The organism is Sorangium sp. So ce128 (assembly GCF_051525245.1).
Classification (GTDB): Bacteria; Myxococcota_A; Polyangia; order Polyangiales; family Polyangiaceae; genus Sorangium; species Sorangium cellulosum_B.
The window spans coordinates 11,192,059-11,305,534 of the sequence record NZ_CP150313.1; the positions used below are offsets into that span (position 1 = coordinate 11,192,059).

The following is a 113,476-nucleotide window of genomic DNA, read 5'->3' on the forward strand; positions in this document are numbered from 1 at the left end:
GATCGCGTGCCCTCGTTCGCCGCGGTCTCGGAGGCGGTGGATGGCGCCCAGGCGGCCGGCGGGCCGCGGGTCGGCGCGTTCGCGAACGCCGTGCTGCGCCGGCTCGCGGCGGCCGTGGAGTCCGGCGGTCGCCCGCCGCTCGCGAGCGCGGTGGTCGCCTCCGCGCCGGGGTGGCTGCGGGGCGCCCTGCGCCGCTCGCTCGGCCGGGCCGCGGCCGAGGCGTTCCTGTCGGCCGGCCCGGTGCCGCCGCCGACCGGCCTCTGCCTCGCCCCTGGCGAGGACCGCGGCGCGTGGATCGAGGCGCTGCGGGCCGCCGCGCCCACCGGGTCCTTCGAGGCGGGGCGCGTCTCACCGACCGCGATCGTCGCGCGGGGGGCGGGCGATCTCCGGCGGCTCCCAGGCTTCGGCGCCGCGTGGATCGGCCAGGAAGAGGGGGCGCAGGCGCTCGCCTTCGCGCTCGGCGCGCGGCCCGGCGAGGCCGTGCTCGACGCCTGCTCCGGCCGGGGCAACAAGTCGTGGCTCCTGTCGCGCGCGGTGCTGCCTTTCGGCGCGGTGGACGCGGCGGACCTGTACCCTGCGAAGCTCTCGCAGCTCCGCGCGGCGCTGGGCGCGCCTCCCGTGAGCGCGGAGGGCGCAGGCGCGGAGGCCGGCGATGCGCAGGCCGGCGCGCGCGACGGGCTCGGGCGGGCTGCGGCCTCCGTGCGCGAGACCTACGCCGTCGACTGGACGGTGGGCGCGGGCGACGTCCCCGAGGGCTACGACCGGGTGCTCGTCGACGCCCCTTGCTCCGGGGTGGGCACGCTGCGGCGGCGCCCGGAGATCGCGCTCCGGCGCGAGGCGGACGATCTCCCTCGCCTGGCCGACCTCCAGGTCGCGATCGCGCGCCGCGCCGCGACCCGCGCCCGGGACGGCGGCCGGCTCGTGTTCGCGGTGTGCAGCGTGCTGCGCGAGGAGTGCGAGGCCGTGGCGGAGCGGCTCGCGGCCCCGGCGGACGACGGCCTCGGCGTCCGGCTGGAGCCGGCGCCGTTCGACGCGGAGCTCGCGCGCGAGCTCGCGGGCGGCGGCGACGCGTTCCGGCTGCTGCCGCACGTGCACGGCACGGACGGGTATTTCGCCGCGATGTTCGTCGTGCGGCGGTGACGACGCGTAGCGACGCGTGACGGCGCGCCCGTCCGCCGTCCTTGTACGATGGTAGGCGGATAAGAGCAGCTTGACTTCCGGACAGCGTTTGGACTTCCTAACGACGTTTTGGCGGCAGCTGCCCAGCCACGAAGCGCCGTCGCAGCTGTCGGCAAATGTAAGGAGGTGGGGTTATTGGTGCGATAGCCGCAATTTGTCTCCGCGGTGTTTCTTATCGCTGGGCACTCGCTTCGTGACGCCGCACACTCGTACGGTCAGGGCACTTAACAAACCTTCCGAGTAGCGTGAATCCTGCGCCGAACCTCCTGCCCAACACCCCGGCCGAGCTCGGGCCCGGGACCGTGTTGGGTCGTTACGAGCTGCTGCTGCCGATCGCGGCAGGCGGCATGGCCATGGTGTGGGCGGCGCGGCTGAAGGGGACGCGCGGCTTCCAGAAGATCGTCGCAGTGAAGACGATGCTGCCGACGCTGTCGGAGGACGACCAGTTCGAGCGCATGTTCCTCTCGGAGGCGTCGCTCGCGTCCCAGATCCGGCACCCGAACGCCGTCGAGATCCTCGACCTCGGCGAGCAGGACGGCGTGCTGTTCCTGGCGATGGAGTGGATCGACGGCATTCCGCTCAACCAGGTGATGAAGGTCGCGAAGCGGCAGAACGGCATGCCGATCCCGATCGCGGTGCGCATCGTGGCGCAGGCCTGCGCCGGCCTGCACGCCGCGCACGAGCTCAAGGACAAGAGCGGCAAGCTCGTCGGCCTGGTGCACCGCGACATCTCCCCGCAGAACATCCTGGTCACGTACAACGGCCTGGCCAAGGTGGTGGACTTCGGCGTGGCCAAGGCCACCGCGCTCAACGACAGCACGACGCAGGCCGGCCAGCTCAAGGGCAAGGTGAGCTACATGGCGCCGGAGCAGGTGCGCGGCGACGCGATCGACCGGCGCGTCGACGTGTTCGCGATGGGCATCGTGCTCTACACGCTGACCACCGGCAAACACCCGTTCCGCAGGGAATCCGAGGGCGCGACGCTGTTCGCCATCTCGTCCACGGACCCGGTGGAGGCGCCGCACGAGTTCCAGGCCGACTACCCGGCGTCGCTCGAGGCCGTGCTGATGCGCGCGCTCGAAAAGGAGCGCGACCAGCGCTACGCCACGGCCAACGAGCTGATGCGAGCGCTCGACAAGGCGCTTCCGCCAGGCCAGCGAGCCACTGACGAGGACGTCGCCAATTTCGTCCGCGAGCTGTTCGAGGACCAGCAGGAGCAAACGCGCGCGGCCCTCACCGAAGCGCTGGAGCGCGCTGACCGCAATCAGCTGAGCAACAACCTGGGCCGCTCCGACGTGACCGGCGCGAGCCCCTCGTCGGTGAGCGCCTTCAGGACCGTCAACCTCCGCGGCGCGGCCCGGGGCGTGGCCGGACAGAGCACGCTCGACGACGAGATCCCGCCGTTCGCGCGCTCCAGGAGCCGCGCGCTGCCCGCCGTCGTGATCCTCGGTCTCCTCGCCGCCGGCGTGCTCGCCGTACTGCTCCGAAGCGCCGACGCGCCCGCCCCTCTTCCTTCCGTCGCCGCGCCCGCCGCCCCGGCGTCCGCCGCCCCGGCGCCCGCGCCTCCCAGGGCGGAGGCGCCCCCTGCGACCGAGCCCGGCGCGCCCCCGGGCGAGCCCTCTGCCTCCGTCTCGGCCAGCGCAGCGCCGGCCCCGGCGCCGACGACGCCGGCTCCGCTCCCGGTGTCACCCGCGCGCGCGACGCCCCGCCGTCCGACCAAGCCCGCCGAGCAGAGCAGCTCGCCGAGCCCGACGCCAACCCCCACGCCGCCCAAGTCGTGGAAGCATGATCCGGGGTTCTAGCACCCCGCTCTCGGCGAACTCGACTCCCTCAGAATGTTCCTGAGAGACTCGCGCCGATCTCGGATCCGCCCGCGACGGGCACGAGCTCGAGCGAGGTTTTCTCGGGCTGCTTTGGCTTCCTGTTCTGAAGAAGCAAGATCGCGGTCGCCGTGCCGACCGCGGCGACGCCGACGCCGAGCGCCACCTGCGCGCCATAGTGATAGAATTTGAGGTCGTCGTAGCGCGATTGCATGGAGGGCGGGCACGACTTGCCGTCCGGGCCGCAGGCGTCTTCCAGATCCTTGAGCGCTCCCTGGCGGAGCCCGAACAACACCCCGGAGCCGATCAGGCTCGCGGCGCCGACGCCCCCGATGACGTACGGCACCACCTTGGACGGCGGCCTCTCCCGCAAGGCGCCCGCCTGGATCAGCAGCTCTTGCGGCAATGCTTCGAGCGTCACCTCGACGCGCGTCACCCCCTCCTCCTTCAGCTCCACCGTCTGTTGGAACGGCCTGTAATTGGGGGCCTTGGCGGTGAGCGCGTGAGGCCCGGGATCGAGCGGCACCTCGACGCCGATGGACGTACCGCCGAGGGCGACGCCGTCGAGCGCAATGGCCGCGGAGGCCGCCCCTTTGCCGCGCACGATGACGAGCTTCGGGATCCGGGCGCGCAGCCGGCCGATCGACTGCTCGACCTCGGCCCGAAAATCGGGCCCCACGGTGTCGGCCTCCGCGAGCGCCAGCTCGTAGCCACCGAGCGCGGTCACGAGCCGCCCCAGATTCTCCTCGCACACGGCGATGTGGAAGCGCACCTGAGGCGTCATCCGCACCTGGCCGACCTCGCGGAACCGCTGCAGGGCCGCAGCCCAGTTGCCCGCTTGCTCGAGCTCGGTCGCCTGCTGAAACTGCGCGCGGGCTTCCTTGAGCGCGTCGGAGTCCTGGGCGAGCGCGGGCGCCTCGAGCAGCAGCAGCAGCACCGCTGCGACGCGGAAAATTCGCGGGAAATTCCTCATGCGGCGCCTGCCATGGTGACTTGACGCCTCCTCTCCTGTCAACGTGACGGCGCGCCTTCGCCGCGCGCGTCAACGTGGCGGCGCGGCCTTCGCCGCGCGACGCCGCACCGCGTCGTGGTCGGAGGTGCGCGCGCGCCGGCGGAGCTTTCGCGCGCGGATCCTGACGCCGCCTTCTCGATTTATGGCCGCGAAATCCGCCAGCGAATGATACTTTTGTCGTTCGATGTCGACCCCTAGCTTTCTGCGTCGCTTCGCGCTGCTCCGCGCGTTCTCGGCCGCCGCGCTGACGGCGGGGATCTTCGCCGCCGCCGCTTCGTGCAGCGTGCCGGACTTCGAGTTCGCGTCGGTATCCGGCCCGCCGGCGCACTGTACGGACGACGCGCAGTCCGACGGCGAGACGGGCCTGAACTGCGGCGGCGAGTGCGATCCATGCCCGCTCGGCTCCGGCTGCGCCGCGAGCCGCGACTGCGCCGAGGGCGAGTGCATCGACGGCGTCTGCCAGGAAGCGGGTTGCATGAACGGCGCCCGCGACGGCTCGGAGTCGGACATCGATTGCGGCGGCAGCTGCGACAAGAAGTGCGCGACCGACCAGACGTGCAACCGGGCCAGCGACTGCGAGAGCGGCGTGTGCCAGGACGGCCAATGCGTCGCGCCGACCTGCACCGACGGGGTGCCCAACGGCACCGAGAGCGACGTGGACTGCGGCGCCGACTGTGGGGGCTGCCAGGACGGCAAGATCTGCCGCTCGAGCGGGGACTGCCTCAGCGACGATTGCATCGACGGGGTGTGCGGCCCCACCTGCTCGGACGGCTACGCCAACTGCGATCGCCAGGCCGAGGGCGAATGCGAGGTGAACGTCCGCACCGACACGGACAACTGCGGCAGCTGCGGCCTGAAGTGCGCGCTGCCGAACGCGACCGCCGAGTGCCAGGGCGGCGCCTGCAAGGTCAAGGCGTGCGAAGCACCCTACGCCGACTGCGACGGCGATCCCGAGAACGGCTGTGAGGTGAACACTGCGACGGACTCGAGCCACTGCGGCGGGTGCGACGAGCTGTGCCCGGCCGCGAACGGCGACGCGTATTGCGAGGCGTCGGAGTGCAAGGTCGAGTGCGACGCGGGCTTCACCGACTGCAACGGCCAGGTCGTCGACGGTTGTGAGAGGGCGACTACCCGTGACGTGTTGCACTGCGGCGGGTGCGGCATCGAGTGCGTGCCCGAGGCGGGCGGCAGGCCCTGGTGCCGCAACGGCGTTTGCGGCGAGACGATTTGCCCGGCCGGCAGGGGCGACTGCAACGGCGACCCCGAGGACAGCTGCGAGGTGAATCTGGCCGCCGATCCGGAGAACTGCGGCACGTGCGGCGGCCTGTGCACGGTCGCCAACGGCACCGGCAAGTGCACGGCCACCGGCTGCGCCATCGGCAGCTGCGAGCCGGGCTTCGCCGACTGCGACGGCAGCTACGACAACGGCTGCGAGACGAGCACGGACACGAGCCTCAGCCACTGCGGCGCCTGCGGCGAGACCTGCACCATCGCCGGCGGCACCCCCAAGTGCGAGGGCGGCGAATGCAAGGTGCGGACGTGCAACAGCGGGATGGGCGACTGCGACGGCAATCCGGACAACGGCTGCGAGACGAACGTCAACTCGAACCAGACCCACTGCGGCGCCTGCGCGGCCACCGGCGGCGTCAACTGCAACACGATCTACGCGAACGCCACCGCGACCTGCCAGGGCGGCGCGTGCTCCTTCGCCGGCTGCAAGGCGGACTACGGCAACTGCAACAGCTCGCTGACCGACGGCTGCGAGGCCAACGTCAGGACCGACGAGGGGAACTGCGGCGCCTGCGGCACCCAGTGCAACATAATCCACACCACCAGCAACCTGTGCCTCGACGGCACCTGCAACCCGGTGTGCACGAGCGCGCAGTACGACGCTTGCGGGGTACCGAGGAACGGCTGCAACATCGACCTGTGGGACGACGAGAGCAACTGCCTCGGCTGCAACCTCGTGTGCCAGAGCGGGGCCAGCGCCCACGTCACCAGCAATCAATGCAGCTCGTCGGGCTGCACCCCGGTGTGCAGCGGCCTGTGGCGCAGCTGCGACGGCAACGGAATGAACGGCTGCGAGAAGGACGTCTCCAGCGACGTCAACGCCTGCGGCGCCTGCAACACCCAGTGCCTCCAGGCGCACGCGAGCGCCACCGCCTGCACGGCCGGCACCTGCGTGCCCACCTGCGACCCGGGCTGGAAGGCTTGCGGCGACCCCAGCGGCGGCTGCACGACCCAGCTCGGCACCGCCAGCAACTGCGGCGACTGCGGCCACGTGTGCTCGGGGACGAGGTCCATCTGCTCGAACGGCAACTGCGTCGTCTCGCCGGACATCGTCGTCGTCAACTCGGGCACGACCGGCACCTTGAGCACCATCGGGAATTCGGCGCCCACCATCAACGTGAGCCACGCCCTGCAGACACCGCGGGACAACGATCGCATGGTCCTTGTCGGGATCGTCGCCTCCGAGAACTCGCTCGTGCCGGTGAGCGTCACCTACGACGGCACGCCGATGACGCTCTTCAACACGCGGCAGGCCGACAACAACTCCGCCGCGCACATCTACTACCTCCTGGACAGCCAGCTTCCGGCCGCCACCGGCAACAAGCCCGTGGTGGTGCAGATGGCGAGCTCGAACACCTGGGGCGTGTACTTCGCCAACGTGGTGGAGCTGAAGGCCGTGCACCAGTCGAACCCGTTCGCGAGCGCCACCACGACCGGCATCCACACCAACACGACGGACTGCGGCCCCAGCGCCGTGCCCCGAGGGGTGACCACCAACTTCAGCGCGAGCGGCTCGTTCGTGTACACGGTGATGGCGGCGCGCAACGGCAACACCGGCGCCACCATCAGCCCCACCGCGGCGACCTCCACCATGAACAGGCGCCTGACCGATCCGACGACCATGGTCGCGCTGGCCGGCTATCTCGTGGCCAACTCCAACACCACCATCTCCTGGACGGTGAGCGGCTGCTACAGCACCGCCGGCGTCGGCGTCGCCGTGCGGCGCGCCAGCGGCGGCTGAGCGCCTCGAGGCGCCACGCTCCTCTATCACGGATACCCGAGCGCCCCCGACGCTCGACCATGCATATGCCCAGTTGAGAACATTACCGCTCCGCTCCGACATCCCTTCGGCGCTCACGAGAAACGACCCACCTGCGCTCGTCAGAAATGGTCCGGACGGGCGGGCGGGCCCGATCGCGCCATGTCGCGCGCCCTCCAGCCGCTGTACCGTGCCGCGCGCGTGTGAGAGGATCGCTCTCCACCATGAAGAGGATCAAGCTCAAGCTCCACAGCGACGAGTACCACCTCAGCGCCGTCGGCTTTCTGTTCGAGGACCCGGCGCCCACCGCGGATCCGGCGGGGGTGAGGCCGTTCTCGATCCGCAACACGGTCTTCCCCGAGTTCGATCTGGATCCAGGCAATTACGTGTTCCGCTTCAGGGTCCGGAACGGAAGCGGCAAGTTCCAGATCTTCGCCTTCGATCCCAAGACGAACCAGAGCACCCGTGCCGAATACGACACGTCGAGCGGCGCCGACTGCCTCACGTTCCGTTTCACGGTGGCGCCGTGAGGGGCGCCCTGCTGCTCCAGCGCGCCGCGGCGCTGCTCTCGCTCACGCTGGCCGCGCCCGCGCTCGCCCAGGGCGCGGGGCAGCCGTCGGCTCCCGTGCCGCCGGGCGCAGCGCCCCCGGCGCCCGTCCGTCCCGCCGCCAGCGCGCCCGGCGCGCCCACGGCGGCCAGCGCCCCCACGGCGCCGGTCTCGTCTGCCGCGCCGAGCACACCTGTCGCGCCGACGCCAATGACGCCGACGCCGACGCCGATGCCGGGCGCTGGCGCGGCCGTGGCGCCCGCGCAGCGGGGCCGCGCGATTGCGCCAGTCGCCCCGGCCGCGTCGGGCGCTCCCATCGCCCCCATTGCGCCGCTCGCGCCTGCGGGGGGCGCGGCCATCTCGCCGGCCGCCACGGGCCGCGAGCTCGTCTACCTCGTTCCGGCCCAGGTCACGGGCAGCTCCGGGGGCGCGGCGCTCGCGCGGGTCGGCTTCGGCGTGCTGGCCGGGTTCGGCGAGGTGACGGATCCGACGGCATGGGATGTGAGCGCCGTGATCGAGGCCGAGGTGGCGGCCGAAGACGGGCTGGCCACGCTGATCGGGTTCTCCGGCAACGACGATGCGGCCCAGACGCCCACCGGCACCCTGCGCCTGTCCGCCTCGTTCGCGCGGCTCGACTTCGAGGGAGAGGGCAGCTCGGCCTATCCCCCGCTGATCCTTTACGTCGGCGGCGCGGTCGGCCGCACCCGGTTCAGCTACCTGGGTCCGGGCCCCGAGCGGCGCGACCAGAGCCTGCCGCCGACCTACGCGCCGCGCGAGCTCACCGCCGTCCCGTGGAGCGTCGGCGCGGCGGCCGTCTACGTCGGCGAGGGCGGGAAGAAGCTCGCGCCCACGCTCGAAGGGCAGATCAAGTTCGACTCGCGCTGGACCGCGTCGACGGACACGCTCGAGTGGTGCGAGCCCGCGGGCGACGTCGCCCACGGCGTGGATCCGGTCACCCAGTCCGCCACCTTCGTCCCTGCCACGCGCTGCAGGCGGGAGGTGCTCGGCGCGCCGGTGCAGAGCCAGGAGCTCACGATCGGGGCGCACGCCGGGCTCGTCGACAAGGTGGCGAACGCGACGTTCCGCGCGGCGCTCGGCGCGAAGGTGGCGGTCGCGCTCAACGACGAGGCGCCGGCCGATGTCCGCCTCAGCCTGCGCGCCCCGGTCCACGTGACGCTGGCGCGCGCGCCGGCGGGGACGGAGTACCGCGGGCTCATCCGGCTGATGCCAGCGCTCAATGTGATCCGTAGCTCGACCGGGGGGATGGACATCAGCGGCGTGCTCGAGATCGCCTTCCTCGGCCAGCGCGCAATGTTCGCCGACAACTACACCGATCTCTGACGTCGGGCGGCGACGCGCCCCCCACGCCGCCGCGCCCTCTCCCGCGCAGCGTTGCGGCGCCCTCTCCCGCGCAGCGTTGCGGCGCCCTCTCCCGCGCAGCGTTGCGGCGCCCTCTCCCGCGCAGCGTTTGCCTCGCCCGCGCACGGCCGCCGCGCCTCCGCTCCCGCGAACCCTCGCCGCCAGACGCAGCGCCCCGGGCCTGGGCGCCTGCCCCGCCCGGCACCTTTCTTGGCCCACCGCGCCAGCATCCGCTACCGACGCACGAGAGCAGCGGAGGTGCACCCGGAAGCAGCATCGGGTGGGCCGTCGCGGCTCGCTAGGGAGACAGCGATGGGCCCGAGCGCAGCGTACAAGGTGGAGGGGCTTGGCGACGGCGTGCCGGCGTCGGGCGGCGCGGAGGGGTGCGGGCAGGGGCAGCTGAGCAGCCTCTGCAGCGCCCCCACGATGCCGTTCACGTCGCACGCCGGCGGCGCGGAGGAGGCACCGGCGGAGTCGAAGCCCTGGTGCATCGACCGCGGCGACTTTCTCGAGGCGATGAGCACGGTCACGCTCTGGCGCGCGCTCGAGCTGGGGGAGCTCCCCCACAGCACGCGCGTCTGGCGCGAAGGCCTCGAGTGCTGGACGCCTGCCGGCGAGGTGAAGGCGCTCGGGTGGACCATTTCCCAGCCGCCCCCGCGCGACGAGGCGCCCGCGGTCTCCGCCGCGAGCGAGGCGCCCGAGTCCACCGGGCCGCTCAGCTTCGCGCTGACGCCGGACGACCTCAGCTCGGTCGCGCCCCGCTTCCACCAGGGCGCCCCCGCGAACACGCGCGGCGAGCGCGCCGAGGCGTTCACCCTCGGCCGGTTCCCGCTGGCCGAGGCCGTGCTGCGGCGGGACAGCCCCTCGCAGCCGATTTCTCTTGATATTCCGTCCTGTTTCCCCGCGGCCCCCTCGTCCCCGCCCGACACGCTCCCGAGCGCCGGGGCGGCGAGGCCCGGCGCCGCGAAGCCCGGGCTCGGCCCGGCGCGTGGCGCGCGCGACGCGGATCAGACGCCGCGCGGGCGGGTGTCGGGCGCCTGGTCGCGGCTCGCGCGGCGCGCCCGCGTCTCTCGCGGCGCCGCCGGAGCGGCCGCGGGCAGCGCGGCGCTCGTGCTCGTGCTGGGCCTCTCGGCGCTGAGCGTGGTCGCCCCTGCGGCCTCGCCTGCGAGGCCTGCGGCAGCGCAGGCTGCGCACCTCGGCGTGGCCCAGGGCGTCGCGGCCGCCGCCGCGCAGGTCGCCCCGCCGGCCCCGGAGCTCGCCGCGAGCGCCGGCGCTGCGGCGCTTGCCGTGGCGGCCCCGGCGCGCGACGGCGCGGCGGCGGCCGACGCGACGTCGGCGCGCGAGGAAGCGGCCGCGACCCCGGGCGAGGACACCGGCGCGCCCGCGCTGCCGCTCCACCGGGCGGAGAACGCCTCGGCGTCCAGCGCGAAGCCGGCGCCGTCGGGTCGCCGCGAGCGCGGGCAGTTCCGCCTGAGGCGAGGCCGATCCGAGGCGGACGCCACGCGCGGCATCAGTTATCCGTCCCGCAGAGCCGACTCATGGATCGGGACGGGTGCCATCCTGCGCGACTCGCGCTAAGGTGCGCGCCGCGCGGCGGTCGGCTCCGTCCCGCAGCACTCCGGCGTCGTTCAAGGGCAGGACGGGGGACTTTGAATCCCCTAATCGTGGTTCGAATCCACGCGCCGGAACCATCGAGCCCCCGCGCCCTCTGAGGGGGGTCATGGCGGTCGATGTCCATCGCGTCGGCGGGGGCGCCTCGGGTGAGGTCGCACCGCCTCGCGGGTGCGTCCTGCGCCGTCACCTGCTCGCTATTGTCTGGCGCGGTCGAGCCGGGGTTGTTTACCGTGGTCTCACCGAGGGCTCTGCGCCTGCCGTGCGGCGTGCGCGAGCCCCTGGCTCCTGGAGGACCGGACGGCGTGGCGAGCGATGAAGGGGCCCGCGGACGCGGAGCCCCTACCCATGTAGATGCGAACCGCGGAGGCGGCTCTCCGCCCCCTGCGGGCGCGGAGCTCGGACGCGCGTCGGCGGCGCCGCTCGAGGCGGGCGAGGCGCAGTTCATCGCGCGGCTCGTCGCGCGTGACGAGAGCGCGTTCAACGAGCTCGTGATCATGTACGAGCGCCGCGTGTTCGCGCTCGTCTACCGCATGCTCGGCCGGCGTGACGAGGCCGAGGACGTGTCCCAGGAAGTCTTCGTGCAGGTCTTCAAGGCGATCGATCAGTTCCGCGGCGAATCGAAGCTCTCGACGTGGATTTATCGGATCGCCGTGAATCTCTGCAAGAACCGGACGAAGTACCTCTCGCGGCGGCACGCAGGCGCCCAGGACGACGTCGACGCCATGGCCGAGCGGGTGCCGCTGTCCGCGGCCAAGGGCGTGAGCGTCGGCGACGTGAGCCGCCCTGACGAGCTGGTGGAGGGGATGCAGCTCGAGGCGGTCGTGAAGCGCGCCATCGGGCAGCTCGATCCCGAGTTCCGGGAGGCGCTCATCCTTCGCGACGTGGAGGACATGTCGTACGAAGAGATCGCCTCGGTCACGGGTTTGCCGGACGGGACGGTGAAGAGCCGGATTCATCGCGCGCGCGGCCAGCTCCGCGCGCTTGTCGAGAAGATGATGGGCGAGAAGGTGAGAGGCGGGAAATGAGCGGAGCGGACGACCCGAAGCGCACGGGGCGAGCCGATGAGCCGGCCGCTTCGGGCGCGGAGAGCGGCAGCCGTCCCTCGGCTCCCCCCGTGGAGCGCCCGCCCGCCGCCGCCGCGCCCCTGCGCGACCTTCCCGAGGACGGCGACCTGCCCGAGGACGGCGACCTGCCCGAGGACGGCGATCTCCCCGAGGACGGCGACTTGCCGCTCGTCGACGAGCTGGATCTGCGCGAGCTGGTCCGAGGGGCGATGCGTCCGCCGCCCGCGGCGCCGCCGAGCCTTCTCCGCGGCGTGCAGCGCCGGATCCGGGTGCGCTCGCGGGGGAAGTTCTACGGCGACGGCTGGAGCACCGCGCGTTCGCCGCGCTCGACCTACCTGATGACGAGCCTCTTCATGCTCGCCCTCATCGCCTTCGTCTTCCTGGTCCTGATCCCCTGGAGCGGCGGCGCCCTGCCCTGATCACCGCCGCCGAGCGGCGGTCACTGAGTCCAACGAACGAGGACGCAGGTCACGTTGTCGGGCCCGCCGTTCTCGTTGGCGCGCTCGATCATCTTGGCGGTCGCGACCTGGATGTCCTGATGCTCCGTCAGGATCTGCGTCATCTCCAGGTCGCTCACCGGGCCGGAGAGCCCGTCCGAGCAGAGGACGTACGTGTCGTTCAGCTGCGGCACCTCGAAGCGGGTGTCGACCTTGACCGTGTCCTTCATCCCGAGCGCGCGCACGATCACGTTCTTGTGCGGGAAGTTCGCGATCTCCTCGGGCGTGAGCCGCTTCATCTTGATGTAGTCGTTGAGGAGCGAGTGGTCCTCGGTGAGCATCTCGAGCCGGCCCTCGCGGAAGCGGTAGACCCGGCTGTCGCCGACGTGGGCGACGTAGACGCCGTCGTTCGCCGTGAAGATGCCGACGAACGTCGTCCCCATTCCCCGCTTCTTCGCCTCGCGCTGCGCGGTCTCGTAGATCCGCAGGTTGGCGAGCTTGATCCCCGTGATCAGCCGGTTCTCTTCGTAGCCCTTGGACCGGTCCATCTTGTAGGGCCAGGTCCGCTCCGGGTCGTCCTGCGTCTGGGCGAAGAAGTCCTGCATCGCGTCGACGGCCATCTTCGACGCGACCTCGCCCGACGCATGCCCCCCCATTCCATCGGCGACCATGAAGAGGCCGTACTCCACCATGATGCCGAAGTTGTCCTCGTTGTGGTTGCGCTTGCGCCCGACGTTCGTCTCGCCGGCCACTTCGATTCGAAACGTTTGGGACACGGATCACCCGATCGATGGCCCCGCGCGAGGCGCGGGGTTGAATGAGAACCGCGAGCGCGCCCGTCCGAGCCGCTCGAGCCCGATCCTGGAGGTTCGGTTGACGGGGTGTCAACCGGATCGGGCCCGAGCGCCGAGCTTATAGAATCCGCGCGCGGCCCCGCATCATTTTTTGCTTACTTGCGGTACTCCTCGGTCGACTTGCCGTTCGAGCTCGGCGGCGGGAGCTCGGCCTCCGGCCGCTTCGCCGCGGGGGCCGACGGATCCGGCGCAGCGCGGAGCACGACCGTGACCTGCCGGTACTTCCCGCGGCTCAGCAAGGTGAGCGGGACCTTCTCGCCGACCGCGTGCGTCCGGATCGCGTCGGAGAGCGCCTCGGGGCTGGTGACGGGCACGCCGTCGACGGCGAGGATCATGTCGCTCTCCGCGCGATCGCCGCCCGTCAAGCGGGCCTCGTCCGCAGGGCTCTCGGGGTGCACCACGGTGACCCGGACCCCCTTCGCGACCGGCGCCGCCGCGCTGACGCCCTGGATCCCGAGCCACGCCGCGGGCGGCACGGCATCCTTCGGCACCGCGCGAAGGAACGCCCTGACCGCGCTGATCGGCACGCCGAAGGCGACGGGCGTGCAGGGCTTGCCCTCGTTCGGGGCGCAGCCGCGGCCCAGGATCGCGACCACGCGGCCGTCCTCGTCGATGATGGGCGCGCCCAGATCGAGCGGCGAGACGCGCGACCCGAGCTCGATCGCGCGCTCGAGCGGCCGGTCGTCGCCGCCGATCAGCGTCTTGTGCGATCGCAGCACGAGCGCGGTGGCCGCGACCTTGCCGCGCGCCGCCGAGAACGAGCGGATCTGCGCGTCCGGCCGCACCGGATCGCGCGACGAGGCGGTGAGCCCCTCGGCCCACTTGCCGGTCTGCGGCACGAGCAGCGCGAGATCCCACACGCGGTCGTGGTGGCCGAGCTTCACCCGCACGGTGGTCCCGTCGGCGAGGCGCGCCGTGAGGTCGTTGCCCGCGCCGAGCGGCGAGAGCGCCGTCAGGATGCGCCCGTCGCCGGCGAGCGCCGCGCCGAGGCCGAGGACCTGCCCGCCGCGCTCGATGACCACCACGCCGCGCGCGGCGCGCTCCTCCACCGGCGGCTCCGCCTTGTCCTTCTCGGCCGAGCCCCCCTTCGGCTCGGCGGCGGCCGCCTTCTTCTCCTTCCCGCCCGCGCTGGCCCGGGTCGGGAGCACCACCCGCTTGCCGGCCGGCGGGGCTTCACCCTCCCCCTGAGCCTGCGCCTCGCCGGGCGCGCCCTGCGCGAGCGCCGCGGGGGCGGCGAGCGCTGCGGCGGCGGACACGGCAGCGGCGAGCGCCAGCGACCGTCTCCATCGCTTCACACGCGACCTGTCAACGGGATCGCTCGGCGCCGCGCCCCGGGGCGCGGCGGCGTTTGTGACACCAGGCGGGCTTGTCTCGTTCATAAGCGCGGCTCCTGAGGCGACGGCCGATTCTGCTGCGGCGGGGATCGCATTGCAAAAGGCAAAGGCCGGACCGCGCTGTACCGTGGGATCGGGCACCGGAGTCCGCCGGGGGCGGGGGGCGAAAAAAATCCGGTCACGAACTCGGGGGACGGGGGCACATGGCCGGCGATGAGGCAGCGATGGCAGCTGGGTTAGCGCTCGTTGGGTCGGAGGGCGACGCGCGGGCCGACGAGGCGCGCGCGATCGAGGGGCTGATCGGGGCAGGCGACTTCCGGGAAGCGCTGTCGCGGTGTGCGAAGGCCTACGCCATGCCGCTGGGCCGGCTGTGCATGGCGTTCACGGGGTCGCAGGCCGAGAGCGAGGAGCTGGTGCAGGAGACGCTGCTCGCGGCGTTCGATGCGTTCCCGCAGTACCGCGCCGAGGGGAGCGTGCGGGCCTGGCTCTTCGGGATCGCGCGGCGCCTCTGCGGGCGGCACACCGAGCTCAGGGCGCGGCGCGAGGCGCGGCTGCGCCTCGTCCACGACACCCGGCCGCGGCCCGACGCGAGCGAGCTCGCCGCGGAGCGCGAGCGGGCCGAGCGCGCCCGCGCCGCGCTCTCGCGGCTCAAGCCGAGCGAGCGCGAGGCGGTGGTGCTGCGCTTCGAGGCAGGCCTCTCCTTCAAGGAGGTGGCCATCGCGTGCGGGATCGACGAGGCGGCGGCGCGGAAGCGGGTGAGCCGCGCGCTTTCGCGGCTCAGGGCCGAGCTGGGCGAGGAGTGAGGGCGATGGGCGCAACAGAGACGGGTTCGGTTGGGCTTTGCGGCGAGGTCGAGGAGCAGCTCGCGGAGGTGCTCGACGGGACGGCGCGGCCGGCGCTGTACGAGCACATCGCCGGCTGCGACGCGTGCCGCGATCTCCGCCACGACGCAGCGCGCGCCGCGGAGGTCGCCGCGGCGGCCGGCGCGGACTTCCGGCCGGCAGACGGATTCGCAGACGCGCTGCTCCGGCGGCTCGAGGCGGCGCGCCCCTCGGAGGGCGCGACGAGCGGCGCGGTCCTGAAGGTGGCGGCCGACGAGCAACACGGCGCCGCAGGCGCGCGATCCGGCGTGACCGAGGGGCGATCCGACATCGCCGAAGGGCGATCGGACACCGCTGAAGCCCGATCCGACATCGCCGAGCAACGATCGGACGCGGCAGAAGGGCGATCGGACATCGCCGAAGGGCGATCCGACATCGCCGAGCAACGATCGGACACGGCCGAAGGGCGATCCGACACCGCTGAAGCCCGATCCGACATCGCCGAAGGGCGATCCGACACGGCCGACGTCCGATCCGGCACCACCGAAGAGCGTTCCCCTACGCCCAGGCCGCGTTCCGACACTTCCGGAGCGCGATCCGGCGCGGCCGAGGCGCGCACGGGCGGACCGCGCTCCACGATGCCGGAGCGAACCGCGCCGGCAGCGCGCCGCATGGCCTTCGGGCGGCGCTCGGCCTTCGCCGCCGCCGCCCTGGCCGCGGCGGCAGCGGTAGCGGCCGGGGTCGCCCTGCGGCGCGGCGGCGAAACGACGGCGGCGCCCGTCGCCGCGGCGGCCGGGGCGCCGTGGTCCGGCAAGGTCGCCTCGGTGTCGCGCGCGTCGGCCGACAGGTCGGGCGGCCTCGAGGCGTGCGACGCCGCGGGCGCCTGCGCGCCGCTCGCCGCGGGCGCCGCGCTCCCGGAGGGCGCGACCCTGCGCACCGACGCGCGGACGCGCGCCCACCTGTCGCTCGCGGACGGCTCCGCGCTCGCCATCGACCGCGGCTCCCGCGTGTGGATCGCCGGCGACGGCCGCCGCGCGCGCGTCGACGAGGGCGCCGTCGTCCTCGACGTCACCCCGGCCCCCGGCGCGCCGCCCGCGCGCGTCGAGGTGCCGCACGGCCAGATCGAGGTGCTCGGGACCAAGCTCGCGATCACCGCGGGCGCCGCGCGCGCCTCGGTCGAGGTGGCCCGCGGCGCCGTGCGCGTCACCGGTGAGCGCGGCGAGCCCGTCGAGGTGCGCGCCGGCGAGGAGGCGACGCTCGCGAAGGGCGCCGCGCCCGAGGTCGCGAGCGCGACGTCGCTCGCCGACACGCTCGAGTGGAGCGACCGCTCCGCCGAGGAGGCCGACGCCCCGGCGCTCCGCGGCCTCGGCGAGCTCAGGGCGCGCAGGCCGGGCGCGACGCAGGAGAAAGAGCGGGCCGTCCGGCTCGCCAGGCACGCCGTCAAGGTGCGGATCGTCGACGTCGTCGCCAGGACCGAGATCGACGAGACCTTCGCCAACGACACCGACGAGGAGCTCGAGGGCATCTTCCGGTTCCCGCTCCCGCCGGGCGCGCAGATCGAGCGGCTCGCGCTCGAGGTGGACGGCAAGCTCGTCGAGGGCGCGTTCGTCGATCGCGATCGCGGGGCCGCGATCTGGCGCGGCGTCCTCCAGAACGCCGCCCCCAAGGCGCCCAAGCCGCGCGAGGAGATCATCTGGGTCCCCGGCCCGTGGCGCGACCCCGCGCTGCTCGAGTGGCAGCGGGGCGGCCGGTTCGAGCTGCGCATCTTCCCCATCCCGAAGCGCGGCTCGCGGCGCGTCGTGCTCACCTACACGCAGCTCGTCGAGCAGGCCGGCGGCGTCCGGCGCTTCACCTACCCGCTCGCCCACGACCAGAGCGGCACGACGAACATCGGCGACTTTTCGCTCGACGTGCAGGTGCTCGGCCACGACCGGGAGTTCGGCGTCGCGACGCGCGGCTACGATCTCGCCGCCGCGCCCGCGGACGGCGCGGCCGACCGCCGCACGCTGGAGGCCCGCGGGTTCACGCCGGCCGGCGACCTCACGGTCGAGTACGCGCTCCCCGATCGCGACCGGCCCGTCACCGCCTGGGCCTACAGGATGCCCCCCGCCCCGGCGCCGGCCACGCCACCCGCGGCCTCCCAGGCGCGGCGCGGCGCGGCCGGCGCGGCCGGAACGTCGAAGCGCGACGGCGCGGAGCACGAGGCCTCCCTCGCCGCGGCGCAGGCCATCGCGAGCGACACGTCGCCGTACGTCGCGATCGCGATCCGGCCCCGGCTCCCCCGGTGGCAGGAGTCGACCTCGCGGCGCCACGCGATCGTCGTCGACTCGAGCCGATCCATGGTCGGCGAGCGGTTCGCCCGCGCGACGCGGCTCGCCTCGTCGCTCGTCCGCGAGATGGACCGGCGCGACGAGGTCGTCGTGCTCGCGTGCGACACCCTCTGCCGCTCGCTCGGCGACGCCGGCCAGGGCGGCGCCGCGCGCCCCATGGCCCCCGGCGCCGCCTCGGCGGGCGAGGTCGAGCGCTTCCTCGGCGGCATCGAGCCCGACGGCGGCAGCGATCTCGCCGCGGCGATGATCGCGGCGCGCGCGGCCGCCGGCCCGCTCGACGGCAAGGAGCTCCGGATCATCTACCTCGGCGACGGCACGCCCTCGGTCGGCCCGACGCGCCCCGCCCACATCGAGGCCGCGGTGCGCGGCGCGGTCCCCGCGGACGGCGCCGCCGCGGTGGTCGCGGTCGCGCTCGGGAGCGACGCGGACACCACGTCGCTCAGGGCGCTCGCGCGGGGCGGCGGCGGGGTGATGGTCCCCTACGTGCCCGGCCAGAAGATCGCGAGCGCGGCGCAGTCGGTCCTCGGCGCGGCGTACGGCCTCGCGCTGCGCGATCCCGAGATCGAGCTCCCGCCCGGCCTGACGCAGGTCACGCCGGCGCGGCTCGACCCGATCCGCGCCGGCGGCGAGGCGCTCGTCGTGGCGCGGATGAGCTCCGGGGCCGACGTGAGCGGCGCGATCCGCCTCCGCGGCCGCGTCTCGGGCGAGCGCTTCGAGCAGACCTACCCCGTCAACATCGTCGCCGCGACCGGCGCGGGCAACGCCTTCGTCCCGCGCCTCTACGCCGCGGCGAAGATCGCGGAGCTCGAGGAGACCGGCGGCGACGCGCAGAAGCCCGCCATCATCGAGCTGTCGCGGCGCTTCTCGGTGGCGAGCCGGTTCACCTCGCTGCTCGTCCTGGAGAGCGAGGCGATGTTCAAGGCGTTCGGCCTCGATCGAGACGGCATCACCTCCGCCTTCACGGGCGAGGAGCAGGCCGAGCGCGTGAGCGCGAGCGCCGAGGGGGAGGAGCCCGGCGACGCGGCGGACGAGGGCGCCGAGGAGAAGGGCGACGCGCTCGGGGCGGGCCTCGGCCTGTCGGGCAGCGGCAGGGGCGGCGGCGGCTCCGGCTGGCCGGACGCCGCGCCGGCCGCGAAGGCGGAGTCTCGCACGTCGGCCGGCGCCCGCCCGGCGTCGCCCGCCAAGCGACGATTCCAAAAGTTCGATCCCCTTTCGGGCTCGCTCGACGACATGCCGGCGCCGGCGCCGGCGCCGACGGCCGCCGCGCCCGCGGAGCCGAAGCCGGCGCCCCCGCTGGACGAGCGCGCCCGGAGATCGCGCGACGACGGCCTCGTCGCCGCCGAGGAGTGGTCGCGCCCGCCGCCGTCGCGGCGGATGATCCCGATGCGCCGGGTGTTCGATCGCAAGGTGAGCTTCGACGCGACGAACACGCTCGCGCCCGAGAGCGCCGCGAAGACCGCGGCCGCCGAGGCGGCGCTCGCGGCGGCCCCGGACAGCCGCGACAGGACGGTGGGCCTCTACGCGCTCTACGCCACGACCGGCCGCCTCGGCGAGGCCCAGGAGCTGACCGCGCGCTGGAGCGGGCGCGACGCGCTCGATCCCGACGCGCTCATCGCCCGCGCCGACCTCGCGGCGCGGCAGGGCCAGCGCGACCGCGCCGCGCGCATCCTCGGCGGCCTCGCCGACGTGCGCCCCGGCGACCGGGCCACCCAGGCGCGGCTCGCCGAGCTCTGGGACGCCGCCGGGCGGCCCGCGTTCGCGTGCCAGCACCGGGTGGCGCTCGCCGACCTCGCGCCCGCCGACGCGAAGCTCGTCGCCGCCGCGATCCGGTGCGCCGGCGAGGGCGGCATGAGCGAGCTCGCGAGCCAGCTCCGCCTCGACGCGACCTCCGCCCTCCGCGCGGAGATCGACCGGCGGCTCGCGCAGCCGGACGCGGCGCCGGCCGCCGACCTGCCCGGCGACGTGCGGCTCAGCGCCGAGTGGACCGGCGGCGCCGACCTCGACCTCTCCCTCATCGACGCGCAGGGGCGGCGCGTCTCGTGGATGGGCGCGACCCTCCCGTCGGTGGGTGTGCGCTCGCGCGACGCGACGAGCACGCGTTCGGAGTCCCTCGCCCTGCGGAGCCTCCCCAAGGGGAGCTACGTCGTCGAGATCGCGCGCGCGTCGGCCGAGGAGGGCGCCGGCGCCTCGAGCCCCGGGGCCAGCGCGCCGGGCCCGGTCCGCGGCGAGCTGACCCTGCGCCTCGCGGGAGAGACCCGCAAGGTGCCCTTCACGCTCGACGGCGCGCGCCTCGAGCTCGGCACGGTGCGCGTCTTCTTCACCTCCCGCCTGGTGCCGGTCGACGGCCTGGCGGCCCCGCCGTTCTGAGGAAACTGACGAAACTGACGAAACTGACGAAACTGACGAAACTGACGAAGACGAACCTGACGGGACCGACCTCCGCCCACGCGCGGAGGCCCTCTCTTGCGCACCCCTCCCTTCACATGTCCTGAACGACCCTCGCAGCGCGCTTCCGTAACAACCTTTTCAGCGCCCCCCCGGGCGCGCTCGCCCGGGGATCGAGCGGCCCTCCCGCCGCGCTCGTGTCGGGCGGAGATACCCGATAGAGTTTCGACATGAATCCGCTCGTCCCGGACTTCATCCTCGAACAGGACGCCGAAGGGCAATACGCGGGAGCGGTCGACGCGGCTGTCCTGCACGTCTCGCTGCCGGCGATCGTGGAGCTCGCCGAGCAGATGATCGCGCGCCAGGCGCTCGATCCGGACGCGCTGCGCTCGTTCTTCGATCCGCTGTTCGAGGCCGTGCACCAGTCGGGCGGGTTCGTCGCGACGCTGTCGCCCGCCGGCGGGTTCACCGCGCTGTTCCCCGATCGGCCAGGGCGCAACGTCACCCGGCACGCCCGCAGCGCGGCGCTCGCGATGCGGCGCAGCCTCCTGGAGCTCGCGGCGCGGCGCACGCTGGGCGCCGGGGGCGCGCAGACGCCGTTCAGGATCGGGCTCGCCTGGGGCACGGTCCACTGGACGATCGTGCGCATCGCCCCGGATCGCGCGTACTTCCTGATCTACGGCCCCGCGATGGAGGCCTGCCAGGCGACCGACCGCGGGGGGGACGACAGCGAGCTCCACCTCGATCGCAGCTTCCGCGAGCGGCTCCCCGCGGCGAGCGCGCGGGAGAGCGTGGCGGAGCTCGATGAGGCCGATCTCCTGAACGGCCCCCCCTCGCTGACGATCACGTCGGCCCCGACGGACGCGGACGTCGAGGCGTTCCTGCCGCCGGGCGCGGGCGATCTCGCGCCGGAGGGCGAGATCCGCGAGGTGACGACGGTGTCGGTCTCGCTCGATCGGGTGGAGAGCCCGACGGAGCTCCTCCAGCAGCTGCACGAGATCTCGGCGATGTACGGCGCGACGTTCGCCGGCATGACCGTGACCGAGCGCGGCTTCGGCGCGCAGTTCTACTTCGGCGCGCCCGTCGCGCACGAGAGCGACCACGATCGCGCCCTCGACTTCGCGCTCGAGCTGAAGAGCAACGGCCTCGGCGTGCCCCGGCTCGCGGTGGGCGTCACCCGCGCGCGCTGCCTCGTCGGCTTCTTCGGCGCCGTGGGCCGCCGCGAGTTCGCGTGCGTCGGCCGCGCCATCCACCTCGCCGCGCAGATCGCGCGGAAGGCCGCGCCGTCGTCGATCTGGGCGGACGAGCGGGCGTTCCGCGCGGGCGAGGCGAGCCACCAGTGGTCGACGGAGAACATCTTCCGGTTCGACGGGTTCGATCTGCCGATCCTCGTCTACTCGCTCGAGCGGCGGCGCATCGCGGTGCAGGAGGAGTTCTACGACCTCGGCCCCATCGGCCGCGAGGTCGAGCTCGGGCGGCTCACGCAGGCGCTCGAGCCCCTGTTCACCGGGCGCTCGGCGGGCGTCGTGTACATCCTCGGCGAGGCGGGCATCGGCAAGAGCTACCTCGTGCACAGCTACCGCCACCAGCGCGCGCAGCTCATGGACATGCGCCCGCTCCTGTGGATCGAGGCCCGCTGCGATCAGACGCTGAGGACCCCGCTCTACGCGTTCGAGTTCGCGCTCAAGGAGTACCTCGGGATCTCGTCGGAGCTCGGCCAGCGGGCCAAGGAGGCGGGGCTCGATCTCGCGCTGGAGCTGCTCCTGGAGCGGCTGCCCGAGAGCTGGACCGAGGTGCGGGCCGGGATCGACAGGTCGCGCGAGGCGCTCGCGCGGCTGCTCAGGCTGCGCGGCCAGGAGGCGGGGGCCGAGGCCGGGGGGCGCGACGAGGTCCTCGGGGCGCTCGCCGCGCTGCTCGTCGCGGAGAGCTCGCTGCAGCCGGTGGTGGTGCACCTCGACGACGCGCAGTGGGCCGATCGGACCTCGCTCGACGCGGTGCGCGCGATCACGGCCGCCTGCAGGGACCTGCCGCTGGCGGTGATCTGCTCGGCGCGGCCGGCGGCGTCCTCGGGGGAGGGGGTGGACGCCCGCATCCCGCTCGACGCCGGCATCCCGTCGCAGGCGATCGAGCTCGCGCCGCTCCCGGCGGAGCGGCTGCTCGCGCTCGCGGAGCCGTTCTTCGGCGGCCCGCTCCCCACGATGCTCGGGTCGCTGCTCGGCCAGACCGCGGGGGGGAACCCGTTCTTCGCGCAGGAGATCCTCGCGTACTGGCTGGAGGACGGGCGGTACGGGTCGGCCCACGACGCCGCGCGCTCGAGCCGGTTCATGCCGCCGCGGACCGTGAACAGCCTGCTCGTCGCGCGGCTCGAGCGGCTCGAGCCGCGGACGCGGCAGACGGTGATCTCCGCCGCGGTGCTGGGGCGCGAGTTCGACACGCGCGTGCTCGCCCGGATGATCCCGGACGCCTCGGCGCTCGTGGATCACCTGCGCTTCGGCGAGGCGCAGCGGATCTGGTCGCGGATGGGGGAGCACCGCTTCGAGTTCTGCACGGTGCTGATCCGCGACGCCGCGTACGGGATGCAGCCGAAGGAGACGGCGGAGCGGCAGCACCGCCTCGCGGCGGAGGCGATCGAGGCCGTCTACGGCGACGATCTCGAGGATCAGCGCGCGGCGCTCGACAGCCACCGGCGGCTCGCGGGCTGAGCGCGCCCGGCCGTTCTGGCCGGCGGGGCGCGGGCGGTACGTGGGCGGTACGTGGAAGCGCGTGGAAGCGCGTGGAACCCCCTCGACGCCGCTTTCGAAGTGCGGCAACTGTCCGCGCATGAGCACGGCCCATCACGAGGCTCACGCGGCCCCGGCGCACGACGTGAGCGATCACCATGGCTTCGACGGGGAGCCCGCCCGCGCGCTGCCGGCGGACGAGCCGCCCACCCCGAACTGGGTCCCTGCGCTGGGGCTCGCGGTCTTCGTGGTGGCTGGCGTCACGTTTCTCGCGATGAACAGCGGCGACGACGGCGCCGCGGGGCAGGCCGCGCCGGCGGGCGCGCGCCCGGCTGCAGCCGAGGTTCGCCCGGCGGCGGCCGGCGCTCGCCCCGCCCCCGCCGGCGCCCGCCCGGCGACCGCCGAGGCTCGCCCGGCGGCGCAGCCCGGCGCGCGCCCTGCGGCGCCGACCGGGCCCGCGGCGGGGGCGGCCGCGGAGGCCCTGAGCGCCGCCGCGGCCCAGCGCGCGGCGGGCACCGCCGCGCCGGGCCCGGCGAACCTGCGCAAGCTGACGCCGCAGGAGGTGGAGCTTGTGCGCAAGCGCATGGAGGCGCGGCAGAAGGACGGCGCTCCGGCTCCGTCGAAGTGAGCGAGATCGTGGTGGACCCCGCCGCAGCGCGCATGCGCACGGTGCTGGTGCTCGGCGCGGGCACGATGGGCCAGGGGATCGCGCAGGTCACGGCGGTCGCCGGCTACGTGACGCGCCTCTACGACGTCGAGGCCGCGCGGATCGGCGCGGCGATCGAGGACATCAAGCGCTCGACCGATCGCCTCGTCCAGAAGGGCAAGATGCTCAACGAGGCGCGCAGCGAGATGATCGGGATGCTCGTGGCGTCGCCGGATCTCGAGCGCGCGGCGGCGGACGCCGATCTCGTGATCGAGGCGGTGCCCGAGCGGATGGACCTCAAGGTCGAGGTGCTCGGCCGGGTGAAGGCGGCGGCGCCGGAGCGGGCGCTGCTCGGCACGAACACGTCGAGCCTGAGCGTCACGGAGCTCGGGCGCCGGCTCGGCGCGGGCGGGCGCACGATCGGCCTGCACTTCTTCAATCCGCCGCCGGTGATGGAGCTGCTCGAGGTGGTGCGGGGGCTCGAGACCGACGAGGCGACGGTGACGGCGGCGCTCTCGGTGGCAAGGCGCCTGGGCAAGACGCCGATCGTGGTGAACGACACGCCCGGCTTCGCGACGAGCCGGCTCGGCGTGGCGCTCGGCGCAGAGGCGATGCGGATGCTGGAGGCCGGGGTGGCGTCGGCCGTCGACATCGATCGGGCGATGGAGCTCGGGTACCGGCACCCGATGGGGCCCCTCAAGCTGACGGACCTCGTGGGGCTCGACGTGCGGCTCGCCATCCTGGAGCACCTCCACCGCGAGGTGGGGGAGCAGTTCCGGCCGCCGGTGATCCTGCGGCAGATGGTGCGGGCGGGGAAGCTCGGGAAGAAGACGGGGGAAGGGTTCTATCGGTGGACGGAGGCGGGGGCCCAGCCCAGCGACGGCTGGCGTCGCGGGTAGGGAGCGCGGCGGGGGCCGCGCGCGGCCGAGGGCGCGCTACCGGTTCAGCTTGTCCTTCTTGGCGTTCTCTTCGGCTTCCTTCTGGCGCTCGGCCTCGCGCTGGATGATGCGCTCCTTGACCGCGGCGTAGTCCTTCTCGTCCTTCACCCGCCGGTCGACCTGCTTCTGCCGCTCCGCCGCGGTCGCCGGATAGCCGGTCGCCTTGGGGTTGCTCGTCAGGTACGCGCTGTAGGCCCCCCACGCCTCCTTCACGGCCTGCCAGTTCTTCTGACGCTCGCGCAGATCGGCGAGGCAGAAGAGCACCTTGGCGTGGAGCTCCTCCGTGCCCTTCTTGCCGATCGCCGTGGTCCAGGCCGTCTCGGCCTCCGCCATGTTGCCGGACTCGAGCATCGCCTCGCCGAGCAGGTAGAAGCCGAGCATCTTCGAGGAATCCAGCTTGATCGCCTCCTGGAACGCCGCGATCGCGCCCGGGATGTCGCGCGCCACGAACGACGCCTGGCCCTTCAGCACCTGCTCCGTGTAGGGGCTGATGCCGGTGTGCCCGCTGGGATCTTTGCGCTGCGACGAAGCAGCGTCGGGCGCGGCCTCCGCCGGCTCAGGCGCAGCCGCCTGCGGCTTCTCCTTGCCCGCAGGCGGCTGGGCGGCGACCGGCGCCGCGGAGAAGACGACAGCGAGGGCGAGCGATGCGACGACAGCGAGCGAGCGGTCCTGCATGCCCGCCAAGGTACCGCAGCTCAGGCAGGGCGCGCTACTTCCGCCGCGGCCTGAACGGATCCGGCGGCAACCCGGCATCCGGAGGCCGCCCCGCATCCACCGGCGGCCAGCCCGCATCCGGCCACCCCGCGTCCACCGGCAGCCTCCCCGCGTCCGGCCAGCCCGCGTCCACCGGCGGAAAGCCCCCATCGGAGCCAGCGTCCGGCCAGCCCGCATCCGCCGGTCCCCCGGCGTCCGCAGGCAGCTTCCCCGCATCCCCCGGCGCGCCCCCGTCGATCGCCACCCCGCCCTGCGCGCTCAGCGACACGAGCCGGCCGTCCGGCTCCGGCGGCCAGAAGAAGCGCTCCTCCGCGCCCGTCTTCCGGTCCACCAGCTTGGCCCAGCTCGCGCGCGGGTTGTCCGCCATCTGCACGCGCAGCCGCGTCGTCACGCCGTTGTCGAACGTCGGACGGCGGAGCAGGGCGCCCGGCGGCCGCTCCGGCGCGTCCCCCGTCAGCGGCACGTCGAAGCGGACCCGATCGAGCAGCTCCTGGCCAACGTACAGCTCGATCGCGAACCGGCCCATCACCCGCGCCGTCGCCAGAGGCCGGTCGAGCGCCACCGGCCGCACCCGCACGACCGAGCCCCTCCCCTTCGCGTACTGCACGTCGAAGACCCACTGCTTCGCGCTGGGCCGCGGGGCAGGGTCCGGCGCATACCCCGCGCGGGACGGCGGAGCCTCCGGCTCGGCGACGGCGACCACGCCGGCGGCGGCGAGCGCAAGGCCAGCGAGGAGCCCCAGGGCGGCGCGGGTGAGAGGGCGAGGCGAGGTCATCGGGTACCGGCAGGAGGCCCGAGCGGCAGGGCCGCCTCGAGCGTCGCGGAGAGCACCTCTTCCCACGCCGAGCCGTCGCCGTCGAGCGCCACCCAGAGCTCGCGGAGCTCGTCCGGCACCGGCGCGGTCGCCGCGCAGAGCTCGCCGCGCTCGTCCGGCACCGTGACGCGCAAGGCGTGCAGCGCGACGCGCGAGAGCGCGATCACCCGGCCGCTCGCCGTGGTCACCGACCGGGCTCCTCCGTGGTCGCGATCACCGAGGAGCGGGGCCCCCGCGTGCGCCGCGTGCACCCGGAGCTGGTGCGTGCGGCCCGTCACCGGGTCGAGGCGCAGCAGCGTGGCCGGCGCCGCGCCGCCGCCCGCCGAGGCGACCGCGCGGTAACGCGTCGCCGCATCCCTCGCCCCGGCGCCGCCCACCGCGGGCAGGCTGCGCCCGCCCCGCGACCGCACCGCGCCGATGGGCGCATCCCACGTGCCCGACCCCTCGACGCGCCCGCCAGCGACGCCGACGTACACCCGCGCGATGCGCCCCGCCTCGCGCATCGCGGCCAGGTGCCGCCGGCCCCGCGCGCCCGTCGCGCACAGCACCGCGCCGCTCACGCCGACGTCGAGCCGCGAGGCCGCGTGCGGCAGGTCGCGCAGCCCGAGCAGCTCCGCGATCTCCGTGACCAGCGACCGCGTGCCCCGGCGCTCCGGCTCCGTCGGCAACGCCGCAGGCTTCGACGCGACAAGGAGCTCCCCCCAGCGCGCCAGCACCTCCACCGGCGGCGCCCCCGGCGCGTCGCGCCGCGCCGGCCACACGGCGAGCTCGTCGCCGAGGGCCACCCCGTCGCCGGGCCGCGCGCGCCGGCCGTTCAGGAACGCGCGCCCCTCCGCCGCCGCGCCCGCAAGGCCCCGCGACGCGCCGCCCGCGCGCTCGAGGACGTCGGCCACCGTGGGGCCGTCCGAGGGCCCGACGCGGAACCGCGCGGCCGTCATCCGGGCGGCGCCGGGCGCGGGGCAGCGCCGCCGCCAGGAGCTCCCCCGGCGGCGACGCCCGGCGACGACGGCGAGGCGCGCTCGTCCAGGCGCTCGACCACGCCGCGATCGCCGTCGATGCGGAGCCAATCGCCCGTCTTGATCGCCAGCGTCACGCCGGGGACGTTCACCACCGCAGGGATGCCGTACTCCCGCGCGACGATCGAGGCGTGCGACATGGGGCCGCCGAGCTCGGTCACGACCGCGGCGGCCACCAGGAACAGGGGCGAGAGGCCGACGTCGGTCGTGCGCGCGACCAGCACCTCCCCCGGCGCCACCGCGTCGAGCGCCGAGGCGCCCGGCTCGAGCACGCGCGCCCGCCCCTCGACGACCCCGGGGCTCGCCGGCAGCCCGAGCAGGCGCTCCCCGGACGCGGGCGGCAGCACGACCGGCGGCGGCCGGCCGATGAAGGTGGCCGGCGGATCGGGGCGCGCGGCGTCGCGGAGGTGCTCGGCGCGCCGCAGCCGGACGAGGTGGCCCACGTCGGCGCGGCCGCTGGAGAGCGCCGTCGCGAGCTCCTCGTAGGTGCAGAAGAAGACGCTCCCGGGCTCCAGCGAGGGATCGAGGCGCCGGAGGCGCCGGTCGATGTCGAGCGCGACCCTGCGCAGCATGCCGAGGACGCGCGTCACCCACGTGCGCATGCGCTCCCGCAGGCGCACGTAGCGCTGCGCGCGGCCGACGAGGGCGCGCAGGAGCGCGAGCTCCAGCCGCGGCACGCGCGTCTCGAGCATCGCCATCTCCCGATCGGCGAGCGCCCGAGCGCGCGCCAGCGCGCGCTCCGGATCACCCGGCGCGCTGCGCAGCGACGCCGTGAGCATCGCGACGACCGGCGACGGGTCCTCCCCCCAGCGCGGCGTCGCGAGCTCCGCCTCGCGCACCGCGCGGTCGCCGTAGGCGTCGAGGAACCGCGCGTACGCGTCGCGCGCCGGCCCTTCGGGCAGGTCGCGCGGCCACAGGACCCCGCCGGCGAGGAGCCGCTCGCGCGCCGTCCGATCCTGCATGACGAGCTCGGCGACCCGCGCGAGCTCGATGCCCGGCCCCGCGCTGTCGAGCTCGCGCACGCCGCCCGCGAGCACCTGCGCCAGGTGCTCGACGTTCGTCTCCGCGCGCCCGGCCGGCGCGTCGAGGTGCGCCTCCCCGGAGGCGGAGCGCGCGGAGGCGCGGCGGCCCGCGATGCGCTCGAGCGCCTTGCACAGCGCGAGGTGGCTCGCGAGCGACGCTGACGCGCAGTGCAGCATCCGCGTGCCGGTCCGCTCGAGCAGCATGAAGACGCTCCGGAGCGTGGTGCCGATGGCGTCGTCCGGCAGGAGCGTCATGTCGAGCTCGGAGAGGGCGCGCTGCGCCCAGAGCGCCTCGCCCTCGTAGGCCGCCACCTCGCGCTCGAGCCGCGCCTGCCGCAGGAGGAGCCGCGGCCCGGTGAGCGGCAGCCGCGCATAGAAGCCGCGCCGCGAGACGCCCTCGCTCTGCTCGGCGAGCCGCGCGATGAGCGCCTCGCTCGCCCCGCCGCTCATGCCGAGCAGCGCGCGCGGCGAGAGCCCCGGGACCTGCGCCGCGATCCGCATGAAGGCGGTGAGGTTGAGGTAGAAGCGCCCGTGCACGTTGGCCACGAGGCGCGCGCCCCGCGGCACACGGCAGCCGAGCGCGGCGAACGCCTCGCGGAAGCCCCGGTCGGAGAACGCCCGCGCCACCGACCAGGTGAGCGGCGTCGCCGCGCCGGGGAGCGCCTCGCCCACGTTGGCGCGCGACCAGATCGTGTCGGCGTCGCCGCCCTCGGGGAAGCCTCCGCCGCTCACCGGGCGCACCTGGAGCAGCCACACGCGCCGCGCCGCCGAGGAGGGCGCGCCTTCGCCGCCCTCCGACGCCGCCGGGGAGGGCGCGCCTTCGCCGGCTTCCCGCGCCACCGGAGCGGACGCGCCCGCCGCGGCGGCGGCCTCCGGCGGGTCGGACGGCGCTTCCCCGTCGACCACGAGCGCCGCGCCGGGCGGGCCCTCGCCGCGCTCCTCGACCGCCTCGACAGCGAACTCCACGTCGAACGGGCCCTTGCCGCCCTGCTCGAGCCGCTCGGCGAGCTCGGCGAGCTGCCGCAGCGCGGCCTCGCCGAGCGCCGGCTGCTCGACGCTCGGCTCGGGCACCGGGACCTCCTCGAGCCCGGCCGCGCCCACGACGAGCGCGCGCCGCTTCTGCGCCACCGCCGACGCGACGACCCTGCCGCCGTCGCGCGCGAGCCGGATCGTGTCGGCCGCCGCGGCGCCGTCGACGACCGGCGCGCCGAGCCCGAGCGTGGCGTTCACGAGCCGCTCGCCGGCGTGCCAGTGCTCGCCCTCGAGCCCCGGCGGGGGCGCGGTGAACAGCACGCCCGCGGCCTCGGCGCGCACCATCACCTGCAGCACGACGCCCATCGCGACGTCGCGGACGCCGGCGTGCGCGAGGTACGCGAGCGCGCGAGGCAGGAAGGCGCTCGCCCAGACCTGCCGGATCGCGGCGTCGAGCCCGGCCTCGCCGCGCACGCCGAGCACGGACGTCGCGAGCCCCGCCATCGACGTCTCCTCGCTGTCCTCGCACGTGGCGCTGGACCGCACCGCGAGGCCCCACGGCGCCTCCTGCTCGACGGCCTGCCAGAGCGCCCGCAGCGCGGTCGAGAGCGCCTCGGGCAGCGGCTCGCTCAGGATGCGGTCGCGCGCGCGCGCCGCCCGGTCGACGCCCGCCCTCGTGCCCGAGAGCCGGATCAGCGTGGCGAGGTCGTGCCCCGGCGGCAGCTGCCGGTCGACGAGCTCCGTGAAGCACCGCGCGTCGAGCACCCACCCGCGCGGCACCGGGAAGCCGTCGCGGAGCAGGCGGCCGAGCGAGGCCGCCTTGCCGCCGACGCGCTTCGCGCTCGTGTGGCGGCGCAGGCCGGCGCTCTCGAGCGGCTTGAGCCACTCGCGCACGGTGGGCGGATCGGTCGCGCCGTCGGCGCGGGCGGTGCGTGTGGGGTCGGCCACGTCGATGCCGAGGGAGTAACACGGTTCGGCGGCCTGGGTCAGGGGCATGTGACGGCCGGGCCGCCGCGATCACGGCGGCGGCAAACCGCGCTGGATCCGCTCGTGCCAGAGCACCATTTCAACGCCGCCAGGCCCCCGATTCCAGGCGTAGTCGTGCGGGCCGGGCACGACGAGCAGGGTGTGGGTCACGCCGTCCTGCCGCAGCCGATCGCTGAGCGCCTGGATGGCGGGCAAGAAGGGGTCGGCCTCGCTCGACACGAGCCGGAGCGCGACCGCGCGGCGCTCCATGGCCCGGCGGGCGAGCGCGGAGAACATCTCCGCCTCGCCCGCCCGCACCGCGGGCTGCAGGGCGCCGACCGCGCCGAAGACGTCGGGGAACGACAGGCCGACGAGCAGCGCGAGGCGGCCGCCGAGGCTCACGCCGTCGATGCCGGTGGCCTCGCGCGCCGCCTGGCAGCCGCCCTCGGCGCGCGCCCGCGGCAGGAGCCGCTCGACGAGGAAACGGCCGAAGCCCGCGGCCCCCTCGACGGAGCGGTCGCGGAGGTCGGGCGTGAACGGCGTGGCGATGCAGAGCCCGCGGTAAGGGTGCTCCTTCAGCGAGGCGTTGAGCTGCGCGAGCCGCTCGGGCGTCACCATCTGCCCGAGATCGTCCGTCGTGAGCGGCGGCGAGCGGAGCCGCCGGAGGGCCGCGTCGAGGCCGTAGTCGTCGCGCCACCCGCGCGCGCCGACCTCGAGGCCTCGCACCGCCTCGCCGCGCCCGTGCAGCGCGACGAGGAGCGGCGGCGCGGGCGCTGCCTCGGGCGCGAGGAGCAGCGCGCGCTGCGGGCCTTCGCCCTCGGAGGCGGGCTCGAACCGGAGATCCTTCCAGGCCGAGGGGGCCGCCTCCTCCGGCGCCGGCGGTGAGGTGCCTCGCCGGCACGAGGGCGCGGCGAGCGCGGCGAGGCCGAGCAGCGCGCGCCGGCGCGAGAGCGGGGGGATCGTCGTGGCGGCCATCGGCGGCGAGGGTAGCAGCGGGGCGCGGGCGCAGCCCTGGGCAGGCCCACGTGCCCCCATGTAGGCTGCATGGGTCCGGGCGAGGGCCCTCAGAAGGGGGAGCGCTCATCGGCGCGACGCGCCGATCCTGACGAGGCCCGAAGGGCTCTGTCGGCCCCGGGCGAGAGACCCGTGACGAAAGGGGACCGCTCATGAGCCGTGAGACGAAGGGGGACGTCGGGCCGCGCGCAGGCGGTGCGCCGGGCAGCGTGGAGGGCGTGATCGCGGACGACGTGAAGACGCTCCACAGCATGGGCTATGCGCAGGAGCTGCTGCGCAGGATGGGGGGCTTCTCCAACTTCGCGATCTCGTTCTCGATCATCTGCATCATCGCGGGCGGCATCACGTCGTTCCAGATGGGCTTTTGCAGCGTCGGCGGCGCCGGCATCGGCATCGGGTGGCCGGTGTGCAGCGCGCTCACGCTCTGTATCGCGCTCACGATGGGCCAGGTCGCGTCGGCGTTCCCGACCGCGGGCGGCCTGTACCACTGGGCCTCGATCCTCGGCGGCCGGGGCTTCGGCTGGGCCACCGCGTGGTTCAACCTGATCGGGCTGATCACCGTCCTCGCGGCCATCAACGTCGGCGCCTACCTGTTCATCATGAGCTCGCTCGGCCCGCTGTTCGGCGTGGATCTCGCCGCGATGCCCCCGGATCGCGCGCTGGTGACGCAGGCCGTCGGGGTCACGCTCATCACGGGGACGCAGGCGCTCTTCAATCACCTCGGCATCCGCGTCACCACGCTGCTCACCGACTTCAGCGGGTACCTCATCCTCGTCGTCTCGGTGATCCTCACCGCCGCGATGCTCTTCTACGCGCCCGCGATCGACGTCGGCCGGCTCGTCACGTTCACGAACTACAGCGGCCCGAAGGGAGGCGACGTGTGGCCGGAGACGGGCAGCATGACCACGCTGTTCCTCCTGAGCTTCCTCCTGCCCGCGTACACGATCACGGGGTACGACGCGTCGGCGCACACGTCGGAGGAGACGATCGGCGCGGCGCAGACGGTCCCGCGGGGCATCGTCCGGGCGGTGCTCGTCTCCGGCGTCTTCGGGGCGCTGATGCTGAGCGCGATCGTGCTCGCGATCCCGGACATGGATGAGGCGGCGTCGAAGGGCGGCGGCGTCTTCTTCTGGGTCATGGAGCGCGTCCTCCCGGAGAACCTCCGGATCGCGCTCTACGCCGGCATCTCGGTGGCCCAGTACCTCTGCGGGCTGGCGACGGTGACGTCCGCCTCCCGCATGACCTTCGCGTTCGCCCGCGACGGGGGGCTGCCGCTCTCGGAGCAGCTGCGCAAGGTGAGCCCGAAGTTCCGGACGCCGGCGACGGCGATCTGGGTCGTCAGCGCGCTGACGATCGGCTTCACCGTGTACACGCCCGTCTACTCGACGATCACGGCCGTCTGCGTGATCTTCCTCTACATCTCGTACGTGATGCCCACGATGATGGGCGTGCGCGCCTACGGCCGCACCTGGGTGAAGATGGGCCCGTGGGACCTCGGCCCGCTGTACCGGCCGCTCGCGATCATCAGCGTCCTCGCGTGCCTGATGCTGATCGTGGTGAGCGTCCAGCCGCCGAACGACAAGGCCCTGGGCATCATGCTCATCGTGTTCGCCGTGACGGCCATCGTCTGGTTCGCGCTGGAGCGCCGCCGCTTCCAGGGCCCGCCCCAGGGGGTGATGATCCAGCAGCGAGAGCGGGAGATCGCGGAGGCGGAGCGGGCCGTCGGGCAGATCGCCGCGCGCGGCGGGCCGTAGGGATCCGGCGGAAGAGAGGGACGCTGCAGCCCACAGAGAGGCGGAGAGGGCGAATCGGCCTCTGGAGAGTCGAGGCGAGGAATCAGCCGCCAGAGGGGCTGAAGAGGAGGGGATAGGTCACGGTCACGATGCCAGCGTCCGGCGGCGGGAACGACAGCCCGTAGAACGAGCGCACCACGCAAGAGACCACGCCGGCGTCCGGCAGATCGGAGCCGCCGTTGTGGACGCTCGATACCGCCCCGTCGCGGCCGATCACGAAGCCGACCGACACGCGCCCGGTGAGGTTCGGGCTGTTGCGCAGCCCGTTCTCGTAGCAGAGCCGGAAGCGGCCGAAGTTCTGGCGCACGATGCGCTGGATGACCTCCGGCGGGATCCGGCCCGACACCGAGGGCGAGCCGACCCGCATGCGCGGCGCGCTCGCCTTGTGGCCAGGGCCGTTGGCGAAGCGCGACGCGCCGCCGCCAGGGCCGAAGCCTTGCCCATCGCCGACGCCGCTCCCGTGGTTGATGGTGCCGATGGCCCCGATCCCGATGCCCGTGAAGCGCCCGTCGCCGCCCTCGCCGACGCCCGTCAACCCGAGCCCGCCCACGCCGCCCGACTCGTCGATCGTCTCACCCCACATGTTGGCGATCACGCTCCTTTCGCCGTTACCGAGCGTGTCGGCGCCGCCCCAGGGCGCCGAGAGCGCGTTGGGATCGCCGCCGGACCCCGCGTGGAGCACGCCGATCATGCCGAAGCGCGCCGCGTCGTCGAGCGCCTGGGCCCGCGAGATCCGCACGTCGCGGTTGTCCTTCGGCCCCTGGATCTCGAAGCGCCCGCCCGTCTTCCGGCTCGCCTCGCTCCCGGCCTTGCCCGACTCGCCCATCGCGGCCGCGCCGGAGCCGCCCTCGCGCTCGGTCTGGCCGGTCGCGTCGGTGACGTCCTTCACCTCGGGCAGCTCCTTCTCGGCGATCGCGCCGATCGCCTGCGCCATGAGGTAGGCCTGCTCCGCGCTCACGCCGCCGTCGTCGGCCATGGCGAGCGGGGGCATGAACGCGGCCATGGCCCCGAGCAGGCCGACGTGGAGCAGCGTCGAGAGCGCGGTGAACGGCAGATTGCGGCGGTCCATGCCGGCCTTGCCCGCGACGCGGCGGCCCGCCCTGCCCACCGCCACCTCGAACCCGAAATCGCCGAGCTCGAGCCTCGCGCGAGCGCCGGGCGGCAGCGCGATCCGCCGCGCCCCGTCGAGCTCCGCGCACGGCGCCGCGCGGCCCGTGGCGATCGCCTGCGCGATCGTCATCCTGCAGCTGCCGAACTCGATGGATCCCGACGCGCCCGGCGGGATGACGGCGCTCACCTCCCCGCCCTCGCCGACGAGAACGAGCGGCGCCCGCGCCGCGCCGAGCCGCTCCGCAGGTAGGAAGAAGTCGCACACGCCCCCGGGGCCCTCTGCCTCGCCGACATGAAAGGCGCGTGGCGGCGTCAGGTGCGCCACGTGAAGCGGGGTGTTCCCCCACCGGATGATCACCTCGAGCGACAGCGCGTCGGTCTCGCACTCGTCGGCGGGGACGTCCGGCGCGCTCTTGACGAGCGCGTACGTATAGGAGCCCTCCGGCGCGTCCGCGGGCACGCCGGCCTCGGTGGCCGGACACGGGCTGAAGGGCAGGTTGCTGAGGAACGGATTCGAGGGTGCGATGCCCGGAGCCATCTTGAACGTGTCCATCGGAGAACAGCCCTTTCCCTGCTCGCGCTCGCGCGCATGTCCGCGCGGCGAGCGGTCTGAATGGAGCGAGCCATCGAGGGCCCGCCTCTCTCGGCGCGCCCCGGCGCACGCGCGGCGAGCTTCACCGCTCTCTGCGTGCGCCGCGGAGCACCGCGTCCACGCCAGGGATCGACAGCGCCGCCCGCCCCAGGTTCCGGAGCCGCGCCGCGATTTTCAGCGGCGCATCCGCGCGCCCGGGGGTTCCAGTTTCTGGACCGCCGCCCGGCGCCTCGAGGTGGTGGTGGTGGCCCGCGCCATCACCCCGCGGGATCGCGCCGCCACCTCGAGCGGAACCGTAGGGCGGCCGACGGCAGTCGACGGCGCCCGCGCGGGCACGATCCCCGCGCATCCCAGGGAGATGGCTGAAGCCTGAGGTGACGCGACGCCCCCGCTGGCGGACGCCAGGCGATGGCACGGAAGCTGCGAATAACGTTGGTGCGTTGGCGACGTCGTCGAGGTCGACGCCGTTGTTGACGTCAACGACGCGCGACCGCGCTGAACGGAGCGCGGCGCGCTGACGCCCGCGCCCGTCGACGCTGCCCGGCGCCGGTCCACGCCCGTCGTCCACCGTCGGCGCGCCCGTGGAGCGCGCGCTGGGTCGCGGGCCGCGGCGAACATCCACCGATCGAGACAACGAAGGAGTCGAGCGTATGAGCAACAGGCGATTGTTCCATGTCCTCGCGGGGGTTCCGGTGCTCGGGTGCCTTCTTGCGATGCCGTCGTCGGCGCGCGCGCAGCACGAGACGCACGTCTACGGGGTCGCAAACTTCGGACACACGGGGGAGTGCGAGGACGACACCAGCCTGTCGCACTCGGTGCACACGAGCACCGCCGCCGCCTTCGCGAGCACGTTCAACCTCCTCAGCATGGTCTCCCTCTGGGACGAGGTCTCGACGCGCAACAACACGAGCGCCCGGGGGAGCTACTGGACCGACTCGAGCCAGGCGGCGTCCTGCGCCTGCTCGGCGAACGACATGGCGTCCGGCTCGGGCGCGGACGAGGCCGATGTCGTCTTCATCCACACGCACGGCTGGCACGACGCCGGGAGCTCGTCGACGCCCGCCTACAGCGGCCTGGTCATGGGCAATGGCAGCTACGACTGCCGCGTCCTGACGAACGAGAACATGCTCTTCGGCAACCCGGGCACGGGCGGGGATCTGGAGATCGCGGTCGTCAAAGCGTGCCAGTCAGGCGACTACGACGTGTGGAAGAACGGCGGATACCGGCAGCAGATCACGACCTCGGACAGCACCATGACGATGTGGAACGCCTTCCACGGCGACTCGTCGTGCGGCAATCACGTGAAGGACTACGTGGGTGATTACTCGATCAGCTCCATCTCCAACGGGGTGGGAGAGAACTGGATCGACGAGGCCTACGACGACAGCCAGTTCAGCAACGACGACGACTGCCCCGTCTCGATCGTGTTCGGCGCGTCGTTCGCGTCGCGGGAGCTCATGTACGAGTACGGCGGGTGGCGCGACCGGAAGAACACCGGACTGAAGACCGGCTCGACCATCTACTACATCGCCGGCTGCGACCCCTCGAACGGGCGCGTGCTGCCCGGCGGATGAACGACGAACGCTGCGTGTTGCCCGAGGGATTCGAACGACAGGAGACATGACGATGACGACGCGAACGATTGGTTTCTGGGCCGCGCTCTCGATGACCCTCATCGCCTGCGGGGCGCCGGAGGTAGCGACCGAAGGGGGCGGCGACGACGGCGAGATCGCCGCGGCCGCGCAGGCGATCGAGGGGTTCACGTTCGACGCGCGGGAGCTCGCCACGGCGCCCGCCGCGAGGCTCCCGGCGGCCCGGCTGACGCTGCGTTCATTCGATGACGCGCTCATCCAGCGCTCGCTCATCGGGGCCGATCAGCAGTTCACGCCGCTCGGCGAGCTGGGGCGCCGGACGGAGCACGAGTCGGCAGACTGGACCTACGAGAAGGACCCGTCGAACGGCCAGGTGCTCGTCCTGCGAAAGACGCCGAGCGGGCCGCGGATCTCGCCGGACGAGGCGCTCCTCCGGCGGAACGCGCTGGCGCGCCTGAACAGCTGGGGCATACCGAACGACGAGATCGGGGCCGTGGTGCAGCGGAGGACGCTGCGCGAGGATCAGGACGGAACGGCGGCTTCCGCCCCGGAGGTCCATCGTTACAAGACATTCGTGTTCCGGGCCGTGAACGGCGTCCGGGTCCAGGGGCATCGCGCGGTCGTGACCCACACGCTCGATGGGACCTTCAACCGCGCCCTCATCCGCTGGCCCGCCATCGCCTCGACGGGCCACCGGCTCCGCACCGCGCTCACGGCGCCGGAGATCGAGCGGCGCGCCGTGGAGGCGCTCTCGGCAGAGGGGGAGAGAGGCGGCAGCGTGCGGCTGCGCTGGAAGTACGTCGCCACGCCCCTCACGAGCGGAGAGGTGACCCTGACCCTGACCGTGGGCGCGATCCTGGGCGCCGGGGCCACGCCCAGCGGCGTCACCGAGGAGCCGCGCGAGGTCGACATCGATGTCGCCGCGCTGTGACGGACGCGCCGGAGGAGAGGCGCCCCGCGCTGGACAGCGCGCGGGCGCGGGCCGCATGAAACCGGATCGCAATGGTTCGGCGCTCGCTGGTTAACCGCGGCGGGCCCATGGGACGAGGCCGTCAGGAAAACGTGTCGGCAACTCCCCGCATCGCTCGCGCTCCACCGCCGTACGGTCCAAGCCGCATCGTTGATCCAGAGCCGCGCAGTCGGCCAGAACACACGAGTTGGGGTGGCGGTGCGCCCGTCATCGCGCATATAGTAAAGACCATGGGTGCGGCCAGGAGCAGCGGTCAAGACCCCCTCATCGGCGCGACGATGGCCGATCGATACCGGATCATCTCGCTCATCGCGCGAGGGGGGATGGGCAGGGTCTACAGGGCGGAGCAGTTCGCGCTGGGCCGGGTCTGCGCCCTCAAGCTGCTCCTCCCCGATGAGCGCCTCGAGCAAGATCCGGAGTTCTTTCGACGCTTTTCGCGCGAGGCCGCGACCGCGGCGAGGCTCACCCACCCGAACTCCGTCACGGTCTTCGATTACGGCCGGGACGATCCGCGCGGGATCTACTTTATCGCCATGGAGTATATCGCCGGGCGCACGCTCCACCGCGTGCTCCACGACGAGGGCGCGCTCCCGGAGGCGCGCGCGGGCCGGATCGCGCGGCAGATCTGCCGCGCGCTCGCCGAGGCGCACGGCCTCGGCCTCGTGCACCGGGATCTCAAGCCGGGCAATGTGCTCCTCGTCGACCAGGAGGACGAGAAGGACTTCGTCAAGGTGCTCGACTTCGGCCTGGTCAAGGACGTCTCGGGGCGGCAGCTCGACGAGCTGACGCAGAGGGGCCTGTTCATCGGCTCTCCCAAGTACACCGCTCCGGAGCAGGCGATGGGCCACGAGCTCTCGCCGCGCGCGGACGTCTATGCGCTCGGCGTCCTGCTCTACGAGATGCTCTGCGGCAGGGCGCCGTTCGACAGGAAGGTGGCCTCGGCGACGCTCATGGCGCACGTCATCGAGCCGCCGCCGCCGCTCGCCGATGGCGCTCAGGGCGCGCTCGTGTCGCCGGCGATGACGGCCATCGTGATGCGGTGTCTCGAGAAGAGCCCTGACAGGCGCTTCCAGTCGATGAGGGAGTGCCTCACCGCGCTGAAGAGCGCGGCGGGCGAGCCGACCGACGCCTCGCGGGCCTCGGTCCCGGACCGCCTGTCCCTGGCGCAGCCCCGGGGCGCGCTGCCCTCCGCGTCGTCGATCTCGGAGCTCCGCATCTCGGCCTTCTCGCCCTCTCCCAGCGAGCCGCTCGTGTCGCTTCGCTCTGCGCAGCTCGACTCGCTCTCTCCGCCGCAGGCCCCCGCGACCTTCAGCGGCTCCGTCGCCCCGCCCCGTCACTCGACCATGTCCCTCTACCTGGTCGCGCTCGTGGCGGCGATCGTCGGCGGGGGCCTGGTGCTGGCGCTCGGCTGGCGCGGGCCGGACGCCACGAGCACCCCTGCCGCCGTCCAGGCCGCCCCCATGCCCGTCGAGGCGTCAACGTCGACTACGTGTTCTCGCTCAAGCTCGTGCTGCCCTGAGGCGCTGGCGGCGCGGCCAGCCCTGAGCAAAGACCCTGGCCGAGAGGCAAACGACGACGTGAACGCTCATGGCAGGAAGGGGTCGGTTTGCGCTGGGCTGGTCCTCTGTCTCGCGGCGCTGCTCGGCTGCTCGCGCGAAGAGACCTCCCAGCCGACCGCCGGGAGCGGGGCCACGCGGCCGGCGACGCTGCGGGCCGAGCTCGAGCCGGCGCCGGAGGGCGGCGAGCTCGCCGCGCTGGTGCAGCAGGCGCGGGAGCGCGCGCGGCGGGAGGGCCGCGAGCTCGTCGTCTACGTGGGCGCGCCCTGGTGCGAGCCGTGCACGAGGTTTCACGACGCGGTGAAGGCCGGCCAGCTCGACGCGGTCCTGCCTGCCCTGCGCCTGCTGGAGTTCGACCTCGACCGCGATCGGGAGCGGCTCGCCGAGGCCGGCTACGCGTCGGAGATGATCCCGCTCTTCGTCGTGCCCGGCGAGGACGGCCGGGGAACGCCCCTCCGCGTCGAGGGCTCGGTGAAGGGCGAGCGCGCGGTGGACGAGATCGTGCCCCGGCTCGCGGCCATCCTGAGCCGAGCGCGGGCCTCGGCGCGGTGATCCTCGAGGCGCGCCGGCCGCCCCGCCCGCGCGAGCGCCGCCGCGTCGCGGTGCGCGTCGGCGTCTCGGTGGACGCGCGGAGGCCGCGGCACCATGGAAGGGACCTCATGAGGACCACCGCCCTGCTGCTCGCAGCCGCCGCCGTGTCGCTCGCCGCGGGCTGCCGCAACGGCGCCGGCAGCGAGCCTGCCCAGCCCACGCCGAACGTCACGCCGATCGACACGCGCGCCTCCGCCGAGCCGGCAGCGGACGACGAGCCGCCCACGCCGCGGCCCCCGAAGGAGGCCGATCCCACGAGCACCGACGCGTTCGAGGGCACCGCGGGCGCCACCGACAAGCCGCGCGCCGCCGCGAAGGTCGCGGTCCTGCGCGACGTACGGGCAGCCCGGCACGAGCACTACGACCGCGTCGTGTTCGAGTTCGAGGGGGACGCGGTGCCGGGCTACCACATCGACTACATCGACAAGCCGGTCCGCCAGTGCGGCTCGGGCGACGTGACGGAGATCGCGGGCGACGGATGGCTCGCGGTGCGGATGACCCCGGCGGCGGCGCACAACGACGCGGGGGCTCCCACGATCCCGTTCCGCGAGCGGAAGCTCGCGCTCGGCGTGGCGCGCGAGATCGAGCGGACGTGCGACTTCGAGGCCGAGGTGACCTGGGTGCTCGGGGTCTCGTCGCCGAACCGGTACCGCGTCCTCGAGCTGACCAAGCCGGCGCGGCTCGTCGTCGACGTGAAGCACTGAAGCCGCGTCCACGGCACCCCTGCGGCCCCCGCGCCGCGGGCGGGCCGCAGGGCGCGGCGCGCCTCCCGCCGCTCAGCCGTCCAGCGCGGGCCCGGGCTCGCCGTGGCGCGCCGGCGGCGGAGGCGCGTCGGCCGCCTTCGGCGGGGGCAGCCTCCGCGGCGGCACGACGACCTGCTTCGGCGGCGCGGCGGGGCCGCTGGACGGCCGCGGGATGTTGTAGACGCGCTTCGCCTGGATCGCCGTGGATCGAAGCCCGTTGGCCCGCTTGATCGCCTCCACGGTGGTGCCGTACTGCCGGGCCAGCGAGCCCAGGGTCTGCCCCTTCTTCGCGGTGTGGCGCACGTACTGCGACGTGGGCTTGATCGCCCCGCGCTTCACGAGCAGCGGATACGCACGCGCGGCCGACTCCTGCGCGATCGGGCTGTAGAACCGGACGTGGATGTGGTTCGCGTGCCCGCGGGCGTGGCGGACGAGCGGGCGCAGCTTCCTCGACCCGAGCTGGAAGACCTCGTCGAGCCAGTCCTTGTCCTCCCCGATCTTCAGCGCGTGCTCCTTGAGCAGCCGCTGCACGCTGCTGTCGATGAGGATGAGCTCCACGTCGGTCTCGGTGACGAGCGCCCGGACGAAGGCCCAGGTGCGCTCCCGATCGAGGTTCGCCGCCGTGGCCCGCTGGTACCAGCGGTGCCGGGCGTCGAGGAAATAGCTGATGTCGACGTCGCGCCCGGCCTGGTGGCTCTTGTGCGGCGAGAGGCGGCCGCCCTCCCGGGCGCTGATGTGCCCGATGTAGAGCTTCGGGCTCCCCGGGAACTGCCGGTGCACCTCGGCGATCGCCCGGTCGATCGCGTCGATCGTCTCGCGCGTCCCCCAGGCGTGGGCCGGATCGACGAGCTCCCACCGATCGCCCTCGGGCATCCGGACGCCGTTGAACAGCGCGCCCGCGTTGGTCGCGCCCAGCGACATCGGCCCGAGCGCCGCGGGGTCCTTCGAGAAAAGCTCCTCGATCTGGGCCTCGGTCATCGCCGAGAGCGGCGAGTGCGCCCGCGCCCCGGTGCCCGGATCCGCCGGCAGCTCCAGGCCGTCGTCGACCTCACCGCCGTCGTCGTCGACCTCGGCATCGTGGGCGTCCGCGAGCGCGGCCTCCTCCGCCGGCGTCCCGGGCGCGGGCGAAGGCGAGGCGCCGCGCTGCTCCGGGGACACCCCGGAGGCCACGCGCAGCAGGCTGTCCTTGGACCGCGCCGCCTCCGGCGCCCTCCCGGCGCAGCCCGTGAGGAGGAGGGCGCAGAGGACGGAAACCAAGCTGCTGCGCCCCATCGCGGGCCCACTATACTGACGCGAGGGAGCGACGCCAACCGCGGCCCTGCGCTCGCGTGCGGCGCGCTCCACGCGACGCGCGTTCAGCGTGAGCCCAGGTTACGGGGCGCCATGCGGCGTTGCGCGATGTTTTGCAGCGGCGCTCGCGTCCGCGCACGAGGACGTTGCCGCCGCCGCGCCGGCGGCTACATGCTGCCCTCGTGCAACCGTCCCAGCGGAGCGGCCGCCCCGATCGGGCGGCCCGGGGGGCAGCCGCGCCGGCGCCGACGCCGGGGCCGGACAACGCGCCGCGCCACGACGACCGCGGCGAGCGCACGGGCGGGACGGGCGGGACCGGTGAGCGGCAGCCGGGCGGTGGAGGCCAGCAGAAGCTCTTCTCGGCCCGGGAGGTGGCGGGCAACGGGGCGGCGACGGTCGAGGGAGAGGTCGTCCGCGTCACGTACGAGAGCGAGTCGAGCGGCTTCCGGGTGCTGCGGGTGGAGGTCACCCCCGGCGCCCCGCCGGAGGTCTGGGTCGGCGTGCTCCCGCCGGTCGGGCCGGGCACGCGCGTGCGCGCGACGGGGCGCTACGAGCGCGATCCCAAGCACGGCGAGCAGCTCAAGGTCGAGACCCTGCTGCCGATCGCCCCCGCCACGCTCGATGGGCTCGAGCGCTACCTCGGGTCCGGCATGGTGCAGGGCATCGGCCCGGCGTACGCGAAGCGGATCGTGGAGGCGTTCGGCGCGGAGACGCTGGAGATCCTCGACCGGTCGCCGGAGCGGCTCGCCGAGGTCCCCGGGCTCGGCCAGCGGCGCGCGCAGGCCGTCGCGAAGGCGTGGGCGGCGCAGCGGGCGATCGGGGCCATCATGATCTTCCTCCAGGCGCACGGCGCCTCCCCGGCGCTGGCGAGCCGCATCTACAAGCGGTTCGGCCCCCACGCGATCGACATCGTCTCCCGCTCCCCGTACCGGCTCGCGCTCGACGTGTGGGGCATCGGCTTCAAGACAGCCGACAGAATCGCGCGCTCGATCGGCGTCCGGGCCGACTCGCCGGAGCGGGCGCAGGCGGGCGTGCTGCAGACGCTGGTCGATCTGTCGACGCGCGGCCACACGCTGGCGGCGCGGCCGGAGCTCGCGGAGCTCGCCGCGGCGATGCTCGAGCGCGACGCCGCGGAGGTCGACAGCGCGATCGACGCGCTCGTGGCGAGCGGCCACGTGCGGGTCGAGACGCTAGAGACCGGCGAGGTGGCCGTCTATCCGAAGGACCTCCACGAGGCCGAGGTGCGGCTCGCCCGCCGGATGCGCTCCTTGCTGGGCGACGACGAGGACGACGCGGCGCCCGAGGCGCGCCTCGTGGAGGGCGTCGACGCGGCGATCGCCGCGTTCGAGGCGAAGACGCAGGTCTCGCTGGCGCCTGCACAGCGCGACGCCGTGGCGCAGGCGGCGCGGAACAAGGTGCTGGTCATCACGGGCGGCCCGGGCGTGGGCAAGACGACCATCGTTCGGGCCATCCTGGCGCTCTTCGACCGCGCCCGGCTCCCGGTGCGGCTCGCCGCGCCCACGGGCCGCGCCGCGAAGCGGATGAGCGAGGCGACGGGGCGCGAGGCCGTCACGCTCCACCGCCTGCTGGAGTTCGATCCCAAGCAGCGCAAGTTCGGCCGCCAGCGGGGCCGGCCGATCGAGGCGGGGGCCATCGTGGTCGACGAGGCGTCGATGCTCGATCTGGCGCTCGCCGACGCGCTCCTGCAGGCGACGTCCGACGCCGCGCGCCTCGTGCTGGTGGGCGACGTCGATCAGCTCCCGTCGGTGGGGCCGGGCGCGGTGCTGCGGGACGTGATCGCCTCCGGCGAGGTGCCCACGGCGCGGCTCACGCAGATCTTCCGCCAGGCCGAGGGCAGCCTCATCGTCCGGAACGCGCACCGGATCCACGACGGCGAGCCGCCGGAGGGCGCGCGCGGGCCCGGCGGCGAGTTCTACGTGATCGAGCGGATCGAGGCCGAGGCGGCGGCGGATCTGATCCTCCACCTCGTGACGGAGCGCATCGGCAAGGGGTTCGGGCTGGATCCGCGGCGCGACGTCCAGGTCCTGACGCCGATGCACAAGGGCGAGGCGGGGGCGATCACGCTGAACGCGCGGCTGCAGGCGGCGCTGAACCCCGAGGGTCCGAGCGTCACGCGCGGCGCGAGGACGTTACGGCTCGGCGACAAGGTGATGCAGCTCCGCAACGACTACGACCGTGAGGTGTACAACGGCGACGTCGGCTTCATCACGGACGTGAACACCGAGGAGCGGAAGCTCCAGGTGCGCTTCGACGATCGCGAGGTCAGCTACGAGGAAGCGGAGATCGACGAGCTGACGCTCGCCTACGCGACGAGCATCCACAAGAGCCAGGGGAGCGAGTATCCGGCGGTGATCGTGCCGATCCTCACCCAGCATTTCGTGATGCTGTCGCGCAACCTCATCTACACGGCGGTGACGCGCGGCAAGCGGCTCGTGGTGCTCGTGGCGGATCCGCGGGCCGTGTCGCTGGCGCTGGCGGAGACCCGCCGTGAGGAGCGCCGCACGCACCTCGCGGAGCGGCTGCGCGGCGGCGCGCCGGCGCGCGCTGGATCGGCGCGCACGCTCGAGGCACCCCTCGCCGCCGGCCCACGACTCGACTAGGACGGCGCGCGGCGAGGGAGAGGGCGAGCGAGATGGGCGTCCGAGACGGCGATAGCGACAGCGAGCACGACAGGGATCACACGAGCGACCGCGAGGCGGCGACGGCGACGCGAACCGCAGCGGCGCAGCCGGCTTCGAGCGCGGGGACCGCGGCGAGGTTCACGGTCACGACGCGCGGACTCACGGGTGGAAGCGGCGGAAGCGGCGGAAGCGGCGGAAGCGCGTCTGACCCGAACGCGATGGCCGCGATGAGGCCGCGCGCGCTCCGAGCTCCCCCGTTGCCCGGCTGGGCCCTCCCTGCTAGCGTTCGCGCCCCTTCTACACGAACTACGGCCCCCATCATTACGGCGCGCAGGGTACCGGGGCGAGGCTGGGCGATGCCTGCGCCTCGGCGCGCGTGGGGGAGAGATCTCGGAGCATCGACGATGACGACCAACGGACAGCAGCAGGCGGGTGGGCTCAACATCACCGGAGGGGCGGCGATCGTCGCGCCCGTGAGCGCGTTTCCGAACGGCGTGCCGGGGAACGCGCTCATCGTCATCCCGATGAACAAGCCGACCGACGAGCTGAAGGGCCTGCTCGAGCAGGGTCCCGCGGCGGTGACCCTCGAGCAGATGTGGCAGCTCCTCGGCTTCAACGGGCCGGCGGTGCAGGTGCAGGACGATCAGGGGCGCCCGATCGCGATCGGCCTGGAGGACCTGCTCGCGGGGCTCGAGAAGCACTGGACCGAGCAGCCTGACGACCTGAACCGCGGGCGCATCTACGCGCAGGAGCTCCTCAAGCACAACCGGCTGGCGCGCGCCGAGCAGGTGCTCTCGAAGGTGGTCGCGAAGGGCGGCACGGGCGACGACTGGCTCGCGCTCGGCATCGCGCAGCTCTCGCAGGACAAGCACGACAAGGCCGAGGGGACGCTGAAGGGCGCGCAGAACCTGCTCAAGGACAACCCCTACCCCTCGCTGCACCTCGCGAAGCTCTACCAGGCGAAGAAGGACGACGCGAAGGAGCGCGAGTTCATCGAGAAGGCGCTCGCGATCGACGTGGACTGTATCGACGCGTGGGCCTACCTCTTCCAGTACGAGAAGCAGCGCGGCGACGAGGCGAGCGCGGTCGCCGCGATCGAGAAGTTCTCGGCCGACAAGAAGACGGCCGCGCCGTACATCGCGATCCAGGGCTTCTACGCGGCCAACGAGGAGACGCGGGACAAGGCGGTCGAGTACGCCAAGAAGGCGGTCGCGCAGAACCCGGACAACCCGCTGGCGCTGCTCTGCCTGTCGGCGCTCTACGGGCAGAAGAACGACCTCGAGGCGGTGGTCCGCCTGCTCCAGCCGCACGAGGCGAAGATGAGCCGCGACGTGCGCCTGGCGAACAACTACTTCGAGGCGCTGTTCCAGTCGCGCCAGCTCGAGAAGGTGACCAAGCTGCTGAACGCCCTCGCGGGCTCTCCGAACAAGGAGGTCAAGCAGTTCGCCATCGAGCGGTCGCGCGCGGTCGCTCAATACCTGCAGCAGCAGCAGCAGCAGCTCGCCGCGGCGGCCCAGCCGGCGCAGCGCAAGGCCTGACGCGCAGCAAGGCGTGGGGGGCGCTGAGCGGCGCTCCTCCGCTGCCCTCGGCGCTCCCCGTCTGCCGGCGCTCAGCGACCGAAGGCGCGGCGGATGGCTTCGGCGATGCCGCCGCCCACCAGGCCGTCGGCGTTCAGGTGATCCGTCGCCGCCTGCTTCACCTGCTCGGGCGCCTGCGCCATGGCGAACGATCGCCCCGCCACCTCGAACATCGGCACGTCGTTGAGCCAGTCGCCGACGACGACCACGTCCGACAGCTCGCAGCCGTGGTGCTCCGCGAGCCACGCGATCGCCGTGCCCTTCGTCGGCCCAGCGGCCCGGACCATCATCGCGAAGAGGCTCGTCTGGTCGTCCCTCATGAGGGGGAACGAGACGACGAAGGCCGCTTCACCGAGCTCGGCTCGGACCTCCTCGACGGCCCCCGCGACCTGGAGCTCGGTCCCGAGCGCGACCAGCGCGAGCAGGCCGTGGTCGTGCTCCCAGTATGGGTGCGACGAGACGCGCTCGACCTCGGCGATGGCGTGCGACCAGCCCCGGACATAGTGGACGTGCGGCGCGCCGGTCGCGTCGTGGACGATGCTGTCCTGCGCGAAGAGGAACGACGCCGTCGCGTGTCGCTCGGTGATCGAGCGCAGGAGGGACGCCTCGGCGCCGGAGATCGTGCGCGAGTACAGGTGCGCGTCGCCCTCGGTGTGCACGATGTGGCTGCCGTCGACGCACGCGATGGGGCCGAGCACGCCGATCCGCCGCGCGACCTCGCGCGTCCCCGAGTACAGACGCCCGGTCGCGATCGAGACCGGGACGCCGGCATCCTGGAGCCGCTGGATGGCGCGGAGGTCCTCGTCGTGGATGGACCCATCACGACGGACGAGGGTCCCGTCGACGTCGAGGGCAAGGAGCTTGTAGGTCGTCACCGCGCTTGAGTAGCTCGGAAGCGCGTGGAGCGCAGCAGGCGGGACGGGATGGGACGGTTCAGGACGCCCTCCCGGTGAGGAAGGCTCAGGAAGCCGGGTAGACCGACACCTGCTTCTTGGTGTTGGACTTCCACTCGTACGTGACGACACCGTCGACGAGGGCGAAGAGCGTGAAGTCGCGGCCGGTGCCGACGTTGTGGCCGGCGTGGATCGAGGAGCCGACCTGCCGGACCAGGATGTTGCCAGCGCGCACGGGCGCCCCGGCATACACCTTGACCCCACGGCGCTGTGCGCTTGAGTCGCGGCCGTTCCTGGAGGAGCCGCCGCCTTTTTTGTGAGCCATCTCTACTTCTCCTGCTAGGCGGTGATGCCGGTGATCTTGAGCTCGGTGTACGGCTGGCGATGGCCGTTCTTGCGGCGGTAGTTCTTCCGCCGCCTGAACTTGAAGACCACGATCTTCTTGCCGCGGTCCTGCCCGGTGATCTCGGCGGCGACGGAAGCGCCGCTCACGAGGGGCTTGCCAACCTTGGGAGAGTCACCGCCGACGAGGAGCACCTCGCTGAAGGTGACCTTGTCACCGGCATTGCCGACAAGCTTCTCAACCCGGAGCTTCTGACCTTCGGCGACCCGATACTGCTTGCCGCCCGTCTTGATGACCGCGTACATGGTGCGTCTTCCTCAACCTGGGGACCGCGATCCCTCGCCATACCCACGCAAATGGCCCTCGTTCGGAGGACCCGGTGAGCGAGGGAGCGGCAGTATACGGACCTTCTCCGGCTTGGCAAGTGGTTCGCAGCGGCGTCGCCCAGGTTCTTCGCCGGAGCGACGCCCGCGGCCTCCGGGCGTGGGCAAGGCCCTGGAAAGCCCCTGGCAAAGCGCAGCCCGGACCGCGCGCCCGGTCGCGGCGCGGGTTGCGCTCGTCGCGTACCGTGCGCCTGTTTCGCCCTCACGCCTTGGTGAAGACGAACTTCTCGTCGACCACGTCGACCTGCATCGTCTGGCCGGGCTGGTACCCGCCGGCGAGGATGGTCTCGGCGAGCGGGTTCTGGAGCTCGCGCAGGATCGCCCGCTTCAGCGGGCGAGCGCCGAGGCTCGGCTCGTAACCGAGGTCGACGAGCCGGGCCTTCGCGGCGTCCGTGAGGGAGAGGCGGATGTCCTTGTCCGTGAGCAGCTGCTCCAGCCGACGGAGCTGGATGTCGACGATGCCCCGGAGGTCCTCCTTGCTGAGCGCCTTGAAGACGACGATATCGTCGACCCGGTTCAGGAACTCGGGGCGGAAGAACCCGCGCAGCTCCTCGAGCAGGACGTCGCGGATCGCCTCGCGCCCGTCCTCCGTGGTCCAGAGCTTGGCGTCGGTCTCGAGCACGCGCTTCGACCCGATGTTCGAGGTCATGATGACGACCGTGTTCGAGAAGTCGGCGAGCCGCCCGCGGCCGTCGGTGAGCCGGCCGTCGTCGAGGATCTGGAGCAGCAGGTTGAACACGTCCGCGTGCGCCTTCTCGACCTCGTCGAACAGGAGCACGCTGTACGGCCGGCGCCGGGCGGCCTCGGTGAGGAAGCCGCCCTGCTCGCTGTCCGCGTAGCCCGGGGGCGCCCCGATCAGGCGCTGGGCCATGTGGCGCTCCATGAACTCGCTCATGTCCATGCGCGTCAGCGCCTGCTCGTCGTCGAACAGGAACTCGGCGAGCGCCTTCGCGAGCTCCGTCTTGCCGACGCCGCTCGGGCCGAGGAACAGGAACGAGCCGATCGGCTTGCCCGGATCGCGCAGGCCGACGCGCCCGCGGCGCACCGCCTTCGCGATCGCGCGCACCGCCTCATCCTGACCCACCACCCGTTGCGCGAGCCGCGCCTCCATCTTGAGGAGCTTCTCGGCCTCGCCCTCGAGCATCTTGGCCACCGGGATGCCGGTCCAGTCGTTGAGCGTCGCCGCCACGTCCGACTCGCCGACCACGTTCGAGGTCGGCGCGACCCCCTCCCGCTGCGCGGCCTCCTCCGCGGCCTGGAGCCGCCGCCTGATCTCCGGGAGCGTGACGTGCTCGAGCTCGCCGATCTTGGCGAACGCCTTGTCGCGCTGGGCAGCCTTCAAGGCCTCCGTCGCGGCGACGAGCTCCCGGCGGATGGCCTGGCACGCTGCGATGACGCCGCGGCGCGACGCGTTGCGGCTGCGCATCGACGACGCCTTCGGCTCGATGTCCGCGAGCTCCGCCTCCAGGCGCGTGCGGGTCTGGACGCTGAGCTTGTCGTCGTCGTCCGCGAGCGCGGCGATCTGGGCGCGGAGCGCGTCGACACGCCGGGTCAGCGTGTCGAGCTCGGCCGGCACGCCGTCGACCTCCACCCGCTTGCGGGCGGACGTCTCGTCGAGCAGGTCCACCGCCGTGTCGGGGAGCGCGCGATCCGAGATGTACCGCTTGGCCAGCGCGACCGCCGAGGTGATGGCGCTCTCCCCCACCCGGACGCGGTGGTGGGCCTCGTACTTCGTGGCGATCCCGCGCAGGATCTCCGTCGCCTGATCGATGCTCGGCGCCTCCAGCGTGATCGTCGAGAACCGCCGGATGATCCCGGGATCGCGCTCGTTGATCTTGCGCACGCCCTCGGGCGTCGTCGTGGCGATGATCCGGATCTCCCCGCGCGACAGGAGCGGCTTCAGGAGCTCGCCCACGCCGGCGCCCTGCACCCCCTGGCCGAAGAGCGCGTCGAGATCCTCGACGACGAGGATGCTCTCCGCGTCCTGCTCGCCACGCAGCCGGTCGACCAGGACCTTGAGGCGCTGCTCGATCTCCCCGCGGAGCTTCGCCCCGGCGACGAGCGCGCCGGTGTCCAGCTCGTAGAGGTGGGCGCCCGCGAGGTTCGTGGGCACGTCGCCGTGCGCGATCCGGTCGGCCAGGCCCCGGATGAGCGCGGTCTTGCCCACGCCGGGCTCGCCGACGATGAGGGGGTGGTTCTTGAACCGCCGCTCGAGGATCTGCAGCAAGCGGCGCGCCTCGACGTCACGGCCGATGACCGGGTCGAACCGCCCTTCGCGCGCGTCCGCGACGAGGTCCCGCGTGTAGGGCGCGGGTTGACCCGGCTCGGCCGCGTTGGCCGGCGCGGGCGAGGGCTCCCGCGAGGCCGCCTCCAGCGCCCCGAGGTGCGGCCGGAACGCTCCCGGACCGATGCCGAACGAAGAGAGGATCTCCCCGGCAGGCCCGCGGATCTCCTGGGCGAGCGCGTGCAAGAGGTGCTCGATGCCCACGTTCTGCGACTTGTCCCGGGTCGCCTCCCGCTCGGCGCGCCCGAGCAGATCGAGCAGGCGAGGGCTCACGTACGCAACACCGCTGCTGCCCGCCCTGGACAGCTTCTTCAGGGCGTTCTCGGCGAGCTGGAGCACCTCGTTCGGGTCGGCGCCCGCCCGCCGAAAGACCTCGGACACGCCCCGATCGCGCTCCAGCAACCTCATGAGCAGGTGCAGCGGCGTGACCTCCGCGTGCTGGCGCTCGTCCGCGATCTGCTGTGCGCCGGCGACGACCTGCTTCGCGTCGCCGGTATAGCGATCGAGGTGAATCGTGCCCTCTTTCTCGGCCATGCGCGCAGCCTACCGCAAGGTGGAGCCCTGTGCGCTTGCATCTTTGGCCTGCCCGGGAAAGGAAAGAGGACGAGATGCCCATGCAAGCAGCCGAAGTCACCATCTACGTCACCGACTACTGCCCATACTGCGCCATGGCGAAGCGCCTGCTGACGCAGAAGCAGGCGCGCTTCACGGAGATCAACGTGGAGAACCGCGATGACCTCCGCGCCTGGCTGGTCAAGGCCTCCGGGCAGCGGACGGTTCCTCAGATCTTCATCAATGGAGCCAGCATCGGCGGATTCAGCGACCTGTCGGCCCTGGACAGGGAGGGGGGGCTCGATCCGCGCCTCGGCGAGGCGCCGAGCGCAGACGCACCTCCCATGCCGCGCTGAGGCGGATGAGGGTGGCTGAGGTACGACGGAGAATCCTCGTCGGACGCACCCCTCGGGCCCCGCCGGCGAAGGTGCACCCCGGCGTGAGGAGGTGATAAGCTGCCGCGCGGGGACGGGGCGCAGCTTTCTTTGATGCGGTTCGTCCAAAGGGCTTCACGGGCTTCATCCGCTTCCCCCACGTCGAACCGCCATGCCTAGCAGCACCGACACCACCGCCGCAGCGACCCAGCTGGTCGAGGGGGCGCTCGTCGGAAAGCGGGTTCAGAAGTACGAAATCGTACGGACGATCGGGCGTGGCGGGATGGGCACGGTCTACGAGGCGGTGAATACCGCCATCGGCAAGCGCGTCGCGATGAAGTTCGTCGACGCCGATCTCGCGCAGAACAAGGACGCGGTGGCACGGTTCCACCGCGAGGCGCAGGCGGCGAGCGCCGTGGAGAGCGCGCACATCGTCGAGATCTTCGACGCCGGCTTCGCCGACGACATCCCCTTCCTCGTCATGGAGCTGCTCCGCGGCGAGGATCTGGGCCACCGCATCCGGCGCTGCGGCAGGCTCGATCTCGGCGAGGCGCTCCACGTGACCGCGCAGCTCCTCCGCGGCCTCCACCGCGCCCACGAGGCGGGCATCGTCCACCGCGACCTCAAGCCGGACAACGTCTTCCTGGTCGACCGCGACGACGACCCGAACTTCGCCAAGATCCTGGACTTCGGCATCTCGAAGGTGCGCCGCGCCGACGGCGCTCCGGCCCACACGTTGACCCGGCAGGGCACGGTGCTCGGAACGCCGTTCTACATGTCGCCGGAGCAGGCGCAGGCGATGCCCGACGTGGACGGCAGGACCGATCTCTGGGCCGCCGGCGCGATCCTCTACGAGTGCCTCACGGGACACCCGCCGCACAGCGGCAGCTCGTACGAGCAGGTGATCGTCAACATCTGCATGAAGGACGCCCTCGACGTGCGGATGAGCAACCCGGCCGTCCCCGAGCCGATCGCGCGCGTGATCGCGAAGGCGCTCACGCGGGACAGGGACGCGAGGTTCTCCTCCGCGCGAGATTTCCTCGACGCCCTGGTCGCCGGCGCCGGCGGGCTCCTCGCGTCACGGCGCAGCTCGAGCGACGAGCTCGGAGCGCACACGACGAGCGCTCCTGGCGCCCTCGGGCAGACGCCGGCGAAGCAGACGCCGGGTGATCCGAGCATCGGGCTGGATCCGACGCTCGAGGTGCACGGGAGCGGCTCGAAGGTGAGCTGGTCGAGCAGCGGGCCCACGGGCGCGCGCGGCCCGCGGCGGCTCGCGTTCGCCGCGGTGGCGCTGATCGCGCTGGTTGGCGGGCTCGCCGGCGCTGTCCTTCACGCGCGCCGCTCGCCGGAGGCGGGCACGGTGACCACCGCGCCTGCGCTGCCCACCCAGGTCTCGGTCGAGCTCCGGACGAACGCCGAGGGCGCCCTCTTCACCGTCGACGGCGCGGCGCTGGCCGACCGCACGCTGCGCGGCCGCACGGGCGAGACGAAGCGTGTGCGGATCGAGGCCTCCGGCTACACGCCCGTGGACAAGGAGGTGACGCTCCAGGACGGCAGCTCCCCGATCGACGTCCTGCTCCACCCGCTGCCGGCGGTGACACCGGCGCCGCCTGCGGCCGAGGCCGCGACCGCGGCGCCCGCCCCGGCGCCCAAAGCCGAGCCGATCCCGAAGAAGGCGACGGCGCTCCCCTTCGCGGCGCGCCCCAGGGGCACGGGCGCCGGGGCGAAGGCCGCCGGTCCGGCGCAGGCCGCCCCGGTGGTCGCGACGCCGAAGCCGGCGGGGGTCGCGGCTGGTTTGCAGCTCAAGGTCGACTGAGGCGGGATTGGGCAGATCACACGGACGACTCACGCTGGCGCTCTGCGCGGCGACGCTCGGCCTGGCCGTGCAGCTCTCGCCGGCGCTCGCGCAGGTCGAGCCGTACCGGCAGCACATGGAGAACGGCATCAAGCTGTTCCAGGACAGGAACTACCGGGCCGCGGTCGTCGAGTTCGAGGCGGCCTACAAGGAGAGGCCGAAGGCCAGCCCCCTGTTCAACATCGCGCTCGCCGAGAAGGCCCTCTTCAACTACCCGAGGGCCATCGCGGCGCTCGAGCGCGCGCTCGCGCAGCACCGCGACACGATGGATGAGGGCGACGAGAAGACGGCGCGCAGCGCCATCGAGGAGATGCGCGCGCTCCTCGCCCATCTCACGATCGAGCTCAGCCCACAGACCGCCACGCTGATCATCGACGGCGAGGAACAGCCCCCCTCGTCCTCGGGGACGCGGGTCGTGGAGCTCGGGCCGGGGGTGCACCGCATCGGCGCGCGCGCCGATGGGCACGCGAGCGCTGACGAGAGCGTCACCGTGGTGAGCGGCGAGCGCGACAAGAAGGTGAAGCTCGCGCTGGTCCCGGACAGGGCCCCCGCGACCCCGGCGGCGCAGCCGTTCACGCCGCCCCTGCCCCCTCCGCCGAAGCCGGTGCCCCTCTCGCTCCCGCCGCAGGGCTACTATGTGATCGGCGCCGCGTCGTTGCTCTGGCCGCTCGGCCACCCGCGAGCCTTCCCGGCGCCGGAGGCGAACAGCGGAGGGGCTGGCTCGATCCGGGTCGGATACCGCGTGAACACCCCCGCGGCGTTCGACGTGATGCTCCAGTACGCGAACATCGCGACCGGCTCGGACGACCCCGCTTACCCGAACGCCAGCTACACGCTCGGCTCGACGCGCCTCGGGCTGAACGTCCGCCTGATGACCCCTGGGCAGACCTGGCGGTTCGTGGGCTCGATCGGGGGCGGTCTCACCTACGATTCCGTGAAGTTCGACAGCATCAAGACGCAGGACGGAGACATCTGCAATGGCCTGTGCCAGAAGGCCGCCGGGGTGAACGCGTTCGTGTTCTCCGAGGTGGGCGCCGAGCTGGACCTCGGCGGCGTGCTCCTCGGGTTCTCGCTCGACAGCTACTTCCAGTCGTCGCGCGGCATCAGCTACAAGAACCGCGACGAGGACGACGTCACGCTCTACTCGGCCGTGCTGCTGCAGCTGGGAGGCAGCTTGCACGCCGGCTATGCGTTCTGGTGATCGGCCTCTGCCGATCCCGGCCGCTCGTTCCATCCTTGTTCTGCCGCTTGACGGATGTATCCTCGCACGCCCTCGCGGCGAGTCGTCGAGGGTTCGCCGCGCTCTCCAGCGGGGAGCGTGGGCCGGGGATCGGCTGCTGCCGTCCTCTTCAATCATGTCAGCCGGGGATCGGCTGCCGCCGTTCCCTTCAACGTCAGCCGGGGATCGGCTGCCGCCGTCCCCTTCAACGTCAGCCGGGGATCGGCTGCCGCCGTCCCCTCAAGGGGTGACCATGTCGCAGGATGCCATCACGTCGTTGCTCAAGGAGACGCGCCGGTTCGAGCCGCCGGCCGAGTTCTCGCGTCGTGCGCGCGTCGGCGCGCAGGCGACCTACGAGGCGCTCTACCGCGAGAGCATCGAGCAGCCGGACGCGTTCTGGCGCCGGGAGACGAGCGACCTCGTGTTCCGCACGCCGTGGACCACGACCAGCGACTGGTCCTTGCCGCACGCCACGTGGTTCCTCGGCGCCACCCTCAACGTCACGGAGAGCTGCCTCGATCGACACCTGACGACGGCCACCAAGAACAAGGCCGCTATCATCTGGGAAGGGGAGCACGGCGCCACGCGCACGCTGACCTACGCCCAGCTCCACCGCGAGACGCTGCTGCTCGCCAACGCGCTCAAGCGGCTGGGCATCGAGAAGGGGGACCGGGTCGCGATCTACATGGGCATGGTCCCCGAGGTCGCCGTGGCGATGCTCGCCTGCGCGCGCCTCGGCGCGGTGCACACCGTCGTGTTCGGCGGCTTCGCCGCGGACGCGCTCCGCGACCGCATCCACGACAGCCAGGCCAAGCTCGTCATCACGCAGGACGGCGCGTACCGGCGCGGGCAGGTCGTGCCGCTGAAGGCGACCGTCGACAAGGCGCTCGCGCAGCCGGAGGCGAAGAGCGCGACGCGCGTCGTCGTGTACCAGCACCTCGGCAAGGAGCGCTGCGAGGTGCAGATGACGGAGGGCCGCGACGTCTTCTGGCACGACCTGCTCGCCGGGGCCGCCCCGGCCTGCGAGCCGACGGTCGTCGACGCCGAGCACCCGCTCTTCATCCTCTACACGAGCGGCTCGACCGGGAAGCCCAAGGGGGTGCTCCACACGACCGCCGGCTACCTGGTCGGCGCGCACGTCACGACGAAGTACGTCTTCGATCTGCGCGACGACGACGTCTACTGGTGCACCGCCGACGTCGGCTGGGTGACGGGCCACAGCTACATCGTGTACGGCCCGCTCTCGAACGGCGCGACGTGCCTCATGTACGAAGGCGCCCCGAACTTCCCCGACTGGGGCCGCTTCTGGCGGCTGATCGAGAAGCACGGGGTCACCATCCTCTACACCGCCCCCACGGCCATCCGCGCCTTCATGCGGCAGGGCGACGAGTGGCCCGCGAAGAGCGATCTGTCGAGCCTCAGGCTCCTCGGCTCGGTCGGCGAGCCGATCAACCCGGAGGCGTGGGTCTGGTACCACCGGACCATCGGCGGCGGCCGCTGCCCGATCGTGGACACCTGGTGGCAGACGGAGACGGGCTCGATCATGATGACCACGCTGCCCGGCGCGTCGTCCTCGAAGCCGGGGTCGACCGGGCTGCCGATGTTCGGCGTCGTGCCCGAGGTCGTGACGAAGGACGGCAAGCCCGTCGCGGCGGGCGAGGGCGGGCTGCTCGTCCTGAAGCAGGCGTGGCCGTCGATGCTGCGCACGGTGTGGGGCGACGACGAGCGCTTCCGCAAAACATACTTCAGCGACATCGAGGGCTGCTACTTCACCGGCGACGGCGCGCGCCGCGACGAGGACGGCTACTTCTGGGTCGTCGGCCGCATCGACGACGTGCTGAACGTGGCCGGCCACCGCATCGGGACGGCCGAGATCGAGAGCGCGCTCGTGTCTCACCCCTCCGTCGCAGAGGCGGCCGCGGTCGGTCGCCCGGACGACCTCAAGGGGCAGGCGCTCGTGGTGTTCGTCTCGCTCCGGCCGGGGGTGAAGGCCGGGCCGGAGCTCCAGGCAAAGCTCGGCGAGCACGTCGCCAAGGAGATCGGCAAGTTCGCGCGCCCCGACGCGATCCGCTTCGCGGACGCCCTGCCGAAGACCCGCAGCGGCAAGATCATGCGCCGGCTCCTGAAGGACGTCGCCGCTGGTCGAGAGCTGACCGGCGATACCTCGACGCTCGAGGACCTGAGCGTCATGGCGAAGCTCCGCCAGCAAGAAGAGGAGTGAGCCCCGCGGCGTCGCAGGGGCGCGGCCGTGCCCCTGCGACCGACGCGAGGACACCGCGCGCGACGGGGCGGCGCCTGCTCCTCGGCGAAGGGGAGGAGAACCCACGGAAGAGCTCGATCCTGCGGCTCTTCCGCCGCGCTCGGCCCCGGGAAGAGCGACGGCGGCCCACGACCGGCATCCGGCGGCTTACGGTCGGATCACCTCGTTCGCGCCGGAGAATTTGATCCTCTGCATCGGCGCGGAGGATACTCTGTGGCGAGGGCGCGCTTGGAGCTCGAAGCTGGAACCGTCGTTGCGAACCGGTATCGCATCATCCGCCAGCTCGGCCGCGGCGGCATGGGCGAGGTGTTCGCCGCGGAGAACATCCGCACCGGCCGTCAGGTGGCGATCAAGCTCCTGCGCGCGGAGTCGAAGGCCAAGTCGTCCGCGGCCGAGCGGTTCCGGCGCGAGGCGCGCGCCGCGGGATCCATCAACAGCGATCACGTCACCGAGATCCTCGACGTCGAGGAGGACCCCGAGCACGGCATCGTCCTCGTGTTCGAGCTGCTCGAGGGCGAGTCGCTGATCGATCGGCTGAAGCGGACGGGACCGATCGATTTCGAGGAGCTTCACCCGATCATCGAGCAGGTCTGGATGGGGCTCGCCGACGCGCACCGCGCGGGGATCATCCACCGCGATCTGAAGCCGTCGAACGTGTACATCGAGGCGCGCCCCGACGGGTCGAAGCGGGTCAAGATCCTCGACTTCGGCATCTCCAAGCTGCCGAAGGAGATGGGAGCAGAGACCCTGACCGAGATGGGCCAGAGCCTGGGCACGTTCTCGTTCATGCCGCCCGAGCAGATCGGCAAGGCGAAGACGGTCGACCACCGCGCGGACATCTACGCCTGCGCCACGATGATTTACCAGTCGATGAGCGGCCAGCTGCCTTACCAGGCGCGCAACCTGCTCATCATGGTCGAGATGAAGCAGAAGACCGCCGCGCGGACGCTGGCCGAGGCGATGGATGGGCCCGTCGACCCGCGGCTCGAGGCGTTCCTAGCGAAGGGGCTGGCGCGGGAGCCCGCGGACCGCTTCCAGAGCGCGCTCGAGGGGCTCACCGCCTGGCGGGAGCTGCGGCCCGCGAGGAGCTCCAGCCATCCGGTCAGCGGCTCACCCATCTCCACGCTGCCGGCAAGCAGCGCCTCCGGCCATGCGCGCAGCTCGCCCATCCCGCCAGCGCACCAGAGCTACAAGCCCCCGTCCTCCGGCGCGGTCAAGCTCCCGGTGCCGCCGGTCGACCCCATCTTGATCCGCACGGCGACCGACCCGGGGGCGCAACCGCGGGTCGAGGCCGTGCGCCCGCACGGCGAGCCTGAGCGGGCGGCCCACCCCCTCGCGGAGCCGCCGCTCACGCAGAACGAGGGCCAGCTCCCGCCGTACATGCCTGGCGGGCGCGCGCCGGGCGTACAGACGGCGGTGGCGCCCGTCCAATGGACCGGCCCGAACGGCACCATGGTGCTCAACAACGTGGCCCGAGAGCTCGTGCCCCCGCTCGTGTCCCCCCCCGTGACGCCGCGGACGCTCCCGGATTTCTCCGAGGACAGCTCGGGCGGGTCGACGACCGGCCAGGGTCCGACGCTCGTCTACAAACCCGTGCGGCCAAGCATGGGCTCGGCGAGCCTGGGGCCCACCACCGCCGGTGAGCCAGAGCCGATCGAGCAGCGGCCTCCAGCGCCGCCGCCAGCGCGAACGCTTCGAACCATCGTCTATGTGCTCGCGGCGATCCTGTTCGCCGTCGTGGGCTTCCTCCTCATGGGGTATGCCCTCGAGTACCTGGACATGCCGAAATAGGCCGCGCGCAGCGGCTCCGCGTCGGACGTGCCGCTCTCCGACGCGCGAGCGCGCGGCGGCCGGCGCGGCTCACAGCACCGCGTCCGCGGCGCGGCCCTGGGCGGGTGAGCGCCCGGCGGGCAGCACGATCCGGAACCGCGTTCCCCCCGCCTCGCGCGGCTCGCACGAGATCGTGCCGCCGTGCGCCTCGATGATGTCCCGCGTGACCGCGAGCCCGAGCCCCGTACCGCGCTGCTTCGTCGTGAAGAAGGGGTCGAAGATCGACGCGCGCAGCTCCTCCGGCACGCCGGGGCCCGTGTCGTCGACCGCGATGGTCGCGGCGCCGCTCGAGAAGCTGACGCTCACGACGATCTCGCCGCCCTTCGGCATCGCCTCGCGCGCGTTGCGGAGCAAATTCAGGAGCGCCTGACGGATCTGCGACTCGTCGAGGAGGAGCTCGGGCCCCGCCTCCTCCACCTCGACACGAACCGCGACGCCGGCGCGGTCGAGCTCGGGCCTCACGAACGCCACCAGCTCCTGCACCAGGTCGTCCACCCGCTCTGGCTCCAGGCGCGGGCGGGGGCGGCGGGCGACGCTGAGGTACTGCTCCGCGATGCGAGACAGGCGGTCCACCTCGGCCCGGATGGCGGTGACGAGCTGCGCCGACTCCTTCATCACCGGCCTGAGCTCCGCGTCAGGGGTGTCCGCGGCGGAGGCGCGCGCCACCTCCTCCTCGAGCAGCTCGAGGTTCAGCCCGATCGACGACAGCGGGTTCCTGATCTCGTGCGTGACGTGCGCGGCCATCTTCCCGATCGCCGCCAGCCGCTCGGCGTTCACGAGCTCGGCGCGCGCGCGGCGGATCGCGGCGACCATGTCCTCGAACGTCGTCGCGAGCTCGCCGATCTCGTCGTTCGTCGCGAGCGCCTGCTTCGGGGTGAGGTCGCCGCGCGCGACGGCGTTGGCCCGCTCGGTGACCGCGGTCAGCGGGGCGAGCACGCGCCGCGCGTACAGCGACATCATCACGCCGACGAGGAGCGTCAGCACGCCCAGCCCGAGGAGCAGGTGCATCGAGCGCTCCTCGCGCAGCTCCGCCTCGTCGGTGAGGCTCTGCATTTGCCCCTCGACGCGGCTCCTGATCGCCCGTAGCCGCTGCGCGCCCTCGACCTCTCGCTTGACCAGCTCGTCGCGCGTGCGCTCGGCGAGGTCGCGGTCGCCGACGGCGAGCGCCTGGAAGAGCTGAGCGAACCGCTCCGGGCTGGCGCCGACGAGCCGCTCGATCGCCGCCACCTCGGCCGCGACCTCGTCGCTGAACCGGCGGACGCCGGACGACGCGGCCGCCTGCCCGACGCTGGCGTCCCCGCCGGTCGCCTTCTCATCGGCGCCGGCGAGCGCCCGGGCGGCGTCCTTGACGATCGAGAACGCGAGCGGACGGGTCCGCCTCGCGGTCTCGATCCACTCGCGCACGTCCCCCGGGTTCTTCGCGGCGGTGATGTGGTTGAGCTGGGCGTTGAAGACGTTCTGCTCGGCCAGGACCTCGCCGATGCGGAGCAGCAGCGGGACGTACCCGGCGCGCAGCAGCTGGGCGTCGCGCGAGGCCGCCCGCAGCGCCTGGACGCTCCAGCCGACGGTCAGCGCGAACGCGGCGAGCACCACGAGGTAGCTCGCGAGGAGCCTCCCCGCGACCGTGCGCCGCTTCTGGGGCGCGCGCTCCTCCGGCCCCGCGGCGCCGCCGCGCGCCTCGTCCGCGGCTGGCGGCGGCGCGGTCATCGCGGCGCGACGGCCCGCGCGACGAGGCTCGCGAGGTCCTCCGCCGGCTCGCCCCGCGTCCTGAACCGCTGGAGGCTCTGCGCGCAGTGCGTCACGAGCAGCCCGCCGCCGAGCGCGCGGTGCTCCGCGATCCTGGCGTCGGCAATTGCGGCGGACGACGCGGGACGCGTGGCGGGCAGCAGGCCGCCGCCGCCGCTGCAGTCGGCGAGCTCGCGGCGGTGGATGAACTCCTCCGGCGGGCGCCCCGTGATACGGGCGAGGATCTCCCGGGGCGCGTCGTAGCGATCGAGGCCGCGCCCGAGCTGGCAGGGATCGTGGTAGCGCACCCGCCGCTCCGACGCCGATCGCTGCAGCCTGTCGAGCGACGAGCGCGCGAGATCGACGAACAGCTCCGGGGCCTTCACGCTCACCCCCGCGCGCGGGTACTCGACGCGCACGGCGCGCGCGCACCCGGGATCGACGGCGACGAAGCGCCCCCCGGGCGCGACCTCCGCGGCGAGCCGCCGCGCGGCGGCCTCGAAGCCCGGACGATCGCCGGCGTACAGGAGCGGCAACCCGCAGCAGGCGCGCACCGGGCGGGTCGGGGCGCCCGCCAGCGCTTCGGTCGCGTCGAGCGCGTCGCGGGCGACGTCCGGCGCGTGGCGCTCGTAGCCGCAGCCGAGCAGCACGTGGACCGCGTCAGGCGCGGCCACGGCCGATCGAGAGCGCGCGTCGAGCTCACCGGCGCGGTCCTCCTCGCGGGCCGAAAAGCGCTTTGCCACGCGCCTGGCCCCCTCCGGCGCGAGATCGCGCGCGAAGAGCTCCGCGCGCGCATCCGTCAGCACGGTGGCCACCTCGTTCTTGTGATCGCAGCGCTCGCGGCACCCGAAGCACGCGGAGCACGCCCAGGCTGGATCCGCGTGGCCTTCGTCGAGCGGCACGTCGCCGCGCGCGACGAAGTACGCCATCGACATCTTCCCCCACGGCGTCACCGTCTCGTTGGCCTCGACGTTCGACACGGGGCAGGCGGCGCGGGAGAGCTTGGGGCAGTAGACGCACTTCTCGAGCGACGTCCGGTGCGGCTCGAGGAGCTTCAGGCGGAGCTGGGACACCGTTCGAGTCTCTCCATCGGGTGCGCCTCGCGCAAGCGGCGGGAGCGCGTCAGGCGTCCGAGCCGTTGCTGGACGAGCGTCGGCCCCGCTCGTTCACAGGGGTGACGGCGGGAGCTGAGCCCGCCGGCCTGCGGCGGGGGATGCCCTCGTGGACGACCGGCGCGACGCTCGCGCGCGCCTTGGTCGCCGAGCTGCCGTCCGTCGACACCAGCTGGGGCTGCCCCCCTGCGGTCCCGGGAGACCGCGACGGCGCGCTCTCCTGGGGCAGGCGGATGGTGAACTTCGCGCCCTTGTCGGACGACGCGACCGTGATCGTCCCGGCGTGCTCATCGACGATCTTCTTCACGATCGCGAGCCCGAGGCCGGTGCCGCCGCGCTTGCCGGAGGTGACGAACGACTGGAAGAGGCGGCCCTGGATCTCCTTGGGGATCCCCTTCCCGGTGTCCGCGACGCAGATCGCGAGGTCGCCCCCGTCGCGGTAGGCGCGGATCGTCACCGTGCCCCCGCCTGGCCGCATCGCCTCGACCGCGTTGCGGACCAGGTTGTGCAGGAGCCGCGTCATCTTCGCCTCGTCGAACCGCGCGGTCCCTCGGTCGTCGAGCTCCAGGGAGAGCGAGACGCCGGTCCCGGCGAGCTCGTGCTCCAGCTGCTTCTCGATGTCGCCGAAGAACTTGGTCAAGTAGACCTTGCGCACGAGGATGCTCCGCTCGCCGCGCGCGAACTCCAGCACCTCGCGCTGCATCGCGCTGATGACGTCGAACTGCTTGAGGATCAGCCGCGCGTGGTCCTCCCTCGTCGCCGCGTCGGGAGCGCCGGCCATGAGCTGGACGTAACCGCTGATCACCGTGAGCGGCGTGCGCATGTCGTGCATCACGCCCGAGAGCAGGCGCCCGATCGTGGTGAGCCGCTCACTCTGCTCCCGCTCGAGGCGCGACCGGAACAGGCGCAGCGCGGTCGACGCGTTCGCCGACACGAGCCGCAGCAGCGCGCGATCGTCCTTCGAGAAGCCGTGGGGGTTCCTGGAGTTGTAGAGGGCCATGGAGCCGATCGGCACCGCGTCCTCACCCTCGAGCGGCACGGCGATCGCCGTCCTGAGCTCCGCGCCGACGAGCTGGGCGAGCCGCGGCGACACGAGCGTGTCGTCCGGATCCCGGCCCCCGCCCTCGCGCGAGAAGCACACCGCCTCGTTGTTCACCATGGCGCGCCCGACCACCCCTTCGCCGCGGCGCATCGCGATGCGCTTCACCGCCGGCCACGGGGCGGCCCCGACCACGACGCCGTCCGGCTCCTCTCCGAGGGCGGGCGCGCGGGGCGGCGCGCCGCCCCCATCGAACGCCGTGAGATCGAAGAAGTAGAGGAACAGCCCGCCCTCGATCTCGTCGACGAGCATCCCCCCCGCCCGCGCCTCGCACGCCCTGCCGGCCTCCGTGATGACCGCGCGCGCGAGGTCCTCCATCGTGGTCGCGCGGCCCATCGCGCTCTCGAGGTCGAAGAGCAGCTTGAGGTCGCTCACGCGGTGCTCGAGTTGCTCCTTGGTCTCCACGAGCTGCGTGTTCTTCTGGATCACCGAGAGGAACAGCCGCGAGTTGTCGATCGAGACGGCCGCCTGCGTCGCCAGCGCGCTCAGGAGCTCCTCGTCGTGGACCGAGAACTCCCCTTCCCCGTGCTTGTTCAGGACCTGGATGACCCCGATGGTCCGGCCGACGTGGTTCTTCATCGGCGCGGCGAGGATCGAGCGGGTGCGGTACCCCGTGACCTCGTCCCAGTCGCGCTGGAACCGGCGATCCCGGTAGGCGTCCTTCACGCGGACGGTGCGCCCCATCTTGGCGACGTGGCCCGCGATCCCCGCGCCGACGGGCAGCTCGATCGCGCGCGCCTCCTCGCCGATGATGATGCGCGACAAAAGCCGCTGCCGCTGCTCGTCGAGCAGGTAAAGAGTGGCTCGGTCCGCGTCGAGCAGCTCGGTGATCTTGTTCAGGATCAGCGCGAGGAGCTGGTCGAGATCCAGGGTGCTGCCAAGGGCCAGCCCGACATCCCGGAGCGCCCGCACCGTCTTGTCGGCGTGGGCGAGGCGCGCCTCGAGCTCCTTTACGCGAGCCTGCAGCGCCTTCGTGCGTTGTTCCGCCTTCGCGGTCACCAGAAGACGCTAACACGACTTCGCCCGGAGGAGCGCGCGCGCGGGCCCCTGCGCGAACCGTTCGCGTGACAGAGAGCGCTCCCGACGGCCGCCGGGAGCGCCCCTAGGACGCGCCGTTACTGGTTCATGCTCTCGAGGAATTCCTGATTGGTCTCGGTGCGGCTCACCTTGTCCAGGAGGAATTCCATCGAGTCGATGACGTTGAGGGGGTGCAGCAGCTGGCGGAGCAGCCACACGCGCTGGAGGATCCACTCCGGCAGCAGCAGCTCTTCCTTGCGGGTCGCGCTCTTGTTGATGTCGAGGCAGGGGAAGATCCGCTTCTCCATCAGCTTGCGATCCAGGTGGATCTCGCTGTTACCCGTGCCCTTGAACTCCTCGAAGATGACCTCGTCCATGCGCGAGCCCGTGTCGACGAGCGCGGTGGCGACGATCGTCAGCGAGCCGCCCTCCTCGACGTTGCGCGCGGCGCCGAAGAACCGCTTCGGCTTGTGCAGCGCGTTCGAGTCGACGCCGCCGGAGAGGATCTTGCCGCTCGGCGGGACGACCGTGTTGTACGCGCGCGCCAGGCGGGTGATCGAGTCCAGCAAGATCACGACGTCGTGCTTGTGCTCGACGAGGCGCTTCGCCTTCTCGATCACCATCTCGGCGACCTGCACGTGCCGCGTCGGGGGCTCATCGAAGGTCGAGCTGATCACCTCGCCCTTCACGGTGCGCTGCATGTCGGTCACCTCCTCCGGGCGCTCGTCGATGAGCAGCACGATCAGCGTCGTGTCCGGGTGGTTCGCGGAGATCGCGTTGGCGATCTGCTGGAGCAGCACCGTCTTGCCCGCGCGGGGCGGCGAGACGATGAGGCAGCGCTGCCCCTTCCCGATGGGGCAGAGCATGTCGATGATGCGGGTCGAGAAGCTCTTCGTCCCGTTCTCGATGTTGAACTTCTGCTGCGGGTAGAGGGGCGTGAGGTTGTCGAACAGGATCTTGTCGCGAGCGACCTCGGGGGGCTCGCCGTTGATCTTGTCGACCTTGAGCAGCGCGAAGTACGCCTCGCGCTCCTTGGGCGGCCGGATGGATCCGCTCACGCTGTCGCCGGTGCGGAGGTTGAAGCGCCGGATCTGGGACGGCGAGACGTAGATGTCGTCCGGACCCGGCAGGTAGTTGTAGTCCGGCGCCCGGAGGAAGCCGAAGCCGTCGGGCAGGCATTCGAGCACGCCCTCGCCGTAGACCGGCTGGTCCTGCGCCGCGTGGGCCTGCAGGAGAGCGAAGATGACCTCCTGCTTGCGCAGCCCGGCAGCGCCCTCGATGTTGAGCCCCTTCGCCATCTGGACGAGCTCGGCCATCGGTTTCTGCTTCAGTTCCCTGAGGTGCATGAGTCGGAAAGCTCCAGGATGCGACGGCACGTGCCCTGTCAAGGGCGTGGAGGCCGTCGGTCGTTGGTTTTTTGGTTGGGGGGGTCTAGCGGGTCGGACCCGAGGCGGGGCCGAGCATGTCGTCGATGTCGGCGGGTCGCCAGAGGGAAGAGGGCTCGCCTCGCAACCGGCGCCCCTCCGTTCATGTCGCTCGATCGGCGGGCTGTGCTTGCCGATCGGGCGGCGACTCTATCAAGCGCGTCTGCTCTGTCAATGCGCGGCGGGAGGCACGGGCGACGCGCGCGCGTCGTGGGGCGTGGCACGGATTCAGGTCGCCCGCGCCGTCCGTACGAAGAACGGCGCGGGCGAACTGCCCGTGGCTCCCAGGTGCTGCCTGAAGTTGCCTCCCCCGGAACGCGCGGCTAAGTCAAGCTGGTTCCATGGGGCTCAAACAGGTTCAGCTGTTCGTCCGCGGTCGCGTCCAGGGCGTCTTCTTTCGTGCCTCCACGCAGCGCGAGGCCAAGCGGCTCGGCCTCACCGGCTGGGTGAAGAACCGCTCCGACGGCAGCGTCGAGGTCCTCGCCGAGGGGGAGGAGGACGAGCTGAAGGAGCTCATCGCCTGGGCGAACCGCGGCCCGAGCGCCGCGCGGGTCGAGCGCGTCGACGTCCGGTGGCGTGGCTTCTCCGGCGATTTCTTCGACTTTCGCATCACGGATTGAGGCGCTTGGCACGCAGCTCGTCGGATCCGAGGGGTGCAGGCGCGCGATCGGCGCAGCGACGCAGGCCGGCGTGCGCGTGGCTCGTCCTGATTGGCCTGCTCGCAGCGGCGCCGCTCGCGACGCCACCGGCGCGCGCCGCCGGCGAGCGCGACGCGGGCACTTCCGCGCCGGCCTCCTCCGCGCTCCCTGAGCTCCCGCGCCTCGCCCCGATCGCCCGCCCGGAGCCTGACATCGCCGCGGTCCGCGAGCTCGACCGGATACTCGACCAGCTCACGTCGGAGGACGCGCGCTCGCGGGAGAACGCCCGCGCGGCCCTCGATGAGCCGATCCCTGGCATCGTCGATGCGGTGCGGCTGCGCGTTCAGGACATCCGCGGCTCGCTCGATCGGGACGCGGCGCCTCGCGTGCTCGCGGACGCGCGCAGAGAAGGCCGCAAGGCGATGAAGGGCGAGAAGGGGGAGGACGAGCGCGACGGCAACAAGAAGAAGGCTGCAGACGCGAAGGCCGACAAGGGCGCGAGGAAGGGCGCTGGCGACGCAAAGAAGGGCGCCGGTGACGCAAAGAAGAGCGCCGGTGACGCGAAGAAAGACGCGAAGGCCGACCAGGGCGCAAAGAAGGACGCCGGCGACGCGAAGGGCGCAAAGAAGGACATCAAGGCCGACCAGAGCGCCACGAAGGGCGCTGACGACGAGAAGGACGAGGGGGACTGGCTGGATTTCATGCTGGCCGTGGCGCGGCCGCGGGACAGCGCGTGGCGCGATGTCGTCAAGCTGCTCGCGATGGAGCGGATGCTCGTCGCTGCGGGCACGACGCCTGCGGTCCGCGAGCTCATCGCGCTGCACGCCTATTTCGGCGAGCTGCTCCGCATCGATCTCCAGCGGCAGGTGGCCAAGCTGCGCGACAAGGCGGTCCCCGCGCTGATCGAGGCGCGCCAGCACGACGCCAAGATCGTCCAGCGGTGGGCCAACAAGCAGCTCGACCTGCTCGGCCGGGCGATCCCCGGCGAGGCGATCGCGTCGAATGACACGCAGATCCTGGCCGACGTCCTCCGCGCCTACGGCCGCGTCCGGGACGTGGACGCCGTGCGCGTGATCCTGAGCTTCTGCAACAGCGACCGCGCGCGGCTGCGCGACGCCGCGCGGGAGGCGATCTCCGCGATCGGCGAGCCCGGCATCTGGCAGCTCCGCGACGCCTACCTGGACCTCACCGGCGCGAAGCCGCCGCGCGAGTGGTCGTGGGACCGTGTCGCGCGCGAGCTCTTCGGGACGTACGATCGCGCGCGCCTCGCGGAGGTGTACAAGCTGATGGATGAGGGCGTCGCTGCGGCGAGCGCGGGCAAGCCCGCCGAGGCGACCGACGCGTTCGACAAGGTGCTCGCCCGCGCGCCGCTCTTCGAGCGCCGCAAGGAGATGGTGGACGCCTACGTGGAGCGGGCGCGATCGCTGTCTGCCGACCGGCGCGACGACGCGCTCGCCATGCTGCGCAAGGCGCTGCGCCTCGACGCGCCAGGCGAGCGCGCGAGGAAGATCGAAGCGGAGATCGCCTATCTCGAGGGCGCGCTCCTCATCGAGCGCGGCACGCCGGACAAGTTCGTGCTGGAGCGTGCGATCGAGCTCGACCCCTCCAACGCCGGCGCGAGGGCGGCGCTCGCCTCCCTCGGGGACAAGGTCGCGGAGCGGAAGAGCCAGACGAACCGCCACATCGCCGCGGGAGCGGTAGGTCTCGCCGCGGTGCTCTCGATGTTCTTCATCGCCCGGCGACGGAGCGCTCCGTCGCGCGCTCGAGAGCAAGCCGGCGCCGTTCCTCCGCCCCCGCCGGCGTCTCCTGCCTCGGCGCCGTCCTCTCCGCAGGCGACCGCATCACCTGCCTCGGCGCCGTCCTCTCCGCAGCCGACCGCATCGCCGCCTGCCTCGGCGCCGCCCCGAAGGCAGGACAGCGCCGCTCCTCCGCAGCCCCAGACGTCTCCCGAGCCGGCCCCGGCCGCCGCCTCGAGGGCGGACCCCGACCTGCCGGCACAGCCTACCGAGGAAGCGGAACCGCGGAGCGACGACGCCCCTGCAGCCGACCCGCGCGACCGTTGAGCCGTCGCGCGCACCAGGCCCACGCAGCGGTCGGCCCCTGAGCGCCGGCCGGGCTCACAACGCAGAAACGCCGGGCGAGCTGAGCGCTCTCCCGGCGTGCTGTCTGCGACTGTGCCAGCGCCACGCGGCGCCGGCCTGTCTCCGGTCTCAGCCGGCGGTCGTCGCCGGGGTGGCCGGCTCCGCCGCGGCGACCGGCTCGGCGGCCTGCGCAGGCGCGTCCGCGACCGGCGGCGCGTCGATGAACTCGATGAGGCTCATCTGCGCGCAGTCACCGCGGCGCGGACCGAGCTTGATGATCCGCGTGTAGCCGCCCGGCCGTCCCTCGAAGCGCTTCGAGAGATCGATCATCACCTTCGCGATGATGTCGACCTTCTTGCCGTCGGTCGCGACCCCCCAGCGAGGGATGTAGCTGCCCACGAGCCGCTCCGCGTGGAGCCGGCGCGCTCTATCGCCGGGGCTGAGCTCCCCGTGCGCGGTGTACGCGACCTTGCCGAGCCGCGTCGCCTTGGTGATGAGCCGCTCGGCCACGCGCCGCAGCTCCTTCGCCTTGGCGTCGGTCGTCTCGATCCGCTCGTGGGTGATCAGGTTCGCCGTCAGGTTGCGAAGCATCGCCCTGCGACTGGAGGTATCCCGACCAAACTGCCTGCCCGCTTTCTTGTGACGCATGACGTTCCCTCAGTACCGACTCACGCCTGCGCCTGCTGCGCCTTCCAGCGCTCGAGGAGCTGCGGCCAGTTGTCGATCTTCATCCCGAGCGAGAGCCCCATGTTCGCGAGGATCTCTTTGATTTCCTTCAGCGACTTGCGACCGAAGTTCTTGGTCTTGAGCATGTCCTGCTCGGTCCGCTGCACGAGCTCCCCGATGAGCGTGATGTTCGCGTTCTGCAAGCAGTTCGCAGAGCGGACGCTCAGCTCGAGCTCCTCGACGGAGCGGAACAGGTTCTCGTTGAGCGGCTCGTCGTCGCTCATCACCGCCTGGTAGCTCGTCTCCTCGCTCTCCTCGAAGTTGACCCAGATGGAGAGCTGCTCCTTGAGGATCTTCGCGGCGAAGGCGACCGCGTCCGCCGGCGAGACGGACCCGTTGGTCCAGACCTCGAGCGTGAGCTTGTCGTAATCGGTCACCTGCCCGACGCGGGCGTTCTGCACGGTGTAGTTCACCTTGCGGATCGGCGAGAACAGCGCGTCGATCGGGATGGTCCCGATCGGCATGGTCGGCGTCTTGTTGCGCTCGGCGGGCACGTAGCCGCGGCCCACGTTGACCGTGAGCTCCATCGAGAGCGGGCCCTTCTTGTCGAGCACGGCGATGAGGTGGTCGGGGTTGAGCACCGACAGGCCGTCGACCAGCTGGATATCGCGCGCGTACACGGGCCCGGGCCCCTCGCGATCGATCCGCACCGAGTACGTCTTCGGGGTGGCCGCCTTGAAGACGACCTCCTTCACGTTGAGGATGATGTCGCTGACGTCCTCGACCACGTCCGGCACGGTGGTGAACTCGTGCAGCGCGCCCTCGATGCGGATGGCCGTCGCGGCCGCCCCCTGGAGGGAGGAGAGCAGCACGCGGCGCAGCGAGTTGCCGATCGTGATCCCGAAGCCGCGCTCCAGGGGCTCACACGTGAACTTGGCGTAAAACTGGGTCCCGCTGTCCGCGTCGATCGAGATGCCCTTGGGCCGGATCAGATCGCGCCAGTTACGGGCGATCATCGTGAGGTTCGGGTTGTTCATCGTCATGGCGATCTCCTTCCTTCATGAGGTTTGCGCGGAGGTCTCACGCCGCGGCCGCACTCGACCAATCGACGCCGCCTCCTGCCCGCATCCTAGGCTCCATGCCCCCGCGCGCGAGCGCGGGATGGCGGCGCCGAGGGGAGCCCGCAGCGATCGAGCGCACCCTGCAAGGTGCGCTCGCGCCGCCGCCCTCCTCCGCGCCGCCCTCGCGCGATCAGCGCGAGTAGTACTCGACGACGAGCTGCTCGCGGATCTCCGGCTCGTTGAGATCCTCGCGGATCGGCGCGCCCTTGATCGCGCCGGTGAACGCCGCGCGGTCCACGTCGATCCAGCTCGCGACCGGGCGCTTGTCCGCGCCGCCGACGGAGGCGAGGACGCTCTTGAACTTGCGCGCCCCCTCGGTGAGCTCGACCCGGTCACCCGCCCGAACGACGTAGCTCGGGATGTCCAGCCGCTTGCCGTTCACGTGCACGTGCCCATGCCGGACGAGCTGGCGCGCCTCGGCGCGGGACGAGCCGAAGCCCATCCGGTGCACTACGTTGTCGAGCCGCCGCTCCAGCAGCCCGAGCATCTCCTCGCCCGTCCGGCCCTTGCGCCGGTTGGCCTCCTGGAAATACCCGCTGAACTGCCGCTCGAGCACGCCGTAGATGCGACGCACCTTTTGCTTCTCGCGCAGACGCACCGCGTACTCGCTCAGCTTGATGCGCCCCTGGCCGTGCTGGCCGGGGGGATACGGGCGCCGCGTGTACGCGCACTTCTCGGAGTAGCACCGCTCGCCCTTGAGGTAGAGCTTCATCCCCTCGCGGCGGCAGAGCTTGCAGACCGGACCAATGTAGCGAGCCATCGTGAATTACCTCAAACCCTGCGCCGCTTGGGCGGCCGGCAACCGTTGTGGGGGATCGGCGTGACGTCACGGATCAGCGTCACCTTGAAGCCAGCGGTCTGGAGCGCACGGAGCGCGCTCTCGCGTCCGGCCCCCGGCCCCTTCACGAACACGGCGACCGAGCGCATCCCGTGCTCCTGCGCCCGGCGCGCCGCCTCTTCCGCCGCGAGCTGCGCGGCGAACGGCGTCGACTTGCGCGATCCCTTGAAGCCGCGAGCGCCAGCGGACGACCACGCAATCGCGTTGCCGTTGATGTCCGTGATCGTCACGACCGTGTTGTTGAAGGTCGACTGAATGTGCGCGATACCCGCGGAGACATTCTTCTTGACCTTCTTCTTCTGCTTGGCCTTCGTGGTAGTGGCAGCCGTCTTCGCTTGCGCCATGGCGTCCTAATCCCCGCTCGTCACTTGGTCGCGGCAGGACGCCGCTGCAACATGCCCTTGCGCGGTCCCTTCCGGGTGCGCGCGTTCGTATGCGTCCTCTGCCCGTTCGCCGGGAGCCCGCGCCGGTGGCGGAGCCCTCGGTAGCAGCCGAGGTCCATGAGCCGCTTGATGTTGAGCTGCACCTCGCGCCGCAGGTCGCCCTCGACCTTGTACTCGGCGTCCAGGAGGTCGCGGATCGCCTTCACCTCAGCGTCGCTGAGCTCCTCGACCCGCTTGTTCTGCGGAATGTTGGTCTTCTCGCAGATTTGCAAGGCGAGAGTCCGCCCGATGCCGAACAGGTACGGCAGGGCGTAGGCGACATGCTTCCGACGCGGGAGATCGACACCAGCGATACGAGCCATGGTTACTCCAAACCGAAACGAGGGCGGGCTACCGCCGAAAGAGCTAGTTCCCCTGGCGCTGCTTGTGGCGGGGGTTCTCGCAGATGATCCGAACGACACCACGCCGCCGGACCACCTTGCACTTGTCGCAGATCTTCTTGACGCTCGGGCGCACCTTCACGGGGAGCCTCCAGATTCCTCAAAAACTACGTTACTTGTGCCGGTACGTGATCCGGCCTCGGCTCGGGTCATACGGCGAGACCTCGACGGTCACGCGGTCGCCCGGCAGGATCTTGATGTAGTACTGCCGCATCCGGCCGCTGATGGTCGCGAGGACGCCGAGGCCGTTGTCCGCCTTCACGCGAAACATGGCGTTCGGCAAGGCCTCTTGAACCACGCCGTCGAACTCGAGCTTGTCGCCCTTCGGTTCTTTCGGCGGTCTGGTCTGATTCTTACGCCTCATTCTCCACCCGAGCCCGGCCGGCCAATCGCCGACAGCACCCTGTGCGTAACTTCTTCAGGCCTCCCGACTCCATCGACGCGATGCAGCAGCTTCTTCTGCTCGTAGAACGGAAGAAGGGCGGCCGTCATCGCCTCGTAGGCGTCGAGACGCTTTGCAACAGCCTCGGGCCGATCATCGGCCCGATGCTCTAGCTCCGCACCGGGGGGCGGCGGATTATAGACGAGATGATATATCTGTCCACTGCGTTTGTCAGTTCGGCGATGGATCAGGCGTTCCTCGAGCAGGGGACGGCCCACGTCCAGCTGGATCACCGCATCAATCCGCCTGCCGTCCTGGTTGGCCAGGAGCTCGTCGAGCGCGTCCGCCTGAGGCACAGTCCTGGGAAATCCGTCCAGCAGGAAGCCATCGCTGCAGTCGGGCTCGACCGTCCTGCGCGCGATGAGGCCGATGACGGCCTCATCCGGCAGGAGTCCGCCAGAGTCCATGATGTCCAGATAGCGCTTCTCCAAGGTCCCCGATCGCTTTGCCTCGCGCAGCATGTCGCCGGTCGAGATTTGCGGGATGCCGAAGCGTGCGCACAGCAGCTTCGCCTGCGTACCCTTCCCAGCTCCAGGAGGCCCCACCAGAACCAAGATCATTTGCCCTCCATCACGCTTCCGGGAGCCTGCGGCCCCGGATGCGGGTGGCACCGGGGCCCGTCAGCCCCTCGTAGCTCCGCGTGATCAGGTGCGCCTCCAGCTGGTTCACGGTGTCGAGCGCGACGCCGACGACGATCATGAGCGACGTGCCTCCGAAGCCGAAGGGGACACGCAGCAGGTTGCCGACGATCGAGGGCACCACGCACACCGCGGCGACATAGAGCGCGCCGCCCACGGTGATCCGCTGGATCACGCGGTGAATGTAGTCCGCCGTCTGCTTTCCTGGCCTGATCCCGGGGATATTTGCCTGTTGCTTCTTCAGGTTCTCCGCGACGTCCACCGGCTGGAACGTGACGTTCGTGTAGAAGAAGCAGAAGAAGACGATGAGCAGCGCGTAGCCGGTGTTGAAGACCCAGTCCCCCCGGTTGATGATCGCCTGAATCTGCTCGGCCCCGGGGACGTTCATGTTCGCGAGCGTCTGCGGGAACATCAGCAGCGACGACGCGAAGATGGGGGGGATGGTCCCGGACGTGTTCACCTTCAGCGGCAGGTGCGCCGTCTGCCCGCCGTAGACGCGGCGACCGACCTGGCGCCGCGAGTACACGATCGGGATCTGACGCCTGCCGTTCTCGAAGAACGCGATGACGGCGATGACGAACACGATGAACGCGACGATCGCGGCCATCGTCAGGGGCTGGAGATCGCCGGCGTTCTGGGCGAAGTAGTTGCCGACCTCCTCCGGGATGCGCGTGACGATGCTCGCGAAGATCAGGAGCGAGACGCCGTTCGAGACGCCGCGCTCCGTGATCTGCTCGCCGATCCACATCAGGAACGCGGTCCCGGTCGTCAGCGTGATGACCGTCATCAGCTGAAAGCCGATGCCGGGGTGGTTCACGATCCCGGCCCCGGTCTCGCTGCTCGACAGGCCCTCGAGCATCTTCGCGATCGAGAAGGCCTGGAACAGCGAGAGCGCGACCGTGCCGTACCGCGTGTACTGATCGATCCGCCGTCGACCCTGCTCGCCCTCTTTCCGCAGCTCGTCGATGGGCTTGTAGACCATGCCCATGAGCTGCATGATGATCGAGGCCGAGATGTACGGCATGATCCCGAGCGCGAAGATCGACAGGTTCTCCAGCGCGCCGCCCGAGAACATGTTGAAGAAGCTCAGGAGCCCGCCGGACTGCTTCGCGACGTACTGCCGCATCGCGTTCCGGTCGACGCCGGGCGTCGTCACGAAGACGCCAACCCGGTAGACCGCGAGCATCACCAGGGTGAAGATCACGCGTCGCCGGAGCTCGGGGATCTTGTGGAAGTTGGTGATTCCCGCGAGGCTGGCCATAGGCGATCCTGGACTCCGGCTTGGTGGGTGCGCGTGCGCGCTGACTACGAGGACGAGGAGTCCGTCGAGTTGCCCTGGGGTGCAGGCGCCGCGAGCACGACCGCCTTGCCCCCCGCCTTCTCGATCTTCTCGACCGCTCCCTTGGAGAAGCGGTGCGCCGTCACCGTGAGCTTCTTCGTGAGCTCACCGTCGCCGAGGATCTTCAGCACGTCGAACCGCCCCTGCACGAGGCGGCGCTCGTGGAGCGCGATCAGATCGACCTGGGCGCCATTGTCGAACGCCTCGAGGTCGCCGACGTTGACGTTGACGACGATGTCCGCGAGCGGGTTGCGGAAGCCACGCTTCGGGAGGCGACGCTGGATCGGCGTCTGTCCGCCCTGAAAGTGCTTCTTGTTGATGTTGCCGCCGGCCCGCGCCTTCTGCCCTTTTTGTCCGCGGCCAGACGTCTTGCCGACGCCCGACCCCACGCCACGGCCAACGCGGAGCCTCTTGGTTACGGCGCCTTCAGGGGCTTGGAGCTTAGAAAGAATGTCCATGTTTCACACTTCCGTACGCGGCGACTCCGCTGGAATGACGATCTCGCTTCTCAGGCTTTCGACGAGGTCGCTCCGTCGGCGACCTCCTCGACCTCGACGAGGTGGAGGACCTTCTTCACCATGCCACGGAACGAGGGCGTGTTCGCGACGACCACCTCGGACCCCGGCCCACGCAGGCCGAGCCCCTTGATGATCTTGCGGGTGTGCTCGACCTGGCCGATGTTGCTGGCCCTCTGACGTACCCGGAGCTTCACTGCGAGCCTCCTTCAGCGCCGCCGCTCGGTGCACCACCGCCGCCGCCCGGCTTCCCGGGGGGCGGCGCCACGCTCGCGCGCCGTCGACCCGCGGTGTTCGTGCTACCGCGGCGCTGGTAGTCGAGCGAGTCGAGCTGCATCGACCGCTTGCCGGCGACGCTCTCCGGGCTCTTGAGCCCACGGAGCGCCGCGACGGTCGCGTGCACGACGTTGTGCGGGTTGCTCGTGCCGAGCGACTTCGACAGCACGTCGTGAATCCCCGCCGACTCGACGACGGCGCGCACCGCGCCGCCGGCGATGACGCCCGTCCCAGGGCTGGCCGGCTTGAGCAGGACCTTGCCCGCCCCGACGTGGCCGAACGAGTCGTGCGGGATGGTCACGCCGTCCAGGGGAATGCGGAACAGGTTCTTGCGAGCCTGATCGTTCCCCTTGCGGATGGCCTCCGGCACCTCGTTGGCCTTGCCCAGGCCGATGCCCACGTGCCCCGCTTCGTCGCCCACCACGACCAGCGCCGAGAAGCTGAAGCGCCGGCCGCCCTTGACGACCTTGGCGACGCGGTTGATGTGGATGACTCGCTCTTTCAGCTTCTCTTCGTCGACATGATCGAACGCCATAACCGTCCTCTATCACGTTCTCCGCCGCGGCAGTTGACCGCGCCCGCCGCCCTCACCATCAGGGCAGCGGCTGTGGGAGTCAGAAATCGAGACCTGCCTCGCGCGCCGCCTGGGCGAGGGCGCTGACGCGCCCATGATACAGATAGCCGTTGCGGTCGAAGACGACCTTCTCGATCTGCCTGTCCTTGCAGATCCTCGCGATCAGAGCCCCGACCTTCTTCGCCGCCTCGACCTTGTTGTCCTCGTCGAGGGAGCCCTTGAGGTCCTTCGACAGAGTCGAAGCGTGGGCGAGGGTCTTGCCGCTCACGTCGTCGATGACCTGCGCGTAAATGTGCTTCGAGCTGCGGAAGACGCTGAGGCGCGGGCGCTCCGGCGTCCCCTCGACCTTCTTGCGGATGCGGAGCTTCCGGCGCTCCCGACCGACGATTTTCATGCCCATGACCGTCTCGTCCCTCGGTGCAGCGGCGTACACGCCGCCGCTCGCCTTTACTTCTTGCCGCCCTTGCCGGCCTTGCCAGCCTTCTCCCGCACGCGCTCGCCGCGGTATCGGACGCCCTTGCCGCCGTACGGCTCCGGCGGCCTGAAGCCACGGATCGTCGCGGCCGTCTGCCCGATGAGCTCCTTGTCCGCGCCCGTCAGGACCAGGACGGTGCCCTTCGAGTCCGCCGGGATCGTCGCCGTGAGCCCCGTCGGCACCGGGAACGTCACCGGGTGGGAGAAGCCGAGGGCGAAGTTCAGCGTCGTGCCCTTGAGCTCGACGCGATAGCCGGTCCCCTTGAGCTCGAGCGTCCGCTCGTAACCCTCGGCGACGCCCTTCACCATCGCGGCCACGAGCGCCCGCGTGAGGCCCTGGAGGCGCGACCCGTCGCGCCCAGGCGCCACCGAGCTCACGTGCAGCTTGCTGCCCTCGAGCTTGATGTCCACCTTGTCGGTGATCGCGCGGGAGAGCTGGCCCTTCGGACCCTTGACGTCGATCTTCCGGCCGTTGACGGTCGCGGTGACCCCCTTCGGCAGGTCGATCGGGCGCTTGCCAACGCGCGACGTCTTCGGAGCGAGCCGGCTGTCACCGTTCGCGGGCTGGGCTGCGTTCGCCTGAGCTTCCATCACCACACCTCGCAGATCAGCTCGCCACCCATCTTGAGGCGGCGCGCATCCCTGTCGCTCATGAGCCCGCGGGACGTGCTCAGGATCGAGATCCCGAGCCCGCTGAACACGCGCGGGATCCTGTCGTGACGCACGTACACGCGGCGCCCGGGGCGGGAGACGCGGCGCACGCCGTCGATCGCGCTCTGTCGATCGCGCCCGTACTTGAGCACGATCGTGAGCTTCTTGGGACCCTCACCCTCGGTCTCGCGCACGTCGGCGATGAAGCCCTCGGACTTGAGGATCTCCGCGACCGCGGCCTTGATGCGACTCGCGGGGACCTCGGTCCGGTCGTGCCGCGCGAGCGCCGCGTTGCGAATGCGGGTCAGCATGTCGGCGATGGGATCGGTCATCATAGAATCACCAGCTGGCCTTGATCACACCAGGGAGCTCACCACGGAGCGCGAACAACCGAAGGCAGACGCGGCAGAGCTCGAAGTCGCGGTAGTAAGCGCGCGCGCGCCCGCACACCTTGCAACGGTTCTTTTGCCGCGTAGAAAACTTCGGCGGACGGTTCAGCTTCGCAAACTCTTTTGCACGGGCCATCGAAAATCCCTCAATGCCGGAACGGGATGCCAAGCTCGGTCAGGAGCGCGCGTCCTTCTTCGTCCGTCTTCGCCGTGGTCACGAACGAGATGTTGAGCCCCTTCACGACATCGATCTTGTCGTAGTCGATCTCGGGGAAGATGATCTGCTCGCGCAGGCCCATCGTGAAGTTGCCCTTGCCGTCGAACCCCTTCGGGCTCACGCCCTTGAAGTCGCGAACACGCGGAAGAGAGAACGCGATCAGGCGATCCACGAACTCCCACATCCGCTCGGCACGCAGGGTCACCATCACCCCGATGGGCAGGTTCTCGCGCAGCTTGAAGGTCGCGATCGACTTCCGGGCCCGGGTCACCACCGGCTTCTGGCCGGAGATCGCCCGCATGTCCTCGACGGCGGAGTCGATGATCTTCGGGTTCTGCACCGCGGCGCCGAGACCCATGTTGATGACCACCTTCTGCAGGCGGGGCACCATCATCGGGTTCTTGTAGCCGAACTTCTTCGCGAGCGCGGCCGTCACGCTCTTCCTGTAGTGCGTGCGAAGCCGCGGCGCATAGTTCGGGTCGCGCGGGCGCTCCTCGGCCGGCCCGGAGGCCTCGGCGTCGGCGCCCTTGGCCCTCGCGCCCTTGGCTTCCTTGCTCTTGGCGGGCGCCTGCGGCTTGGCCTGCTGCGGCTTGGGCTTGTCCTTGCCCTTGCCGGCGTCCTTGGCCGCCTTGTCCTTGTCCTTCTTGTCCGCCATGGCTAGCCCACACCGATCGCGCTGCCGCTCTTGCCGACGCGCGTCTTCTTGCCGTCCTCACCGACGCGGACCTTCACGCGCGTCGGCTTGCCCGTCGCCGGATCGACCGGCATGACATTCGAGGCGTGAATCGGCGCCTCCTTGGTGATCTTCCCACCCTCCTGATTGCGCGGCGTGGGCCGCTGGTGGCGGGTCACCGTGTTCAGGCCTTCCACGACCACGCGATCCTCGTCAGCGAGGATCTTGGTGATCCGGCCCTGCTTCCCCTCCTCCTTGCCGCTGATGACCTGCACGAGGTCACCGACCCTGAGGCGCTTCATCAGAGGACCTCCGGAGCGAGAGAGATGATCTTCATGAACTTCTTCGCGCGGAGCTCACGGGCGACCGGCCCGAAGATACGGGTACCGATCGGCTCCTTCTCCTTGTTGATGAGGACCGCGCTGTTCCCGTCGAACTTGATGTAGCTGCCGTCCGAGCGCTGGTACTCCCGGGCGGTGCGGACGACGACGGCGCGCGCCGTCTCGCCCTTCTTCACCTTGGTGCCCGGCAACGCCTCCTTGATCGAGACGACGATGACGTCGCCGAGAGCGGCGTACTTGCGGCGCGAGCCGCCGAGCACCTTGATGCACTTCACGATTCGGGCGCCGGAGTTGTCCGCGACCTCGAGATGCGTCGACACCTGGATCATGGCGCTACTCCTCCACCGGGCGGGCAACGAGCTTGGTCACGAGCCACCGCTTGTCGCGGGAGATCGGCCTGTGCTCCGTGATCTCGACGCGATCGCCCACCTTGTACTGGTTCGTCTCGTCGTGCGCCTTGTAGCGCTCCCGCTGACGGACGTACTTTTTGTACACAGGGTCGAGCGCGTTCCGGATGACCTCGACGGTGACCGTCTTGTTCATCTTGTCGCTGGTCACCTTGCCGACCAGCTTGCGCCGGAAGCCGTGCGCCTTCGCCTCGGTCTCGGCCTGCGCAGGCGCCGCGGCTGCCAGCTCGGGCGCCGCAGCGGCCGGCTGCTGGGTCTCTGCCTTCTTCTTCGCCATGGCTACGCCTTCTCCTCGGCACGCGCGCGCTGCGTGAGGATCGTCTTCACCCGCGCGAGATCCCGCTTCGACTTGCGGATCGTCGCCGTGTCGTTCAGCCGATTCGTGAAATTCTTGAACCGCGCCTCGAACAGGCCCGCCGCCAGAGACTTCTCGAGCTCGCGCAGGTGCTCGGTGGTGCGTTCACGCAAATCCTTCGCCTTCATCGCCTACCTCACGTCAGCCCGCGGGCGAGGAACTTGCACTGCATCGGGAGCTTGTGCGACGCGAGGCGGAACGCCTCCTTCGCAGTCTCCTCGCTCACGCCGCTGATCTCGTACATCACGCGGCCCGGCTGCACGAGCGCGCACCACTCCTCGGGCGCGCCCTTGCCCCCACCCATGCGGACCTCGAGCGGCTTCTTCGTCACCGGACGGTCCGGGAAGATGCGGATCCAGAGCTTGCCCGCGCGCTTCACGTGCCGCTGGATCGCCATACGAGCCGCCTCGATCTGCCGCGAGGTGACGCGGGCAGGCTCGACGCACTGGAGCGCAAAGTCGCCGAAGGAGACGTCGCTGCCCGTCATGGCGAGGCCGCGGTTGTTCCCCTTCTGCATCTTGCGGAACTTGGTTCGCTTCGGAGACAGCATTCTGCAATCCCTCTACTGGATCCGGCGCGCCTTACGCTGCAGGACCTCGCCCTTGAACATCCAGACCTTCACGCCGATGATGCCGACCTTCGTCTTCGCCTCGGCCAGGCCGAACTCGATGTCGGCGCGGAGCGTGTGCAGCGGCACCCGGCCCTCGCGGTAGGTCTCGACGCGGCTCATCTCGCTGCCACCGAGCCTGCCGGCGCAGCGCACGCGGATGCCCTTCGCGCCGAACTTCATCGCGGTGGCCACCGCCTTCTTCATCGCCCGGCGGAACGCGATCCGGCGCTCGAGCTGCGTCGCGATGTTCTCGGCGACGAGCTGCGCGTTGGTCTCGGCCTTCCGGACCTCCTGCACGTCGATGAACACCTCGTTGTCGGTGAACGACGACACGCCGGGGAAGAGCGTCTCACCCTTGGATGCGGTGCCGACGTTCCCGCTCTTCAGCGTCTCGATGCCCTTGCCGCCCTTGCCGATCACCATGCCGGGGCGGGCGGTGAAGACGATCACCTTCGCGCGGTTCGCGGCGCGCTCGATCTCCACGCCGGCGATGTTGGCGTTGTAGAGGTACTGCTTGATCGCGCGCTTGATGCGGATGTCCTGGTGGAGCCACTTCTGATACGCAGCGCCGTCCTCGTACCACTTGCTGCTCCACGTCTTGATGACACCGACGCGGAAGCCATACGGATGGGTCTTTTGTCCCATAGCGGCAGGTCCTCTACTTACTTTCTCTCGTCGACTTCGATGACGATGTGCGACACGCCCTTGGTGATCCGGGTCGCACGGCCCATCGCGCGCGGCCGCCAGCGGCGGTTGAACTTGTTCGGCCCCTTGTCGACGGTGGCCTTGCTGATGAAGAGCGCGTCGATGTCGGCGCCCGCCTGCTGGGCGTTCGCGACCGCGCTCTCGATGATCTTCCGCAGGACGGGGGCTCCGCTCTTCTGCGTGAACGAGAGCAGCTGGATCGCCTCGTCCGCGTCGCGACCTCGAACGAGATCGGCGATCATGCGAGCCTTGCGCGGGGCGATCCGCGAAAACATCGCACTGGCTTTGCTTACCATTCGAGACACCTCGCGACACCGGCGGGCGGAGTTACTCCGTACCGGGTTTCGGTTCGCTGCGAACCGGTTGCACCGTCGTACGCTTCCGGTCCCAGCCCGACGTCCATCGACGTGGGCCCCCTTCGCGTCACCGGGGGGGTTCCCGCGGCGGCCGAAGGAGCGGAGCTGGGATCGAAGCGCCGTTACGGCTCTTCTACTGGGAGACCGGGAGGACACCCGATCGCCCGGGAAAACGGAGCGCGGTGATTACCAGCGGGGGGCGCGGTACGCAAGCGCGATCCTTCCGCTCCCCTTCAGTTTGTTTCGCGCGTCCCCGCGGGCTGAGCAGCTTTTCAGATCCTCCTGAACGGACGTCGGGGGCTCCGGGCACGCCGAGCCTGGTGCCCGGGCAGGCGGACGGATGAACACGAGGCCGAGTTCTGTTCTTGACACTGACGAAATACAGCTGAAACAAGCTGTCGACGGCGGCCTGAGCCGTCGACGGCGGAGGTGCACCCCCCGGAGCGTCGGCGTCGGACGGCTGGACCAGGCCGAAGAGCAGGATTGCGAGGGGAATAGGGGAGCCCCAGGTTCAGTCGAACGCACCAGGCCGTGGAACTCTTCCCTGACATTGTAGGAGGCAACGTGACCATGCTTGCTCGCCATCGCCATTCTTTCCTCGCGCTTACCTTTATCTTGCCCGCCATCTACACCGGCTGCGTCGTGACCACGGAGGACACCGACAACGAGGTGGACCAGACGGTCGGCCCCGGCGTCACCCACGGATCCACGAGCAGCGGCGGCGACGGCGGCCAGGGCGGCGACGGCGGCCAGGGCGGCGACGGCGGCGACGGCGGCACCGGCGGCGACGGCGGCCAGGGCGGCACCGGCGGCAGCGACGCCTGCATCGAGGCGTCGGACGGTAACCTCACGGTCGCGGCCTGTGACGAGCTCAACATCTCGCCTGCGCAGGGGGCGACGAGCCAGTGCGGCGCGAACCGCGACGAGGACCCGATCGGCTACGGGCTCTGCAAGCACGGCTTCGCCGTCTTCTCCCCGGGTCACGCCGCGGACCTCGTGGACTGCCTGAGCGACATCGGCGTGGAGCGGGCGTGCGATGTGGATCCCGTTCAAGCGTGCATGAACCGCACGTACGCCAACGCGTGCCCGCACCAGGCCGACGAGATCTGCGACACCATCTCCGACTTCTGCGACGCTGGCACGTTCGACCCCGCCAAGTGCGCGGCTCAGATGAACCCCCTCAACCGAGATGCAGCGGACGATCTCGTCGCGTGCATGAACGACAACCCCGATGTCTCCTGCCAGGAGGCTTACGACGCATGCTACGAGGAGATCATGGCCTTCGAGTGACCCGGCCGCCGCCACGGGTGCACAGCCTGCGCGCCCATCGTGCGCGCTCTGCTCTCGCCGTTCTTTTCCCCTGGCATTCGACGCACACCAGATGACCTCTGGGCCTCTCACCAGCTCACACCCACCTTAGCGCCCCAGCGCGCGCACCCTCTCATGTAGGCCCGTTCGGGGAGCCCCCGAGCGCGGTATTCGGTTGCAAAAAAGATCGCGGGAAGGGATCCTCGGCTCCTCCGTGGCCAAGGACTCCTCCCGCCCGCGCCTGGCAGCCTCCGTTCCGCGATCGCCGGGGGCGCGTCCATTCCGCGGCGGAGCGCTCCTCGGCGTGCTCGTCGCGTCGGCCGGCTGTGCTCCGGGGTCGACGACAGCGGAGCAGATCACGCCGCGCCTGATGGTGCGCGCCTCGCTCGAGGGGACCGCCGCCGTCCCGACGGAACGGCGCATCAAGGCCAAGGAGAGCGCGCTCGCTGCCGTCAAGGACAGCGCAACGCTCGCCTCGGGGATGGAGTCCGAGATCGGCGCCATCCCGATGTCCTCCTCGACGGCCAGCGCGCGCTGCCCCGCGGAGATGGCCCTCGTCGACGATCGCGTGTGCGTCGACCGCTGGGAGGGCGCTCTGGTCGAGGTGACGCCCAGCGGTGAGCGCCCCTGGTCGCCTTACGATCCGATTGACGGGAACGAGCGCCGCGTCCGCGCCGTGTCCTGGCAGGGGGTCATGCCCCAAGGCTACATCAGCGGGCGGCAGGCCAAGCTGGCGTGCGCGGCATCGGGCAAGCGCCTGTGCACCTCGGAGGAGTGGGTGACCGCCTGCCGAGGGCCGGACGACACGACGTTCCCCTACGGCGCGCTCCGCCAGCAGGGCGCGTGCAACGATGACGAGCGACGGGTTCACCCCGTCGCCGAGATCGCGGCGCTGCTCGACATCAAGCCCGAGGAGCGCTGGACGACGGCGATGAACAACCCGCTCATCAACCAGCTGTCCCAGGCGCTGCTCCCGACGGGCGAGCGCGCGGGATGCACCAACGCCTACGGCGTGTTCGACATGGTAGGCAACCTCCACGAGTGGGTCGATGATCCGAGCGGCACCTTCCGTGGCGGCTATTTCATGGACACGACGCGCAACGGCGAGGGCTGCAAATATGCCACGACCGCCCACTCCTTCGGCTACCACGACTACTCGACGGGCTTCCGGTGCTGCATGGATCCGGAGCAGGCCGACTAGCGCTGGCCGCGCGGCGCGCGGCCGGCACGATAGCGGGGTGCAGGTTGGTTTGATACGGGCTCAGCCGCTAGGCAGGCGAGTGAGGCGTACGAAGGTACGCCGCAGCGAGCCGAACGACGCGGATGAGCCTGTAGCGCGCGAACCCGCACCCCGCTATGGGGCAGACGCGAATCGAACGCGGAGCTCGGGGCGATCCAGCGGGGAGACAGGGCGGTCGCCGCGCGCGCATCTTTCCGTGACGCCACGGGCGCTCCGACAAGGCGGCTCGGGCGCGGCGCGAGCGAGCGTGCGAGTCGTGGAGAAGCCAGGGCCGCCGCGCAGCAAGCCAGGGCGACACCAGCGAAGAGATTGCCGATGCTCGACTCCATAGTGAGCGCGCCCACGCGGCGCCGTGCCGCCGCGACCGCCCTTGCCGCCCTGACGGCCCTCCTGGCGCTCGGTTGCGGGAAGAAGGAAAAGACAGCGCCCATCACCGTCCCGCCGCCCCCGGGCGCGGCGTCCTCGGATGAGCTCACCACCGCCATTGGCCAGGCGCGTGGCATCGATTCGGCGCTCGCGCCGTCGTCGACCCGATGGCGACGAGCGTTCGTGCTCGATGAGAGGCGAGCCGTGGTGACAGGAGAGGTCGAGAACGAGGCGATCGCGCTCGTGACCGAAAACGCAGGCCGGACCTGGCGATCTCTGCGGCGCGTCCGCGAGGGGTGGTCGACCTGGTCGGTCGGCGGAGACGGCGCCACGGTGCTCACCACCGGTCCGCGTGGCCCGGCTCTCCCGACGGAGACACGCGGGAATCGAGGGACGCCGTCCGCGCTGGACCCGCCGAGTCTCTTCTTCGCTCCGTTCGAGGCGACCGACCTCTCGGCGCCTTCACCGGTCACGCTACCCGCGCTGAGCCGCGGAGCACGGCCGCTGGTGAACGCTGTGCCCGCGGTGCTCTCCGCCGAGAGCGCCGCGCTGCTCGTGGAGCCCAAGCCTCGGCACGCGACCCTCGTCTATGCGGGGCCGGCGGGCGCCCAGCCGGTGCCTCCCGTCCCGCTTCCCACGCAGGAACAAGCGCTGCCCGTGCCTTATGGCCGCCCACCGATGCTCCTGTCGGTGCGCGGGCGCAACCTCCTCGTGCGGCCCGTCCCCGCGCCGGGGAAGCCGCTCGACGCACCGAAGAGCGTCGAGGGACTCGCGATGAACCCAGCGGCTATCGCCGCGCTCTCCACGACACCAGCATGCGACTTCGCCGGCTGGTCGATCCAGCTCGTTCCTCAGCCGCCCGACAAGACCGCCGTGGTCGCCGTCTCCGCTGCCCAGACAGCCGTGCTGAAGCTCCCGGCGAAAGCTCCGCCTGGAGCGTCGGTCGGCTGCGCAGCCGATCGGATCATGGTCGAAGTCATGACGCCCACAACCGGAGAGCCCACGCTCGCGACGTGCACCCTCCAAGGCACCTGCGTCATCGCCGAGAAACCGCCCTTTCGCCCCTGGCTGGAGCCGCATGAACGGTCTATCGCCCTGGCGCCCACACGCGAAGGCGTCACCGCAGTGCTGACTTCCCGCGCGGCAGCGCGATGGGGGCTCTATATCGCGCTATCGCCGGAAGTGGGCAAGATCTACGACGTCCCCAGGATGATCGGCGAAGGCACAGGCGAGCGCGGCCGTATCGAGCTCGGAACCCTCCTCTCGTTCGGAAATCGACTCTTGATGCTCCTCCAAGCGGACGTCACCGGGACATCGCGCCGCGGCTGGTACGTCGCGGCCTCCGATGATGGCGGGCTCACCTGGAGCCCGCCCTGAGCTCCGTCTCGAACGGGATAGTCATTCCAAACGCAGCGCGTCAGCACAGCTTGCATCCCATCTGATGCTGACGTGCGCGGTGGTCCCCAGACCTACTTCGGAGGAGCGGCAGCCGGAGCGACGCGCTTGCGCCCCTTGACGCTCGGCTTCTTCACGACAGGCGCAGGCCCAGCCGCGGTCTTGCGCGCGTTCGCGCTCGCCTGCTCGGCGGTCTTCGCGTCGCCTGCATAGCGGGCGAAGCGACGATCGCCGCCTTGGAAAATCCGCTTCTCCAGCTTCAGCTCCTTCAGCGCGGCGGCGGCGCGGGTCTGCGGGATACCCGCCTGCTTCGCCACCTCGCTCGCGCTGACGCCAGAGCTCGCTTTGACGACGCGCTCGACGGCATCCAGCGTCTCCTGACGCTCCGCCGAGGCGGCCGGCGACTTGCGCGGGCGACCAGGCCGACGCTTCGGCGCGGCGCCGCGCTTGGCCGCGACGGAAGACGTTTTGGACTGGACCGCTCCAGCAGCGCGGGCGCGCGCGCGGCTGCGGCGCGGCGCCGCAGGAGGAACCAACGGCGCTTCCCCTGTCACGGCGCCCAGCTGATTCTTGACGAGCGCGAGGATCGCCTCGTCCGGCATTTTCCGCACGAGGTTTACAATCTGCTGTGAAAAGGCGTCCGTTGCCATGTGCTCTCCCTCGTCGCCGAATCCAGCTCGGCGGTTGGATACGACTATGCCGTTGCCACTTGCCTGGTCAAGCGAATTGAGGATAGAGGGCCGTCTTTTCTTTCAATAGGCGCTGCGGGCGGGCTCAATCGGAGAGCTCATTGGACGGGACGGCCCCGAACGGCTGGGCTGCTTTGCTCGACAGGCGCCGAGCGATGAAACCCCCGCCAGCGTCGATTGATGGCCGAGACCCCTCCCCCGCGCAGGACGGCCTCGAGGCCGCGCCAATCCTCTCTCGGCCCCCTGACGATGCACCGCGGCATTGCGTGTCTCGGGTGCTCGGGTCTGGTCAGGTAAGCACCGTCCGAGAACCGAGCAACCCCGCGCCTCGGGGCCGCGCCCGTCACGGGCGGCAATGCGGGCGCGCGCACATCCGCGAGGTGCAGCGACCCGGCGCGAGCCTCCCCGCCCCCAATCATTGAAGCGCCTCACGCAGGGTGCGACCGCCTGGCGACCCCACACAGGCGGCCGGCGCGTGGCTACATTGCACGCCCCGGGCGCACGACTGACCTATGCGGAGGCGTGATAGGATGCCCGCTCGGCGGGTGGGGCGCAGCACGGACGCTTCGCTATGAGCGCCGGCGGGGCGGGGAGTCCGGGTCGAGCTCTCGACACGACATCCGCTCATCACGCCGGGGATTTCGCGGACCCACGCTGACCGCCCGATCGCGCGCCAACCCGCCGAGCTCTTCGAAATGACGACTCTGCGCCGGTCTCGCCGCCGGATGCGCGCTCGGGCCCGCAGTGCCGCTCTCAACATCACGCGCGCGGCCGCCGCCCGCGGCTCCCGCTGGGTAGGCGCCTGAGGGCCGTCGTGTCCGGCGGACCGGTGTGTACGCGCGGCTCAGGCTCATCCCGCAAGACACCTCGTTACATAGCGGAGCGCGGAGGCGCGCTCATCGTCGTCTTCGGCCTCTCCGATCGAGCCTTTCCGAGAGAGCTCAGCCTTCGGCCCCCGCGCTCGCGAGCGCGAGTCCGCGCGTCCGCCCCGAGGGCACGTCCTCTACGACATTGGCGCCTGCGCCAATGGGAGGAGGACGAGGCGGGGAGCCGGCCGGCTCCGTCTCGACTTCTTCAAACGCCTTCCTGTCCATATCTACGACGCCCACGATCCACCCCGCCCCCGCTCGACCTCCGTCCGACCGGCGGCCGAGATTGACCAGCCGCCGACAATCGGTTGACACGCGCTTCGGCCGCGGAGAAGGATGCGCGCATGTCACTGGTGCGCGTGCTCGAGCCAGAGGTCATGGATACCGACGAGGACGCGCGGGCCTACGACAGCATGGACCACGCCGCCGTGAACACGGCGTTCTGCGACGCGCTCCTCTCCCACAACCCCGGTCTCGCATACGCCCTCGACGTCGGCACAGGGACGTGCCTGTTGCCCATCGAGCTTTGCAGGCGCGCCCCCGCCGCGCGGATCAAGGCGATCGATCTCTCCGCGGCGATGCTCGAACTCGGGCGCCGCCATGTCGAGCAGGCCGGGCTCACCGAGGCCATCGCGCTCGCGCTCGTGGATGCCAAGGCGCTGCCCGAACCGGATGAGACATTTTCAGCCGTGCTCTCGAACAGCATCGTCCACCACGTCCCGGAGCCAGCGCAGGTGCTGCGCGAGATGCTCCGCGTCCTCCAGCCCGGCGGGCTCCTGTTCGTGCGGGACCTGGTCCGTCCGGAAGACGAGGCGTCGCTCGCCGCCCTCGTCGACATGTACGCGGCGAACGACACGGCGTACCAGCGAGCCCTCTTCGACGCGTCGCTGCGCGCGGCGCTCTCGCTCGACGAGGTGCGTGAGGTGCTGCGCTCGCTCCGGATTCCCCCCGAATGCGCGCAGATGACGAGCGACCGGCACTGGACCCTCGCGTTCCGCAGGGCCTCCTGATCCGCGGGCGCCGCGCGCTGGTCCGGGCCGCGGCGCGGGCACGTCAAATCGACGCGACGGCCAGCCCGGCTCGTAATAAAAGCGTCCACGTGAACGCCATCGGAACACGAGCTCGCCGGGCGCGCGGCGTTGCCCCCGCGCTCTTCCTGTCCTTCGCCATCGTCCTCGCGGCATGCGAGGAGGGCCCGCCTCGCCCGAGCGAGCCGGAGCGGCCCGCACCCCCGTCGCCTCAGCCGAGCGCGGGGCTCGCGCCGCCCGCGGCCAGCTCGGCCGCCGCAGAGCCCCCGAGCGCAAGCGCGCCGGGAGACGCGGGCGAGCCGAAGGGCACGCCCGCATGGCAAGGGACATGGGAGGGGCGCTACGACGCCAAGAAAGGCAGCGTCGTGATGCCCCCGAAGGTCAAGGACGCCGCGCGCCAGAAGGACGACGGGAAGCAGGTCACCGGCCCTGGCACGGTGACGCTGACCATCGAGCCGAGCGGTGAGCTGAAGGGCACCGCGAAGGGAGCGCTCGGCGACGCGACGCTCGTGGGAAAGGTCGAGGACGGCATGGTCCGCGCATCGGTCTTCCCCGACGATCCGCGCGCGCCGAACGCGATGACCGGCGTCCTGGTCGGCGAGCTGAAGGAGAACGTCGTCCACGGCAGGATCCGGGTGACCGGGCCCGATGCCCTCCTGGTGCGCGAGTCCCCCATCGAGCTGAAGAAGAAATGAGCAGCGCAGCCGGGCGAGACGTCGACGCCGGCGTCTCGCCCGGCTGCGTCGCGCGTCAGCTCGCTGCGCCGGCTCCTCCCGGCTCGCCTGCTGGCGCGCGGCCCTGCGGCTCCTGCGGCGCAGCCCCGGCCTCTCCCGCTGCACTGCCGCGCGCGCCGCCGCGACCCGCCTCCGCCCGCCGCTCCTCGCGCTGGCGCGCCACCTCGGCGTCCCGTTGCTCGTACGCCACGATGATCCGCTGCACGAGCGGGTGGCGCACGACGTCGACCTCGGTGAACGAGCAGATCGCAATCCCGTCGATCCCCGCGAGCAGCTCGCGCGCCTCCGCGAGGCCGCTGCGCGCGCCGTGCGGGAGATCGACCTGCGTGACGTCGCCCGTCACCACGGCGCGGGAGGCGTAGCCGAGGCGGGTGAGGAACATGCGCATCTGGTCGCTCGTCGCGTTCTGCGCCTCGTCGAGGATGACGAAGCAATCGTTGAGCGTGCGGCCGCGCATGAAGGCCAGCGGCGCGACCTCGATCTGACCGCGCGTCACGAGGCCTTGCGCCTTGTCCGCATCCATCATGTCATGGAGCGCGTCGTAGAGCGGGCGCAGGTAAGGATTCACCTTCTCGGCGAGATCGCCGGGGAGGAAGCCGAGCCGCTCTCCCGCCTCGACGGCAGGACGGGTCAGGATGATCCGCTTCACGCGGCGCTCGAGCAGCGCGTGCACCGCCATGGCCATCGCGAGGTAGGTCTTGCCCGTCCCCGCCGGCCCGATGCCGAACGTCATGTCGTGCGATCGGATCGCCTGGATGTAGCGCTTCTGCGCCAGCCCCTTCGCCGAGATAGGCCGACGGCGCGCCGAGATGAGGACGACGTCCTCGAACAGCTCCCGCAAGGTCATCCCCGGGTCGTCCCGGAGCGCCTGCACTCCGCGCACGTAGTCCTGGGGATCGAGGACCACGCCGCTCCTCAACATCTGCGCGGCCTCTGCCAGGCACCGCTCGGCGAGGGCGACCTTGTCGGCGTCCCCGGCGAGCCGGATCGTGTTGCCTCGAACGCCCGACTCGATGCCAAGAGTGCGCGCGATGAGCTTGAGATGCTCGTTCCCCGGCCCGGCGAGGGCCACCAAGGTGCTGTTGTCGAGCACCTCGACATCCGCCGTGATCCGCACGCTGGTCGTCATCCCGTGATCCTTCCCCGCCTCTGCCCCGGCGCTCCGTCGCCGGCACGTGCCGCCACTCCATGAGCAGGACCTTGACGCGGCTCACCTCTCGCTCGAATGTCGCGCTCGCTCGCCGTAGGGCCTACACAGAATCGTAACGTCCTGGTCATAATTTCGCGTCGCAGTGCATGCGAGATCCGGCGAGCGGGCGAGCCGCACACAGGGAGAACTGCATGAGGTTAGCTACATCGGCGCTGCTGGGCATGACTGTTACGCTGTCGGGCCTTTCGGCGCTAGCACAGCCTGGACCTCAGGGCCCAGCGCAACCTGCCCCGCCGCCGCCTCCGGCCGCTGCCCCGGCGGCTCCTGCCGGCGCGGTTCCGCCCGCTGCCGCTGCCGCTCCGACGCCCGCACCGCCGCCCGACGCGGCGCCGCCCGCAGAGCAGCTGCCGCCGCCCCCGCCCCCTGGAGCGGCACCGACCGCCGCGCCGCCTCCTCCGCCTGCGCAGGTGTTCGCGCCGACCGCCGGTGCCGCCATCGTGAAAGAAGAGCGGCAGCCGCTCGCCGGCTGGCACGGCGGCTTCTTCCTCCGGGACGCGAACGACACCTTCCGGCTCTACCCGAAGGGGAGGCTGAACTTCGACTTCGCCAGCAGCTTCGGCCCCGGCGTGTCGGACGTGTCGGCGGCGGGCGGTGGGAGCGCGCTCAAGCCGCGCCTCTTCATCCGCCGCGCGCGGCTCGAGGTGGCCGGCGAGTTCCTGAAGAGGTTTTCCTTCGATGTCGACGTCGACTTCGGCGGCCAGGGGCTCGCGAACGCCAACGGCCGGACCGAGAACGCCGCCGCTGCGGCCGGGCAAACGCCGACGGCCGAGAGCGCGCGCTTCGCGCCCGTCGAGAGCACCACCGCGAACGCCGTGCTCGCCGACGCCTGGATCAACTACTCGGTCATGCCCGCGCTCAACTTCCTGTTCGGGCAACACCAGGCGTTCTTCTCGATGGATAACCAGACGAGCGACAACAGCACGACGTTCATGGAGCGCAACATCGCGACCCGGAGCTTCGCCTACCCCGAGGGCAAGGACATCGGCCTGACGATCTGGGGCGACGTGGCCGACAGGATGGTCGTCTACGGCGTCAGCATGGTCGGCGGCGACGGGCAGAACCGGCCGGGCGTCGACAGCCAGTTCGATTTCATCGGCCGCGTGGTCGCGCGCCCGTTCGCCGGCGACAAGAAGGGGTTGCTCGCGAAGGCGCAGATCGGCGTCAGCGCGCGCTACGGCGACCGCGACCAGGAGTACGTGGGCTACGACTATGCGCCCATCAGGACGGCGCAGGGCTACACGCTCTGGGGCGCCGGCTACACGGACTCGCTGAAGCGCCCGATCCACGTCATCCCGTCGGCCTCGCAGGCCGCGATCGGCGGCGAGCTCCGGCTGCCCATCAAGATGGTCGAGCTCCGGGCCGAGGCGTACTACGTCGCGAACGAGACGCGCGAGGCGGTGGAGGGCTTTCAGCTCACCAACACCGAACGGCTCGGGCAGGTGAAGGGGCTCGGCTGGTACGTGCAGCTCTCGGCGTGGCCGGTCGGCGACGCCTTCGTCAGCGGCGATCCAGGGTTCAGCCCGCGCCCCACGAAGGTCGATCTGTCGAAGGAGCTCGAGAAGCCGAAGTCGGGGCTCGAGGTGGCGGCGCTCCTCGCGGGGATCAACGCGACGTACGACGGCGCGTCCCGCGGGGGTGCGTACGACGAGAAGACGCCGGGCGCCGAGGGGGGGCCGGGCACCGACCTCAACGTCATGCAGATCGGCCTCGCCGCGAACTACTGGTACACGAAAAACATACGGCTCGGCGTGAATTACAGCGCCTACCTGACGCCCGGCAGCGGCTCCAGCGAGAACCTCCTCCGGGTGCCCGGCAATACGGTGACGCCAGCCGATCCGGACGCGCATGCGCTGCACGAGCTCGGCGCCAGGCTCAGCATGTCGTTCTGACGCGCCCTCGCCCCGCCGCGGCCGGCGTCCCGGCCGCGCCCCTCATCCTTTTGTCCTCCAACGATCCGCGGCGCGCCGGCAGCGCGGGAGCCCCGCCGGCGAGGTCGCGCGCCTCAATTTTGGCCCAGGACAGCGCGGCGGGGTACCCGTCGGGCCATGCGCGACATGCGTCAGTGGATCGCCGTCGGTGCAGCCGTGGGGCTCGTGGCCGTGACCCTCCCCATGCTGCGCGAGCACGACGTCCAGCTCGGGGGGCTGCTCGCCAAGAAGACGACCGCCGGGGGCCCGACGATCACGCGGACCGTGACGCCGCCGCCGCTCACGGACCTCGATCTGACGCGCATCGACGACCGGAGGACCCCGCCCACGGCGCCGGCGCACGGCGACCGCGTCGCGGAGCTGACCGTCGACCCGATGTACCAGCGGGCGGCGCTCGGCTTCCTGCGGGCAGGCCAGGTCCCGGAGGGCGCGGTCGTCATGACCGATATCCGCACCGGGAAGGTGCTGGTCTGGGCGAGCTACGTGAACGAGGGGGCGATGCACGACGTCGCTGCAGAGGCCACCGCGCCGTCGGCGAGCGTCTTCAAGGTCGTGACCGGAACCGCCCTCGTCGAGGCGGGCCTGAGCCCGAACACCAAGCAGTGTTATTCGGGCGGCGAGCACTCGATCCGGCCGGCGGACATGGTCGACAACAAGCGCCGCGACAAGTACTGCGCGACGCTCGCGCAGGCGATGGGCCGGAGCATCAACACGGTGTTCGCGCGGCTCGCCGCGAAGAACCTCGACCGCGAGAAGCTCGGCGCCGTGGCCGAGAAGCTCGGCTGGGGTCAGGACACGCCGTTCGACGTGAAGGTCGCGACGAGCACGATCGCGCTCCCGGAAGACGATCTCGGCTTCGCGCGGACCGCGGCGGGCTTCTGGAACACGACGCTGTCGCCGTTCCAGGGGGCGAACCTGGCGACCACGCTCGCCAATGGCGGCGAGATGATCCGGCTCCACGTCGTGTCGAGCGTCAAGGACGAGATCGGCGACATCTACCAGGGCCCGAGCGAGCGCCAGGTGCTCAAGCGGGTGATGGACGAGAGCACGGCCAACGCGGTGACCGCGATGATGGAGGCGACGGTGGATAACGGCACGAGCTACCGTTCGTTCCATGATCGCAACGGCCGCCCCTACCTCCCGGATATCCGCGTCGCGGGCAAGACGGGGACGCTCACGAAGCCGACGCCCGAGGGGCCCTTCTACACCTGGTTCGTCGGGTTCGCGCCGAGCCGCAAGCCCGAGGTCGCCATCTCCGTGATGGTCGCCAACGGCGCGAAATGGCGGGTGAAGGCGACGAACGTCGCATGCGACATGCTCCGCACCTACTTCGCCGACAAGGGCGCGCCCGGCGTGAGCGATCCGAACAACCGGACAGGCGCGACAGCGCTACGCCGCTGACGCGGGGCTGACGAGCCGCCGAGCCGCAGCGCGCCAGGCCGATCGCGGCGCCGCGCTGCGCAGATGCACCTGAACGCGGCACCGTGCCCCCGGCGAGGTTCCCTCGGCCGACGACGCCAGCGCATTGTCGGCCCGTCAGGGAGACCACCGCGCAACCTTCACGAGGCCTCCGTAAGGCCGAAATCGTTCGTCGTGATTTCCGCCCTCACCAGGATCCGGCGATGACGGTGCGTCACGGATCGGTGTGCCTGCCTGGTGGCCGACAGGTGTGCAGGCTCATCGTACACGCCGCGGCGGCGATCGATTCATGGAAACTTTCCGCCCGGGGGGCGACCCCTCCCGCCGGCTCGCCGTCCGCGGCGCGAAGGTCCGGACCGCTCCGATGCAGCCGGACACCCTGGGCCAGGGTGGGACCTAGTTGCGAGAGGTGCTGCTTGTGCAGCTTGTGCTCGGCCGAGATCCGCGTGCTAGCATCTCTGTTGTGCAGGTTGTGCTCCGCAAGCTCGGCCGGGGATCACGCGCAGTCGTTGGCCGGCTCGTCCGTGCACCACGGAAAGGCTCGGTCATCGTCATCGAGTTCTCCGACGGAATGCATGAATACGTCACGACGCCGGTCAAGCGCGTGTTGCGCCTCGCCGGGCGCGAAGTCTTCTACATAGAGACCGTGAACTCCCGGTACCGCCTCGAGGTGCGCGGCCGCGAAGTCGCGCTGGACGGCGCGGTCGGCGGCTGAGCCCTGCCAGGTGCGACCCAGGCGGTGCGGATTCTTCGGATCCTTCAGAACGAGCGCGCGCCTCTGATGTGACCACGCGCCTCTGACGTGACCGCGCGGGGAGGCGGAGGTCAACGCCTCACGGCGGCGCGATGCACTGCACACTCGTCTAGCACGAGAACTGCATCTCCGCGCGCATTGCCCCTTGCGCTTCCATTCGCTCTTGGGCAGAGTCCCGCTCCCTTTGAGGGGCCCCGCGGTAGGCCATCCACCGGTGCAGGATGGGGCTCGCCTGGCGAGCTGTCGTCATGATGCCGCGCCCCCGACCGTGAGGAGATTGAAGCAGATGGGCAAGCGCGATCGCCGCCAGTCGATGAAGATGAGGCGCCGCAAGGCGCAGGCTGCCAAGAAGGAGCGCGCCAAGCGCAGCAAGCTGGCGAAGGCCCCGACGGAGGTCGCTGGCAAGGCCAAGAAGCCCCGCGCTCCCAAGAGCGCCGCTCCTGCGAGCCCTTCGCCGGCTGCTTGATGGGGCGCGAGGCGCGGTCGATCGGCCGCGCACCACGCGCCACCCGTCGCATCGCCGCGCTGTTGCGATCCCGTCGCTCACCCAGGCCTCGCACGCCGGCGTTGTGCTCGGCCCGGCGCGCCCCCCGGCGCGCGGCCGCACACCTCGCAGCGGCGGCGCTCACTCGTCGCGAATCACTCGCGTGTGGAGGCTCAGGCCGGGCTGCCGACCCATGCCGGTCGCGCTCGCCGAATCGCCAGCCCCATTCTGCGTGGGCTGGGGCTCCTTGGGCGGGGGCTCGCCGAGGAGCCCACTGTCGCCCTCCCTTCGCTCCTCGCCGATAAGCTCCCAATGGCCCCGTTCGTCGCGCCAGCGCTGCGCCACCCGGGTGCTGCGGACCGTGGCCTCGTCGTTCCGCAGCCAGAGGACGTCGAGGTAGACCTCGGCTTCCTCGCGCTGGGTCATCTCGAAGCCGCCGAACTCCACGTCGACGACCCGGAGGCGGGTGCCCCACCCGGCGTGACGATTCATGAAATCCTGGCGCGCGTTCGAGCCGACGCGCTCGAGCGCGACATCCATGCGGCCGAACCGGGCAGCCGTGTTCATCTCGAGCGCCGCTTCGGTGAGGCGCTGCGACGTGCTCGGGGCGATGCCGCAGCTGGCGAGGGGCAAGAGGCTCAGGGCGAGGAGGATGCGGCGCATGCCGAGCACCCTGGGCGAAGGGGTCGGCGCGGGCAAAATTTCCAGCAGGCGCGCGGCGCTCAGAACGAGTTCGTCGCGACGAAGTAGAACTGACCGCCGGGGATCGCGAGATCGCTCAGGCCATAGGCGTACCCGAAGCGCAGCTGCGAGGAGAGGACGTACCCGATGCTCAAGCTCAGCCACAGCTCGCCGCCGACCGAGGCGTGCAGCTGGGGCGAGTAGAGCAGGCTCTTCTGCGTGAAGAGGGCGAGGTCGTCCATCTCGAAGCGGTTGAATGCGCCGCCGTGGTCGAGGAAGAGGCTCGCGTCGATGCGGCGCAGGTAGATCGGCAGCGTCACGAGGCCGCGGTCAGGTTGCAGGACGGGCACGCGGTACTCGAACGTCTGCGAGAAATACGAGCGGCCGAACATCGCGCCCGGCGCGTAGCCACGGAGCGTGAACGCGCTATTCGTGACCCCGGTGAGCAATGTGTCGACGAGGGTGAGGTTCTCGAGATCGTACCCGCCCACGCCATAGCTGGCGCCCCGGGGGAAGTTGCCGCCAGACACCGCCCCGGCGACGCGAAACGCGAGGGTGTGATCGCCTGACCAGGGCATGGCGACGTAGGCGGTGAGGCCCGTCGAGAACGCGTAGGTCGTATAGCTGCTGCCCGTCTCCGGGCCGGCGTAATCGAGCCCAGCGCTCAGCGACACCCCGCGCGGCGCGCCGGCGGCGTCGAGCGAGCCCTCGGCGTTCGAGAATGCGTAGCCGAGGTGCGCGAGGTTCAGCGTGCCCCGCGGCGGGAGGATGGTCCGGGGCGCGTACGGGTCGAGCTTGTCGCCGATGGGGAGCTGCCCCTTGAACGCGGCGCTGCCGAACGACGCGCTCAGGGTATGCCGCGAGAACTCGCCGCGGATCGGATAGCTGATGCCCGCGGAGATCCCGATCGTTCGCTCGTCGTAGACGACGTTTCGGCCGTTGAGGCGGTAGCCGCCGCGCGGCGAGATGTTGTGGTACGCGCGGACGCCGAGGTCGACAGGCAGCCGGCCGTAGTTGTACCCGAGCAGGACGTTCGGGGCCGGCGCGTCCGGCTGCACGGTGAGCTCGCCGAAGATCGTGTGGCGACCGACGATGTCGGTGCCGGTCACGCTCACCGTGAGCGCGTTCGAGCCATAGCTCCCGGGCGCGTAGTCGAGCGTGATCGCGCGCGGCGCGAGCGTGGGAAGCGGGTTGTAAGGGACGCGCTCGAGCCGCACCGCCGAAGGCTCGGTGGCGGGGTCGGGGCGATCGCCCGGGGACGGCGGCGCCGGGAGGAAGCGCGCCGGATCGAGCGGCATGGCGAAGAGGTCGTGGCCCCGAGAGGTATATCCAACATAGACAAGCGTCTTGCCATCGGGGCTGATCGCCGGGTGCAAGGCGCCGAGTCTCACGTTCGTGACCTGGCGCAACGCGCCGGACGAGACGTCGTGGGCGTAGACGTTGTGGATGCCGGTGCGATCGGAGGTGAAATAGAGCGTCTCGCCGTCGGGCGACCAGACGGGGTTCATGTCGGTCGCGCGATCGCGGGTCACCTGTCGGAAGCTGCCGGTGGCGACGTCCACCACGCGGATGTCGCGATAGCCGCCCGCGGTCCAGACGCTGTACGCGAGGCGCTTGCCGTCGGGCGAGAACGACGGGGAGTAGGCCTGCTCGAAGCGGGCGCTCGGGACGAGATCGCGCCGCTCGGACAGGGCGCCATCCCTGGAGAGCCGCGCGATCTCCAGGTAGCGGGTGCCCTTGCTGTTGAGGGAGAAGGCGACGAGATCTCCGGTCGGGCTGACGTCCGGGGCCGAGGATCGGAGGCCGTGCGTCAACCGGCGCCGCCAGGGCTCGTCCCCGTCGGGCGCCGCCTCGCCGCGCGGGAGCAAGACCAGATCGTTTCGGTAGTAGTGGTTGCGCCACGGCAGGAGCGCCGTGAAGATCAGGTCACCTGCCGGCGTGAACGCCGGCCGCGAGGGCGCGTTGGTGCGCGCGACCAGCGCTTCGTGGCGCTCGCTCCCGGGCGCGGGCGCGGCGAGGGAGACGCGGTAGATACCGGGGCGCTCCCCGCCGTCGTCGCGGAAGTAGACGATCTCGTCTGCAGCGGTCCGGCGCGCGGCGGGCGGGACGAACCGCGGGTAGAGCACGGTGCGCCCGTGGTAGGTGAGCCGCGCGCCCTCGCGGAGCCCGCGCGCCTCGACGGCCGCCATCTGCTCTCTGTAGAGCCGGCGGAGGTGGTCCTTCCAGCCCTCGTACAGCTCGACGTAGGTCCTGCCGGTCACGCGGCGGATGGCGCGGTTGATCCCCCACGGGAGGAGCGACGCCCCGTAGTCGGCGGAGACGGCGCGCATCGTGTTGGGCCCGTAGACGTCGATGATCCAGCCCAGGAACCTCGATCCGTAGAGATACCAGAGGTTCCCTTGAGGCCAGCGGAACGCGGAGCTCGAGATCTGATCGAGCCCCGCGATGTTGTCCTCGAGCACGTCGGCGCGCAGGTACATGTCGAACATGCTCGAGCGCATCCGGCCACCACTCGAGTGGTGGCTCTCGCTCACCACGGCGAGCCCCTCGATGATCCACCGCGGCTGAACCTGGTTCGGCGAGAACGTCTTGCCCACGATCGCGTTCAGGATCGCCGGGATCCCCGAGGTGTTATCGATGTGCGCGATGTGCGTGAACTCGTGCGTGAGGAGATCGAGGTACCAGTCGTCGTAGTCGCCGAGCGTCGACAGGTCGTCCGGACCGGATGCGAGGAGGTGGATCGAGTTGAAGGGGAGCGTGCCGGCCGACCCGTTCGCTATCTCGGAGTCGTCGGTGATCAGGATCTCCGTGCGGCCCTTCGGGGCGTAGCCGAGCGCATCCTCGACGCGCCCGTAGATCGTCTCGGCGAGCGAGGCGATGCGCGCGGCGATGGGCTCGAGGCCCTGCGGATGGTGCACGCGGAAGTGGGCGGTCTCGAACGTCCAGAAGGCGAGATCGGGATCGCCCGTCGCCCGGGCCGGCCGCGGCGCGAGGAGCAGCAGCGCCGTGAGGGCGACGGCGGAGAGGACGGACGCTGCGCGGTGGAGCGGCCGGCTCGCTCGCGAGCCGGCGCGCGCGGGAGAAGAGTTCACCACGATCGAGGCGGCGTGGCGACCTCAGAGGTCGTCGTAGAAGAGCGGCTCCCTGTTGCGCGTGAACCGGGACACGAGCTGCCGGCCCTCCGCCGAGATCTGCGTGATCCGGGCGCCGAAGCCTGGCTCGGCCGAGTCCCTCGAGCCGCCTGCCTCGCGCGTCCACCGGACCGCGGCCTGCGCGGTGAACTCGTAGTTGCCAGGCAGGCGGACACGCAGGGTCACGACGGAGCCCGTCGGCGGGATCTTGTAGGTCGCGACGAAGATGCCCCCGTGCTCGATGACGTCGTTGCCTGCCAGTCCCTTGTAAAAATTCGACGGTGTCAGAGCGCCGAGCTCGACATCGACGACCGCCGCGTGCATGCGGTGGTCGACGGGCTGCGGCACGGCCTGGGGCGGCGGCGCGCCGCGTGGGTCCGCAACCGGGTGCGACGCGGCGGGGTAAGCGGGCGAGGCGGGCGCCGGCGCACGCCCCGGCTGCTGCGGCGAAGGGAGCGTGTGCTGGAGAGGCGCAGACACGGCCACCGCGGGCACAGGCGCGAACGGCGCGGGCGCAGCCACCGCTACAGGTGCAGGCGCGAACGGCGCTGGCGCGGGCACCGCTGCAGGTGCAGGCACGAGCGGCGCTGGCGCGGCCACCGCTACGGGCGCACGCGCTACCGGCGCTGGCGCGGCCACCGCTACGGGCGCTGGCGCTACCGGCGCTGGCGCGGCCACCGCTACGGGCGCTGGCGCTACCGGCGCTGGCGCGGCCACCGCTACGGGCGCTGGCGCTACCGGCGCTGGCGCGGCCACCGCTACGGGCGCACGCGCCTGCGCGGAGGCGCCAGCGACCTGCGCCCTGCTCAGCGCGTTGACCTTGCTCAGCGAGGAGGCGACGTGCTCCATCAGCACGTCCACCACCGGATCGGCCGCGGTGATCCTCTGCAGACGGTTCAGGACGTCACGCACATGGCCGAGCGCGATCTCGCTGCCATCGAGGGCCTGACCCCCGGAGCGCTCGATGCGATGCATGATGCCCATCGCCTGCGCTATCGGCTCGGCGAGCGCCTCGATCTCAGGCGACACCCCCCCGTTCGACTGGAGCGCATTGAGCGCCGCGGCGAGCAGTTCGCGGGCGCTTTTCGCAAGCTGCGCGGGTTCCGACATGAATCCTCCGAAGGGCGCATCCTACGCGGTCGCGCGCCCATAGGTTCAGGATTCGATGGCCGCGAGCCGGCCAGGCGGCCCCGCCGGCGACGCGGCCGGCCGCCAAGCGCCCCCTGCCGGCGGTCACCCGCGCGACGCCCCCGACGCCACGAGGGCCGCGAGCTCACCCACCGACGCCGGCTCTCCGTCGATCTCCCCCTCCAGCAGCGCGACGGCGGTGTCGCCGGTCCGCACCAGGACCATCCCGCCCTCGACCACCGCCTCGCCGGGCGCAAGCGCTTCGGGGAAGCTCGCCGCCGGCGCGGCCCGCAGGACGATGACGCAGGCGCCCTCGATCTCGGTCCACGCGCCCGGAGCCGGCGCGAGGGCGCGGACGTGCCGGAGGACGCGCTCCGTCGGCCAGGACCAGCAGATGGCGCACGCCTCGTCGTCCGGCGCAGGTGCCTGCGTCGCGAGCGCCGGATCCTGGGCGACACCCGCCACCTCCTCGCCGCGCGCGAACCGGTCGACCGTGCGCCGCAGGACCCGGAGGCTCGGCCGGTCCAGCGCCCGGGCGAGCTGCCACGCGGTCCACCCCGGATCGATGGGGAGCCTCTCCTGTTCCAGGATGTCGCCGGTGTCGTACTCCGCCTCGATCCGGTGCGCCGTGACGCCGCTCTCGGCGTCCCCCGAGGCGATCGCCCAGTACGTGGGGTCCGGCCCGCGATGACGAGGGAGCAGCGAGGGGTGCACGCCGATCCCGCCGAACCGCGCCGCCCTCACGAGCGACACCGGCAGGCGCGTGGTCCAGAACCAGCTCACCAGGAGATCGGGCGCGAGCGCCTCGATGCGCGACGCGAGCTCCGGGCGCTCGACGTCGGGACGCAGCAGGAGGCGCGAGCCGAAGAGCCGGCGGGCCCGGCGGAGCCCCACCGCGTCGGCGCGGCTGATCGCGGCGAGGGCGATGTCGTGACCGTCGCCGTGGAGCAGCAACGCCGCCAGCGGGAGGCCGAAAAAGGCGACCCGCAGAGGGCGCTCGCCCGAGCGTCGGCCGAAAAGTTTTCCGTGTGCGAGCAGGCTGATAGGTGAAGGCTCCGATGGCGGCGCCCCCTCTGCAAGGCTCATTTCGTCCGGCGCTCCGGCCCGGACACCGCTACGACGCGTCCGCCGCGCGCCGGCCGATCCTCGTCTTCGAGGACGTCTACAAGTCGTACCGCGCCGATCAGCCGGTGCTGCGCGGGATGTCGCTCTCGATCGAGCGCGGCGAGTTCGTGTTCATCACGGGCCCGAGCGGCTCGGGCAAGAGCACGCTCCTCCGGCTCGTGCACCGCACCGAGCGCGTCGACGATGGCCGGATCCTCTTCCTCGGCCGGGACATCGCGCGCCTGACCGACGCGTCGATCCCCGCGCTCCGGCGCAACATCGGCTTCGTCTTCCAGGATTTCAAGCTGGTCCCGAGCTGGACCGTGTTCGACAACGTGGCCATCACGCTGGAGGTGCTCGGCCTCCCGTCGCGCCTGCTCCGGACCCGGGTCGGCGAGGCGCTCGAGCGCGTCGGCCTGGCGGGGCGCGGCGGCGACCGGGCGCAGGTGCTGAGCGGCGGCGAGCAGCAGCGCGTCTCGATCGCGCGGGCGATCGTCGGGGAGCCGACGCTGATCCTCGCGGACGAGCCGACCGGCAACCTCGACCCGCAGCTCGCGATCGATCTGCTCGGCCTGTTCGAGGACATCCACGAGACCGGCACGACCGTCCTGTTCGCGACGCACGATCGGACGCTGCTCGACGTGCGCCCCCGGCGCGTGGTCGTGCTCGACGACGGGAAGGCGACCGACGTACCGCACGGCCTCGGGTCCGGCGGCGAGCTCGCGGACGGCGACGAGGACGAGATGGATAGCGGCGTGCGCGGCGCGGCGTAGCGCCGAGGGCTCCGCCTCACGAGACGGATAGAGGGAACCGGATGCAGACCAGCGAGCGTGACGATCGGCGGAGATGGCTTCGCACCTGGCGGGCAGGGAGGAGCGATTGGCGGCTGCAGGCGCTGTCGATCTTCTCGCTCGCGGTCGCGTTCGTCTGCCTCGCGTCGGCCCTCCTCGTGGTCACGAACCTCGTGGCGGTGCGCGATCGCTGGTCGCGCGCCGGCCGCGCCACGGTCTACCTGCGCGACAGCGCGACCGAGGCGCAGACCGCAGAGCTCACCCGCGCGCTCGAGGGCACCGAGGGCGTCAAGAAGGTGCGGCTCGTGACGAGCGCCGAGGCGCGCCGCGAGGTGGTGCACGACGACGGCGACAAGGCCCTCGCCGCGCTTCCGCCGAGCGCGTTCCCCGCGTCGCTCGAGGTCGGCTTCACCGAGGAGGTCTCCGACGAGGCGCTCGCCTCGATGACGGTGAAGCTGCGCGCCCTGCCGGCCGTGGACACGGTGGAGACGTACCAGCGCTGGACGGAGCGGCTGTCGTCCCTCCTCAGCGGCGGCGTCGCCGCGAGCGCGTGCCTCGCCGCGATCGTCCTCTGCGCCGTCGTGAGCGTCATCGGCTCGACGATGCGCCTGCTCTTGCATCGCCGGAAGATCGAGGTCGAGGTGCTGAAGCTGGTCGGCGCGACCGACGGCTTCGTGCGCCGGCCGTTCATCGTCGAGGGCGCCACGCAGGGCGCCGCCGGCGCGGCCGGCGCGTTGCTCGTGCTGGGCGCCCTGTTCATGATGGTGCGCGGCCGCTTCGATCACGAGCTCGCCAACCTGCTCGGCGTCTCGCCGTCGTTCCTGCCGTGGGAGGTCGCGTTCGGGATGGTCACCCTCGGGGCCGCGCTCGGCGCCACGACCGCGCTGCTCACGCTGCGCAAGATGGTGGCCGTGTGAGGCGCCGCATCCGGCTCGCGCCGCTCGCGCTGGCGCTCCTCACCGGCGCCGCGACGAGCGGCGCCGAGGTGCCGGCGCCGGGCGCCCCGGCGCCCACGTCCGCCTGGGCGGCCAGGGCCCCGGCGGCGCGCCCGGGCTCCGCGCTGGCCGAGAACGATCTCGATCGCCTGCTCGCGAAGCTCGACGCCGAGGAGAAGGCGCTGCGCGCGGAGCTCGACACGATCGGCCCCGCGCTGGAGCTCACCCGCCGCCGGATGATCGCGCGCGGGCGCGCGTACTACCGCCACGTCCGCGCCGGCTTCCTCCCGGTGGGCGGCGGGTTCGACGCGCTGGTGGACCACGCCGCCCGCGTGGAGCGCACCCGGCTCGCCCTCGAGCGCGACCTCGCCCGCGAGGCGGAGCTGACCCGGCGCAGCGCCGAGCTCGCGGACCGGCTCACGCACCTCGGAGCGGAGCGCGCGCCCCTCGAGGTGCACCGCGAGGCGATGAACCGCGCCCGGGTCGCGCTGGCCCAGGAGGAGGAGCGCCGCGCCGCGTTCTCGCGCGCGTTCGAGACGAGCGTGCGCCCCGACTACCTCGCGATCTACGGCGCGGACACCGGGCCCGCCGAGCTCGATCGCCGCGCCGGCTTCCGCTCGCTCATGGGGCGGCTCCCCTTCCCGATCGCCGGCCGCGCGGAGGTGCGCAAGGTGTCGCGCCGCGGCGCCGGCGGCCCTGGCGTCGAGCTCACCGCGCTGGACGGCGCGCCGGTCCGCAGCGTGGCCGCGGGGCGGGTGGCCTTCGCCGACACCTACGCGGACTACGGGCTCACCGTGATCGTCGATCACGGCGAGCGGCTCTACTCGGTGTACGCGAACCTCGGCGCCGCGGACGTGCGCGCCGGCGATCAGCTCCCGGGCGGGGCGCGGGTGGGCACGGTCGCGAGCGGACCGAATGGCGCGAACCTCTACTTCGAGCTGAGGCGCGGCGCCGAGGTGATCGACCCGGGTCCCTGGTTCGGGATGTAGCGGCGCGAGGCCGCGCGCCGCCGCGAGGCGAGCCCGCGCGACGCGCGAAGTGTGCTAAGGCGGCCCCGTGAATCGCCCTGACGGCCGCGCCCTCGATGTCCACCGCCCCGTGGAGATGATCCTCGGGTTCCACCGCAACGCAGAGGGATCCGTCCTCTACCGCGCCGGGAGGACGGTCGTGCTCTGCACGGCGTCGGTCGAGCCCACCGTGCCCGCCTGGATGATGGGCAAGGGCGCGGGCTGGCTCACGGCCGAGTACCAGATGCACCCGCGATCGAGCCCAGCCCGCAGGGAGCCGCGCGACGGGCGGGGCAAGGCCCCGAGCGGGCGCACGCAGGAGATCCAGCGGCTCATCGGCCGCGCGCTCCGGGCGGCGATCGATCTCAAGCAGCTCGGCGAGCAGACGATCGCGATCGACTGCGACGTCCTCGAGGCGGACGGGGGCACGAGGACCGCGTCGATCACCGCCGGCTTCGTGGCGCTCGCGCTGGCGCTCGACCGGATGCGCGCGGCCGGATCGCTCGAGGCGCCGGTGCTCCGCGATCAGGTGGCGGCGATCAGCGTGGGCCACCTCCCGGGCGGGCTCGCGCTCGACCTCGTCTACACCGAGGACAGCTCGGCGCGCGTCGACATGAACGTCGTGGCGACGGCGGTCGGCTCGATCGTCGAGGTCCAGGCGACGGCCGAGGACGAGGCCATCCCCCGGGCGGAGCTCGATCGCATGACCGACCTCGCGCTCGCGGGCGTGGCGTCGCTCGCGAGCGCGCAGCACCGGGCGCTGTCGAGCGCCGGCGTCGACCTCTCCGCGCTCTTCCAGACGGATCGCTGGAGGGTCGCGTGAGCCGAGAGCCGCTGCGCCTGCTCGCCGCGACCTCGAACCGAGGAAAGCTCGTGGAGCTGCGCTCGTTGCTCTCCGACCTCCCGATCGAGGTGCTCTCGCTGGCGGACGTGCTGCCGGGCGCGCCGCCGGTGGTCGAGGACGGCGCGACGTTCCTGGACAACGCGCTCCTCAAGGTGCGCGCCGGGGCGCTCCGGTCGGCGATGGTGACGCTCGCCGAGGACTCGGGGCTCGAGGTGGACGCGCTCGGCGGACGACCGGGCGTCCGGTCCGCCCGCTTCGCGAGGGAGGGCGCGACCGACGCGGAGAACAACGAGGCCCTGCTCGCGGCGCTCGCGGACGTCGCGGACGACCGGCGCCGAGCGCGCTTCCGCTGCGTGATGGTGCTGCTCGATCCGCGGTCCGAGGCGCAGCCCATCGTGACCGAAGGGCGCTGCGAGGGGTGGATCGGCAGGCAGCCCAGGGGCGCGGGCGGCTTCGGATATGATCCGCTGTTCGTCGTGGAGGACTACGGACGGACGATGGCCGAGCTCGGCGAGGCCGAGAAGAACCTCGTGAGCCACCGCGGCAAGGCCGCGCGGGAGATGCGTTCCTCGCTCGAGGCGCTGGTCGCGCGACGGTAGGACGACAGGCGGTGCGCGGTGGGTGCCGATCGAGCGGCGACGCCGGACGGCGGTTGACCCCGTCCGGGACCGCTTGTAATCGCGACCGGAGGCACCCACGTACTGCCCGGTGATCGGATCCCCTGATGAAGCAGGACTGGAAGGCCGTCGGAAGCTACGGGACCGTCGGTCTCGAGGTGGTGCTGTGCATCCTGGTCGGCCTGTTCATCGGCCGCTGGCTCGACGGGAAGCTCGGGACCGATCCGTACCTCTCGGTGCTCTGGTTCTTCTTCGGGCTCGGCGCCGCCGGCAAGGCGGTCTTCCGGGCGTGGAAGGAAATGCAGGCCGTGGCCGAGCGCGAGGAGCGCGAGCAGGGGAACCCTGCGCCGAGGTTCGACGACCGGAAGGCGCGGCAGGACGAGCGCGCGCCGGGCGACGACCGCCGGACAGACTCGAGCGACGAGGTCCGCGATCCCGACGGGCTGCAGGACGCGAAGGGGAACGATGAGCGCTGAGCGAAGGCCGGGGGCGCCCGGCAGCGATCCGCCGCACGAGGAGCCCGACGCGGAGGAGAGGCCCGGCGTCGGGGACGCCACCATGCGGTCTGTGCTCCGCTGGGTCGCCGGCACGGCCGCGGTCCTGTCCGTGGCCGCGCTGCTCGCGTACGGCGCGCGCGCGGCGCTCGGCGTGTGCATCGGAGGCGCCATCGCGACGGTGAACCTGTACGTCTTCGCGCGCATCGTCGACGCGTTCCTCTCGCGCCGGGGCCACACGGTGTCGTGGACGCTGATCGCGATGATCAAGCTGCTCGGCCTGATGGGCGGCGTGTGGCTCCTCCTGAAGAGCGACGTGGTCTCGGGCGTCGCCTTGATGGTCGGCTACGCCTCGCTCGTCGTCGGCATCACCCTGGGGACGCTGTTCGGACCGAAGCCCCCGGCGGACGGAAGCCCGCCGGGCGCTCACGGCTGAGCTCCTGCCGGAACCGGCCTCCGGGAGCGACCCGCGCGGCGTGAGGAGACTTGGAGCGCTGCAGGGTGCCCACCGTAAACGAGTTGTGGTAGAGGCGAGGCCCCTCGATCGAGGGCGAACTCCCACAAGGCGCGCCAGCGCTCGCGGCCGTGCCGGCACTGCCGCGCGGCTGCCGGCGCGGCGCATCGACGACGAAAGCCATGCCTGAGCACACAGGGTTCCTCACGTACCTCCTGGCGCAGCTCCCCGGACTCCGGGAGAACGCTCGCAACATCGGCAAGACGTTCATCGGTCACCACACCGTGGACTACCGCGGGACCGAGCCGATCTTCATGAGCCTTCTGATCATGGTGCTGTTCGTGTTCCTCGCCAGCGAGGTCCGCGGCCAGTACCGGCGCCTGAACGAGTCCGTGATCCCGGAGGACAAGCTCACGCTGCGCACGTTCTTCGAGGCGTTCTTCGGCTACTTCTACGGGATGGCCCGGGACGTGATGGGGCCCGCGAACGCGAAGCGGTACTTCCCGCTCATCGGGGGCTCGGCCGCGTTCATCTTCTTCTCGAACGCGTCGGCGCTCATCCCGGGAGTGAACCCGCCGACCTCGAACCTGAACATCACGATCGGGTGCGCGGTCGTGGTGTTCGTCCTGTTCAATTACTACGGGCTGAAGGAGAACGGCTGGAGCTACCTCGCTCACCTCGCCGGGCCGAAGTGGTACCTGGCGCCGCTCATCTTCCCCATCGAGGTCATCTCCACCTGCGTCCGCCCGGTCACGCTCTCGATCCGGCTCATGCTCAACATCGGCGTCGATCACCTCGTGGCGAGCATCTTCCTGGGGCTCGTCGCGCTGTTCGTCCCGGTGCCCCTGATGTTCCTGGCGATCATCGTCATCGTCGTGCAGACGCTGGTGTTCTGCCTGCTGAGCTGCATCTACATCGGGCTCGCGACCGAGAAGGCAGACCACCACTGACCGCTTCGCCTGACCGCCTGGTCAGCCGCCCACCGGCGCCGCGGAGAATGGCGCTGGAGGTGAAGAGAAGGCTAGCCAGCCCTCGAAAATCGGATTAGAGGGGCCCCGCTGTCGATGGGTTGCCCCACAACGGTGGTGGATCGCGGAAGCGCGGCCCCTGCCGAGCAGTAGCAGAGGTCCCTGGAGCGATCCCCGGATCTCGATGGGGGACCGCCCCGCGGCCCCCGACCCAGGCAGATGTTTCGCATGCAGCCCCGCGGGCTGTGTGGCTTGAAAGGAGCAGATTCGGATGTCGCTGAAGAGCAAGCTGTCGCTGTCCGCCGTTGTCGGCACTGCGCTGGTACTGGTTCCCGCTATGGCGCTGGCGCAGGATGGCGCGGCGTCGAACAAGTACGACGCGAACTCGTGGCTCGCCGTCGCTGCCGGATTCGCGATCGGCATCGCTGCCCTCGGCGGCACCATGGGCCAGGGGCGCGCGGCAGCCGCCGCCCTGGAGGGCATCTCCCGGAACCCGGGCGCCGCTGCCCGGATCCAGACCCCGATGATCCTCGGCCTGGCGCTCATCGAGTCGCTCGTGCTCCTCTCCTGGGTCATCGCGTTCTTCCTCCAGGGCAAGATCGCCCCCTGAGCCAGCGCTCGCCGCGCCACCGGGCCCGGCTCCGCTGCTCCTTCCCGCCCCCTCCTCGCTACCCCCTGACGGGCCTCGCGCCTGCCGCTACCTCACGCGCACGACGGTGCCCGGCTCGTGCGCCGTGGGGAGGACGGCCGTCCAGCCGGCGGGGAGCCGGGGCGACGTCCACCAGAACAGCCGCTGCGCATCGAGCGGAGCCAGGTTCACGCAGCCATGGCTCCGCACCTGACCGAACGAGCGATGCCAGAACGCGCCGTGCAGCCCGATCCCCTTCGAGAAGTACTGGACGTAGGGGACGTCCTCCATCCGGTAGTACCGCTCGGCGGCCTCGTCCTCGAGGTTGTCCATGTCCGAGGTGAGCAGCTTGGCCCAGATCCGGAAGGTGCCGGCGGGCGTGGCGCGCTGCGACCCGGGCGCGCCCTTGCCGGTCGAGACGAGCGTCGCGAACACGGGGCGAGGCCCTTCGTAGGCCACCAGCGTCTGCGTCGAGCGCTCGACGTCGATCCAGCGCTCACCCGCCTCGACGTCGACCTCGGGCGGCGGCGCCACCGAGGGGCGCCGGAGATCGCGGGTCGAGATCCACGCCGCGACGTCGCCCTCCGCGATGCGCGCGAGCTTCCCCGAGGCGCCCTGCGCCTCCTCCAGGTAGGGGACCACCTCGAACCGCACCTTGCTCTCCTCGGTCCGCGTGAAGCCCGCCTCCGTCCGCGTGTAGAGCGGAGCCCGCTCCGACACGACCCACGCGGTCGCGATCTGCGCGGCGCCCGGCGCGACGTCCACCCCGTGGAACGCGAACGCGCGCACTGGACCGAGATCTCGCATCGGCAACCAGAAGCCGCTGTTCGTGCGGCCGTACCGGGCGCCTCCCTCGATCCGCTCCTCGACGATCGCCACCGCGAAGCCAGGCTCGAGCTGCGCGTCCGGCGCGTCGATGTCGGCCGCCTCGGCCCGCCGATAGCCGAAGGTCCCGTCGGGGCCGACGAAGTAGTAGCGGTAAGGGAGCCCATCGGGCATCTCGCGCCACGTCCGCACCAGCGGGCTGATCGGACCCGCGGCGGAGAGCTCGACGGCGTCGTCGCAGACCCAGGCCGCGGCGCCCACCTCGAGCCAGCGCCCGAGGCATCCGCCGGCGCGCCTGGCCGCAAAGAGGGGCAGCTGCACATTGCGATCGACGGAGCCGCGCCGGCGCGCGCCCTCGCCGGGGGCGTCGAACAGCGGCTGGTCGCGCTTGAGCACGCGCGCGCTCCTGACCCACGCCGGCAGCGGCGTGTCGCCCGCGGAGACCCACGGCGGCAGCTGCGAAGCGAGGACCGCTCCGCCCCAGATCGCCACGCCTAGGCCGACCGCCGCGGCGCCGCCGCGCAGCGCGCCGCGGCGCGCTCGTCGCAGCGCGCCGCGCCGCCGTTCCTGCGAGCCGGCCTCGGCGCCTTCACGCTTCGTCATCCTGCGGCGAGATCCTAAGCCCTCGCCTGCGCTCCAGCCAAACTCCCGCCTGCGCGCCCGCGGCCGGCGGGTTCAGCGGTAGGAGAAGCGCACTTCGTGATCGCAGATCCGGAAGAGATCGCCCTCGACGATGGCCTTCCGGGCGATGCGCTGGCCGTTGTACTCGACGCCGTTCGTCGAGCCCATGTCGACCATGTAGTACTGGCCGTTCAGGAACTCGACCATGGCGTGCTGGCGCGACACGTTCGGGTCCTTGATCGTCAGGTCGCTCGACTGCTTGCCGCGCCCGATGATGAACCGATCCTTGTTCACCACGAACCGCTGCCCCGCGTAGAACGCGGCGAGCGTCGGGCCGACGGGGACCTGGTTCGGCATCCCCATGGCCATCGGCGGCGGACCCGGCACGCTGCTGGAGGCCTGCGGCGGAGCGACATACGGCGGCGGCGACAGCGGAGGCGCGAGGGGCGGCGCCACCGGCGGTCCCATCGGCGAGGCGTAACCGGCGGCGTTGCTCAGCGGCGGCGGCGGCCCCGAGCGGCTCACCGAGGCGCCCGGGAGGCTCTGGCGCCCGCCGGGGTTCGTGGCCTGCGACGGGAGCGGCGGCGGCGCGCCGAGGCGCGTCACGCTGGTCGGCGGAGGCGGCGGGCCGCCGACGCGACCCGGGACGGGCGGCGGCACGGGCAGGCTGGGCCGCTTGCCGCCCGCGTTGCTGCTGCCGGGGGGCGGCGGCGGCGGCGGCGGCGCGCCCGGACGGACCTGCCCCGGAGGCGGAGGAGGCGGCGTGATCGCCGGGACCGGCGTCGGCCCTGGCCCGACGGGCGCCACGCCGTACTGCGGCGACGGCGCGCCATACGCAGGCGCCGAGGCGCCGTAGGGCATCCCGGCTGCCGGCTGCTGCTGCAAGCCTCCCAGGGGCGGCGCCGAGCCGGACGTCGCCAGCCCTGGCGGCTGGGGCGTCGCGAGGGGAGGTGGCGCGCTGGCCTGATGAGCGTGCGGGACCGCCATGTGCCCGGAGGGGGGCACCGCGTCGCCCCTGGCGGGCGGCGGGAACGGCGTGCGCGGGCTGTAGCTTCGCTGCCGCGCGTACTGCTTCATCGACTCGTTGATGAGGTAGTCGATGGAGCACTCGAGCTCGCGCGCCATCTGCTCGAACGTCTCCCAAAGGACATCGCGACACTGGAACGTCCGTGCGCTTTTCTTGTTCGGATCCGCGCTCATCTCTACCCAACGATAATGGAGGATGAATTGCGCTGGGAAGCCTCCTCCCGGCCTCTTCCCTGCAAGCAGCTGACGGCTCTGGGCCGCGCGTGACGCGCGCGGCGGACGAAGAAGCGCGTCACTTCTTCTCGCCCTTCTCGAGCTCCGGCTTCCTGTCCTGCATGGCCGGCTCGATGCAGTACTGAACGAACTCGCCGACGGTCTTCACGTCCCTGAGCTCGCGCTCGGTCGATCCCTCTTTCTGCACCTCGCACGCCCACTTGCAGTCCGGGTCGGCCTCGCAGACCGGCACGCGCGTGGTGTCGCCCTCGAGCGGCTTGACCGCCGGGAGATCGGCCGCCGTGCCGAACGTGAAGTAGTAGGCGATCGCGCTCGTCCGCACCGCCGCCGGCCCCGCGGTGAAGTGCTTCTTCAGCGCCTCGACGGGCGAGCCCTCCTTCAGGTCGCCGAGCGCGGCGCCGTACGTGAGCGCCTCCGGCATGGCGAACCCCTTGCTGTCCTTGCCGTCGGGGAGCCTGCTCATGAACTCGTCGATGTGCTTCGCCGTCGACATCTTCAGGATGGTCGCGGCGGCGGCGCGGCGGATCTTCCACTTGTCGGTCTTGAAGAGGCCGTAGAGCTTCTCGACGACGAGCTCGCGCGGCATCTCGCCGACGCGGCGGAAGGCCTGGTCGAGCACCGCGTCGGGCGCGTCCGCGGTCGCGATCTCGAGGATGCGCTGGATGTCGCTCGGGTTGTTGCGATCGAGCCGGCCTTCGAGCGCGGCGAGGGCGGCCTGGCGGCGCTTCTCCGGCTGCTCCTTGTTCGCTGCGAACCCGAGGAGGAAGTCCACCGACGGCCGGCCGCCGAGCTTCTTCATCGACCCGAAGACCCGGAACAGCTCCTCCTCCTGGTACTGCGCGAGCTGCGCCTCGAACTGCTTCTCGGTCGGCGCGAGCTTCGACGCGGCGTTCGCCGCCTGGAGCTCGGGCTTCTTGACGGCGGTCCACTCGCCGGAGGTGACGAACCTGGCGATGGCGACCAGGTTCGCCGAGGCGGCCTCCTTCGTCGGCGGGTCGCCGTACTCGGCCACGAGCGAGGCCAGCTGGTCGAGCCGCTTCGCCTCGCGGGTCATCAGCTTCGGCAGGCCGGCCACCGCGGCGGGGCCGATGAAGCGCAGGAGCTGCTCCATCCCGTAGGCCTGCGAGCGGTCCTCGAGCCGGTGCTCGAAGTCCGCCATCGCCCAGTCGATGAGGGCGGCCTTGAGCCCCTCCTTCAGCCCCTCGTCCGCGATGATCACGGTCCGATCCGACGTGAGCATGGCGTACGCCGCGTCCTTGTAAGGGAACGACGTGTCCTGAGGGAGCGGCTGCCCTGGCTGCGCGACGGGCGGCGGCTTCCTCAGCTCGGCGATGATCGACGGCACGAGCGCCGCCACGATGGATTGCCGGGCCTCCGGCGCCATGGTCGCGAGGGTCTCGACCATGATGCCGATGCCCACGCGCCGGCCCTGCCGCGGCTTCATGCGGATGAGCGAGGTGGCCGCCTCGACGCGGAGCGAGCTGTCGTACTTATCGTGAAACAGCACCGCCCTGAGCTTGTCCGGGCCGTGCGCCGTGGTCTCCCACCGGTGGATGTCGTTCTCGTTGACGCGGCACCCGCTCGTCGCGAGCCCTGCGCCCGCGGTCGCGAGGCACAGCAAAAGAAGGCCCGCAGCGCCGACGCGCCGCCCTGCTCGTTCGACAGTTTCCATGCACGTCCCAGGAGGGTCGGGATGGTACCGCCCGCAGCGCTCTGTTTGAAAGAATTTCAAGGCCGGGATAGAGAGGAGCCTTTTCAAAGTCTGCGCGAAATCTGGCCAGAACTCCAGCGCGCCGTCGGCCGGCGATCCCCACCCTCCCGGCTCCCTCCCCCTCGCCTACGCAGCCCGGAAGCGGCTGCGTTTCGCCCTCCCGGCGAGCTCAGGCGCGCGGCGCTTGGCGGCGCTCACGCCGCCTCGCCCCTTCCTTGCCCGTCCCGCCGCTTCCGGTCTCTTCCACTTCTTGCAGTCCTCCCATACTTCTTGCCCCCGGAGCGAAGTGCGCATATGTGAGCAAAGTAGGTACAGGTAGGTATGCACGTCCCCTTGTTCGCTCCTCGCCGTGCCCAGCCCGCCGCCGGCCTTGGCGAGCCCTTGCGGTCCGGCGCGCGCGGCGCCGCGCGGACCAGCCCAGCAGGGATCGCGGGTCCTGCTGCGCCGCCGGGCCATGGCTACACCCGGGATGCGGCGGCGCTGGTTCTGCTGGTCTCCGCCCTGTACAGCGCGCTGGCGCTCGCGTCCTTTCGCGGGGATCCGCTGCGGCCGGAGGTCTCCGGCGACGACTGGGTGGGGCCCGTGGGCGCTGCGCTCGCCGGGACGTCGATCGAGGCGATCGGCGTCATCGCGTGGTTCGTCCCGCTCGAGCTCGCGCTGCTCGCGATGCCGCTCCTGGGGGCGAAGCGCTCGATCGCCAGCCTGTTCCGGCTGAGCGGCGACATCGTGGTGGTCATCGTGCTCGCGGCGCTCGCGCACGTCGCGTTCCCGCGCGCGGTCGCGTTCGGCGCGATGCCGCTCGGCGGGGCCGTGGGCGAGCTGTTCGGGGAGGTGCTGCGCGCGCTCTTCTCGAACATCGGGTCCTACATCATCGGGCTCACCATCGTCGCGCTCATCCTGATGGGCCGCGCGACGTTCTCGTTCATCGAGCTCGCGCACCGGGCCGAGCAGCTCGCGATCGCCATCGCCGTGCGCGTCGCCGGCTGGGCGCGCGCGCTCTTCGGGGCGTGGGCCGCGGCGCGCGACCTGGAGCGGCAGACCGAGGCCAAGACGCAGAACGCGCCGCCGATCATCGCGCGCAACTCGAGTCCGGACGCGATCATCGCCGCGCTCGCCGACGACACCGACGAGCGGCCCTCCGATCCCGCCGCCAGGGCAACGCCCGTCGAGCCGGCGCCCGTCGAGGCGCCGGCGCTCGATCTCTGGAAGAGCGCGCCGTTCGACGCGTCCCCCGAGGAGCCGGCCGCCCCGGCGAAGCCGCGGCGCGGGCGGAAGGCGCAGGCCAAGGAGCCGCGCGAAGCGGCGCATCTGGGCGCGGAGCCGCGCGGGGCAGAGCCGCACGACGCTGAGCCGCGCGAGGTGGAGATCCACGGCGGGGAGGCGCACGAGGTGGTGACCCACGGCGCCGAGCCGCACGAGCTGGTGATCCACGGCGGTGAGACGCACGAGGTGGTGACCCGCGGCGCCGAGCCCAGCGAGGCAGCGCAGCGGGACGACGAGCCGCGCGAGGCGTTGTCGCACGGCGCCGAGCCGCGCGGCCGGGCGCAGCGCGCTGCCGAGCCGCGCGAGGGAACGCAGCGCCGAGCAGCACGACGTCGCGCCGCGCCTCCCGCGGCGCCGCGCGGCGCCGCCGCCCAGGAGGACAGCGAAGAGCCGCCGTTCGGAGGCGAGGCGCACATCGACGAGGAGGAGGGCAACCTCGACGAGGAGCAGGGCGACCTCGACGAGGAGCAGGGCGACCTCGACGAGGACGAGCCGGTGGCGCTCGCGGCGCTCGACCCGGGTGACGACGAGATGGTGACCGCCCTCGGAGAACCGGACGAGGTCGACGTGCCGACACCGTCGCCCATCCTGCCCGTGCGCCACCGGCGCGAGCTGCCGGTGCGCGAGCTGCCCGCGCGTGAGCTGCCCGCGCGCGCGCCGGACGCCGCGGCGGCTCATCGCGAGCTGCCCGCGCGCGCGCCGGACGCCGCGGCGGCTCATCGCGAGCTGCCCGCGCGCGCGCCGGACGCCGCGGCGGCTCATCGCGAGCTGCCCGCGCGCACGCCGGACGCCGCGGTGGCCCACCGCGAGCCCTCGCCCGCCATCGGCCCGGAGCGGGCTCGCGGGGTCGCGCCGCGCGACCCGACCATCGTCGATACGAGCCGCGAGCTCGTCAGCGAGAAGCCGGCCGCGGTGAAGGTCGTCCCGGCGGCCGGAGCGGGCTTCCGCCTGCCGCTGACGGACATGCTCGAGGCGGCCGCGGGCGGGCGCCTGCAGCTCGACGCGGATCAGCTGAAGGCGACCGCGCAGCTCCTCGAGAAGACGCTCGCCGACTACGGCGTCAGCGGGAAGGTCGAGGAGATCCACCCGGGGCCGACCGTCACGACGTTCGAGGTCTCGCCCGCCGCCGGCACCAAGGTGTCGAAGGTCGCAGGCCTCGCGGACGACCTCGCGCTCGGCCTCTCGCGCAAGGTCCGCATCGTCGCCCCCATCCCCGGCAAGAACCGGATCGGCTTCGAGATCCCGAACGAGCACCGCCTGCCCGTCAACCTGCGCGAGCTCGTCGAGGATCGCCGCTTCATGGAGATGAAGGCGCCGCTTCCGTGCGTGCTCGGCCGCGACATCATCGGGACGCCGTACTTCGCCGACCTCGCGTCGATGCCGCACGTCATCGTCGCGGGCGCGACCGGCGCGGGCAAGAGCGTGGGCCTCAACGTGATGCTGGTGAGCCTGCTCTTCCGCAAGACGCCGGAGGAGCTCAGGCTGCTGATGATCGATCCCAAGGTCGTCGAGCTCGCGCCCTTCGACCGCATCCCGCACCTGCTCCTGCCGGTCGTGACGGACATGAAGCAGGCGGCGAACGCGCTCAAGTGGGCCGTCGACGAGATGGAGCGCCGGTACCAGCTCTTCGCGAACGCGGGGACGAAGAACATCACGACCTACAACGCCTGGGTCGAGCGCGTGCAGCGCGGCGAGGCGCGCCCGCCGAAGCCCCCGGCCAAGGTGAGCGCCGTCGGCGCCGACGGGCTCGAGGTGGAGATCGACGCGGCGAAGGACGGGTCGGACGCGGCGCTGCCGGAGAAGATCCCGTTCATCGTGATCGTGGTCGACGAGTTCGCCGACCTCATGATGCAGCAAGGCAAGGACGTGGAGGCGAGCGTGGCCCGCCTCGCGCAGAAGGCGCGCGCCGCCGGCATGCACGTGATCCTCGCGACGCAGCGGCCGAGCGTCGACGTGATCACCGGCATGATCAAGGCGAACTTCCCGACGCGCATCGCCTTCCGTGTCGCGCAGAAGGTGGATAGCCGGACGATCCTCGACGAGCAGGGCGCGGAGCACCTGCTCGGCCGCGGCGACATGCTGATCAAGATGAACGGCTCGAACGATACGCGCCGCGTCCAGTGCCCGTTCTGCTCGGAGGAGGAGGTCCAGAAGATCACCGACTTCCTCCGGCTCCAGGGCGAGCCCGTCTACGACGAGGCGATCCTCCGGCCCCGAGACGACGAGGGCGAGGAGCCCGACACGTCCGACGCGGAGGCCGATCCGATGTACGACGCCGCGGTTCGCATCGTGGCCGACACCCGGCGCTGCTCGACCTCGTGGCTGCAGCGCAAGCTCGGCGTCGGCTACAACCGCGCGGCCAAGCTGGTCGAGGCGATGGAGAAGCGCGGGCTCGTCGGGCCCGCGAACGGCGCCAAGGATCGCGAGGTGCTGATCGCGCCGATTTGACCCTATGTGATTTATCTTGACGCCACTGCACAGAGGGTGTTGGCACGCCGCCGACCCAGGCAAGCGGGACAGACGGGATGTCGAGGAGCACACAGCGTCGAGGTGCCCGCCGACGGGGCTGCGCGCCGGCATGGCGGTTCTTTTGACTTTCCCGTTCGAATGCTTCATGGAGCACCCAGGATGGCGCCCGAGGAAACGCGCACGCGTCTGATCGCCCAGATCGCGAGCCTCCTGAACGACGGGACGATGCCCGCAGACGCCCGCGCAGCGGGGCTGACGCTCATCGGCTGGCTCGCGAGACGCATGCCCGGAGAGGCCGCATCGCGGGATGGTGTCGAGGAGATGTGCCGTCGCGCGGCGGTCCTGGGCTGCCGGCCGCGGCGCATCGGTGGACGGCGCTCCACCTGACCCGGCGTCATTGCACGGGCCGCGGACGCACCCGCGCGTGCCCCGTTCTCAACCAGGATCCGCCAGGCCCCCTGGCCGGGCGCTTTGCAGGCGCACGCGGGGTTCGCTCCTTATACGTCGGGCCACGTCGAATTCACGTCGGAGCGTTGCCT

General features: G+C 71.8%; 97 protein-coding genes, 1 tRNA gene and 1 pseudogene (1 of these 99 cut by a window edge). 48 read left to right on the plus strand and 51 right to left on the minus strand.

Annotated elements, in window-relative coordinates; genetic code table 11:
• A protein-coding gene (locus tag WME82_RS42390) for an RsmB/NOP family class I SAM-dependent RNA methyltransferase (RefSeq protein WP_438039967.1) crosses the window boundary here: on the plus strand, positions 1 to 1,140 show its 3' portion. It extends 342 nt beyond the left edge of the window; only the last 1,140 of its 1,482 coding nucleotides appear in the window; its start codon lies off the left edge, out of view; it ends in the stop codon at positions 1,138 to 1,140.
• A gap of 284 nt (positions 1,141 to 1,424) precedes the next feature.
• On the plus strand, positions 1,425 to 2,981 hold the full coding sequence (locus WME82_RS42395; protein WP_438039968.1) for a serine/threonine-protein kinase: 1,557 nt from the start codon (positions 1,425 to 1,427) through the stop codon (positions 2,979 to 2,981).
• Positions 2,982 to 3,009: 28 nt separating this feature from the next.
• Here WME82_RS42395 and WME82_RS42400 read toward each other — a convergent pair whose 3' ends face one another.
• Positions 3,010 to 3,972, minus strand: coding sequence for a PEGA domain-containing protein (locus tag WME82_RS42400; RefSeq protein WP_438039969.1), 963 nt, complete (start codon positions 3,970 to 3,972; stop codon positions 3,010 to 3,012).
• A gap of 223 nt (positions 3,973 to 4,195) precedes the next feature.
• Between WME82_RS42400 and WME82_RS42405 the strand changes: the two genes are divergently transcribed.
• The 7 genes from WME82_RS42405 (at position 4,196) to WME82_RS42435 (ending at position 12,063) form a co-directional block, all read left to right on the plus strand.
• On the plus strand, positions 4,196 to 7,042 hold the full coding sequence (locus WME82_RS42405; protein ID WP_438039970.1) for a hypothetical protein: 2,847 nt from the start codon (positions 4,196 to 4,198) through the stop codon (positions 7,040 to 7,042).
• A 242-nt stretch (positions 7,043 to 7,284) separates the two neighbouring features.
• On the plus strand, positions 7,285 to 7,590 hold the full coding sequence (locus tag WME82_RS42410) for a hypothetical protein (RefSeq protein WP_437742229.1): 306 nt from the start codon (positions 7,285 to 7,287) through the stop codon (positions 7,588 to 7,590).
• Positions 7,587 to 8,948 carry a hypothetical protein gene (locus WME82_RS42415; RefSeq protein ID WP_438039971.1) on the plus strand — a complete coding sequence of 454 codons (1,362 nt, stop codon included), beginning with the start codon at positions 7,587 to 7,589 and terminating at the stop codon, positions 8,946 to 8,948. Before WME82_RS42410 ends, WME82_RS42415 begins: the two co-directional genes overlap by 4 nt.
• A gap of 330 nt (positions 8,949 to 9,278) precedes the next feature.
• Entirely contained in the window at positions 9,279 to 10,544 is a 1,266-nt protein-coding gene (locus WME82_RS42420; protein ID WP_438039972.1) for a hypothetical protein, read from the plus strand.
• Positions 10,545 to 10,583: 39 nt separating this feature from the next.
• Positions 10,584 to 10,657: transfer RNA gene (locus WME82_RS42425), tRNA-Gln, on the plus strand.
• Positions 10,658 to 10,882: 225 nt separating this feature from the next.
• The gene (locus WME82_RS42430) at positions 10,883 to 11,605 is read left to right on the plus strand and encodes a sigma-70 family RNA polymerase sigma factor (protein WP_437742232.1); all 723 of its coding nucleotides are present in this window, start codon (positions 10,883 to 10,885) and stop codon (positions 11,603 to 11,605) included.
• Positions 11,602 to 12,063, plus strand: a complete 462-nt coding sequence (locus tag WME82_RS42435) for a hypothetical protein (protein ID WP_438039973.1) — start codon at positions 11,602 to 11,604, stop codon at positions 12,061 to 12,063. Before WME82_RS42430 ends, WME82_RS42435 begins: the two co-directional genes overlap by 4 nt.
• Positions 12,064 to 12,083: 20 nt before the next feature.
• Here the strand turns inward: WME82_RS42435 and WME82_RS42440 are convergent, their stop codons facing one another.
• Both WME82_RS42440 and WME82_RS42445 read right to left on the minus strand, forming a co-directional pair.
• The gene (locus WME82_RS42440) at positions 12,084 to 12,857 is read right to left on the minus strand and encodes a Stp1/IreP family PP2C-type Ser/Thr phosphatase (protein WP_012240508.1); all 774 of its coding nucleotides are present in this window, start codon (positions 12,855 to 12,857) and stop codon (positions 12,084 to 12,086) included.
• A 173-nt stretch (positions 12,858 to 13,030) separates the two neighbouring features.
• Positions 13,031 to 14,230 carry a S1C family serine protease gene (locus WME82_RS42445; protein WP_438039974.1) on the minus strand — a complete coding sequence of 400 codons (1,200 nt, stop codon included), beginning with the start codon at positions 14,228 to 14,230 and terminating at the stop codon, positions 13,031 to 13,033.
• 263 nt (positions 14,231 to 14,493) lie between these two features.
• Here WME82_RS42445 and WME82_RS42450 point away from each other — a divergent pair, with 263 nt between their 5' ends.
• The 5 genes from WME82_RS42450 to WME82_RS42470 all read left to right on the plus strand — a co-directional run bounded on the left by WME82_RS42450 (position 14,494) and on the right by WME82_RS42470 (position 24,070).
• A complete protein-coding gene (locus WME82_RS42450; RefSeq protein WP_437527665.1) occupies positions 14,494 to 15,072 on the plus strand; it encodes an RNA polymerase sigma factor in 579 nt (192 codons plus the stop codon).
• 5 nt (positions 15,073 to 15,077) lie between these two features.
• Positions 15,078 to 19,787, plus strand: a complete 4,710-nt coding sequence (locus WME82_RS42455; protein WP_438039975.1) for a VIT domain-containing protein — start codon at positions 15,078 to 15,080, stop codon at positions 19,785 to 19,787.
• Between the two features lie 248 nt (positions 19,788 to 20,035).
• Complete coding sequence (locus tag WME82_RS42460) at positions 20,036 to 22,507, plus strand: AAA family ATPase (protein WP_438039976.1); 2,472 nt, start codon at positions 20,036 to 20,038, stop codon at positions 22,505 to 22,507.
• 118 nt (positions 22,508 to 22,625) lie between these two features.
• Positions 22,626 to 23,153 carry a hypothetical protein gene (locus WME82_RS42465; RefSeq protein WP_438039977.1) on the plus strand — a complete coding sequence of 176 codons (528 nt, stop codon included), beginning with the start codon at positions 22,626 to 22,628 and terminating at the stop codon, positions 23,151 to 23,153.
• Between the two features lie 5 nt (positions 23,154 to 23,158).
• The gene (locus tag WME82_RS42470) at positions 23,159 to 24,070 is read left to right on the plus strand and encodes a 3-hydroxyacyl-CoA dehydrogenase family protein (protein WP_438044983.1); all 912 of its coding nucleotides are present in this window, start codon (positions 23,159 to 23,161) and stop codon (positions 24,068 to 24,070) included.
• 36 nt (positions 24,071 to 24,106) lie between these two features.
• Here WME82_RS42470 and WME82_RS42475 read toward each other — a convergent pair whose 3' ends face one another.
• Genes WME82_RS42475 through WME82_RS42495 form a run of 5 tightly spaced genes read right to left on the minus strand, consistent with a single transcriptional unit; the run spans position 24,107 to position 30,648 of the window.
• Positions 24,107 to 24,784 (minus strand): tetratricopeptide repeat protein, encoded by a 678-nt coding sequence (locus WME82_RS42475; protein ID WP_437854143.1) that lies wholly within the window; start codon positions 24,782 to 24,784, stop codon positions 24,107 to 24,109.
• A 34-nt stretch (positions 24,785 to 24,818) separates the two neighbouring features.
• The gene (locus tag WME82_RS42480; RefSeq protein ID WP_438039978.1) at positions 24,819 to 25,598 is read right to left on the minus strand and encodes a hypothetical protein; all 780 of its coding nucleotides are present in this window, start codon (positions 25,596 to 25,598) and stop codon (positions 24,819 to 24,821) included.
• Entirely contained in the window at positions 25,595 to 26,575 is a 981-nt protein-coding gene (locus WME82_RS42485; RefSeq protein WP_438039979.1) for a pseudouridine synthase, read from the minus strand. Before WME82_RS42485 ends, WME82_RS42480 begins: the two co-directional genes overlap by 4 nt.
• On the minus strand, positions 26,572 to 29,643 hold the full coding sequence (locus WME82_RS42490; RefSeq protein WP_438039980.1) for a PEP/pyruvate-binding domain-containing protein: 3,072 nt from the start codon (positions 29,641 to 29,643) through the stop codon (positions 26,572 to 26,574). Before WME82_RS42490 ends, WME82_RS42485 begins: the two co-directional genes overlap by 4 nt.
• Positions 29,644 to 29,664: 21 nt before the next feature.
• The gene (locus tag WME82_RS42495) at positions 29,665 to 30,648 is read right to left on the minus strand and encodes an alpha/beta hydrolase (RefSeq protein WP_438039981.1); all 984 of its coding nucleotides are present in this window, start codon (positions 30,646 to 30,648) and stop codon (positions 29,665 to 29,667) included.
• A gap of 230 nt (positions 30,649 to 30,878) precedes the next feature.
• On the opposite strand from WME82_RS42495, the gene WME82_RS42500 reads away from it, so the two are divergent.
• Complete coding sequence (locus tag WME82_RS42500; RefSeq protein WP_438044984.1) at positions 30,879 to 32,381, plus strand: amino acid permease; 1,503 nt, start codon at positions 30,879 to 30,881, stop codon at positions 32,379 to 32,381.
• Positions 32,382 to 32,463: 82 nt separating this feature from the next.
• On the opposite strand, the gene WME82_RS42505 is transcribed toward WME82_RS42500, so the two are convergent.
• Entirely contained in the window at positions 32,464 to 34,083 is a 1,620-nt protein-coding gene (locus WME82_RS42505; protein WP_438039982.1) for an AgmX/PglI C-terminal domain-containing protein, read from the minus strand.
• Positions 34,084 to 34,772: 689 nt separating this feature from the next.
• On the opposite strand from WME82_RS42505, the gene WME82_RS42510 reads away from it, so the two are divergent.
• From WME82_RS42510 to WME82_RS42525, 4 genes are all read left to right on the plus strand, one after another.
• Entirely contained in the window at positions 34,773 to 35,696 is a 924-nt protein-coding gene (locus tag WME82_RS42510) for a hypothetical protein (protein WP_438039983.1), read from the plus strand.
• Between the two features lie 52 nt (positions 35,697 to 35,748).
• A complete protein-coding gene (locus WME82_RS42515; RefSeq protein WP_437742246.1) occupies positions 35,749 to 36,645 on the plus strand; it encodes a hypothetical protein in 897 nt (298 codons plus the stop codon).
• Positions 36,646 to 36,914: 269 nt separating this feature from the next.
• A complete protein-coding gene (locus WME82_RS42520; RefSeq protein ID WP_438039984.1) occupies positions 36,915 to 38,792 on the plus strand; it encodes a protein kinase domain-containing protein in 1,878 nt (625 codons plus the stop codon).
• Positions 38,793 to 38,899: 107 nt separating this feature from the next.
• Positions 38,900 to 39,535, plus strand: a complete 636-nt coding sequence (locus WME82_RS42525) for an AMIN-like domain-containing (lipo)protein (RefSeq protein WP_437742249.1) — start codon at positions 38,900 to 38,902, stop codon at positions 39,533 to 39,535.
• 72 nt (positions 39,536 to 39,607) lie between these two features.
• Here WME82_RS42525 and WME82_RS42530 read toward each other — a convergent pair whose 3' ends face one another.
• Positions 39,608 to 40,831 (minus strand): LysM peptidoglycan-binding domain-containing protein, encoded by a 1,224-nt coding sequence (locus tag WME82_RS42530; RefSeq protein WP_438039985.1) that lies wholly within the window; start codon positions 40,829 to 40,831, stop codon positions 39,608 to 39,610.
• Positions 40,832 to 41,046: 215 nt separating this feature from the next.
• Between WME82_RS42530 and recD2 the strand changes: the two genes are divergently transcribed.
• Positions 41,047 to 43,485 carry an SF1B family DNA helicase RecD2 gene (gene recD2, locus WME82_RS42535; protein ID WP_438039986.1) on the plus strand — a complete coding sequence of 813 codons (2,439 nt, stop codon included), beginning with the start codon at positions 41,047 to 41,049 and terminating at the stop codon, positions 43,483 to 43,485.
• A 425-nt stretch (positions 43,486 to 43,910) separates the two neighbouring features.
• Complete coding sequence (locus WME82_RS42540) at positions 43,911 to 45,044, plus strand: tetratricopeptide repeat protein (protein ID WP_437742252.1); 1,134 nt, start codon at positions 43,911 to 43,913, stop codon at positions 45,042 to 45,044.
• Between the two features lie 71 nt (positions 45,045 to 45,115).
• Here WME82_RS42540 and WME82_RS42545 read toward each other — a convergent pair whose 3' ends face one another.
• From WME82_RS42545 to WME82_RS42560, 4 genes are all read right to left on the minus strand, one after another.
• Positions 45,116 to 45,958, minus strand: coding sequence for an HAD family hydrolase (locus WME82_RS42545; RefSeq protein ID WP_438039987.1), 843 nt, complete (start codon positions 45,956 to 45,958; stop codon positions 45,116 to 45,118).
• Positions 45,959 to 46,043: 85 nt separating this feature from the next.
• Positions 46,044 to 46,301, minus strand: coding sequence for a 50S ribosomal protein L27 (rpmA, locus tag WME82_RS42550; RefSeq protein WP_272102141.1), 258 nt, complete (start codon positions 46,299 to 46,301; stop codon positions 46,044 to 46,046).
• A gap of 14 nt (positions 46,302 to 46,315) precedes the next feature.
• Entirely contained in the window at positions 46,316 to 46,624 is a 309-nt protein-coding gene (gene rplU, locus WME82_RS42555; RefSeq protein WP_437712533.1) for a 50S ribosomal protein L21, read from the minus strand.
• A gap of 280 nt (positions 46,625 to 46,904) precedes the next feature.
• The gene (locus WME82_RS42560) at positions 46,905 to 49,520 is read right to left on the minus strand and encodes an ATP-dependent Clp protease ATP-binding subunit (protein ID WP_438039988.1); all 2,616 of its coding nucleotides are present in this window, start codon (positions 49,518 to 49,520) and stop codon (positions 46,905 to 46,907) included.
• Positions 49,521 to 49,600: 80 nt separating this feature from the next.
• Here WME82_RS42560 and grxC point away from each other — a divergent pair, with 80 nt between their 5' ends.
• The 5 genes from grxC to WME82_RS42585 all read left to right on the plus strand — a co-directional run bounded on the left by grxC (position 49,601) and on the right by WME82_RS42585 (position 57,037).
• The gene (grxC, locus tag WME82_RS42565) at positions 49,601 to 49,894 is read left to right on the plus strand and encodes a glutaredoxin 3 (RefSeq protein ID WP_437895937.1); all 294 of its coding nucleotides are present in this window, start codon (positions 49,601 to 49,603) and stop codon (positions 49,892 to 49,894) included.
• A gap of 190 nt (positions 49,895 to 50,084) precedes the next feature.
• Positions 50,085 to 51,728, plus strand: coding sequence for a serine/threonine-protein kinase (locus WME82_RS42570; protein WP_438039989.1), 1,644 nt, complete (start codon positions 50,085 to 50,087; stop codon positions 51,726 to 51,728).
• Between the two features lie 7 nt (positions 51,729 to 51,735).
• Entirely contained in the window at positions 51,736 to 52,968 is a 1,233-nt protein-coding gene (locus WME82_RS42575; RefSeq protein WP_438039990.1) for a hypothetical protein, read from the plus strand.
• A 271-nt stretch (positions 52,969 to 53,239) separates the two neighbouring features.
• On the plus strand, positions 53,240 to 55,207 hold the full coding sequence (gene acs, locus WME82_RS42580) for an acetate--CoA ligase (protein ID WP_438039991.1): 1,968 nt from the start codon (positions 53,240 to 53,242) through the stop codon (positions 55,205 to 55,207).
• Between the two features lie 252 nt (positions 55,208 to 55,459).
• Positions 55,460 to 57,037, plus strand: coding sequence for a serine/threonine protein kinase (locus tag WME82_RS42585; protein ID WP_438039992.1), 1,578 nt, complete (start codon positions 55,460 to 55,462; stop codon positions 57,035 to 57,037).
• 69 nt (positions 57,038 to 57,106) lie between these two features.
• Here WME82_RS42585 and WME82_RS42590 read toward each other — a convergent pair whose 3' ends face one another.
• From WME82_RS42590 to rho, 4 genes are all read right to left on the minus strand, one after another.
• The gene (locus WME82_RS42590) at positions 57,107 to 58,783 is read right to left on the minus strand and encodes an ATP-binding protein (protein WP_438039993.1); all 1,677 of its coding nucleotides are present in this window, start codon (positions 58,781 to 58,783) and stop codon (positions 57,107 to 57,109) included.
• A complete protein-coding gene (locus WME82_RS42595; RefSeq protein ID WP_438039994.1) occupies positions 58,780 to 59,874 on the minus strand; it encodes a (Fe-S)-binding protein in 1,095 nt (364 codons plus the stop codon). The genes WME82_RS42590 and WME82_RS42595 overlap by 4 nt, the downstream gene beginning before the upstream one ends.
• Before the next feature lie 49 nt (positions 59,875 to 59,923).
• Positions 59,924 to 62,011: a GAF domain-containing protein gene (locus WME82_RS42600; RefSeq protein ID WP_437913485.1), complete on the minus strand. Its 2,088-nt coding sequence runs from the start codon at positions 62,009 to 62,011 to the stop codon at positions 59,924 to 59,926.
• 116 nt (positions 62,012 to 62,127) lie between these two features.
• Positions 62,128 to 63,375, minus strand: a complete 1,248-nt coding sequence (gene rho, locus WME82_RS42605) for a transcription termination factor Rho (protein ID WP_012240541.1) — start codon at positions 63,373 to 63,375, stop codon at positions 62,128 to 62,130.
• A 419-nt stretch (positions 63,376 to 63,794) separates the two neighbouring features.
• On the opposite strand from rho, the gene yccX reads away from it, so the two are divergent.
• Both yccX and WME82_RS42615 read left to right on the plus strand, forming a co-directional pair.
• Positions 63,795 to 64,073 carry an acylphosphatase gene (gene yccX / locus WME82_RS42610; RefSeq protein ID WP_012240542.1) on the plus strand — a complete coding sequence of 93 codons (279 nt, stop codon included), beginning with the start codon at positions 63,795 to 63,797 and terminating at the stop codon, positions 64,071 to 64,073.
• A 5-nt stretch (positions 64,074 to 64,078) separates the two neighbouring features.
• Positions 64,079 to 66,154: a hypothetical protein gene (locus tag WME82_RS42615; RefSeq protein WP_438039995.1), complete on the plus strand. Its 2,076-nt coding sequence runs from the start codon at positions 64,079 to 64,081 to the stop codon at positions 66,152 to 66,154.
• Positions 66,155 to 66,301: 147 nt separating this feature from the next.
• Here the strand turns inward: WME82_RS42615 and rplQ are convergent, their stop codons facing one another.
• The 24 genes and pseudogenes from rplQ to rplV form a co-directional block, all read right to left on the minus strand.
• On the minus strand, positions 66,302 to 66,820 hold the full coding sequence (gene rplQ, locus WME82_RS42620; RefSeq protein WP_012240544.1) for a 50S ribosomal protein L17: 519 nt from the start codon (positions 66,818 to 66,820) through the stop codon (positions 66,302 to 66,304).
• Between the two features lie 20 nt (positions 66,821 to 66,840).
• Complete coding sequence (locus WME82_RS42625; protein ID WP_438039996.1) at positions 66,841 to 67,881, minus strand: DNA-directed RNA polymerase subunit alpha; 1,041 nt, start codon at positions 67,879 to 67,881, stop codon at positions 66,841 to 66,843.
• 208 nt (positions 67,882 to 68,089) lie between these two features.
• Positions 68,090 to 68,719, minus strand: coding sequence for a 30S ribosomal protein S4 (gene rpsD, locus WME82_RS42630; RefSeq protein ID WP_272102129.1), 630 nt, complete (start codon positions 68,717 to 68,719; stop codon positions 68,090 to 68,092).
• A gap of 11 nt (positions 68,720 to 68,730) precedes the next feature.
• Positions 68,731 to 69,141 carry a 30S ribosomal protein S11 gene (rpsK, locus tag WME82_RS42635; protein ID WP_012240547.1) on the minus strand — a complete coding sequence of 137 codons (411 nt, stop codon included), beginning with the start codon at positions 69,139 to 69,141 and terminating at the stop codon, positions 68,731 to 68,733.
• Between the two features lie 20 nt (positions 69,142 to 69,161).
• The gene (gene rpsM, locus WME82_RS42640; protein ID WP_012240548.1) at positions 69,162 to 69,542 is read right to left on the minus strand and encodes a 30S ribosomal protein S13; all 381 of its coding nucleotides are present in this window, start codon (positions 69,540 to 69,542) and stop codon (positions 69,162 to 69,164) included.
• Between the two features lie 43 nt (positions 69,543 to 69,585).
• Positions 69,586 to 69,702, minus strand: coding sequence for a 50S ribosomal protein L36 (rpmJ, locus tag WME82_RS42645; protein WP_012240549.1), 117 nt, complete (start codon positions 69,700 to 69,702; stop codon positions 69,586 to 69,588).
• 30 nt (positions 69,703 to 69,732) lie between these two features.
• Complete coding sequence (gene infA / locus WME82_RS42650) at positions 69,733 to 69,984, minus strand: translation initiation factor IF-1 (RefSeq protein WP_012240550.1); 252 nt, start codon at positions 69,982 to 69,984, stop codon at positions 69,733 to 69,735.
• On the minus strand, positions 69,981 to 70,622 hold the full coding sequence (locus WME82_RS42655; protein ID WP_437854186.1) for an adenylate kinase: 642 nt from the start codon (positions 70,620 to 70,622) through the stop codon (positions 69,981 to 69,983). The genes infA and WME82_RS42655 overlap by 4 nt, the downstream gene beginning before the upstream one ends.
• A 10-nt stretch (positions 70,623 to 70,632) precedes the next feature.
• On the minus strand, positions 70,633 to 71,961 hold the full coding sequence (secY, locus tag WME82_RS42660) for a preprotein translocase subunit SecY (RefSeq protein ID WP_437742265.1): 1,329 nt from the start codon (positions 71,959 to 71,961) through the stop codon (positions 70,633 to 70,635).
• A 44-nt stretch (positions 71,962 to 72,005) separates the two neighbouring features.
• Complete coding sequence (rplO, locus tag WME82_RS42665) at positions 72,006 to 72,497, minus strand: 50S ribosomal protein L15 (protein ID WP_437742266.1); 492 nt, start codon at positions 72,495 to 72,497, stop codon at positions 72,006 to 72,008.
• 50 nt (positions 72,498 to 72,547) lie between these two features.
• Positions 72,548 to 72,751, minus strand: coding sequence for a 50S ribosomal protein L30 (gene rpmD / locus WME82_RS42670; RefSeq protein WP_437742267.1), 204 nt, complete (start codon positions 72,749 to 72,751; stop codon positions 72,548 to 72,550).
• Positions 72,752 to 72,885: 134 nt separating this feature from the next.
• Positions 72,886 to 73,365, minus strand: a pseudogene (gene rpsE, locus WME82_RS42675) (30S ribosomal protein S5); the annotation flags it as partial.
• Positions 73,366 to 73,444: 79 nt separating this feature from the next.
• Positions 73,445 to 73,804 (minus strand): 50S ribosomal protein L18, encoded by a 360-nt coding sequence (gene rplR / locus WME82_RS42680; protein WP_438039997.1) that lies wholly within the window; start codon positions 73,802 to 73,804, stop codon positions 73,445 to 73,447.
• 47 nt (positions 73,805 to 73,851) lie between these two features.
• Positions 73,852 to 74,469, minus strand: coding sequence for a 50S ribosomal protein L6 (gene rplF / locus WME82_RS42685; protein WP_437277607.1), 618 nt, complete (start codon positions 74,467 to 74,469; stop codon positions 73,852 to 73,854).
• Positions 74,469 to 74,864: a 30S ribosomal protein S8 gene (rpsH, locus tag WME82_RS42690; RefSeq protein WP_012240558.1), complete on the minus strand. Its 396-nt coding sequence runs from the start codon at positions 74,862 to 74,864 to the stop codon at positions 74,469 to 74,471. Before rpsH ends, rplF begins: the two co-directional genes overlap by 1 nt.
• A gap of 4 nt (positions 74,865 to 74,868) precedes the next feature.
• A complete protein-coding gene (locus WME82_RS42695) occupies positions 74,869 to 75,054 on the minus strand; it encodes a type Z 30S ribosomal protein S14 (RefSeq protein ID WP_437742268.1) in 186 nt (61 codons plus the stop codon).
• Between the two features lie 10 nt (positions 75,055 to 75,064).
• Entirely contained in the window at positions 75,065 to 75,790 is a 726-nt protein-coding gene (gene rplE, locus WME82_RS42700) for a 50S ribosomal protein L5 (RefSeq protein ID WP_438039998.1), read from the minus strand.
• 2 nt (positions 75,791 to 75,792) lie between these two features.
• Positions 75,793 to 76,110: a 50S ribosomal protein L24 gene (rplX, locus tag WME82_RS42705; RefSeq protein ID WP_272102121.1), complete on the minus strand. Its 318-nt coding sequence runs from the start codon at positions 76,108 to 76,110 to the stop codon at positions 75,793 to 75,795.
• Complete coding sequence (rplN, locus tag WME82_RS42710; RefSeq protein ID WP_012240562.1) at positions 76,110 to 76,478, minus strand: 50S ribosomal protein L14; 369 nt, start codon at positions 76,476 to 76,478, stop codon at positions 76,110 to 76,112. The genes rplX and rplN overlap by 1 nt, the downstream gene beginning before the upstream one ends.
• 4 nt (positions 76,479 to 76,482) lie before the next feature.
• Positions 76,483 to 76,782 carry a 30S ribosomal protein S17 gene (gene rpsQ, locus WME82_RS42715; RefSeq protein ID WP_272102908.1) on the minus strand — a complete coding sequence of 100 codons (300 nt, stop codon included), beginning with the start codon at positions 76,780 to 76,782 and terminating at the stop codon, positions 76,483 to 76,485.
• 53 nt (positions 76,783 to 76,835) lie between these two features.
• Positions 76,836 to 77,039 carry a 50S ribosomal protein L29 gene (rpmC, locus tag WME82_RS42720; protein ID WP_272102120.1) on the minus strand — a complete coding sequence of 68 codons (204 nt, stop codon included), beginning with the start codon at positions 77,037 to 77,039 and terminating at the stop codon, positions 76,836 to 76,838.
• Between the two features lie 8 nt (positions 77,040 to 77,047).
• Entirely contained in the window at positions 77,048 to 77,461 is a 414-nt protein-coding gene (rplP, locus tag WME82_RS42725; RefSeq protein WP_012240565.1) for a 50S ribosomal protein L16, read from the minus strand.
• Between the two features lie 12 nt (positions 77,462 to 77,473).
• Entirely contained in the window at positions 77,474 to 78,166 is a 693-nt protein-coding gene (gene rpsC, locus WME82_RS42730; protein WP_061609597.1) for a 30S ribosomal protein S3, read from the minus strand.
• A 17-nt stretch (positions 78,167 to 78,183) separates the two neighbouring features.
• Positions 78,184 to 78,522, minus strand: a complete 339-nt coding sequence (gene rplV / locus WME82_RS42735; RefSeq protein WP_012240567.1) for a 50S ribosomal protein L22 — start codon at positions 78,520 to 78,522, stop codon at positions 78,184 to 78,186.
• Positions 78,523 to 79,152: 630 nt separating this feature from the next.
• Here rplV and WME82_RS42740 point away from each other — a divergent pair.
• The 3 genes from WME82_RS42740 to WME82_RS42750 all read left to right on the plus strand — a co-directional run bounded on the left by WME82_RS42740 (position 79,153) and on the right by WME82_RS42750 (position 82,873).
• Positions 79,153 to 79,872: a hypothetical protein gene (locus WME82_RS42740; RefSeq protein WP_438044985.1), complete on the plus strand. Its 720-nt coding sequence runs from the start codon at positions 79,153 to 79,155 to the stop codon at positions 79,870 to 79,872.
• 322 nt (positions 79,873 to 80,194) lie between these two features.
• Positions 80,195 to 81,091 carry an SUMF1/EgtB/PvdO family nonheme iron enzyme gene (locus tag WME82_RS42745; protein ID WP_437854192.1) on the plus strand — a complete coding sequence of 299 codons (897 nt, stop codon included), beginning with the start codon at positions 80,195 to 80,197 and terminating at the stop codon, positions 81,089 to 81,091.
• A gap of 1,083 nt (positions 81,092 to 82,174) precedes the next feature.
• The gene (locus WME82_RS42750; RefSeq protein WP_437742271.1) at positions 82,175 to 82,873 is read left to right on the plus strand and encodes a hypothetical protein; all 699 of its coding nucleotides are present in this window, start codon (positions 82,175 to 82,177) and stop codon (positions 82,871 to 82,873) included.
• Positions 82,874 to 82,965: 92 nt separating this feature from the next.
• Here WME82_RS42750 and WME82_RS42755 read toward each other — a convergent pair whose 3' ends face one another.
• Positions 82,966 to 83,541 (minus strand): hypothetical protein, encoded by a 576-nt coding sequence (locus WME82_RS42755; protein ID WP_437712567.1) that lies wholly within the window; start codon positions 83,539 to 83,541, stop codon positions 82,966 to 82,968.
• A gap of 1,252 nt (positions 83,542 to 84,793) precedes the next feature.
• Between WME82_RS42755 and WME82_RS42760 the strand changes: the two genes are divergently transcribed.
• Positions 84,794 to 85,459, plus strand: coding sequence for a class I SAM-dependent methyltransferase (locus tag WME82_RS42760; protein ID WP_438039999.1), 666 nt, complete (start codon positions 84,794 to 84,796; stop codon positions 85,457 to 85,459).
• Positions 85,460 to 85,548: 89 nt separating this feature from the next.
• On the plus strand, positions 85,549 to 86,172 hold the full coding sequence (locus tag WME82_RS42765; protein ID WP_438040000.1) for a hypothetical protein: 624 nt from the start codon (positions 85,549 to 85,551) through the stop codon (positions 86,170 to 86,172).
• 55 nt (positions 86,173 to 86,227) lie between these two features.
• Here the strand turns inward: WME82_RS42765 and WME82_RS42770 are convergent, their stop codons facing one another.
• Positions 86,228 to 87,340 carry a PhoH family protein gene (locus tag WME82_RS42770; protein ID WP_438040001.1) on the minus strand — a complete coding sequence of 371 codons (1,113 nt, stop codon included), beginning with the start codon at positions 87,338 to 87,340 and terminating at the stop codon, positions 86,228 to 86,230.
• Between the two features lie 518 nt (positions 87,341 to 87,858).
• On the opposite strand from WME82_RS42770, the gene WME82_RS42775 reads away from it, so the two are divergent.
• The 4 genes from WME82_RS42775 to WME82_RS42790 all read left to right on the plus strand — a co-directional run bounded on the left by WME82_RS42775 (position 87,859) and on the right by WME82_RS42790 (position 91,988).
• Positions 87,859 to 89,310, plus strand: coding sequence for a porin (locus tag WME82_RS42775; RefSeq protein WP_438040002.1), 1,452 nt, complete (start codon positions 87,859 to 87,861; stop codon positions 89,308 to 89,310).
• Positions 89,311 to 89,466: 156 nt separating this feature from the next.
• A complete protein-coding gene (locus WME82_RS42780; protein ID WP_438040003.1) occupies positions 89,467 to 90,750 on the plus strand; it encodes a penicillin-binding transpeptidase domain-containing protein in 1,284 nt (427 codons plus the stop codon).
• A 436-nt stretch (positions 90,751 to 91,186) separates the two neighbouring features.
• Positions 91,187 to 91,483, plus strand: coding sequence for a hypothetical protein (locus WME82_RS42785; RefSeq protein ID WP_437546551.1), 297 nt, complete (start codon positions 91,187 to 91,189; stop codon positions 91,481 to 91,483).
• Between the two features lie 325 nt (positions 91,484 to 91,808).
• Entirely contained in the window at positions 91,809 to 91,988 is a 180-nt protein-coding gene (locus tag WME82_RS42790; RefSeq protein ID WP_272102111.1) for a hypothetical protein, read from the plus strand.
• 159 nt (positions 91,989 to 92,147) lie between these two features.
• Here the strand turns inward: WME82_RS42790 and WME82_RS42795 are convergent, their stop codons facing one another.
• The 4 genes from WME82_RS42795 to WME82_RS42810 form a co-directional block, all read right to left on the minus strand.
• The gene (locus WME82_RS42795) at positions 92,148 to 92,669 is read right to left on the minus strand and encodes a hypothetical protein (protein ID WP_438040004.1); all 522 of its coding nucleotides are present in this window, start codon (positions 92,667 to 92,669) and stop codon (positions 92,148 to 92,150) included.
• A gap of 59 nt (positions 92,670 to 92,728) precedes the next feature.
• Positions 92,729 to 95,779 (minus strand): BamA/TamA family outer membrane protein, encoded by a 3,051-nt coding sequence (locus WME82_RS42800; protein WP_438040005.1) that lies wholly within the window; start codon positions 95,777 to 95,779, stop codon positions 92,729 to 92,731.
• Between the two features lie 24 nt (positions 95,780 to 95,803).
• The gene (locus WME82_RS42805) at positions 95,804 to 96,928 is read right to left on the minus strand and encodes a hypothetical protein (RefSeq protein ID WP_438040006.1); all 1,125 of its coding nucleotides are present in this window, start codon (positions 96,926 to 96,928) and stop codon (positions 95,804 to 95,806) included.
• Between the two features lie 123 nt (positions 96,929 to 97,051).
• Positions 97,052 to 97,900: a methionyl-tRNA formyltransferase gene (locus WME82_RS42810; protein WP_438040007.1), complete on the minus strand. Its 849-nt coding sequence runs from the start codon at positions 97,898 to 97,900 to the stop codon at positions 97,052 to 97,054.
• Between the two features lie 104 nt (positions 97,901 to 98,004).
• Between WME82_RS42810 and WME82_RS42815 the strand changes: the two genes are divergently transcribed.
• The 9 genes from WME82_RS42815 (at position 98,005) to WME82_RS42855 (ending at position 104,770) form a co-directional block, all read left to right on the plus strand.
• Positions 98,005 to 98,823, plus strand: coding sequence for a cell division ATP-binding protein FtsE (locus WME82_RS42815; protein ID WP_012240581.1), 819 nt, complete (start codon positions 98,005 to 98,007; stop codon positions 98,821 to 98,823).
• A gap of 41 nt (positions 98,824 to 98,864) precedes the next feature.
• Entirely contained in the window at positions 98,865 to 99,758 is an 894-nt protein-coding gene (locus tag WME82_RS42820; protein WP_437854212.1) for a cell division protein FtsX, read from the plus strand.
• On the plus strand, positions 99,755 to 100,765 hold the full coding sequence (locus tag WME82_RS42825; RefSeq protein WP_438040008.1) for a murein hydrolase activator EnvC family protein: 1,011 nt from the start codon (positions 99,755 to 99,757) through the stop codon (positions 100,763 to 100,765). The genes WME82_RS42820 and WME82_RS42825 overlap by 4 nt, the downstream gene beginning before the upstream one ends.
• 67 nt (positions 100,766 to 100,832) lie before the next feature.
• Positions 100,833 to 101,606 carry a ribonuclease PH gene (gene rph / locus WME82_RS42830; RefSeq protein ID WP_437527822.1) on the plus strand — a complete coding sequence of 258 codons (774 nt, stop codon included), beginning with the start codon at positions 100,833 to 100,835 and terminating at the stop codon, positions 101,604 to 101,606.
• Complete coding sequence (rdgB, locus tag WME82_RS42835; RefSeq protein WP_438040009.1) at positions 101,603 to 102,226, plus strand: RdgB/HAM1 family non-canonical purine NTP pyrophosphatase; 624 nt, start codon at positions 101,603 to 101,605, stop codon at positions 102,224 to 102,226. The genes rph and rdgB overlap by 4 nt, the downstream gene beginning before the upstream one ends.
• A 125-nt stretch (positions 102,227 to 102,351) precedes the next feature.
• Positions 102,352 to 102,720: an AtpZ/AtpI family protein gene (locus tag WME82_RS42840; protein WP_438040010.1), complete on the plus strand. Its 369-nt coding sequence runs from the start codon at positions 102,352 to 102,354 to the stop codon at positions 102,718 to 102,720.
• A complete protein-coding gene (locus WME82_RS42845; protein ID WP_437742286.1) occupies positions 102,710 to 103,174 on the plus strand; it encodes an ATP synthase subunit I in 465 nt (154 codons plus the stop codon). Before WME82_RS42840 ends, WME82_RS42845 begins: the two co-directional genes overlap by 11 nt.
• A gap of 200 nt (positions 103,175 to 103,374) precedes the next feature.
• Positions 103,375 to 104,142: a F0F1 ATP synthase subunit A gene (gene atpB, locus WME82_RS42850; RefSeq protein ID WP_437854220.1), complete on the plus strand. Its 768-nt coding sequence runs from the start codon at positions 103,375 to 103,377 to the stop codon at positions 104,140 to 104,142.
• 289 nt (positions 104,143 to 104,431) lie between these two features.
• Positions 104,432 to 104,770 (plus strand): ATP synthase F0 subunit C, encoded by a 339-nt coding sequence (locus WME82_RS42855; RefSeq protein WP_012240589.1) that lies wholly within the window; start codon positions 104,432 to 104,434, stop codon positions 104,768 to 104,770.
• Between the two features lie 87 nt (positions 104,771 to 104,857).
• Here the strand turns inward: WME82_RS42855 and WME82_RS42860 are convergent, their stop codons facing one another.
• The 3 genes from WME82_RS42860 to WME82_RS42870 all read right to left on the minus strand — a co-directional run bounded on the left by WME82_RS42860 (position 104,858) and on the right by WME82_RS42870 (position 109,166).
• Positions 104,858 to 106,216, minus strand: a complete 1,359-nt coding sequence (locus WME82_RS42860) for a L,D-transpeptidase (protein ID WP_438040011.1) — start codon at positions 106,214 to 106,216, stop codon at positions 104,858 to 104,860.
• 72 nt (positions 106,217 to 106,288) lie between these two features.
• A complete protein-coding gene (locus tag WME82_RS42865) occupies positions 106,289 to 107,359 on the minus strand; it encodes an FHA domain-containing protein (protein ID WP_438040012.1) in 1,071 nt (356 codons plus the stop codon).
• Positions 107,360 to 107,552: 193 nt separating this feature from the next.
• Positions 107,553 to 109,166: a hypothetical protein gene (locus WME82_RS42870; RefSeq protein WP_437742290.1), complete on the minus strand. Its 1,614-nt coding sequence runs from the start codon at positions 109,164 to 109,166 to the stop codon at positions 107,553 to 107,555.
• A 360-nt stretch (positions 109,167 to 109,526) separates the two neighbouring features.
• Between WME82_RS42870 and WME82_RS42875 the strand changes: the two genes are divergently transcribed.
• Positions 109,527 to 112,916 (plus strand): DNA translocase FtsK 4TM domain-containing protein, encoded by a 3,390-nt coding sequence (locus WME82_RS42875; RefSeq protein ID WP_438040013.1) that lies wholly within the window; start codon positions 109,527 to 109,529, stop codon positions 112,914 to 112,916.
• A 180-nt stretch (positions 112,917 to 113,096) separates the two neighbouring features.
• A complete protein-coding gene (locus tag WME82_RS42880) occupies positions 113,097 to 113,324 on the plus strand; it encodes a hypothetical protein (RefSeq protein WP_162144043.1) in 228 nt (75 codons plus the stop codon).
• Positions 113,325 to 113,476: the final 152 nt, after the last annotated feature.

What these genes read in the sequence shown, in the direction of transcription:
- WME82_RS42570 (WP_438039989.1), top strand. Translation starts at nt 50,085, where the DNA reads ATGCCTAGCAGCACCGACACCACCGCCGCAGCGACCCAGCTGGTCGAG.
- WME82_RS42405 (WP_438039970.1), top strand. Translation starts at nt 4,196, where the DNA reads ATGTCGACCCCTAGCTTTCTGCGTCGCTTCGCGCTGCTCCGCGCGTTC.
- WME82_RS42480 (WP_438039978.1), bottom strand. Translation starts at nt 25,598, where the DNA reads ATGACCTCGCCTCGCCCTCTCACCCGCGCCGCCCTGGGGCTCCTCGCT.
- WME82_RS42840 (WP_438040010.1), top strand. Translation starts at nt 102,352, where the DNA reads ATGAAGCAGGACTGGAAGGCCGTCGGAAGCTACGGGACCGTCGGTCTC.
- WME82_RS42870 (WP_437742290.1), bottom strand. Translation starts at nt 109,166, where the DNA reads ATGGAAACTGTCGAACGAGCAGGGCGGCGCGTCGGCGCTGCGGGCCTT.
- grxC (WP_437895937.1), top strand. Translation starts at nt 49,601, where the DNA reads ATGCAAGCAGCCGAAGTCACCATCTACGTCACCGACTACTGCCCATAC.
- rplP (WP_012240565.1), bottom strand. Translation starts at nt 77,461, where the DNA reads ATGCTGTCTCCGAAGCGAACCAAGTTCCGCAAGATGCAGAAGGGGAAC.
- rho (WP_012240541.1), bottom strand. Translation starts at nt 63,375, where the DNA reads ATGCACCTCAGGGAACTGAAGCAGAAACCGATGGCCGAGCTCGTCCAG.
- rplF (WP_437277607.1), bottom strand. Translation starts at nt 74,469, where the DNA reads ATGGAAGCTCAGGCGAACGCAGCCCAGCCCGCGAACGGTGACAGCCGG.
- WME82_RS42695 (WP_437742268.1), bottom strand. Translation starts at nt 75,054, where the DNA reads ATGGCCCGTGCAAAAGAGTTTGCGAAGCTGAACCGTCCGCCGAAGTTT.
- WME82_RS42485 (WP_438039979.1), bottom strand. Translation starts at nt 26,575, where the DNA reads ATGACGGCCGCGCGGTTCCGCGTCGGGCCCTCGGACGGCCCCACGGTG.
- WME82_RS42410 (WP_437742229.1), top strand. Translation starts at nt 7,285, where the DNA reads ATGAAGAGGATCAAGCTCAAGCTCCACAGCGACGAGTACCACCTCAGC.
- WME82_RS42525 (WP_437742249.1), top strand. Translation starts at nt 38,900, where the DNA reads ATGAGGACCACCGCCCTGCTGCTCGCAGCCGCCGCCGTGTCGCTCGCC.
- WME82_RS42450 (WP_437527665.1), top strand. Translation starts at nt 14,494, where the DNA reads ATGGCAGCTGGGTTAGCGCTCGTTGGGTCGGAGGGCGACGCGCGGGCC.
- rpsD (WP_272102129.1), bottom strand. Translation starts at nt 68,719, where the DNA reads ATGGCTCGCTACATTGGTCCGGTCTGCAAGCTCTGCCGCCGCGAGGGG.
- WME82_RS42805 (WP_438040006.1), bottom strand. Translation starts at nt 96,928, where the DNA reads ATGTCGGAACCCGCGCAGCTTGCGAAAAGCGCCCGCGAACTGCTCGCC.
- WME82_RS42770 (WP_438040001.1), bottom strand. Translation starts at nt 87,340, where the DNA reads ATGACGACCAGCGTGCGGATCACGGCGGATGTCGAGGTGCTCGACAAC.
- rplE (WP_438039998.1), bottom strand. Translation starts at nt 75,790, where the DNA reads ATGGCGGACAAGAAGGACAAGGACAAGGCGGCCAAGGACGCCGGCAAG.
- rpmA (WP_272102141.1), bottom strand. Translation starts at nt 46,301, where the DNA reads ATGGCTCACAAAAAAGGCGGCGGCTCCTCCAGGAACGGCCGCGACTCA.
- WME82_RS42475 (WP_437854143.1), bottom strand. Translation starts at nt 24,784, where the DNA reads ATGCAGGACCGCTCGCTCGCTGTCGTCGCATCGCTCGCCCTCGCTGTC.
- WME82_RS42510 (WP_438039983.1), top strand. Translation starts at nt 34,773, where the DNA reads ATGAGCAACAGGCGATTGTTCCATGTCCTCGCGGGGGTTCCGGTGCTC.
- WME82_RS42505 (WP_438039982.1), bottom strand. Translation starts at nt 34,083, where the DNA reads ATGGACACGTTCAAGATGGCTCCGGGCATCGCACCCTCGAATCCGTTC.
- WME82_RS42655 (WP_437854186.1), bottom strand. Translation starts at nt 70,622, where the DNA reads ATGATCTTGGTTCTGGTGGGGCCTCCTGGAGCTGGGAAGGGTACGCAG.
- rplQ (WP_012240544.1), bottom strand. Translation starts at nt 66,820, where the DNA reads ATGCGTCACAAGAAAGCGGGCAGGCAGTTTGGTCGGGATACCTCCAGT.
- WME82_RS42845 (WP_437742286.1), top strand. Translation starts at nt 102,710, where the DNA reads ATGAGCGCTGAGCGAAGGCCGGGGGCGCCCGGCAGCGATCCGCCGCAC.
- rplO (WP_437742266.1), bottom strand. Translation starts at nt 72,497, where the DNA reads ATGGACATTCTTTCTAAGCTCCAAGCCCCTGAAGGCGCCGTAACCAAG.
- rpsM (WP_012240548.1), bottom strand. Translation starts at nt 69,542, where the DNA reads ATGGCTCGTATCGCTGGTGTCGATCTCCCGCGTCGGAAGCATGTCGCC.
- WME82_RS42520 (WP_438039984.1), top strand. Translation starts at nt 36,915, where the DNA reads ATGGGTGCGGCCAGGAGCAGCGGTCAAGACCCCCTCATCGGCGCGACG.
- WME82_RS42875 (WP_438040013.1), top strand. Translation starts at nt 109,527, where the DNA reads ATGCACGTCCCCTTGTTCGCTCCTCGCCGTGCCCAGCCCGCCGCCGGC.
- WME82_RS42460 (WP_438039976.1), top strand. Translation starts at nt 20,036, where the DNA reads ATGAATCCGCTCGTCCCGGACTTCATCCTCGAACAGGACGCCGAAGGG.
- WME82_RS42740 (WP_438044985.1), top strand. Translation starts at nt 79,153, where the DNA reads ATGCTTGCTCGCCATCGCCATTCTTTCCTCGCGCTTACCTTTATCTTG.
- rplN (WP_012240562.1), bottom strand. Translation starts at nt 76,478, where the DNA reads ATGATCCAGGTGTCGACGCATCTCGAGGTCGCGGACAACTCCGGCGCC.
- rplX (WP_272102121.1), bottom strand. Translation starts at nt 76,110, where the DNA reads ATGAAGCGCCTCAGGGTCGGTGACCTCGTGCAGGTCATCAGCGGCAAG.
- WME82_RS42780 (WP_438040003.1), top strand. Translation starts at nt 89,467, where the DNA reads ATGCGCGACATGCGTCAGTGGATCGCCGTCGGTGCAGCCGTGGGGCTC.
- WME82_RS42495 (WP_438039981.1), bottom strand. Translation starts at nt 30,648, where the DNA reads ATGGGGGCACGTGGGCCTGCCCAGGGCTGCGCCCGCGCCCCGCTGCTA.
- rpsC (WP_061609597.1), bottom strand. Translation starts at nt 78,166, where the DNA reads ATGGGACAAAAGACCCATCCGTATGGCTTCCGCGTCGGTGTCATCAAG.
- atpB (WP_437854220.1), top strand. Translation starts at nt 103,375, where the DNA reads ATGCCTGAGCACACAGGGTTCCTCACGTACCTCCTGGCGCAGCTCCCC.
- WME82_RS42465 (WP_438039977.1), top strand. Translation starts at nt 22,626, where the DNA reads ATGAGCACGGCCCATCACGAGGCTCACGCGGCCCCGGCGCACGACGTG.
- rpsH (WP_012240558.1), bottom strand. Translation starts at nt 74,864, where the DNA reads ATGATGACCGATCCCATCGCCGACATGCTGACCCGCATTCGCAACGCG.
- rpmC (WP_272102120.1), bottom strand. Translation starts at nt 77,039, where the DNA reads ATGAAGGCGAAGGATTTGCGTGAACGCACCACCGAGCACCTGCGCGAG.
- WME82_RS42790 (WP_272102111.1), top strand. Translation starts at nt 91,809, where the DNA reads ATGGGCAAGCGCGATCGCCGCCAGTCGATGAAGATGAGGCGCCGCAAG.
- WME82_RS42590 (WP_438039993.1), bottom strand. Translation starts at nt 58,783, where the DNA reads ATGACCGCGCCGCCGCCAGCCGCGGACGAGGCGCGCGGCGGCGCCGCG.
- infA (WP_012240550.1), bottom strand. Translation starts at nt 69,984, where the DNA reads ATGAGGCGTAAGAATCAGACCAGACCGCCGAAAGAACCGAAGGGCGAC.
- WME82_RS42760 (WP_438039999.1), top strand. Translation starts at nt 84,794, where the DNA reads ATGTCACTGGTGCGCGTGCTCGAGCCAGAGGTCATGGATACCGACGAG.
- WME82_RS42455 (WP_438039975.1), top strand. Translation starts at nt 15,078, where the DNA reads ATGGGCGCAACAGAGACGGGTTCGGTTGGGCTTTGCGGCGAGGTCGAG.
- WME82_RS42855 (WP_012240589.1), top strand. Translation starts at nt 104,432, where the DNA reads ATGTCGCTGAAGAGCAAGCTGTCGCTGTCCGCCGTTGTCGGCACTGCG.
- WME82_RS42490 (WP_438039980.1), bottom strand. Translation starts at nt 29,643, where the DNA reads ATGCCCCTGACCCAGGCCGCCGAACCGTGTTACTCCCTCGGCATCGAC.
- secY (WP_437742265.1), bottom strand. Translation starts at nt 71,961, where the DNA reads ATGGCCAGCCTCGCGGGAATCACCAACTTCCACAAGATCCCCGAGCTC.
- WME82_RS42880 (WP_162144043.1), top strand. Translation starts at nt 113,097, where the DNA reads ATGGCGCCCGAGGAAACGCGCACGCGTCTGATCGCCCAGATCGCGAGC.
- WME82_RS42750 (WP_437742271.1), top strand. Translation starts at nt 82,175, where the DNA reads ATGCTCCTGTCGGTGCGCGGGCGCAACCTCCTCGTGCGGCCCGTCCCC.
- WME82_RS42625 (WP_438039996.1), bottom strand. Translation starts at nt 67,881, where the DNA reads ATGACGATGAACAACCCGAACCTCACGATGATCGCCCGTAACTGGCGC.
- WME82_RS42860 (WP_438040011.1), bottom strand. Translation starts at nt 106,216, where the DNA reads ATGACGAAGCGTGAAGGCGCCGAGGCCGGCTCGCAGGAACGGCGGCGC.
- WME82_RS42420 (WP_438039972.1), top strand. Translation starts at nt 9,279, where the DNA reads ATGGGCCCGAGCGCAGCGTACAAGGTGGAGGGGCTTGGCGACGGCGTG.
- WME82_RS42820 (WP_437854212.1), top strand. Translation starts at nt 98,865, where the DNA reads ATGCAGACCAGCGAGCGTGACGATCGGCGGAGATGGCTTCGCACCTGG.
- WME82_RS42795 (WP_438040004.1), bottom strand. Translation starts at nt 92,669, where the DNA reads ATGCGCCGCATCCTCCTCGCCCTGAGCCTCTTGCCCCTCGCCAGCTGC.
- WME82_RS42755 (WP_437712567.1), bottom strand. Translation starts at nt 83,541, where the DNA reads ATGGCAACGGACGCCTTTTCACAGCAGATTGTAAACCTCGTGCGGAAA.
- WME82_RS42515 (WP_437742246.1), top strand. Translation starts at nt 35,749, where the DNA reads ATGACGACGCGAACGATTGGTTTCTGGGCCGCGCTCTCGATGACCCTC.
- WME82_RS42400 (WP_438039969.1), bottom strand. Translation starts at nt 3,972, where the DNA reads ATGAGGAATTTCCCGCGAATTTTCCGCGTCGCAGCGGTGCTGCTGCTG.
- acs (WP_438039991.1), top strand. Translation starts at nt 53,240, where the DNA reads ATGTCGCAGGATGCCATCACGTCGTTGCTCAAGGAGACGCGCCGGTTC.
- rplR (WP_438039997.1), bottom strand. Translation starts at nt 73,804, where the DNA reads ATGGGCATGAAAATCGTCGGTCGGGAGCGCCGGAAGCTCCGCATCCGC.
- WME82_RS42560 (WP_438039988.1), bottom strand. Translation starts at nt 49,520, where the DNA reads ATGGCCGAGAAAGAGGGCACGATTCACCTCGATCGCTATACCGGCGAC.
- WME82_RS42435 (WP_438039973.1), top strand. Translation starts at nt 11,602, where the DNA reads ATGAGCGGAGCGGACGACCCGAAGCGCACGGGGCGAGCCGATGAGCCG.
- rplV (WP_012240567.1), bottom strand. Translation starts at nt 78,522, where the DNA reads ATGGTAAGCAAAGCCAGTGCGATGTTTTCGCGGATCGCCCCGCGCAAG.
- rplU (WP_437712533.1), bottom strand. Translation starts at nt 46,624, where the DNA reads ATGTACGCGGTCATCAAGACGGGCGGCAAGCAGTATCGGGTCGCCGAA.
- WME82_RS42815 (WP_012240581.1), top strand. Translation starts at nt 98,005, where the DNA reads ATGGCGGCGCCCCCTCTGCAAGGCTCATTTCGTCCGGCGCTCCGGCCC.
- rpsK (WP_012240547.1), bottom strand. Translation starts at nt 69,141, where the DNA reads ATGGCGCAAGCGAAGACGGCTGCCACTACCACGAAGGCCAAGCAGAAG.
- yccX (WP_012240542.1), top strand. Translation starts at nt 63,795, where the DNA reads ATGGGGCTCAAACAGGTTCAGCTGTTCGTCCGCGGTCGCGTCCAGGGC.
- WME82_RS42865 (WP_438040012.1), bottom strand. Translation starts at nt 107,359, where the DNA reads ATGGCGCGCGAGCTCGAGTGCTCCATCGACTACCTCATCAACGAGTCG.
- WME82_RS42540 (WP_437742252.1), top strand. Translation starts at nt 43,911, where the DNA reads ATGACGACCAACGGACAGCAGCAGGCGGGTGGGCTCAACATCACCGGA.
- WME82_RS42500 (WP_438044984.1), top strand. Translation starts at nt 30,879, where the DNA reads ATGGGCTATGCGCAGGAGCTGCTGCGCAGGATGGGGGGCTTCTCCAAC.